The 111,261-nt window shown below is 65.7% G+C and carries 114 protein-coding genes, 13 pseudogenes and 1 other annotated feature; of the genes and pseudogenes, 85 read left to right on the top strand and 42 right to left on the bottom strand.

The window, feature by feature from the left end; translation table 11 throughout:
• Positions 1–257 precede the first annotated feature (257 nt).
• The 7 genes from L0984_RS12280 (at position 258) to L0984_RS12250 (ending at position 4,712) form a co-directional block, all read left to right on the top strand.
• Positions 258–569 (top strand): hypothetical protein, encoded by a 312-nt coding sequence (locus L0984_RS12280; RefSeq protein ID WP_003108988.1) that lies wholly within the window; start codon positions 258–260, stop codon positions 567–569.
• Between the two features lie 337 nt (positions 570–906).
• Positions 907–1,119, top strand: coding sequence for a hypothetical protein (locus L0984_RS12275; RefSeq protein ID WP_003116833.1), 213 nt, complete (start codon positions 907–909; stop codon positions 1,117–1,119).
• 21 nt (positions 1,120–1,140) lie between these two features.
• On the top strand, positions 1,141–1,533 hold the full coding sequence (locus tag L0984_RS12270; protein WP_003116832.1) for a hypothetical protein: 393 nt from the start codon (positions 1,141–1,143) through the stop codon (positions 1,531–1,533).
• Positions 1,534–1,715: 182 nt separating this feature from the next.
• Complete coding sequence (locus L0984_RS12265; RefSeq protein WP_003116830.1) at positions 1,716–2,402, top strand: hypothetical protein; 687 nt, start codon at positions 1,716–1,718, stop codon at positions 2,400–2,402.
• An 83-nt stretch (positions 2,403–2,485) separates the two neighbouring features.
• Positions 2,486–3,223, top strand: a complete 738-nt coding sequence (locus L0984_RS12260) for a DUF5983 family protein (protein ID WP_003116829.1) — start codon at positions 2,486–2,488, stop codon at positions 3,221–3,223.
• 97 nt (positions 3,224–3,320) lie between these two features.
• Complete coding sequence (locus L0984_RS12255) at positions 3,321–3,599, top strand: hypothetical protein (protein ID WP_003116828.1); 279 nt, start codon at positions 3,321–3,323, stop codon at positions 3,597–3,599.
• Between the two features lie 288 nt (positions 3,600–3,887).
• Positions 3,888–4,712 carry a hypothetical protein gene (locus tag L0984_RS12250; protein ID WP_003098941.1) on the top strand — a complete coding sequence of 275 codons (825 nt, stop codon included), beginning with the start codon at positions 3,888–3,890 and terminating at the stop codon, positions 4,710–4,712.
• Positions 4,713–4,973: 261 nt separating this feature from the next.
• Here L0984_RS12250 and merR read toward each other — a convergent pair whose 3' ends face one another.
• Positions 4,974–5,381 (bottom strand): Hg(II)-responsive transcriptional regulator, encoded by a 408-nt coding sequence (gene merR, locus L0984_RS12245; RefSeq protein ID WP_003098939.1) that lies wholly within the window; start codon positions 5,379–5,381, stop codon positions 4,974–4,976.
• A 71-nt stretch (positions 5,382–5,452) separates the two neighbouring features.
• Between merR and merT the strand changes: the two genes are divergently transcribed.
• The 25 genes and pseudogenes from merT to L0984_RS12125 all read left to right on the top strand — a co-directional run bounded on the left by merT (position 5,453) and on the right by L0984_RS12125 (position 25,204).
• Positions 5,453–5,803, top strand: a complete 351-nt coding sequence (gene merT / locus L0984_RS12240; protein ID WP_003116827.1) for a mercuric ion transporter MerT — start codon at positions 5,453–5,455, stop codon at positions 5,801–5,803.
• A 12-nt stretch (positions 5,804–5,815) separates the two neighbouring features.
• A complete protein-coding gene (gene merP, locus L0984_RS12235; protein ID WP_003116826.1) occupies positions 5,816–6,103 on the top strand; it encodes a mercury resistance system periplasmic binding protein MerP in 288 nt (95 codons plus the stop codon).
• A 10-nt stretch (positions 6,104–6,113) separates the two neighbouring features.
• On the top strand, positions 6,114–7,802 hold the full coding sequence (gene merA / locus L0984_RS12230) for a mercury(II) reductase (RefSeq protein WP_003098932.1): 1,689 nt from the start codon (positions 6,114–6,116) through the stop codon (positions 7,800–7,802).
• Positions 7,803–7,820: 18 nt separating this feature from the next.
• Positions 7,821–8,336: a Tn3 family transposase gene (locus L0984_RS30075; RefSeq protein ID WP_003098931.1), complete on the top strand. Its 516-nt coding sequence runs from the start codon at positions 7,821–7,823 to the stop codon at positions 8,334–8,336.
• A pseudogene (locus tag L0984_RS30070) lies at positions 8,300–8,818 on the top strand (Tn3 family transposase); the annotation flags it as partial. The gene L0984_RS30075 and the pseudogene L0984_RS30070, both read left to right, overlap by 37 nt.
• A gap of 33 nt (positions 8,819–8,851) precedes the next feature.
• Positions 8,852–9,148, top strand: a pseudogene (locus L0984_RS12220) (DUF3085 domain-containing protein); the annotation flags it as partial.
• Between the two features lie 141 nt (positions 9,149–9,289).
• A pseudogene (locus L0984_RS12215) lies at positions 9,290–9,740 on the top strand (XF1762 family protein).
• A 310-nt stretch (positions 9,741–10,050) separates the two neighbouring features.
• Complete coding sequence (locus tag L0984_RS12210; RefSeq protein WP_003116825.1) at positions 10,051–10,956, top strand: DUF3577 domain-containing protein; 906 nt, start codon at positions 10,051–10,053, stop codon at positions 10,954–10,956.
• Between the two features lie 145 nt (positions 10,957–11,101).
• Positions 11,102–11,929, top strand: a complete 828-nt coding sequence (locus L0984_RS12205) for a DUF932 domain-containing protein (RefSeq protein ID WP_003116824.1) — start codon at positions 11,102–11,104, stop codon at positions 11,927–11,929.
• A 94-nt stretch (positions 11,930–12,023) separates the two neighbouring features.
• Positions 12,024–12,713: a DUF3275 family protein gene (locus L0984_RS12200; RefSeq protein WP_003116823.1), complete on the top strand. Its 690-nt coding sequence runs from the start codon at positions 12,024–12,026 to the stop codon at positions 12,711–12,713.
• 94 nt (positions 12,714–12,807) lie between these two features.
• On the top strand, positions 12,808–13,149 hold the full coding sequence (locus tag L0984_RS12195; protein WP_003116822.1) for a hypothetical protein: 342 nt from the start codon (positions 12,808–12,810) through the stop codon (positions 13,147–13,149).
• A 104-nt stretch (positions 13,150–13,253) separates the two neighbouring features.
• A complete protein-coding gene (locus L0984_RS12190) occupies positions 13,254–13,661 on the top strand; it encodes a hypothetical protein (protein ID WP_003116821.1) in 408 nt (135 codons plus the stop codon).
• Positions 13,662–13,677: 16 nt separating this feature from the next.
• Positions 13,678–13,938, top strand: a complete 261-nt coding sequence (locus L0984_RS12185; RefSeq protein ID WP_003090124.1) for a hypothetical protein — start codon at positions 13,678–13,680, stop codon at positions 13,936–13,938.
• 76 nt (positions 13,939–14,014) lie between these two features.
• Positions 14,015–14,662 (top strand): hypothetical protein, encoded by a 648-nt coding sequence (locus L0984_RS12180; protein WP_003116820.1) that lies wholly within the window; start codon positions 14,015–14,017, stop codon positions 14,660–14,662.
• A gap of 40 nt (positions 14,663–14,702) precedes the next feature.
• Positions 14,703–15,836, top strand: a complete 1,134-nt coding sequence (locus L0984_RS12175) for a DUF6094 domain-containing protein (protein WP_223224654.1) — start codon at positions 14,703–14,705, stop codon at positions 15,834–15,836.
• A 50-nt stretch (positions 15,837–15,886) separates the two neighbouring features.
• On the top strand, positions 15,887–16,207 hold the full coding sequence (locus L0984_RS12170; RefSeq protein WP_003116818.1) for a hypothetical protein: 321 nt from the start codon (positions 15,887–15,889) through the stop codon (positions 16,205–16,207).
• 89 nt (positions 16,208–16,296) lie between these two features.
• Positions 16,297–16,602 (top strand): hypothetical protein, encoded by a 306-nt coding sequence (locus L0984_RS12165; RefSeq protein ID WP_003116817.1) that lies wholly within the window; start codon positions 16,297–16,299, stop codon positions 16,600–16,602.
• Between the two features lie 136 nt (positions 16,603–16,738).
• Complete coding sequence (locus tag L0984_RS12160) at positions 16,739–19,018, top strand: helicase-related protein (protein ID WP_004350563.1); 2,280 nt, start codon at positions 16,739–16,741, stop codon at positions 19,016–19,018.
• Between the two features lie 138 nt (positions 19,019–19,156).
• Entirely contained in the window at positions 19,157–19,756 is a 600-nt protein-coding gene (gene pilL2 / locus L0984_RS12155; RefSeq protein ID WP_003098890.1) for a PFGI-1 class ICE element type IV pilus protein PilL2, read from the top strand.
• Positions 19,753–20,397: a hypothetical protein gene (locus L0984_RS12150; RefSeq protein ID WP_003098888.1), complete on the top strand. Its 645-nt coding sequence runs from the start codon at positions 19,753–19,755 to the stop codon at positions 20,395–20,397. Before pilL2 ends, L0984_RS12150 begins: the two co-directional genes overlap by 4 nt.
• Before the next feature lie 12 nt (positions 20,398–20,409).
• Positions 20,410–21,147 (top strand): TIGR03759 family integrating conjugative element protein, encoded by a 738-nt coding sequence (locus L0984_RS12145; RefSeq protein ID WP_003098886.1) that lies wholly within the window; start codon positions 20,410–20,412, stop codon positions 21,145–21,147.
• Positions 21,129–21,719 (top strand): transglycosylase SLT domain-containing protein, encoded by a 591-nt coding sequence (locus L0984_RS12140; protein ID WP_003109780.1) that lies wholly within the window; start codon positions 21,129–21,131, stop codon positions 21,717–21,719. Before L0984_RS12145 ends, L0984_RS12140 begins: the two co-directional genes overlap by 19 nt.
• Positions 21,716–22,264, top strand: a complete 549-nt coding sequence (locus L0984_RS12135; protein ID WP_003109779.1) for an integrating conjugative element protein — start codon at positions 21,716–21,718, stop codon at positions 22,262–22,264. Before L0984_RS12140 ends, L0984_RS12135 begins: the two co-directional genes overlap by 4 nt.
• A gap of 4 nt (positions 22,265–22,268) precedes the next feature.
• On the top strand, positions 22,269–24,458 hold the full coding sequence (gene traD / locus L0984_RS12130; protein WP_004350569.1) for a type IV conjugative transfer system coupling protein TraD: 2,190 nt from the start codon (positions 22,269–22,271) through the stop codon (positions 24,456–24,458).
• Positions 24,455–25,204: a TIGR03747 family integrating conjugative element membrane protein gene (locus L0984_RS12125; protein WP_003153644.1), complete on the top strand. Its 750-nt coding sequence runs from the start codon at positions 24,455–24,457 to the stop codon at positions 25,202–25,204. The genes traD and L0984_RS12125 overlap by 4 nt, the downstream gene beginning before the upstream one ends.
• A 40-nt stretch (positions 25,205–25,244) precedes the next feature.
• On the opposite strand, the gene L0984_RS12120 is transcribed toward L0984_RS12125, so the two are convergent.
• Genes L0984_RS12120 through L0984_RS12085 form a run of 8 tightly spaced genes read right to left on the bottom strand, consistent with a single transcriptional unit; the run spans position 25,245 to position 32,483 of the window.
• Positions 25,245–27,869, bottom strand: a complete 2,625-nt coding sequence (locus tag L0984_RS12120) for an AAA family ATPase (RefSeq protein WP_003153642.1) — start codon at positions 27,867–27,869, stop codon at positions 25,245–25,247.
• Positions 27,870–27,878: 9 nt separating this feature from the next.
• Complete coding sequence (gene nucC, locus L0984_RS12115) at positions 27,879–28,604, bottom strand: CBASS effector endonuclease NucC (protein ID WP_003050273.1); 726 nt, start codon at positions 28,602–28,604, stop codon at positions 27,879–27,881.
• Positions 28,605–28,642: 38 nt separating this feature from the next.
• Entirely contained in the window at positions 28,643–29,545 is a 903-nt protein-coding gene (locus L0984_RS12110) for a CBASS oligonucleotide cyclase (RefSeq protein ID WP_003153640.1), read from the bottom strand.
• A complete protein-coding gene (gene cap7 / locus L0984_RS12105) occupies positions 29,545–30,045 on the bottom strand; it encodes a type III CBASS phage resistance system CD-NTase-associated protein Cap7 (protein ID WP_003090159.1) in 501 nt (166 codons plus the stop codon). The genes L0984_RS12110 and cap7 overlap by 1 nt, the downstream gene beginning before the upstream one ends.
• On the bottom strand, positions 30,042–30,512 hold the full coding sequence (gene cap8 / locus L0984_RS12100) for a type III CBASS phage resistance system CD-NTase-associated protein Cap8 (protein ID WP_003153638.1): 471 nt from the start codon (positions 30,510–30,512) through the stop codon (positions 30,042–30,044). Before cap8 ends, cap7 begins: the two co-directional genes overlap by 4 nt.
• Positions 30,509–31,423 carry a CBASS system CD-NTase-associated protein Cap6 gene (gene cap6 / locus L0984_RS12095; protein WP_003050256.1) on the bottom strand — a complete coding sequence of 305 codons (915 nt, stop codon included), beginning with the start codon at positions 31,421–31,423 and terminating at the stop codon, positions 30,509–30,511. The genes cap8 and cap6 overlap by 4 nt, the downstream gene beginning before the upstream one ends.
• 17 nt (positions 31,424–31,440) lie before the next feature.
• Entirely contained in the window at positions 31,441–32,016 is a 576-nt protein-coding gene (locus L0984_RS12090) for a PIN domain-containing protein (RefSeq protein ID WP_003153636.1), read from the bottom strand.
• Complete coding sequence (locus tag L0984_RS12085; RefSeq protein ID WP_003050245.1) at positions 32,013–32,483, bottom strand: helix-turn-helix domain-containing protein; 471 nt, start codon at positions 32,481–32,483, stop codon at positions 32,013–32,015. The genes L0984_RS12090 and L0984_RS12085 overlap by 4 nt, the downstream gene beginning before the upstream one ends.
• Positions 32,484–32,686: 203 nt before the next feature.
• On the opposite strand from L0984_RS12085, the gene L0984_RS12080 reads away from it, so the two are divergent.
• The 16 genes from L0984_RS12080 to L0984_RS12005 all read left to right on the top strand — a co-directional run bounded on the left by L0984_RS12080 (position 32,687) and on the right by L0984_RS12005 (position 46,741).
• Positions 32,687–33,070: an integrative conjugative element protein, RAQPRD family gene (locus L0984_RS12080; RefSeq protein WP_003090167.1), complete on the top strand. Its 384-nt coding sequence runs from the start codon at positions 32,687–32,689 to the stop codon at positions 33,068–33,070.
• On the top strand, positions 33,067–33,300 hold the full coding sequence (locus L0984_RS12075) for a TIGR03758 family integrating conjugative element protein (RefSeq protein WP_003050225.1): 234 nt from the start codon (positions 33,067–33,069) through the stop codon (positions 33,298–33,300). Before L0984_RS12080 ends, L0984_RS12075 begins: the two co-directional genes overlap by 4 nt.
• A 16-nt stretch (positions 33,301–33,316) precedes the next feature.
• Positions 33,317–33,676, top strand: coding sequence for a TIGR03745 family integrating conjugative element membrane protein (locus L0984_RS12070; protein WP_003153634.1), 360 nt, complete (start codon positions 33,317–33,319; stop codon positions 33,674–33,676).
• 12 nt (positions 33,677–33,688) lie between these two features.
• Positions 33,689–34,087, top strand: a complete 399-nt coding sequence (locus L0984_RS12065) for a TIGR03750 family conjugal transfer protein (protein ID WP_003153632.1) — start codon at positions 33,689–33,691, stop codon at positions 34,085–34,087.
• Positions 34,084–34,776, top strand: coding sequence for a PFL_4703 family integrating conjugative element protein (locus L0984_RS12060; protein WP_004350603.1), 693 nt, complete (start codon positions 34,084–34,086; stop codon positions 34,774–34,776). The genes L0984_RS12065 and L0984_RS12060 overlap by 4 nt, the downstream gene beginning before the upstream one ends.
• A complete protein-coding gene (locus tag L0984_RS12055; protein WP_004350604.1) occupies positions 34,773–35,684 on the top strand; it encodes a TIGR03749 family integrating conjugative element protein in 912 nt (303 codons plus the stop codon). Before L0984_RS12060 ends, L0984_RS12055 begins: the two co-directional genes overlap by 4 nt.
• Positions 35,674–37,092, top strand: coding sequence for a TIGR03752 family integrating conjugative element protein (locus tag L0984_RS12050; protein ID WP_004350605.1), 1,419 nt, complete (start codon positions 35,674–35,676; stop codon positions 37,090–37,092). Before L0984_RS12055 ends, L0984_RS12050 begins: the two co-directional genes overlap by 11 nt.
• Positions 37,073–37,513, top strand: coding sequence for a TIGR03751 family conjugal transfer lipoprotein (locus L0984_RS12045; protein WP_003149753.1), 441 nt, complete (start codon positions 37,073–37,075; stop codon positions 37,511–37,513). Before L0984_RS12050 ends, L0984_RS12045 begins: the two co-directional genes overlap by 20 nt.
• Positions 37,513–40,404, top strand: coding sequence for a conjugative transfer ATPase (locus L0984_RS12040; RefSeq protein ID WP_234193876.1), 2,892 nt, complete (start codon positions 37,513–37,515; stop codon positions 40,402–40,404). Before L0984_RS12045 ends, L0984_RS12040 begins: the two co-directional genes overlap by 1 nt.
• A 24-nt stretch (positions 40,405–40,428) precedes the next feature.
• Positions 40,429–41,193 carry a DsbA family protein gene (locus L0984_RS12035; RefSeq protein WP_003149757.1) on the top strand — a complete coding sequence of 255 codons (765 nt, stop codon included), beginning with the start codon at positions 40,429–40,431 and terminating at the stop codon, positions 41,191–41,193.
• Between the two features lie 175 nt (positions 41,194–41,368).
• Positions 41,369–41,863 (top strand): RadC family protein, encoded by a 495-nt coding sequence (gene radC / locus L0984_RS12030; RefSeq protein ID WP_003149760.1) that lies wholly within the window; start codon positions 41,369–41,371, stop codon positions 41,861–41,863.
• 164 nt (positions 41,864–42,027) lie between these two features.
• Positions 42,028–42,474, top strand: coding sequence for a TIGR03757 family integrating conjugative element protein (locus tag L0984_RS12025; RefSeq protein ID WP_004350615.1), 447 nt, complete (start codon positions 42,028–42,030; stop codon positions 42,472–42,474).
• On the top strand, positions 42,471–43,421 hold the full coding sequence (locus L0984_RS12020; protein ID WP_004350617.1) for a TIGR03756 family integrating conjugative element protein: 951 nt from the start codon (positions 42,471–42,473) through the stop codon (positions 43,419–43,421). The genes L0984_RS12025 and L0984_RS12020 overlap by 4 nt, the downstream gene beginning before the upstream one ends.
• 9 nt (positions 43,422–43,430) lie before the next feature.
• Positions 43,431–44,825 (top strand): integrating conjugative element protein, encoded by a 1,395-nt coding sequence (locus tag L0984_RS12015; protein WP_003149765.1) that lies wholly within the window; start codon positions 43,431–43,433, stop codon positions 44,823–44,825.
• Positions 44,822–45,178 carry a hypothetical protein gene (locus L0984_RS12010; protein ID WP_003149767.1) on the top strand — a complete coding sequence of 119 codons (357 nt, stop codon included), beginning with the start codon at positions 44,822–44,824 and terminating at the stop codon, positions 45,176–45,178. Before L0984_RS12015 ends, L0984_RS12010 begins: the two co-directional genes overlap by 4 nt.
• Positions 45,179–45,193: 15 nt before the next feature.
• Positions 45,194–46,741: a conjugal transfer protein TraG N-terminal domain-containing protein gene (locus L0984_RS12005; protein WP_004350620.1), complete on the top strand. Its 1,548-nt coding sequence runs from the start codon at positions 45,194–45,196 to the stop codon at positions 46,739–46,741.
• Positions 46,742–46,756: 15 nt separating this feature from the next.
• On the opposite strand, the gene L0984_RS12000 is transcribed toward L0984_RS12005, so the two are convergent.
• The 3 genes from L0984_RS12000 to L0984_RS11990 form a co-directional block, all read right to left on the bottom strand.
• Positions 46,757–47,116: a DUF3742 family protein gene (locus L0984_RS12000; RefSeq protein WP_003149770.1), complete on the bottom strand. Its 360-nt coding sequence runs from the start codon at positions 47,114–47,116 to the stop codon at positions 46,757–46,759.
• Between the two features lie 73 nt (positions 47,117–47,189).
• A complete protein-coding gene (locus tag L0984_RS11995) occupies positions 47,190–47,822 on the bottom strand; it encodes an RES family NAD+ phosphorylase (RefSeq protein ID WP_003149772.1) in 633 nt (210 codons plus the stop codon).
• 12 nt (positions 47,823–47,834) lie between these two features.
• The gene (locus L0984_RS11990) at positions 47,835–48,461 is read right to left on the bottom strand and encodes a hypothetical protein (protein WP_003149774.1); all 627 of its coding nucleotides are present in this window, start codon (positions 48,459–48,461) and stop codon (positions 47,835–47,837) included.
• Positions 48,462–48,776: 315 nt separating this feature from the next.
• Between L0984_RS11990 and mobH the strand changes: the two genes are divergently transcribed.
• Positions 48,777–50,624 (top strand): MobH family relaxase, encoded by a 1,848-nt coding sequence (gene mobH / locus L0984_RS11985; protein ID WP_129243166.1) that lies wholly within the window; start codon positions 48,777–48,779, stop codon positions 50,622–50,624.
• 115 nt (positions 50,625–50,739) lie between these two features.
• Here the strand turns inward: mobH and L0984_RS11980 are convergent.
• From L0984_RS11980 to L0984_RS11965, 4 genes and pseudogenes are all read right to left on the bottom strand, one after another.
• A pseudogene (locus L0984_RS11980) lies at positions 50,740–51,528 on the bottom strand (IS110 family transposase); the annotation flags it as partial.
• 176 nt (positions 51,529–51,704) lie between these two features.
• Positions 51,705–52,607, bottom strand: a complete 903-nt coding sequence (locus L0984_RS11975; protein ID WP_165360264.1) for an MBL fold metallo-hydrolase — start codon at positions 52,605–52,607, stop codon at positions 51,705–51,707.
• A 166-nt stretch (positions 52,608–52,773) separates the two neighbouring features.
• Complete coding sequence (locus L0984_RS11970; RefSeq protein ID WP_129243168.1) at positions 52,774–53,301, bottom strand: rhodanese family protein; 528 nt, start codon at positions 53,299–53,301, stop codon at positions 52,774–52,776.
• Between the two features lie 22 nt (positions 53,302–53,323).
• Entirely contained in the window at positions 53,324–53,635 is a 312-nt protein-coding gene (locus L0984_RS11965; RefSeq protein ID WP_129243170.1) for an ArsR/SmtB family transcription factor, read from the bottom strand.
• 150 nt (positions 53,636–53,785) lie between these two features.
• Between L0984_RS11965 and L0984_RS11960 the strand changes: the two are divergent.
• Both L0984_RS11960 and L0984_RS11955 read left to right on the top strand, forming a co-directional pair.
• Positions 53,786–54,880 (top strand): annotated as a pseudogene (locus L0984_RS11960) (MFS transporter); the annotation flags it as partial.
• Positions 54,865–55,032 (top strand): annotated as a pseudogene (locus tag L0984_RS11955) (IS3 family transposase); the annotation flags it as partial. The pseudogenes L0984_RS11960 and L0984_RS11955, both read left to right, overlap by 16 nt.
• Positions 55,033–55,094: 62 nt before the next feature.
• Here L0984_RS11955 and L0984_RS11950 read toward each other — a convergent pair.
• The gene (locus tag L0984_RS11950) at positions 55,095–55,985 is read right to left on the bottom strand and encodes a LysR family transcriptional regulator (RefSeq protein ID WP_129243172.1); all 891 of its coding nucleotides are present in this window, start codon (positions 55,983–55,985) and stop codon (positions 55,095–55,097) included.
• 111 nt (positions 55,986–56,096) lie between these two features.
• Between L0984_RS11950 and L0984_RS29980 the strand changes: the two genes are divergently transcribed.
• The 28 genes and pseudogenes from L0984_RS29980 to L0984_RS11820 all read left to right on the top strand — a co-directional run bounded on the left by L0984_RS29980 (position 56,097) and on the right by L0984_RS11820 (position 79,235).
• Complete coding sequence (locus tag L0984_RS29980) at positions 56,097–56,312, top strand: transposase (RefSeq protein ID WP_129243174.1); 216 nt, start codon at positions 56,097–56,099, stop codon at positions 56,310–56,312.
• Positions 56,313–56,329: 17 nt separating this feature from the next.
• Positions 56,330–56,464, top strand: a pseudogene (locus L0984_RS29975) (IS3 family transposase); the annotation flags it as partial.
• Positions 56,465–56,468: 4 nt separating this feature from the next.
• Positions 56,469–56,573: pseudogene (locus tag L0984_RS11945) on the top strand (multicopper oxidase domain-containing protein); the annotation flags it as partial.
• 768 nt (positions 56,574–57,341) lie between these two features.
• Entirely contained in the window at positions 57,342–58,439 is a 1,098-nt protein-coding gene (locus tag L0984_RS11940) for a hydrogenase small subunit (protein WP_129243176.1), read from the top strand.
• Positions 58,440–58,459: 20 nt separating this feature from the next.
• The gene (locus L0984_RS11935) at positions 58,460–60,319 is read left to right on the top strand and encodes a nickel-dependent hydrogenase large subunit (protein ID WP_129243178.1); all 1,860 of its coding nucleotides are present in this window, start codon (positions 58,460–58,462) and stop codon (positions 60,317–60,319) included.
• Positions 60,320–60,355: 36 nt separating this feature from the next.
• Positions 60,356–60,967 carry a HupE/UreJ family protein gene (locus tag L0984_RS11930; RefSeq protein WP_129243180.1) on the top strand — a complete coding sequence of 204 codons (612 nt, stop codon included), beginning with the start codon at positions 60,356–60,358 and terminating at the stop codon, positions 60,965–60,967.
• Between the two features lie 34 nt (positions 60,968–61,001).
• Positions 61,002–61,748 carry a Ni/Fe-hydrogenase, b-type cytochrome subunit gene (gene cybH / locus L0984_RS11925; RefSeq protein ID WP_129243182.1) on the top strand — a complete coding sequence of 249 codons (747 nt, stop codon included), beginning with the start codon at positions 61,002–61,004 and terminating at the stop codon, positions 61,746–61,748.
• Positions 61,749–61,750: 2 nt separating this feature from the next.
• Positions 61,751–62,080, top strand: coding sequence for a HigA family addiction module antitoxin (locus tag L0984_RS11920; protein WP_208742419.1), 330 nt, complete (start codon positions 61,751–61,753; stop codon positions 62,078–62,080).
• A gap of 17 nt (positions 62,081–62,097) precedes the next feature.
• On the top strand, positions 62,098–62,763 hold the full coding sequence (locus tag L0984_RS11915; protein ID WP_129243184.1) for a HyaD/HybD family hydrogenase maturation endopeptidase: 666 nt from the start codon (positions 62,098–62,100) through the stop codon (positions 62,761–62,763).
• A 1-nt stretch (position 62,764) separates the two neighbouring features.
• Complete coding sequence (locus L0984_RS11910; protein WP_129243185.1) at positions 62,765–63,067, top strand: HypC/HybG/HupF family hydrogenase formation chaperone; 303 nt, start codon at positions 62,765–62,767, stop codon at positions 63,065–63,067.
• A gap of 19 nt (positions 63,068–63,086) precedes the next feature.
• Complete coding sequence (locus tag L0984_RS11905) at positions 63,087–63,590, top strand: hydrogenase (protein ID WP_129243187.1); 504 nt, start codon at positions 63,087–63,089, stop codon at positions 63,588–63,590.
• Positions 63,591–63,610: 20 nt separating this feature from the next.
• Positions 63,611–64,504 (top strand): hydrogenase expression/formation protein, encoded by an 894-nt coding sequence (locus tag L0984_RS11900; protein WP_129243189.1) that lies wholly within the window; start codon positions 63,611–63,613, stop codon positions 64,502–64,504.
• Positions 64,494–64,721: a rubredoxin gene (locus L0984_RS11895; RefSeq protein ID WP_129243191.1), complete on the top strand. Its 228-nt coding sequence runs from the start codon at positions 64,494–64,496 to the stop codon at positions 64,719–64,721. The genes L0984_RS11900 and L0984_RS11895 overlap by 11 nt, the downstream gene beginning before the upstream one ends.
• Complete coding sequence (gene hybE / locus L0984_RS11890) at positions 64,718–65,191, top strand: [NiFe]-hydrogenase assembly chaperone HybE (RefSeq protein ID WP_129243193.1); 474 nt, start codon at positions 64,718–64,720, stop codon at positions 65,189–65,191. Before L0984_RS11895 ends, hybE begins: the two co-directional genes overlap by 4 nt.
• On the top strand, positions 65,188–66,345 hold the full coding sequence (locus L0984_RS11885; RefSeq protein ID WP_129243196.1) for a hydrogenase formation protein: 1,158 nt from the start codon (positions 65,188–65,190) through the stop codon (positions 66,343–66,345). The genes hybE and L0984_RS11885 overlap by 4 nt, the downstream gene beginning before the upstream one ends.
• On the top strand, positions 66,338–66,685 hold the full coding sequence (locus L0984_RS11880; protein WP_129243198.1) for a hydrogenase maturation nickel metallochaperone HypA/HybF: 348 nt from the start codon (positions 66,338–66,340) through the stop codon (positions 66,683–66,685). The genes L0984_RS11885 and L0984_RS11880 overlap by 8 nt, the downstream gene beginning before the upstream one ends.
• Positions 66,686–66,711: 26 nt before the next feature.
• The gene (gene hypB / locus L0984_RS11875; RefSeq protein WP_129243200.1) at positions 66,712–67,668 is read left to right on the top strand and encodes a hydrogenase nickel incorporation protein HypB; all 957 of its coding nucleotides are present in this window, start codon (positions 66,712–66,714) and stop codon (positions 67,666–67,668) included.
• A gap of 7 nt (positions 67,669–67,675) precedes the next feature.
• Positions 67,676–68,851 carry a Kae1-like domain-containing protein gene (locus L0984_RS11870; RefSeq protein WP_129243202.1) on the top strand — a complete coding sequence of 392 codons (1,176 nt, stop codon included), beginning with the start codon at positions 67,676–67,678 and terminating at the stop codon, positions 68,849–68,851.
• Entirely contained in the window at positions 68,842–69,084 is a 243-nt protein-coding gene (locus L0984_RS11865; protein ID WP_129243204.1) for a HypC/HybG/HupF family hydrogenase formation chaperone, read from the top strand. Before L0984_RS11870 ends, L0984_RS11865 begins: the two co-directional genes overlap by 10 nt.
• Positions 69,081–70,220, top strand: coding sequence for a hydrogenase formation protein HypD (gene hypD, locus L0984_RS11860; protein ID WP_129243206.1), 1,140 nt, complete (start codon positions 69,081–69,083; stop codon positions 70,218–70,220). The genes L0984_RS11865 and hypD overlap by 4 nt, the downstream gene beginning before the upstream one ends.
• An 80-nt stretch (positions 70,221–70,300) precedes the next feature.
• A complete protein-coding gene (gene hypE / locus L0984_RS11855) occupies positions 70,301–71,293 on the top strand; it encodes a hydrogenase expression/formation protein HypE (protein WP_370645988.1) in 993 nt (330 codons plus the stop codon).
• A gap of 111 nt (positions 71,294–71,404) precedes the next feature.
• Complete coding sequence (locus L0984_RS11850) at positions 71,405–71,845, top strand: hypothetical protein (protein ID WP_129243211.1); 441 nt, start codon at positions 71,405–71,407, stop codon at positions 71,843–71,845.
• Positions 71,842–73,599, top strand: a complete 1,758-nt coding sequence (locus L0984_RS11845) for an enoyl-CoA hydratase-related protein (protein WP_129243212.1) — start codon at positions 71,842–71,844, stop codon at positions 73,597–73,599. Before L0984_RS11850 ends, L0984_RS11845 begins: the two co-directional genes overlap by 4 nt.
• Positions 73,596–73,775 (top strand): annotated as a pseudogene (locus L0984_RS11840) (sigma-54-dependent Fis family transcriptional regulator); the annotation flags it as partial. The gene L0984_RS11845 and the pseudogene L0984_RS11840, both read left to right, overlap by 4 nt.
• A 206-nt stretch (positions 73,776–73,981) precedes the next feature.
• Positions 73,982–75,436 (top strand): sigma-54-dependent transcriptional regulator, encoded by a 1,455-nt coding sequence (locus L0984_RS11835; protein WP_129243276.1) that lies wholly within the window; start codon positions 73,982–73,984, stop codon positions 75,434–75,436.
• Position 75,437: 1 nt separating this feature from the next.
• Positions 75,438–76,439 carry a HupU protein gene (locus L0984_RS11830; RefSeq protein WP_208742420.1) on the top strand — a complete coding sequence of 334 codons (1,002 nt, stop codon included), beginning with the start codon at positions 75,438–75,440 and terminating at the stop codon, positions 76,437–76,439.
• Positions 76,436–77,893, top strand: coding sequence for a nickel-dependent hydrogenase large subunit (locus tag L0984_RS11825; protein ID WP_129243214.1), 1,458 nt, complete (start codon positions 76,436–76,438; stop codon positions 77,891–77,893). Before L0984_RS11830 ends, L0984_RS11825 begins: the two co-directional genes overlap by 4 nt.
• Positions 77,894–79,235: pseudogene (locus tag L0984_RS11820) on the top strand (sensor histidine kinase).
• Between the two features lie 236 nt (positions 79,236–79,471).
• Here the strand turns inward: L0984_RS11820 and L0984_RS11815 are convergent.
• The 13 genes from L0984_RS11815 to L0984_RS11755 form a co-directional block, all read right to left on the bottom strand.
• A complete protein-coding gene (locus L0984_RS11815; RefSeq protein ID WP_234193875.1) occupies positions 79,472–79,633 on the bottom strand; it encodes a hypothetical protein in 162 nt (53 codons plus the stop codon).
• Positions 79,634–79,745: 112 nt separating this feature from the next.
• Positions 79,746–80,783: a class II fructose-bisphosphate aldolase gene (gene fba, locus L0984_RS11810; RefSeq protein ID WP_129243217.1), complete on the bottom strand. Its 1,038-nt coding sequence runs from the start codon at positions 80,781–80,783 to the stop codon at positions 79,746–79,748.
• Positions 80,784–80,898: 115 nt separating this feature from the next.
• A complete protein-coding gene (locus L0984_RS11805; protein WP_129243219.1) occupies positions 80,899–82,092 on the bottom strand; it encodes a phosphoglycerate kinase in 1,194 nt (397 codons plus the stop codon).
• Positions 82,089–83,105: a type I glyceraldehyde-3-phosphate dehydrogenase gene (gene gap, locus L0984_RS11800; protein WP_129243221.1), complete on the bottom strand. Its 1,017-nt coding sequence runs from the start codon at positions 83,103–83,105 to the stop codon at positions 82,089–82,091. The genes L0984_RS11805 and gap overlap by 4 nt, the downstream gene beginning before the upstream one ends.
• A complete protein-coding gene (locus tag L0984_RS11795) occupies positions 83,102–83,773 on the bottom strand; it encodes an HAD-IA family hydrolase (RefSeq protein ID WP_129243222.1) in 672 nt (223 codons plus the stop codon). The genes gap and L0984_RS11795 overlap by 4 nt, the downstream gene beginning before the upstream one ends.
• The gene (tkt, locus tag L0984_RS11790) at positions 83,770–85,845 is read right to left on the bottom strand and encodes a transketolase (protein ID WP_129243224.1); all 2,076 of its coding nucleotides are present in this window, start codon (positions 85,843–85,845) and stop codon (positions 83,770–83,772) included. Before tkt ends, L0984_RS11795 begins: the two co-directional genes overlap by 4 nt.
• Positions 85,842–86,720 carry a phosphoribulokinase gene (locus L0984_RS11785; RefSeq protein WP_129243227.1) on the bottom strand — a complete coding sequence of 293 codons (879 nt, stop codon included), beginning with the start codon at positions 86,718–86,720 and terminating at the stop codon, positions 85,842–85,844. The genes tkt and L0984_RS11785 overlap by 4 nt, the downstream gene beginning before the upstream one ends.
• Positions 86,721–86,767: 47 nt before the next feature.
• Positions 86,768–87,859 (bottom strand): class 1 fructose-bisphosphatase, encoded by a 1,092-nt coding sequence (locus tag L0984_RS11780; protein ID WP_129243229.1) that lies wholly within the window; start codon positions 87,857–87,859, stop codon positions 86,768–86,770.
• A complete protein-coding gene (gene rpe, locus L0984_RS11775) occupies positions 87,850–88,611 on the bottom strand; it encodes a ribulose-phosphate 3-epimerase (protein ID WP_129243231.1) in 762 nt (253 codons plus the stop codon). The genes L0984_RS11780 and rpe overlap by 10 nt, the downstream gene beginning before the upstream one ends.
• 38 nt (positions 88,612–88,649) lie before the next feature.
• The gene (locus L0984_RS11770) at positions 88,650–89,420 is read right to left on the bottom strand and encodes an HAD-IA family hydrolase (RefSeq protein WP_234193874.1); all 771 of its coding nucleotides are present in this window, start codon (positions 89,418–89,420) and stop codon (positions 88,650–88,652) included.
• Entirely contained in the window at positions 89,413–90,387 is a 975-nt protein-coding gene (cbbX, locus tag L0984_RS11765; RefSeq protein ID WP_129243235.1) for a CbbX protein, read from the bottom strand. Before cbbX ends, L0984_RS11770 begins: the two co-directional genes overlap by 8 nt.
• A 20-nt stretch (positions 90,388–90,407) precedes the next feature.
• Positions 90,408–90,857: a ribulose bisphosphate carboxylase small subunit gene (locus tag L0984_RS11760; RefSeq protein WP_129243237.1), complete on the bottom strand. Its 450-nt coding sequence runs from the start codon at positions 90,855–90,857 to the stop codon at positions 90,408–90,410.
• Between the two features lie 27 nt (positions 90,858–90,884).
• Positions 90,885–92,354, bottom strand: coding sequence for a form I ribulose bisphosphate carboxylase large subunit (locus L0984_RS11755; RefSeq protein WP_129243239.1), 1,470 nt, complete (start codon positions 92,352–92,354; stop codon positions 90,885–90,887).
• Between the two features lie 105 nt (positions 92,355–92,459).
• Here L0984_RS11755 and L0984_RS11750 point away from each other — a divergent pair, with 105 nt between their 5' ends.
• The 3 genes from L0984_RS11750 to L0984_RS11740 all read left to right on the top strand — a co-directional run bounded on the left by L0984_RS11750 (position 92,460) and on the right by L0984_RS11740 (position 95,581).
• The gene (locus L0984_RS11750; protein ID WP_129243241.1) at positions 92,460–93,440 is read left to right on the top strand and encodes a LysR family transcriptional regulator; all 981 of its coding nucleotides are present in this window, start codon (positions 92,460–92,462) and stop codon (positions 93,438–93,440) included.
• A 546-nt stretch (positions 93,441–93,986) separates the two neighbouring features.
• Complete coding sequence (locus tag L0984_RS11745) at positions 93,987–94,793, top strand: IclR family transcriptional regulator (protein ID WP_129243243.1); 807 nt, start codon at positions 93,987–93,989, stop codon at positions 94,791–94,793.
• A 20-nt stretch (positions 94,794–94,813) separates the two neighbouring features.
• Complete coding sequence (locus tag L0984_RS11740) at positions 94,814–95,581, top strand: IclR family transcriptional regulator (RefSeq protein ID WP_234193873.1); 768 nt, start codon at positions 94,814–94,816, stop codon at positions 95,579–95,581.
• On the opposite strand, the gene L0984_RS11735 is transcribed toward L0984_RS11740, so the two are convergent.
• From L0984_RS11735 to L0984_RS11690, 11 genes and pseudogenes are all read right to left on the bottom strand, one after another.
• The gene (locus tag L0984_RS11735) at positions 95,578–96,372 is read right to left on the bottom strand and encodes an enoyl-CoA hydratase-related protein (RefSeq protein ID WP_165360263.1); all 795 of its coding nucleotides are present in this window, start codon (positions 96,370–96,372) and stop codon (positions 95,578–95,580) included. The two genes, L0984_RS11740 and L0984_RS11735, sit on opposite strands and share 4 nt — an antisense overlap.
• A 2-nt stretch (positions 96,373–96,374) precedes the next feature.
• Complete coding sequence (locus tag L0984_RS11730; protein ID WP_129243248.1) at positions 96,375–97,163, bottom strand: enoyl-CoA hydratase/isomerase family protein; 789 nt, start codon at positions 97,161–97,163, stop codon at positions 96,375–96,377.
• Positions 97,164–97,237: 74 nt separating this feature from the next.
• Positions 97,238–98,203 (bottom strand): Bug family tripartite tricarboxylate transporter substrate binding protein, encoded by a 966-nt coding sequence (locus L0984_RS11725; RefSeq protein WP_129243250.1) that lies wholly within the window; start codon positions 98,201–98,203, stop codon positions 97,238–97,240.
• Between the two features lie 68 nt (positions 98,204–98,271).
• Entirely contained in the window at positions 98,272–98,760 is a 489-nt protein-coding gene (locus L0984_RS11720) for an FAS1-like dehydratase domain-containing protein (protein ID WP_129243252.1), read from the bottom strand.
• Positions 98,761–98,799: 39 nt separating this feature from the next.
• Positions 98,800–100,020, bottom strand: a complete 1,221-nt coding sequence (locus L0984_RS11715) for a CaiB/BaiF CoA transferase family protein (protein ID WP_255697343.1) — start codon at positions 100,018–100,020, stop codon at positions 98,800–98,802.
• A 13-nt stretch (positions 100,021–100,033) separates the two neighbouring features.
• Positions 100,034–102,049, bottom strand: a complete 2,016-nt coding sequence (locus L0984_RS11710; RefSeq protein ID WP_129243256.1) for an acetyl/propionyl/methylcrotonyl-CoA carboxylase subunit alpha — start codon at positions 102,047–102,049, stop codon at positions 100,034–100,036.
• A 3-nt stretch (positions 102,050–102,052) separates the two neighbouring features.
• Positions 102,053–103,657: a carboxyl transferase domain-containing protein gene (locus L0984_RS11705; RefSeq protein ID WP_234193872.1), complete on the bottom strand. Its 1,605-nt coding sequence runs from the start codon at positions 103,655–103,657 to the stop codon at positions 102,053–102,055.
• A gap of 30 nt (positions 103,658–103,687) precedes the next feature.
• Positions 103,688–104,005 (bottom strand): AtuA-related protein, encoded by a 318-nt coding sequence (locus L0984_RS11700; protein ID WP_129243260.1) that lies wholly within the window; start codon positions 104,003–104,005, stop codon positions 103,688–103,690.
• A gap of 11 nt (positions 104,006–104,016) precedes the next feature.
• Complete coding sequence (locus tag L0984_RS11695) at positions 104,017–105,393, bottom strand: acyclic terpene utilization AtuA family protein (RefSeq protein ID WP_129243262.1); 1,377 nt, start codon at positions 105,391–105,393, stop codon at positions 104,017–104,019.
• 166 nt (positions 105,394–105,559) lie between these two features.
• Positions 105,560–105,701 (bottom strand): annotated as a pseudogene (locus tag L0984_RS29970) (IS3 family transposase); the annotation flags it as partial.
• Positions 105,702–106,315: 614 nt separating this feature from the next.
• Complete coding sequence (locus L0984_RS11690) at positions 106,316–107,308, bottom strand: IS5 family transposase (protein WP_129243268.1); 993 nt, start codon at positions 107,306–107,308, stop codon at positions 106,316–106,318.
• Positions 107,309–107,669: 361 nt separating this feature from the next.
• Here L0984_RS11690 and tnpB point away from each other — a divergent pair, with 361 nt between their 5' ends.
• Positions 107,670–108,104 carry an IS66 family insertion sequence element accessory protein TnpB gene (tnpB, locus tag L0984_RS29965; protein WP_370645986.1) on the top strand — a complete coding sequence of 145 codons (435 nt, stop codon included), beginning with the start codon at positions 107,670–107,672 and terminating at the stop codon, positions 108,102–108,104.
• Positions 108,105–108,160: 56 nt separating this feature from the next.
• Here tnpB and L0984_RS11685 read toward each other — a convergent pair.
• Positions 108,161–109,333 (bottom strand): annotated as a pseudogene (locus L0984_RS11685) (MFS transporter); the annotation flags it as partial.
• Positions 109,334–109,638: 305 nt separating this feature from the next.
• Here L0984_RS11685 and L0984_RS11680 point away from each other — a divergent pair.
• Positions 109,639–110,382 (top strand): AraC family transcriptional regulator, encoded by a 744-nt coding sequence (locus tag L0984_RS11680; protein WP_208742422.1) that lies wholly within the window; start codon positions 109,639–109,641, stop codon positions 110,380–110,382.
• A 62-nt stretch (positions 110,383–110,444) separates the two neighbouring features.
• Positions 110,445–111,199 (top strand): annotated as a pseudogene (locus L0984_RS11675) (IS3 family transposase); the annotation flags it as partial.
• Positions 110,738–110,854: a sequence feature (AL1L pseudoknot), on the top strand. Its footprint overlaps the pseudogene before it by 117 nt.
• Positions 111,200–111,261: the final 62 nt, after the last annotated feature.

Below are 111,261 nucleotides of genomic sequence, written 5' to 3'. Positions count from 1 at the left end.
CGCGGCTTGGCCCTCATGCTAGCGCCCACCGCCGCTTTTGCTGCAACGCCCTGTTGCGATGGCGGCGATTGCTGCAACGACGTCGCAATGCCTTGCTGTGAATAAACAGCACGCAAGCCAGTTGACCTGGCAATTATGAAAGTCCATCACGGCGATGCTGGCCTTTTTCGTTCCAATGAGCCGTCACGGAGAGGTGATGATGAAGCTATGCCGGGATCCTGCAAGCTTTAGGACGGTCTTCTTTACCGCATAGCGATATGCTGATGTCACCCGTTCGCCTCGCCTGGCAAGTACAAGTAGTTCGTCGCGGTTTTCTGGCCGTGTCCGCCCGCTTCGCTGGCCCTTTTGCCCCAAACAAGCGCAATCATGCCTGCGTTACCACCAAAGTTCGCCCCCGCCAGTTGCTGTTCCTAAAGGGCATCAAGCTCAACGCCATCGCCGACCGGCCAGCGTATTTCGCATCGCTGCGTGCCCGTCGGGGCCAGCCCATCGTCATCCTCGCAGAGCTGGGACCGGACGAGGCATTCGCCCTGTGGAAGCAGCATGTACTGGGCGACAGGCCTCGCTGACCCAGTTTCGCCTCATCCTCCTGACAGCCCCGCACTTATTGCGGGGCTTTCTTTTTTCCGCGTTCGCCAATCGGGGCTGTTGCAAATGCCGATTTCCGGCTGACGCGGCTCGCCTCGCGCATGAAGCTGCCCGCATGTGTCGCTGATTCGTCAGCACCATGCCAGCAGCCAGAGTTTCCAGGCTGCCGCGGATTCTTTCCGCGCTACCCGCCAGTCCGCCATCGCATCGAGTCTGCGGACGCGCGTCACCCGTGACGCCGATGCTTTTTTCTCAACCGCGTGCGGGAGCTGCCATCCCGTGAGGGACGAGGCCCCGCTTTTTCCAAGGAGCCCGTCCATGTCCCAGCAAGCCTCTTTCGGCCAGTTGGCCTTGATCCATTGCGGCAAGTTCCTGCCGCTCGAAATCCTGCATAGCGCCGCCGGCCACTACATCGGCACGCGCGATACAGAAGGTCCCGTTTCGCGGGAATCCTGCCAGTACTTCCGCAGCTATGCCGCGGCTCAACGTGCCCTCGAAAGAGGCGGCTGGTCCCAGCTCGCCACACCCTGATCCAACTGGAGGAACCACGTCATGAACCAGCTTTTGCCCCAGGAAGTCGTCGATCAGATCATGCGGGAAGAGCAGCATTTCGCCGCCGCGCCCCAAGCCTTCTTCGAGGTCTGGAAGCGCGGCGTCGAGATCGCAGGCCCGCAATGGTTTGGCGACGGCACGCGCGAAGGCCTGAACCAGGCAAAGAGCAAGTGGGATCTGCGTCCCGACATGCTGCGTGCCAACGACGCACTCGGCGTCCTGAGCAGCGGGGAACGCATGTTCCTGTCCGCCATGTTCAGCTTCTACAACGCGCGCGAGGGCGGTGCCATGCTCAAGCGCTGCCACTTCCAAGGACTGTCGGACTTCGATGGTCTCGATCTGCAACGTCGCCAGGTGATCGCCGACCTGCTGCTGAACTACAGCGGTTGGTGAGCCGGTCCCTGGCACACCTTCATCACTGCGTTCACGGGACCCCATGAGGGACATGCGCCTCGTTCGAGGCCATGTCCCTCGCGTTTTCTCCCCGCCCAGCGCCATCCGGCATCAGGCGGTTTCCCCTGCGGATGCCATCGTCCGCAAGGGCTGGCTCCGTTCATTCATCGAAAGGAGCCTTCATGGCCAACAACTACTACGAAGCCACCGGCGTTCTCGTGCTCGACCGTGTGACGCCCGTCATCCAGGCGCTGTTCGGCGCCTTCGCGCTGGACGAGAGCCACCCCGGCAACGGGCAGGCCTACATCGCCCAGATCGCCGAGACCACCAATCCGCAATGGCCGGACGTGCTCGATGGCCTGGAAGACCTGGCCACGCAACTCGGTATTCCGATGCCGGACGACGAAGGGCTGTCGATCCCGCCGCTGCTCGAACTGCTCGCCGTGCACTTCCGTGCCGATGAGGACGAAGAGCTGGGGAACTTGATCGACCGTCATTCGTTCGAGGACACCGCCGATCTCGACGCATTGTTTCTGATCGCCACCCGGTTCGATGACGGGCACCACCTGACCGCCATCCAGTTCGAGGGCTGCTGGTACTGCAGCAAGCCGCGGCTGTTCGAGTTCGGCGGCAACGGCTGCTACCTGAGCCGCGAGGTCCGCTTCATCAGCTCCTCCTCCCAGGCCCTCCAGCTCGGCGACCAATTGCGCAAGACCATTGTGGCCGCCGACATCGAAGAGGCTTCGGCCCTGATCGCGCTGGAGACCATCAATCTGCTGGCGGGCGTCAGCGACGAGCCATTCCGCATGAATTTGCGCCGGCGCGTCGCCGAGCGATTGGCCCAAACGCCAACGATCAGCGTCACCTGACGCTGTTTCCTTTCTTTCCACCCACCGGGGTCAATTCCCGGTGGCGGGGATTTGCTCCATCATTATTCTGTTGGAGAAATCCCATGTCCCAGAATCCCAATCCCTTTCTACGCGGCTACTGGAATCTGAAAATCGTCCGCACGCTGTCCATCAGCTACGAGGACGGAAGCCCGCATGTTTGGCGAAACATCCACCCGAGCCAGCAGCACCTCTGCGACGCGGCGCTGGTTTCTTCTCCTTGCATCATCACCAGCGACTTCGCGGTGGTCAGGACTGGCACCGAACCTGTCGGCGCCGCACTGATCGCCGAATGCGACGCGGCTGAAGGGGGCAGCGGCGAAGGCATGGTGGGTGCCGTGGTGTACGCGATCCACGGCGACGACTTCGACGGCCGCCCCGTCCACATTGGCGACACCTATTCGGCCGAGGCCGCACGGGAAGTCGTGCAGCGGTTGAGCTTCGAGACCGGCTACTACAGCCGGTGCTGGGAAATCAGCAGCGCGCACATCAGCCGCGAAACCGGCCAGTACCTGGCCAACCTGGCTGACCTCGCGACGCCGGAGGCCTTTTTGTTCATCGCGTTCCGGATTCCCTACAGCCCGGCGATCGGCGTCAAGCTGATCTCCACGCCCTGGACGGACCAGCACCTGCAGGACGTCGAGGGGATCGCCGCCGAGCAGCTTCGGCAGGAGCACCGCAGCAAGGGCATGCCGGACGAGCTGGCACAGATCCTTGAACTGGCCGGCCAGGCCGACGTGCGCATCCTCATCCTCGATGCCGACGCACCCGTGTTGCCGGGCCTATCGCTGGCCGGCGAATAGCTGCCACACACATCCCCGGCCTTCCTTGTCCTCACCGCATGCCGGCCCGGTCTCCCGCCAGAGAGCCGGGCCGGCGCACTTTCACAGGAGCGATCCCATGTTCCCCGACCTCATCACACCCGCATCCGACTTCGAGCACCAACTCGGAGCCTGCGTCAACGCCATGAGCCAGGAAGATGCCATCGGCCAGATCCTGGTATTCGAGCGCATGAGCGGCACGCTGCACATGCGCCATATCGCCAGCGCCGACCTGGTGGACACCGACGTGGACGACTACGAAATGGTCGTCTTCGACGGTGGCAACACAAGCGGCGACACGTGGAAACACGTGTTCTTTCCGCGTCAGCGCGAGCACTACTTCGTGTACCAAGCCTGATTCCTCCAGCCCCTTTCGAGGGGCTTTTTCTTGCCCGCAGCACAGGAAAACGGTTGTGGTGCGGTGCCGTTTCCTGCGGGCAGGCAGACCGCCCCAGGGCCATGCTTGCCCCATGTTCGTCGGCGTTGCCGGCACATGCCCAGGCAGTCGAGACCTTCGAGGCTGCAAGCGCGGGAAACCGTGCTGGTCGTTTCTTCCTACGGACCTACCGCGTCCATCCACGCCACCCACAAGGGACCTCTCCCTTGCGGGCGGGGAATCCCTTGTTTTTCCTCAAGGAGTTTCCCCATGGATCGTTCCCTCATCAAATCCATGATGCCTTCGCTGGTCGCAGGCCATGTGCCCCGCAACGTGCGGTCGTTCAAGTACCGCGTGTTCGATGATCAGCCGCTGTCCTCAACGCTGGGCTTCGCCATCGACCCCCAACCCTTCGACGGCAAGGTGGTCGCCGCGACCGACGATGCCATCGTCGTCAAGCTCAAGCCTTCCGAGTTCGCGGTGCTCGATCCCAGCCTGGTGACCACGGTTCCTGCCGAAGGCGCCAAGGTGCATGTCCAACCCTATGCCCGTCGTCGCTTCGACGGACTGCGCGCGGACACGCCGGAGGTCATCACCGAGGAGACTTCGGACGGCACGCCGTACACCATCACGAGGCACATCCTCGGCTCGGCGCCGGCCAAGCTGCCCATTCCCACGCCGCAGTGCATGGAGTTGGGCCAGCTCATCGAGCAGTTGGAGGAGATGCCGGCCCCCGATCGCTTCCGGCGCATCACCCACATGCTGGTGGATGCCGGTGCCCGCGACTTCACCTGGGTCGATCCCACGCCCTCCAAGATCATCGAGACCCCGCCGGCGATCAGCTTCACGGTCTCGACCGCGAAGTTCGAGGGCCGGGTGACGATCCTCTACGACCGCGGCGGAGACACCTACGTGGTGGAACTGCACCGTCAGAACGGTGAATCGGTCGAACTGGTCGATCGGCACGACGAGGTGTATTTCGACATGCTCGGCGAAGTGCTGGAGAGGCTCATCGACGACGGGCGCTGGCGCCAGATCGACGTGAGCATCCTCGACGCGAAAGCGGCCCGCAAGCGCCAGGCCGTCCCGGCATGACGCCCCGCAGCGAAACCGGGCGGTCCTGCGGCTGACCCGAGGCATCCGCCACGGCGTTCCAGCCGTTCCGGCCGCGTGCACTACAGGCCCTTCATCCCATCGGATGGAGGCCTTTCTCATTCTTCCACACAGGAGATTTCATCCATGTCACTGCGATTCAAAGGCGCTGACCTGCGCCCCGTGCTGACCGAAGCCATCGCCAATCAGGGGTCGTCTCAGAAAACGGAAAAAAATCGTACGCTAAGAGCCGAAGTGGGCCCTTTAGCAGCAATGCAAAGCTGCGATCAACGGGCAGGAAACATTGCCATGGTGCGCGTTGCACTCTCTCACTAGCGTCGACAGGGCCTCTTCCATCCGCGTGAGGTCCGCCATGCGTGCGCGCACATCGGCCAGCCGGTGAGCAGCCAGTTCGGCCGCCTCGCTGCAATGGGTGCCGTCCTCCAGTTTCAGGAGCTGGCCGACTTCATCCAGGCTGAATCCCAGGCGCTGGGCTGACTTCACGAACTTCACCCGCGCCACGTCCGCCTGCCCGTAGCGGCGGATGCGACCGTAGGGCCGCTCCGGCTGGGGTAGCAAGCCCTTGAGCTGATAGAAGCGGATCGTCTCCACGTTGACCCGGGCTGCCTTGGCGAAGGCCCCGATGGTCAGATTCTCTTGAGCGTTCTCCATGGCGCTTGACTCCGTAGTTGACTACGGAAGTAACGTTACAGCATCAAGCGAAGTCCCGGAAGGAGAACCTTATGTCGGAACCCAAGAACGGCTGCGGCGCACTGGCGACCGGCGGCGTCGCGGCCGTCCTCGCCTCGGCCTGCTGCCTCGGCCCCCTTGTCCTGGTCGCGCTCGGCTTCTCTGGCGCGTGGATCGGCAACCTGACCGTGCTGGAGCCGTATCGGCCGATCTTCATCGGCGCAGCGCTCATCGCGCTGTTCTTCGCCTGGCGCAGCATCTTCCGACCAGCCCATGCCTGCAAGCCCGGCGACGTTTGCGCCGTGCCCCAAGTGCGGACTGCCTACAAGGTGATCTTCTGGATCGTGGCCGCCCTGGTTCTGGTTGCCCTCGCGTTTCCCTACGTCCTGCCGCTGTTCTACTGAAAGGAGATCACCATGAAGAAACTCACCACCCTCACCACCCTCATCGCCCTGGCCGCCGCTCTAAGCGCGCCCGCCTGGGCTGCCACCAAGACCGTCACCCTGTCGGTGCCCGGCATGACCTGCGCCGCGTGCCCGATCACGGTCAAGACGGCTCTGTCCAAGGTCGCCGGCGTCGAGAAGGCCGAAGTCAGCTTCGAGAAGCGGGAGGCCGTCGTCACCTTCGACGAGGCCAAGACCAATGCCGACGCCTTGACCAAGGCCACCGCAAACGCGGGTTACCCGTCCAGCGTCAAGCAGTGAGGGCGTAATCATGGCCGAGGCGATCACCCTCCACATCGAAGGCATGACCTGCACGTCGTGCGCCGAGCACGTCCAGCAGGCTTTGACGAACGTGCCCGGCGTGCGCGCGGCCTCGGTGTCCTATCCGCAGCGGCAGGCCGAAATCGAGGCGGATGCAGGCGTGAGCGTGGCCCCGCTGGTTGCCGCAGTGGCCACGCTCGGCTATCGCGCACGGCTTACCGACACGCCGAACAAGCCTGCCGGCCTGCTAGACAAGGCGCTGGGCTGGCTCGGTGGCGAAACGAAGCATGTTGGCGGTGAACAAGCGCTGCACGTGGCTGTGATAGGCAGCGGCGGCGCGGCGATGGCGGCTGCCTTGAAGGCCGTGGAGCAAGGCGCCCGCGTCACGCTGATCGAGCGCGGCACCATCGGCGGCACCTGCGTCAATGTCGGCTGCGTGCCGTCCAAGATCATGATCCGCGCCGCGCACATCGTCCACCTGCGCCGCGAAAGCCCGTTCGATGCTGGCCTGCCGGCCGCAGCGCCCGCTGTACTGCGCGAGCGGCTGCTGGCCCAGCAACAAGGCCGCGTCGAGGAGCTGCGCCATGCCAAGTACGAAGGCATCCTGGCAAGCACTCCGGCCATCACCGTGCTGCGCGGCGAGGCCCGGTTCAGGGACACGCGCACGCTGACCGTGGCGACCGCTGACGGCGGCACGCACGAGGTGAACTTCGACCGCTGCCTGATTGCCACCGGCGCGAGCCCGGCGCTTCCGCCAATCCCGGGCCTTGCGGACACACCCCACTGGACCTCCACCGAGGCGCTGGAAAGCAGCTCGCTCCCCGAGCGGCTGGCCGTGATTGGTTCCTCCGTGGTGGCGGTCGAGTTGGCGCAAGCCTTCGCCCGGCTGGGCAGCCAGGTCACGATCCTGGCGCGCAGCACGCTGTTCTTCCGAGAAGACCCGGCCATCGGGGAAGCCGTAACAGACGCCTTCCGCGCCGAGGGCATCGAGGTGCTGGACCACACCCAGGCGAGCCACGTTGCCTATGCGGGCGGGGAATTCGTGCTCACCACCGGGCAGGGGGAAGTGCGCGCCGACAAGCTGCTGGTCGCCACCGGTCGCGCGCCGAACACGCGCAGCCTGAACCTTGAAGCGGCAGGCGTCGAAGTCAATGCGCAGGGAGCCATCGTCATCGACCGCGCCATGCGCACGAGCGCACCGCACATCTTTGCTGCCGGCGACTGCACCGACCAGCCGCAGTTCGTCTATGTGGCGGCGGCGGCCGGCACGCGCGCCGCGATCAACATGACCGGCGGCGACGCGGCGCTGGACCTGACGGCGATGCCGGCGGTGGTGTTCACCGATCCGCAGGTGGCGACCGTGGGCTACAGCGAGGCGGAAGCGCACCACGACGGCATCGAGACCGACAGCCGGCTGCTGACGCTCGACAACGTGCCGAGGGCGCTCGCCAACTTCGACACGCGCGGCTTCATCAAGCTGGTGGCGGAAGCTGGCTCAGGGCGGCTGATCGGCGTACAGGCGGTCGCGCCGGAAGCGGGCGAACTGATCCAGACGGCCGCGCTGGCGATCCGCCACCGGATGACCGTGCAGGAGCTGGCCGACCAGTTGTTCCCCTACCTGACCATGGTCGAGGGACTGAAGCTCGCGGCGCAGACCTTCAACAAGGACGTGAAGCAACTGTCCTGTTGCGCCGGATGAGGAAAAGGGAGGTGTTCGATGAACGCCTACAGCCGCGCCAACCGCCGCATCTACGCGGCCTTGTCCGATCCCCTGTCGGCCACCCACCGGCACCGCCTCGACGATCTGCTCAAGCGCCACGACAACGGCAAGACGACCTGGCTGGCCTGGCTGCGCCAGTCGCCCGTCAAGCCGAACTCGCGCCACATACTCGAACACATCGAGCGCCTCAAAGCCTGGCAGGCGCTCGACCTGCCTTCCGGCATCGAGCGGTCGGTGCACCAGAACCGCCTGCTCAAGATCGCCCGCGAAGGCGGCCAGATGACGCCCGCCGATCTGGCCAAGTTCGAGGCACAGCGCCGCTACGCGACCCTGGTGCGCTCGCCATCGAGGGCATGGCCACCGTCACCGACGAAATCATCGACCTGCACGACCGCATCCTGGGCAAGCTGTTCAACGCTGCCAAGCACAAGCATCAGCAGCAGTTCCAGGCGTCCGGCAAGGCGATCAACGCCAAGGTGCGGCTGGCCACCTCGATCAAGCAGGGCACGGTGACGGCCTCGCTGATGCTCAGGAAACTCGGCAGCTACCCGCGCCAGAACGGCCTGGCCGTGGCGCTGCGCGAGCTGGGCCGCATCGAGCGAACGCTGTTCATCCTGGACTGGCTGCAAAGCGTCGAGCTGCGCCGCCGCGTGCATGCCGGACTGAACAAGGGCGAAGCCCGCAACGCGCTAGCCCGCGCCGTGTTCTTCAACCGGCTGGGCGAAATCCGCGACCGCAGTTTCGAGCAGCAGCGCTACCGGGCCAGCGGCCTCAACCTGGTGACGGCGGCCATAGTGTTGTGGAACACGGTCTATCTGGAACGGGCCTCAAACGCCTTACGCGGTCACGGCCAGACTGTCGATGACGCCCTGTTGCAGTACCTGTCGCCGCTGGGCTGGGAGCACATCAACCTGACCGGCGATTACCTCTGGCGCAGCAGCGCCAAGATCGGCGCGGGCAAGTTCAGGCCGCTACGACCGCTGCAACCGGCTTAGCGTACGATTTTTTCCGTTTTCTGAGACGTCCCCAATCAGTGCCGCATTGTCCTGGTCAAGGATCAGGGCGTGTACTTCCTCGCCGAGCGTGGGGAGCGTCGCCCGGATGGGCGCCAGGCACTGCTCGCCTACGCCGTCGGATGCAACCCGGACACCGACCCGTTCGATGACTGGTGGCACCTCGCCGGCCGCGAGCTGGGCGGCGATGACTTCGCGGAGTATTTCGACCCGAAGGACGGCCTGTTCACGCGCCTCCAGCACTCGGCGGACGATCTCGTGCTTTCCGCCACCGCCACGCACCTGTCCTTAGCAGTGGTGCCTCCCGCCTGACGCGGCAACCGCCTCGCAGCCCCCGCATCGGGGGCCTTCTTTTGTTCGCACCGCCGCCATCGCCGCGCGTGCGCGTTTGTCTCCAGCCGCCGAGGCACGCCCCGCCGGCCACAACGCCGGCATGCCACCGGAGACAACCGCATGAACACGCCATCGACCTCGCCGAGGCTGCACCTCCTACCGGTGTCGCTGCGCACGGCCAATGCATTCGTTCTGTCGCACCATCGCCACCACCGCCCGGTCCAGGGCGCGAAGTTCGCCCTGGCCGTCACGCTGAGCGACAGCGACCTGATCCACGGCGTGGCCATTGTCGGCCGCCCGGTCGCGCGGCACCTGGACGCTGGAAGTCACGCGGCTGTGCACCGACGGCACACCCAGCGCCTGCAGCAAGCTCTACGGCGCGGCCTGGCAGGCGGCAAGGGCGCTGGGCTACATACGCCTGCTCACCTACACCATGCCCGACGAAGGTGGCGCCAGCCTGCGCGCCGCCGGCTGGCGGCTGATCGGCGCGCGCGGTGGCGGCGCCTGGAGCCGTCCCGGCCGTCCGCGCGCCGATACCCCCGAGCACCTGCGCGGCGCCAAGTGCCTGTGACAGGCGCCGGGTGGCGCGGACAAAGGGAAGCGCCCGGGTGCCGATTGATTGCTGCCGCGCGCGCGAGGCCCCGCCATGCTGGCCCCATGCCTGCTGACGTCGTCAGCGACATGCCAGGCAACCATCGGTCTTCGAGGTTGCGGCGCAGTTCCCACTGCGTGACCGAGCCAGCTCGCACCGCATCCTTCCGCGAGCGGCCACCAGCCTCTGGTGGCGGATGCTTTCGCCTTATCAACCCACCGCGGGGTCACGCACCTTCCCCGCATGCGTGGGCCGGTGTGTCTCCGCTTCATCCCAATGGAGATTCACCATGAACACCACGTCCAACGAGAAATCGTATTTCGACCTCCACACCTCGGGCATCGGCTACATCCAGCGTGTCCGTGAAGTGCCCGTCCGGGGCGGCCGCCGTGCGCAGCCTTTCCTGGCATGCACCATCGCCGCGCTGGTCGGCCCCGCCCGGGACCCCAGCTACCGCTACTTCGACGTCAAGGTCTCGGGTGCCGAGGCCAAGAAGCTCGTTCAGCGCTACATCGGCGTTGACGATCCCAAGCAGCGCCCGCTGGTGCGCTTTCGCCTCGGTGACCTGTGGGGCGATGTGTACATCCGCGACAAGGGTGAGCAGAAGGGTCAGGCCGCCGCGTCCCTCAAGGCGCGACTGCTCAAGGCCGAACTGATCGACCGGGCCGAACTGGCTTCGATCGAGCAGCACGAGTTGATCACCCGCGGCATCGGCTATCTCAATCGTGTGAAGGACGTCACCCCAAAAGCTGGCGACTCGTTCCTCTCTTGCACCGTCGCGGCACTGGCCGGGCCTGTCGATGAACCGGAGTATCGGTACTTCGACACCATCGTCGCCACCCCGGAAGCCGAGCACCTGGTTCGCCGGTGCGTTCAGGCCGTCGAGGGTGACCGCAAGGTGCTGATCGCCTTCCGTCTGAACGACATGAAGATCGATCCGTACATCCGCACCAAGGGTGAGCACGCCGGGGAACCGGCCGCCAGCCTGGAATCGACGCTGGTCCACATCGGTCTCATCAAGATCGACGGCACCCAGGTCTATCCGACGAGCCAGGCGCAAGCCGAGGCGCCGCCGGCCGAAGACGCATCCGCGTCCGAAGCCGACGATGCCATCGACACGGCCACCGAGCCCGCCGAGCGCGAGCCCGAGGCGCAAGTCCAGGAGCAGGAGCCGGCATTGGCTGCTTCGTTCTGATCCGGCACGGCCTCTCACGGGGCCTTGTCGCTTTTCCTCCCCACGTACGCCGCGTCCCCAGGACGCGTGCTTGCGCATTTCATCCCCCGAGTTCCGCGTGGTCTCACGGCCACGCGGTTGTCGAATTTCTCAAAGGAGATCAGCCATGTCTCTGGTATCCCGCTTTGCTCCGCAATCCCCGATCCTGCGCTCTGATCGCCCACTCTCGGACGACCGCATTCGTGCCGTCGTTCCGTCGATCTTCGCCGACGCTCCACATGGGAGCCGGTCCGATCGGTATGCCTACATACCGACCTCGACCGTGCTGACCAAGCTGCGCCAGGAGGGCTTCGAGCCCTTCATGGTGTGTCAGACGCGCGTGCGCAACGAAGACCGGCGCGAGTACACGAAGCACCTCATCCGACTTCGCCATGCAAGCCAGATCAACGGCGACGAGGCGAACGAGATCATCCTGCTCAACAGCCATGACGGCACGAGCAGCTATCAGATGCTCGCCGGCATGTTCCGGTTCGTCTGCCACAACGGCCTGGTTTGCGGTGACACCACCGCAGACATCCGCGTTCCCCACAAGGGCGACGTGGCCAGCCAGGTGATCGAAGGTGCCTACGGAGTCCTCGAAGGTTTCGAGCGCGTGCATAACGCGCGCGATGCGATGCGCACCATCACCCTCGATGAGGGCGAAGCGGAGGTCTTTGCGAACTCTGCGCTCGCACTCAAGTACGACGATCCGGCCAAGTCCACGCCTGTCACCGAGAGCCAACTGCTGGCCCCTCGGCGATGGGACGACCGCAAGAACGACCTGTGGGCCGTCTTCAACCGCGTCCAGGAGAACCTAGTCAAAGGGGGCCTGAACGGACGCACGGCCAACGGCCGCAATCAGCGCACCCGTCCGGTGCAAGGCATCGACCAGAACCTGCGCCTGAACCGGGCGTTGTGGCTGCTGGCCGAAGGCATGCGCCAGCTCAAGGCGTGATGCCACGCGGACCTCGCCCACCTCGGGCGAGGCCATTTCCTCTCATCCACCGGGTGCCGTCGGCGGCCCGTCATTCATCATCAGGAGAACCATCATGGCAACCCCATCGGCTTCCGAGAAATCTGTTGCGCCCATCGTCGTCCCCGGCCAGCTCACGCTGCGTACCATCCGCGGCAAGAACGGCCCGTTCACGGTTGGCCGCCTCGCGACGCACCTCGGTACTTTCGAGGTCAAAGACCCGGAGCTGGAGCAGTACCCCGAAGGCAAGTACGACGGGGAATTCATCATCAGGTACATCTTCCCGAAGTCCTATCCGGTCGGCGGCGGCATGCGGTTCGAGATCCGTGCCAGCCTCGACGGCATGACGCTCAACGGCATCGACAAACTCAGCCGCGACGAAGCCCGCAGCTTCGCCACCCAGGACGTCGATCCGCTCGATGAAGAGCAAGGGGCGCAGCCTGCGGCAACGCCGGCCAAGCCCACCAAAGCGTCCAGGCCCGCCAAGCCCGCACCCGTGCAGGCGTCCGCGGACCCGCTGGTCGATACCACGCCCTTCGGCGTGGATGCGCCACCGCCTGCTACGGCCGCTGCCCCCGGCAGCACCGAAGACGGTGACGCCGCGCTCTTCGGCCTGCTGTGGCCGCTGGGCGAGTCCGTGAAACTGGATTCGACCATCGACCGCCGCACCCTGCGCGCGCAGATCGCCCGCCTGGGCGAGCTGGGCTACGCGCTGGACTTCAAGACGCAGGAGTGGAGCCGCCAGGCCGAACCAAAACCTGCGTGATCGCAGACGCCGCATGCGCGGTGTTCTTCATCCACCCGCCGGGGTTCCTTTCCCATGCGGGGGAGGCCCTGGCCATTTTCTGGAGGTCTCCATCATGTCCACCATCGCTTGCGATACCCCGCGTTCAACGCTGGATGAACCCGCGTGGCGGGACCTTTGCAAAGCGGCCGCCGCACACGCCCAGCGCGGTTGCGGCTTGTCCTACGACCACTACGTGACGCTCTTCAGTTCGGCGATCGACGCACAGGCCAATCGTTTGCCGGATGAGCAACGTGCTCAGGCTCTCGAAATCGCGGCCCAGGAATGGGACTACGCAACACCTGCCGAACGGCAGGAAACCCAGGACTGGAATGCGGAGCATGGCTATTGCTCGCACGGGATCGAGTTCGGCTACTGCCCGGCCGGTTGTGATCGAGACGATGACGACTGGGATTGAGGGCGACGCATAGGTTCCTTCGCCGCAGATGCGGCATTCCATCACCCGCTGGGGGTTCTTCCCCACGGGGAGGCCTTCAGCTCAACTTTTCGAGGAGGCCTCTCATGGGCTGGTATTTCTCAAACCAATCGCGGTCCGAACTGATCGCGGAACTGATCGCACCGCAAGAGACCGAGCGCGCCAGCGTCAAGGTCATCGCTCACACCCTGCGCGGCAACGTGCTGTGGTCCGTCGCCGAAGTGACCGCCAAGGTCGAAGGCGTGCATCGTGATCTCGCACCGGGCCAGTCCCTGCGCTACATCCGCTGCGATCTGCTTGAACGAAGCGGCGGCCAGTGGGGCTACAAGTCCTTGGACGAGTCCATGCACCCGTACTACTACACGTGCCCGCTGTCCTATCTGGACCTCGCACCGGAGCAGTCCGCCGACTGGCGTGCAGGCGTTCGCGCCTACCACGCCCGGCGGCGCACACCCACGGCATCCGCGGCATCCGCCGCGGCGTCGATGGCCTGAGCCAGGAGGAACCGACATGGACCCGATCCTGGCAACGCTTCCGCCCTCGTTGCTGGCACTCGTTGAAGGGAGTTTGTCCAACGACGAAGTGTCCTCCGACGAGGAAATGCTGGCGTACTTCATCGACAACGGCCTCACCGAGGACCAGGCACGGCAGGCACTGACCTACCGCGACCAGTACCTCAACAACATCTACCTGGAAGGCTTCACGCCGATCACTTCGGCGGACGAGCCGCTTCACTTCAACCCGCACACCCGGCAGTTCGAGCCGGACTGAGCGGTTTTCTTCCACCCCCTGGGGCAGTACTTGCCCCAGCGGGCGGTGCTGTTCCCGTTCATCCGAGGACACCACCATGCCCGCAAACACTTCTTCCACGCTGTACCGCATCGACGAATGCCCGGACGTGATGGCCGACGCCTGCGTCGGCGATGACCAGGGCAACCTGATCTTCCTGTCCATCTGGGCGCGGGACACCGCCGTCCAGCAGTTCCTCGCTCGCCTGACCCTCGGGCGCGACGAGCAGGGACTGGACCAGTTCCACGTCATCACCGACCAGGGCGGCAGCGTCCCGGTATTCATCGGCAACGTCGATCGCCTGGAAAAGCGCATCACGCGCGCGTACCGGCGGACGCTGTTCGGCTCGCTGTCCAACGTGTGGCTGTTCGACCGGCGCTGCGTCAAGCCCGACAAGGCCAACGCCAGCGCATTGGCACTGCTGCCACGCGACAGCGCCCACAGGCTTGACCGCCTGTGGATGCTGGTGCGGGACACCTGCCCGTTGCCGCTGCTCGATCACTGGCGCGAGACCGTGCTGGAACTGCTGCAAACCCGCGAGATGCTGGCCCGCCTTCCGTTCGCCCTCGGGCCGCTGGAAGGCCATCGGCTCGCCATCGACGTGCCGGCGCTGACCCTGGCGCTCGGCTCCCTGATCCGCAGCGACGCGCTCACCGCCTATCCGTATCCGGCCAAGATTTGGACGCCGGAAGCGGTAGCGGCTTGACCCACCCTCGGAGGCACGCCTTGGCGTACTTCCGTGTTTCATCCCCGCCAACCAGGAGACTTCCATGGCCCTCATGTTCCCGCGGCTCGCCCGCAATTTCGTCAAGAACGGATATTTCCCGACCGACGAACCCACGCTCGAAAGAGCGCTCAACGCACTGATGCCCAGCGACGGGCCGATGTGCATCCTCGATCCCTGCGCCGGCGAAGGCGTGGCGATCGCCGAAGCCGCCCATGCCCTCGGGCGCGAGCAGGCAAAGGCGTTCGCCGTCGAGTTCGACGCGGAGCGGGCGCGCCATGCCCGCGGCCTGGTCGATCACTGCCTGCACGCGGACCTGATGGACACGATGGTCTCCAAGCAGTCCTTCGGGCTGCTCTGGCTCAACCCGCCGTATGGGGACCTGTCCAAGGACGTCAACGGCAACATCGGCTATCAGGGCCAGGGCCGTGCCCGCCTTGAAAAGCTGTTCTACCAGCGCACGCTCTCGCTGCTGCAATACGGCGGCGTGCTGGTTTTCATCGTCCCCGGCTACGTGCTCGACGCGGAGTTGGTCGGCTGGCTGACGCGCCACTACACGGACCTGCGCATCTACCGAGCGGTGGAGACGCAGTTCAAGCAGGTGGTGATCTTCGGACGCCGGGTGCGCCAGCGCGAGCAGGTGCCCGATGGCGTCAAGGCCGTGCGCAATCTGCTGTTGCAGGTAGGGCAAGGCGAAGTCGAAGCCGAGGAACTGCCGAGCGAGTGGCCGTTCCTGCCGTACATCGTCCCCGCCAGCCCGGCCGAGCCAGAGCATTTCTTCCGCGTGACGATGGAGCCCGAGCAGTTCGCCGATGAGGTTGGCAGGCTGCAAGGCTTGTGGCCATCGCAGGACACGCACCTGGGGGCTGCGCAGCAATCGCTGCGTCCACCGGCGCGGGCCTTGTCCCGCTGGCATCTCGCCCTGGCTCTGGCCGCGGGTGCGATCTCGGGGGTTGTGCGCTCCAAGACCGGGCGCGTGCTCGTCGTCAAAGGTGACACCCACAAGGACAAGACGCTCCAGCGGGAGTTCACCGAACGCGAAGACGGCTCCATCGCCGAGACCCGCATCCTCACCGACAAGTTCGTTCCCGTCATCCGCGCGTGGGACATGACACCTGGCTCCGCGACACGGGGCGAGGTGTTGACCATTCGCTGATCCACCGGACGCGCTGCCGTCCTGCTGTACCAACTCGAAGGAGAAACACCATGATCCCCAATCCGTTCAAGCGGCCTGCGCCGCACAAGCAACCGTTGTTCGCACCGAGTACGTTGAAGTTGAGCGAGAAGGTGCATTGGCTGGCCCGGCGAGGCCTGATCGACCCCTTGGCCTATGTCCAGCGCCATGTGCGCGGGGACTGGGGCGAGATCGATGAGGCCACACGCCAAGCCAACGACGTGGCGATCCAACAGGACAACCTAATGATCTCGCAGTTCAGGATCACGCCGGACCTGGCGCTGATCGTCAAGACCAGCGAGGACCACCAGACCACGGTGGTCCAGCTTCCCGAAGAGCGGGACCTGATCTGAGGCCCCACATCGTCATCCTCATCCACCTGACGGAGCCACTTCACTCCGGCAGGGGTGTCGTGGCTCAATGACTCATCAAGGAGGAGCCCATGGCATCGCATCGCATCGAAACCTACTGCCAGCGGCTGGCGTTCCCCATCGGGGCGCTCATCTTCAGCAGAGGTGTAGACCGCCTGGTCCGCGCGGGTCGCCTGGACCCGATCCCGTACTTCAGGCGCCACACCCGTGGCGACTGGGGCGACGTCAACATCCAGCAATGGCAGACGAACAGCAGCGCGCTTCAATCGGGCGCGTCGCTGGAATCGCACTACGTGATCCATCCGGGGCTCGCCATTCGCATCGTCACCGATTCGCAGCGCTGCGCAACCGTCATCGTGCTTCCGTCCGAAGACTGAGCACGGTTCACCTGCGGGCCGCCCAGGCCAGCACCTTCAACCACCCTCAGCCACGCGTCGATTCTCTTCCCACCACGGGGCATGCCATTGCCCCGCTGGGGGTGGTGCATGCCCCATTTTTCTTTGGAGCATCACCATGTCCCTCGATCTCGAAACCACTGCCGCTGAATCCGCGCCCGTACAGGGCGAACTGCTCGACGCGGAATCTTCCCCTCTGACCCTGAGCCTTCAGGATTTTGTCGGCGAGTTCGGCGACGAACTACTCGACGCCCTCAACAGCGCTAATCCGCCGGTCTATACCGGCCAACCGCAGGCGCACCGGCAACTGGTGGTCGCCAGCCTCAAGCGCAAGCTGTTCCCAGCCCAGGCCGAAGTCGTCCACGCCGCCGCCGAGCTGCTGATCGACCGTGGCGAACGTGCTGCGATCGTCAATGGCGAGATGGGCTGCGGCAAGACGACCGTCGGCATTGCCACGGCCGCCGTGCTCAACGCCGAAGGCTATCGCCGCACTCTGGTGCTGTCGCCGCCCCACCTGGTTTACAAGTGGCGGCGCGAGATCCAGGAGACGGTGGCCGGTGCCAAGGTGTGGGTACTCAACGGGCCGGATACGCTCGTCAAGCTCATCAAGCTGCGCGAGCAGTTGGGCGTGCAGCCCACGGGCCAGGAGTTCTTCGTCCTGGGGCGCGTCAGGATGCGGATGGGCTTTCACTGGAAGCCTGTCTTCACCACGCGGCGCACCCGCCACGGCGACGTGGCGGCCTGCCCGGACTGCGGCACGGTCATCACCGACCTCGACGGCGAGCCGGTCAACCCGATCGCGCTCCAAGCCGAGGAGTGCCGCAGGAAGTGCGGCCACTGCGCCGCGCCCCTGTGGACACTGATCCGCCCGCGCAGTCTGTCCGGCAGCGACCAGTCCTCGGCCGTGCTCAAAGCCTTAAAGCGCATACCGACCATCGGAGAGGTCACCGCGCAGAAGCTGATGCAAAAGTTCGGTGACGGGTTCCTGGCGTCGATGCTCGGCGACAACATCCATGAGTTCATCAACCTCATGGATGGCAACGGCGAGCTGGTGTTTTCCGACCGTCAGGCCACGCGCATGGAACGTGCGATGGCCAACATGGAGTTCGGCTTTGGCGAGGGCGGCTATCAGCCGTCCGAGTTCATCAAACGCTACCTGCCGCAAGGCACGTTCGACCTGCTCATCGCCGATGAGGCACATGAGTACAAGAACGGGGGCAGTGCCCAGGGCCAGGCCATGGGCGTGCTGGCGGCGAAGGCTCGCAAGACCTTGCTGCTGACCGGCACGTTGATGGGCGGCTACGGGGACGACCTGTTCCACCTGCTGTTCCGAGCCCTTCCGGGGCGGATGATCGAAGACGGCTACCGCCCGACCACGAGCGGCAGCATGACCTCGGCTGCGATGGCGTTCATGCGCGATCACGGGGTGTTGAAGGACATCTACTCCGAGAGCACCGGCACGGCGCACAAGACGGCCAAGGGCACCAAGGTATCGGTGCGCACGGTCAAGGCCCCGGGGTTTGGCCCCAAGGGCGTGCTGCGCTGCATCCTGCCGTTCACGATCTTTCTCAAGCTCAAGGACATCGGTGGCAACGTCCTGCCGCCGTATGACGAGGAGTTCCGTGAAGTCGCGATGGACACGGCGCAAGCCGCGGCCTACCGCGATCTGGCGGGTCGGCTGACCGCGGAGCTGAAACAGGCTCTGGCGCGACGCGATACGACCTTGCTGGGTGTGGTCCTCAACGTGCTGCTGGCCTGGCCGGATTGCTGCTTCCGGTCGGAGACCGTGGTGCATCCGCGCACGCGCAACACCTTGGCGTTTGTCCCGGCTCAGTTCAACGAGTTCGAGATCAGCCCCAAGGAGCGTGAGCTGATCGACATCTGCAAAGAGGAGAAGGCGCAGGGCCGCAAGGTCCTGGCCTACACGGTCTATACCGGCACGCGCGACACCACGTCGCGCCTGAAGGTGTTGCTGGAGCAGGAAGGCTTCAAGGTGGCGGTGCTGCGCGCGAGCGTGGATGCCAGCCGCCGCGAAGACTGGATCGCCGAGCAACTGGACCGTGGCATCGACGTGCTCATCACCAACCCCGAGTTGGTCAAGACGGGGCTGGACCTGTTGGAGTTCCCGACGATCGTGTTCATGCAGTCGGGCTACAACGTGTACTCGCTCCAGCAGGCGGCACGCCGCTCCTGGCGCATCGGGCAGAAGCAGCCCGTGCGTGTGATCTACCTCGGCTACGCCGGTTCCTCGCAGATGACCTGCCTGGAGCTGATGGCCAAGAAGATCATGGTCTCGCAGTCCACCTCGGGCGACGTGCCCGAATCCGGGCTCGATGTCCTGAACCAGGACGGTGATTCCGTCGAGGTCGCACTGGCCCGGCAGCTTGTCGCCGCATGACACGTTCCACTTACGGCCCTTCGGGGCCGTTTTTTTTGCCGCTCCCGGTAAATCGGACGCTGCCTGGTTCGCATTGTTTGCTGCCGCTCGCGGCCTGAGCGGCGATGGTGAGGGCTGGATGTTTCAGGACGCCGAGCTATGTGCCCCTCTCCACCGTGGTTTCACTATCCCGAACGCCGCCTTCTGGCGGGATTTCTCGGCCTGCTGTGGTCGGTGCTGGCCGGTGGCTGCGCGACGACGACTGCGCCGGTCGCGCCCGACACCATCGCGGAAGTCTTGGCCGCGCCTGAACCCGAGGCTTCCGAGTACATCCCGGTCGTGCGCTACGCCCGCTACACACTGGTCGAACTGGCACCCATGGCGGCGCAGCGCGACCTGTTGTTGCAGACCATCGACGTGTCCATGCCCGAGGATGCCCGCGCCACGGTCGGGGATGGGCTTCGGCACGTGCTCAAACGCAGCGGCTATGGCCTGTGCCAGACCGCGCATGCCGTGATCGAGCTGTACGCGCTGCCGTTGCCGGCGGTACACCTGCACCTCGGCCCCATGACCTTGCGCGATGCGCTGCTCACGCTGGCTGGCCCGGCCTGGGAACTGCACGCGGATGACCGCGCACGGCAAATCTGCTTCGAGCGGCCCGGCGATCGCGCGGTCGCCGAGTCCCCATCCGAGCCACCCGCCACCGAGGCGGTGCAGACGTTCCCGCTGGCACCCATGGTTTCGGGAGGCCAGCCATGAACGCCCCGCAACCTGCCCAGCGATCGACCGCCGCCGTGGTGGTGCAGAGCCTGATGTGGCTCTGGTTGATCTTCCTCAGCGTCTTGGCGGCCCTGGGCTACCAGGCCCTCAGCGACCAGGCCGACCAGGAGCGGCTGGATTCCCGCCTGCAACGCCTGGAAGCGCAGGCAACTGGCTTGGCCGAGACGATCGAGGCCATCCAGCAGCGCCCGGCCGTCGCGACGGACGCTGACCTCAAAGACACCCGCCAGATTCTGGAAGCACGCGCGGCCCAGGTCGAGAAATCTCTCAGTGGCTACGCAGCGGCCGACGACCTCCAGGCGCTGCGCGCGGAGGTCGAGCAGATCAAGGCGCGCCAAGCCGCCGCGCGTGCCACCGCACCCGCCCAGCGGCGCGCATCGCGCACGTCCGCCGCCTCCAAGACCGAGCTGCCGCCGCTGCCATTCCGCGTCGTCGGCGCCGAACTGCGCGCCGGCCAGCGCAGCGTGTCCGTCGCGCCGAGCATCGGGGACTTCACGCCCGCCCAACTTCAGGTGCTGCTGCCCGGGGATGCGGTCGGCCCGTGGCGCCTGCAGGCGATCGAGGGCAACACCGCAGTGTTCCAGGCCGGCAACCAGACCCGCCGCGTGGCGATTCCCTGACCGGAGCACCCCATGAAGCCGTCGATCCTCCTTTTCGCGGTCCTGGTGGCGTCGTCGCAATGGCCCGCCTGGGCGCAGCAGCCCGCAACGACCTCGGCGCGCAACGCACAGAGCCAGGAGCGCCCGCTGGCCGCCCGCGTGCTGGACGACCGGGTGGCAACCGAATGGGGCTTGCAGCCACAAGAATGGGCACGCTACCGCGAGCTGATGGATGGGCCGCTGGGTATCTACTCGCCCAACCTGGACCCGCTGTCCGCCCTGGGCATCGAAGCTCGCACGGACGAAGAACGGCGCCGCTATGCGGAACTGCAGGTGCAGGTGGAAGCGCGCCGCGTCGAGAAGCTGCTCGCCTACCAGCGCGCCTACGACGAGGCCTGGCAGCGCCTGAATCCGGGGATGCAGCGCGTGAACCTGCCCGACGACAAGCCGGGCGCCGGCCCATCCAGCAGTCCCTTGCGCGGCAGCGGCCGCATGGCGGTGTTCGTCAAGGACGGCTGCGCAGCCTGCGGACAGCTCGTGCAGCGCCTGCAATCCTCGGGCGCGGAGTTCGACCTGTACATGGTGGGCAGCCGCCAGGATGACGCGCGCATCCGCGACTGGGCCAAGCGCGCGCAGATCGACCCGGCGCGCGTGCGCGCCGGCAGCATCACGCTCAACCACGACGGCGGCCGCTGGCTGTCACTGGGCCTGCCCGGCGATCTGCCCGCCGCCGTGCGCGAAGTGAACGGCCAATGGCAGCGCCAGCCGTAGCCATGCCCCTGCGCGCACTGGTGCTCACTGCCGGCCTGTATGCCGTTGCCGCCCTGGCCCAGGAGGTTCCGCCACCGGCTTACCAGCTTGCCGCCCAGCGCGCAGGCATCCCCTCGACCGTGCTCTACGCCGTGGCCTTGCAGGAGAGCGGCATCCGGCGCAACGGGCGCCTGGTGCCGTGGCCGTGGTCCCTCAACGTCGCCGGCCAGTCGCGCCGCTTCGCCACGCGCGCCGACGCCTGCGCTGGCCTGCAGCAGGCGATGCGCGCCACGCCGCACACGCGCATTGATGCGGGCCTGGGCCAGATCAACCTCGGCTACCACAAGCACCGCTTTACCGGCGCGTGCGACCTGCTGGATCCGTATCGCAACCTGGCCGTTGCCGCCGAGATCCTGAAGGAGCAGCACACCCCCGGCGAGGACTGGCTGCTGGCGATCGGCCGCTACCACCGCCCCGCAGGCGGCGAGCCCGCCGCCCGCTATCGGCGCAGCGTGTCGCGCCACCTTGCCCGCGTGCAGGGCACGCGACCAGCCGCCGCGGTCCTCGCGGCGCGCCAGGAGACCTCCCCATGACGAAACCCCATCCCGCCCATCTCGCGTTCACGGGCCTACTCATGCTGCTGTCAGGCCTGCCGCTGGCCTCGCGTGCCGGCGAGCCACTGATCGTTGTCGAGGACCGTGGCGGCACGTCGGCATTGCCGTACTACGAAGCCCTGAATCTCCAGCCGCGCGCCAACGCACCGGCGCGGCCGTCCATCCCGACGCCCCAGGTTCCTGCCACACGGGCGGACGAAGCCGCGATGCTGCCGGTGCGCAGCGCCAAGCTCACGCCCGGCACCGTCGCGCGACGGGTGATCGAAGCGCCCGGCCTGCGGCCGTTCGTGGTCATCGGCGACGACGAGGCTTCCCGGGCCTGGTTGCAGCGCCGCGCCGCCGCTTTGCGCGAACGTGGCGCGGTCGGCCTGGTCGTCAACGTCGAGACCGCGCAGGGCCTGGCGCGGCTGCGCGCCCTGGTGCCGGGCGTGCCGCTCGCGCCCGTGGCCGGCGACGACCTGGCCGATCGCCTGGGCCTGCGGCACTACCCGGCGCTGATCACGGCCACCGGCATCGAGCAATGAAGCCATGTCGGGCAAACAGCCGGTCGAGGTTCTGCTACGCCCAGCGGTGGAGCTATACACCGTCGCGGCGTGTGCAGGCGCCGCGTTTCTGTGCCTGGTGGCCCCATGGTCGCTCGCGCTGAGCCCGGCCATGGGCATCGGCAGCGCCTTGGCGTTCGGCGCCTACGGCGCGATCCGCTACCGCGATGCCCGCATCATCCTGCGCTACCGGCGCAACATCCGCCGTCTGCCGCGTTACGTGATGACCAGCAAGGACGTGCCGGTCAGCCAGCAGCGCCTATTCGTGGGGCGCGGCTTTCTCTGGGAGCAGAAGCACACGCATCGGCTGATGCAGACGTACCGGCCCGAGTTCCGCCGCTACGTCGAGCCGACGCCGGCCTACCGGCTGACCAGGCGCCTGGAGGAACGGCTGGAGTTCGCGCCATTGCCGCTCTCGCGCCTGCCGAAGCTCACCGGCTGGGACGCGCCTTTCAACCCCGTGCGCCCGTTGCCGCCTGTCGGCGGCCTGCCAAGGCTGCACGGCATCGAGCCCGACGAAGTGGACGTCAGCCTGCCGCTGGGCGAGCGCGTCGGGCACTCGCTGGTGCTGGGCACCACGCGGGTGGGCAAGACGCGCCTGGCCGAGTTGTTCGTCACGCAGGACATCCGTCGCAGGAATGCTGCCGGCGAGCATGAGGTCGTCATCGTCATCGACCCCAAGGGGGATGCCGATCTCTTGAAACGGATGTACGTCGAAGCCCAGCGCGCTGGCCGCGAAGGCGAGTTCTACATCTTCCACTTGGGCTGGCCGGAAATCAGCGCCCGCTACAACGCCGTGGGCCGCTTCGGTCGGATCTCGGAAGTGGCGACACGCATCGCGGGGCAGCTCTCCGGCGAAGGCAACAGCGCGGCGTTCCGCGAGTTCGCATGGCGCTTCGTGAACATCATCGCCCGCGCCCTGGTGGAACTGGGGCAGCGCCCGGACTACATGCTGATCCAGCGCCACGTCATCAACATCGACGCGCTGTTCATTGAGTACGCCCAGCACTACTTTGCCAAGACGGAGCCCAAGGCCTGGGAGGTGATCGTCCAGATCGAGGCCAAGCTCAACGAGAAGAACATCCCAAGGAACATGATCGGGCGCGAGAAGCGTGTGGTGGCGCTGGAGCAATACCTCTCCCAGGCGCGCAACTACGACCCTGTGCTCGATGGCCTGCGCTCGGCGGTGCGCTACGACAAGACCTACTTCGACAAGATCGTTGCATCGCTGCTGCCGCTGCTGGAAAAGCTCACGAGCGGCAAGATCGCCCAGCTCCTGGCGCCGAACTACTCCGACCTGGCCGACCCGCGCCCGATCTTCGACTGGATGCAGGTGATCAGGAAGCGCGCCGTCGTCTATGTCGGCTTGGACGCGCTGTCCGATGCGGAGGTCGCCGCAGCGGTCGGCAACTCGATGTTCAGCGATCTCGTCTCGGTGGCTGGGCACATCTACAAGCACGGAATCGACGATGGCCTGCCGGGCGCATCGGCTGGTGCGCGCGTGCCGATCAACGTGCATGCGGACGAGTTCAATGAATTGATGGGTGACGAGTTCATTCCGCTCATCAACAAGGGCGGTGGCGCGGGCCTGCAAGTCACCGCCTACACGCAAACGCTTTCGGACATCGAGGCCCGCATCGGCAACCGCGCGAAGGCCGGCCAAGTGATCGGGAATTTCAACAATTTATTCATGTTGCGCGTGCGCGAGACGGCCACCGCGGAACTGCTGACGAGGCAGTTGCCGAAGGTCGAGGTCTATACGACCACCATCGTCTCGGGCGCGACGGACAGCTCAGACATCCGCGGCGCGACGGACTTCACGTCGAACACCCAGGACCGCATCAGCATGGCCAGCGTGCCGATGATCGAGCCGTCACACGTCGTCGGTCTGCCCAAGGGCCAATGCTTCGCGCTGCTGCAGGGCGGCCAGCTTTGGAAGGTGCGCATGCCGCTTCCGGCGCCAGACCCCGATGAAGTGATGCCGACGGACTTGCAGCAACTGGCCGGGTATATGCGCCAGAGCTACAGCGAGGCCACGCAGTGGTGGGAGTTCACCAGTTCCGCAGCCTTGCCGCATGCAGCCTTGCCCGACGACCTGCTGGATGACGCCGCTCCAGCCGAGCCTGACGCGGTGGCCACCGGCGCCGACGACAGCACCGGCGAGGCCGCACCATGAAGGATGCCGCCTCGACCGCGCAGCGGGAGCAGAACCAGCGCCAGGGGCTGATCGTCGGCACCATCACCTTGCCGTTCCGGCTGCTCGGGGTGCTCATCGGCTCGCTGCTGTTCTCGATCGTGGTGGAGTGCGTCGGCATGCACCTGTTCTGGAAGGACCAGGGCTGGCGCCACTCCCAGCAGATGCTGCAGTACGAACTCGGGCACCTGTCCAACCACTTCACGCGCAGCGTGGTGGTGCAGGAGCCCGGGCGCACGGCGCACGAGCTGGTGGATACCGGGTACGAGTGGGTGTTCGTGCGCTCGGGGTTGCTGGAGCGCATGAGCCAGACCGCCGAGCGCGCCCGCGCGGCCAGCCACGGGCAGAGCCGCAACTTCCGCTACTACATCAGCCAAGTCTATGTCTGGGCCGAAAGCTACCTGATCGCTGCGGCCTTCACGACGCTCACCTTCCTGGTGCGCCTGCTGGTCCTGGTACTCACGCTGCCGCTGATCCTCACTGCAGCATTCGTCGGCCTGATCGACGGCCTGGTGCGACGGGATGTGCGCCGGTTCGGCGCGGGCCGCGAATCCGGCTTCATCTACCACCGCGCGAAGGCCAGCCTGATGCCGTTGGCCGTGCTGCCTTGGGTCACCTATCTCGCACTGCCCATAGCGGTGCATCCTCTGGTCATCCTGCTGCCCAGCGCGGCGTTGCTGGGGATGGCAGTCAGCCTGACCGCAGGCAGCTTCAAGAAGTACTTATGAGGTGACACGGGCGGCACTGCTCTGCAAAGCCGTGTGCCGTTCATCGGTTCTGCAGGGTATCAAGAGCAGCATCCAACGCCGTAACCGCCTCGACGACCGTTCTTACCGTCGCCCGATCGAACTCATGATCGCGCTGAGCGTCGTGCACACCGCTATTGAGGTAACCCCATTCAATACTCGTACCGCTGACATTGAGCAGCCTGACCAACGCCCCTACGGCATCCGGCGCACCCGCATGTTGCGCCGCGATACGCTCGACGGCCGACCGCAACTTGGTGCATTTATTGTTCAGCTCCCAAGGCGCGCGGGGCCCGCTCAGCTTGATGTCGATCCGGCCGTCCGCCCGCCGACCCAGCCACGTCCACAGGCGGTCCGTCAGACTCTCCAGCGCCGGCCGGGCCTGGCGCAGTGCCTCGCGTTTCTCGTCAGCCGCCAACGCCTGCTGGGCCAGAAGAACATAGTTCTTCGCTGGCGGGTCGCTGTCGACCCGCAGTTCGTGCTCTCCCTGATGCGGGAGAAACTTGTAGCGCTTGATGGCCGCGGCGCGGCGCACGCCCAACTCCTGCTGGATGCGGTGCAGGAACTCCTCTGCGTGCGAGGTGAGGATAACCTGCTTGCCGTGGAGCAAACCGTCCTCGAAGAAGGTACGCCAGATGCCATCGCGATGGTCGTCGTCTATCGCATTGACGACGTCATCGAAGATGACCACGGGGCAGCCCTGCGCGAGGTTCTTGGCAAGCAGAATCGCCAGACCCAAGCATTTGATGTGCCCTTCGCTGAAGACGATCAACGCGTCGTAGCGCACGCCCGGCTCGCCGGCGAACTCCACCTCGATCTTGCCGTTCTCGGCCACGGGCAACCACAGCGCGTGCAGCAGATCGCCGGGCGGATCGGCCCGGTTGAATGCGTTGTAGAGATGGCGGGCTTGGTCTCCCAGCCCCTGTAGCAGAACCCCCGGCAGAGCGGTCAGGTATGCCTGAATCTCGGGTAGGAAGCCGTCGTAGGCGGCCTTGACCCGCTGATGGTGCACCACCACCGGCATTTCGTCCGTGGCCGCCTGGATCAGGCCGCGGTTCGCGTCGTCGAATTGGGCCACGGTTTGGCGGGCGGCCGCCAGCTCCTGATCCGCAGTCGTGCGCATGGTCCGCAGCCGTTCGATCTCCAGCTGATGCTGTTGCAGGCGGTCCCGCTCCTGGGCCATCGCGCCGCGCTGGGCATGCACGTCGCGCGCCTGCGCGTCGAAGCCTTCGATGATCTGTGCGATCCGTAAGAGGGCTTGCCAGGCGCGCTGGTCCCCATTCACCCAGCCGCCGAGCCAATTGCCCGCCGACGTGGGAGGCAGCAGTGGCAGGCCCGCGGCCTGCGATTCGGCAGGACAAGCGACCCCAGCCGCCGCCACCACGCGGCGCATTTCGTCCCACAGCGCTCGGACCGCCTCGCTCAACTGCGTCCGATGCCCGGCCTCTTGCTGCTGCAGGACGGCCAGTTGCGCGAGCTGCTCCAGGCCCATTCGCGCCCTGGCGAACGGGTCCTGTGCCACAGCGGCCAGTCCGGTTCCACATGCCGGACACGCGGTCGCCCCGTCCGCCAACGCTTGCACGGCCTCGTAGAGCTTCGCGTACGACACCTCGCCCGCGCGGGCCGCGAGTTGCGCGGAAGACGCTTGCCACAGTCCCTGGACGCGGTAGGCCTCTGCCAGCAACGCTTGCAGGCGGGCCTGGGTCACCTCGTGAATGGCAGGCGGGTTGGCGTCCAGCTGAGCCTGGACATACGGTAGCCGTCCTTGCTGCTGCGGCGTACCCAGCAGCCAGTCCACGCAGGCTTGATAGGTCGCGCCAGGTGACATGCGCTGCGCCAAAGCTTGTTCCAGGCCCTCGACCGCTGCGATCTTCTGCGGGTAGGCGGCGATGGTCTGTTCGGAGTTCGCCAACCGCAGGCGACGCTGCGCCAGCTGCGCCGCCTGCACGCCGGCAAGCATCAGGTCCTGATCGAGCGAGGGGTTGAAGCCGCGCACGAACTCGCTGAACTGGTCCACGCCGAACAGGGTGGCGATGAGCTGGCGCTGATCGCTCGGGGTCCGCGCGGCGATTCGGGCGAAATCGTCGAGGCGGTTCTTCTCGATGAAGCAGAAGCGATACTCAGCTTCGTCGGGCTGGACGGCCTGCGCTTCGCCCGCCGCCGTAGACGACAGGACTGGCGCGACGTGGCGGCGCAGGCGAGCGTTGTTGCAGTACGTCCGCTGGTCGACCCGCTTGGCCTGCGCTTCGCTGATCGAACCGAGCATCGCCACTTCCAAGGCTTCGCAGAAGCTGCTCTTGCCGGTGCCGTTGGCACCGTAGACCAAGGTGATGTCATGGCTGAGGTCGAACGTCTCCTGCCGCATGAATCCTCGAAACGGCCCGACTTCGAGCTGGTGCAGTCGCCCGAGCGCCGGCCCGTTTTCGGGGCCGCGCGCGTCCCCGTCGTAGGCGACAGGCATCTGCGCCAGATGCGCGATGGCCAGCGGCGCCAAGCGCGTGGAGCGCCCCCGGCGTGCAGCACCGACCTCGGCCAGTGGCTGCAGGTGATCGAGCACCAGGTGCGCCAGCCGGCGCACGTCGTCGTGCACGTGCCGCTGCGCCAAGTGCGCCAGGAACCGGTGGTACTCCGAACGTATGCTTGCCACAGCGCCCCCTCACTTGGTCAACCACTGACCGTAAGCCTCCACATCGATCATGGGGACCGTTCCACTGAACTGAAGCTGCGCGATCAGCTTGAAAAGAAACGCGGTCGCCGGCTTGTTTTCGTTGGTGTAGCTGTACGCGCCGCTGGCTTGGTCATAGAAAAAGTGCCCGTGGGCGGCAACGCATCCGATGTCCAGACGCCCCTCGGTGAGGTTTGCGTTCAGCGCCTTGTCCATGGATGGACCCAATGCAGGACTCCATTCGCTCTCGAAGGTGAGCAAGCCACCCAGAATCGGAATCAACGGCTTCGCTGGGTAGGTCCCGCCAGCGTGCGGGATCGGCAGGCTCGTGCGGTGCAGCCTGCGCACACTGGCGACCTTCTCCTGGGCATAGGCCACAAGCCCCGCGTCAGCCGTCTGCTTGGCCTCGAAAACGGCGTACACGCTTTCGGCTGGAATGATCGTCTCGTTCTCGTAGGTGAAGATAAAAGGCGAATATTGCCGATCAAACACCACCACATCGATCTGCTGGCTGAAGTTCCCCAGGCTGTCCACCACATGCGCCTTGGCCGCCTGGTACCGTTTGGGCAGATAGGTATCCAGCATGTCGATCCAGACGTTCTCGCTCGCATCCCCCTTCGTACCCGGGTGACCGAAGGTCTTGCGTACTACGGACAAGCGCTGCTGGATGTCCTCATGCAGGGACGACAGGAGCTGGGAAAGCGACCACTGGGACATGCTGTACCTCGATGGGACGTGTATGGAAGCCGATGGAATCAGGACAGTGGGAACTTGGGGCCAAACAGTGCGCGCCAGGCGCGAAGCGCTTCGATATTGCGACCACGACGCGCGTGGTCGATGGCGATGCTTGCGTCTTGGCTCGCCTGGAACAGCAGCTGCTGCGCGCGCTGCTTGCGCGCGGCATCCATATCGTTGCTGATCGCCGGGCCAAGTCCGGCGGGATCCGGCCACTCGTCATGAACTCGATCGGCAAGCGTGGCAAAGAACGACTGGATCTCGCGATCGAACGATCCTCCCCAGCCGCCGTAAAGACACTCAAGGGCCATTACCTCGATCAGGAACGAGGGCTTCACCGGCTTCAGATCGCCGTGCTTGGGATTGTTGTTCCAGTACTTCACCATGCGCACGAGACCTTTCCACTCATTGCCATAGGCTTGGTGCGCTGCGGTCGCCTTGTCCTTATGGATCTCCGGGTCCGTCTTGATCCACTTTCCGGACGCCGTATCGGGGATCTCATACTGGTCGCCGGTATCGAATGCGGGCACCGCATCCACGCTGACCACCCGGTAGTCCGTGTTGTCCTCCGCGTCGATGTGAACACCGAAATCCACGTTGATCGAGCGCGCCTGTTTGCGCACGGCCGCCGAACCGTATTTCTCCACCAATGCAGAGTGGAAATCATCCAGCACTACCGATGCGGCCTTGCCGTGGTAATGCTTCTCCGAGTCCTTCAGCACGAAGAAGATGTCGATATCCTTGAGCGGCTTCGTCTTCGTGTATCGAGCATAGGAACCGGTCAGGAAGCTGCGCGCAATGCCGAACTTGGTCTGCAGGTAGTCCCGCACTTCGTTCTGGCGTTGCGAGGCATTCTTCTGTTCGCGTTCGTTGAGTTCCAGACGCGACTTGAACTTGCGAAAAGCTTCATCGATCGACAGCATCAGCGTTGCCTCCAATATCCGGCCTGACCCGCCAGGCCGCTGTGTTCGACAGTCGAGCCTAGGCTCTGCTTGACCATTCCATCCGTCGAGCGATAACTTCCTTTGCTCCATCCCTCCACATCAGGTCGCCCTGGCTTTGTATCGAGCATTAACTTGTACTTGGCCTGCGATGGCAGCAGCCCAGCTTTCTTGATCGCGTACTTCAACTGCTCGGTATCTGTCCAGAAGCTGCCGTCGCCATCGGACCACCCATACACGATGTCGATATCCCATCGGGTCACGAGCTTGTCGGTTGCCGGGTTGTAGATCTCCAGAATCACCTTGCGCAGATCACCGGTCCCGAGCCACGTCTTGATGGCTCGGGTATTGCTCTCCCAGCGATCCGCAAAGTGCTCAGGGTCCAGCCCACTGAGCAGGATGATGTCTTTCAAGCTCTTGAGGATGTTGTCGGTCACATAGGTAACCGAGTGCGTGTACGAGTAGGTGGCGACGGTGCTCATGACTTGAGGAAACCTCCGAGGTCGAGCGACAGCGCTTGCCCAGCATCGGCCTGCGCCTGCGTGGCAATTCCTTGGCTCAAGTCCCGTGCAATGATGCGAGAACTGTGCTTTTTGAGCGCGCTTTGCACCCAGCCGAGCTGCTCCTTCGGACACGGCAGCGAGACTCCCCAGTCTCCCTTCAACGGCTCGAACCCCAAGACTTCTTCGTTGGCATCATCACCATAGATCGCGTCTTCGTCGAAGAGGCAGTAGATCCTGGTCCGTGGTCCATCGCATGTCGCAACGATGGGCGCGCTCTTGGGTGCCTGGTCGGCGATCAAGCTGGCGGCCACGCCCGTCACGGCCCTGAGTTCAGAGCGAGCCGTGCCGTCCTTGCCCTGAGTGAGCAGTTCGACAATGGCATCCCATGTCTGCAACGCATCGCGGTGCGGCGAGCTGCGAAACGTCCGGCTGACAACGGTGGTCATTTTTGCTTCCCTCCTTGAAGGCGCATTTGCTTTGCCTGTCGTATCGCACTGCGCAAGTGCTCTACGGAAAGCTTGTTCGGATCGATAGCCACTTGCGGGTCGGCCGCGAGGGCGTTGGCTACGACCTTGCGAATGGCCCGACCATCCAATCCGACGCACTCGCCAGCGCACGCGTCGAACTGGTGAGCCGAGGAAAGCTTGCCAATCCCCGGAAATGTCTTTGCCAGGCCATTCAGGCAGTCCACTAGGATCTGCTTGCAGGCATCCTTGCCGGGCAGTGGCACCTCCATCACCATGTCGCAACGAGATAGGAAGGCACTGTCGACGGCCTGTGGGAAGTTGCTGGTGGCCACGAACAGCAGATGCGGGTTGCGTTCGGCCAACATGTCCAACTGCACCAACACCGCGTCGGTGGCCCGGTGCACATCAACCGGGTTGGCTTCCAGGCTGAGCTTCGCTCGATCAGCCGCAAGCGTTTCGACCTCGTCCAGAAGGACGATCGTCGGGCCCGCCGCTGCGGATTCTGCGATCGATTGCGAGAACAGGTCTGCCACGGCGCGTTGAGTCTTTCCCATTGCAGAGCTCGTCAGCGTGTGAGGCTCCACTTCCAGCAATCGAAACTTCGCAGAAGAAAAAGATTCGGCCACACGATGCGCCAAGCCCCGTGCCAAGGAGGTCTTCCCAGTCCCCGGCGGGCCGACCAACAAGATCACGCCGTGCAGGGGGAGTACCGTGCGCTCCACCTTGGGGCGCACCGTGAAGTTGACGATCGCTTGTGACAGCAACTGTTTTTTGATGGCTTCGTCCATCACGATCGAATCCCACAAGTCACCCAGCGACTTATCCGGCAGCTTCCAGCTTCGATGGATGCCTTTCGGCAAAGTGGCGTCTGATGAAGGATTCTTGGTCATCCGTGGCTCTCGGCGGGTCAGAGAATGGTGCGATAGGTCGCCAGCACCTTGGTCGTTTGCACAAGGCCTTGGCGCAGCAGGATTTCGAGATAGCGGTCCACATCGATCGGCGGATGCTTGAGTTGGGCACGCTGGCGCTGCGCAGCCGACACTACGGCGGCCGCATCCAGATCCAGCAGGTTGTCCACAAACTCATCGGGGTGCTGCGATTCGATGCCGTACGGAGCCAGCAGATCGTTCGGGAAATCACGTTCGTTGAACGTCACAATCACGCTCGCACCGCAGCGAATCGCCGCAGCCAGGACGTGCCGATCGTTCGGATCGGGTAATGTCAGGCCTGCCACGAGCGCTTCGTAGCCCTCCACCAAGCCGTCCGGAATGGCCCTGTCCATGAGATCCGACGTCCTGTCGACCTGAACCCGGGTGAGATCGGGGCGGTTGATCAACAGATTGCGTTTCCACTCCTCATGAATGGCTTGGCTCCACCGCGCCCGGAAGCGGCCAGACAGGCCGAGCCACATCAGGAAATCCCGCAGTGGCGCGGGATATAGAACGCACGCGTCGTAGACGGCGGTGAATGGGGAATGCCTCATTCGTATCCCATTCCCAACTCTTGCGACTGCTGAGCGAGTTCGGCCATCGCCTGCTCACTGGCGCGCTCGCGCGCTTCCTTGTACTGCATCAGATCGGCGAACCTCACCCTGCGGTGCTTGCCGGTGCGATGAAATGCCAACACCCCATCTTCTAGCAGCTTGACGAAATGGGGACGGGACACGTTGAGCAAGTCCGCCGCCTCTTGGGTCGTCAGCTCTGCATGGACGGGCACCACCTTTACTGCATTGCCATCGGCCAACTCGGCCAGGATGTCGACCAGCAGGCGTAAAGCCGAGGTAGGCAGTTCCACCTGATGAGCCTGTTTGTGGTCATCAAAGATCTGGATGTGCTGCGTCTCGAACTGGGTTGCGAGGTAAGCCGCCAAGGCACGTTGACCCTGGACGGCTGCCTTAACCTCTCCCGCGGCGGGAAGGGTCATCTTGGATTGGGCAGTGGCGGTGGTCATGGGTAGCTCCTAAGCGAAAACGGTTGCAGAGCCGATCATATTCGAAACACTCGAAAAACGCAATAATCGAAACTCCACCCGGGCTTTTGTAGGTTCGCTCGCGGTATGCCCAATCCGGTCGTCCGCCAGTTCCTATTGTTTGCGGCCTAAAACAGCCCTGATCTCCACGATCACCCCATTGCTGATCACACAGGAATGGCGCGATGGTGGCTTCGATCTGGCTGCGCGCCGCGCATCGCGGCGTGCCCACTTTTCTCGTGACGGCCCTCCTGCTGGGTCAGTCCCAGATGGCCTTGGCCGAGTCTCCGGCACAGCGCCAGGAGCTGGTCGCCGCACTGCGCCAGCTCGACGCGCTGGAGCGCACCGTCGCGGACAGCGCCGCGCATGCCCCCATCCAGCCGGGCGAGCGCTACCACTTCGACTACCCGCGGCTGCTGGCTGACCTGGCGCGCGTTCGCGCCGGCATCCAGTTTCACCTGACGCCATCGCGCGCTCAGCCGCGCGACCCCTCCGAACTGGCCGGCGACTACCGCACCGAGCGGGCGGCCGAGCCGCTGCCGGCGACGACTGCGGGGGGCAAGCAATGAACGGCGCCCAGGTCTCGGCATTTCAAGCCAACAGCGGCATCGCGCCTTCCGCAATGGCGACCGTCCTGGTCGGCGTCGTGTTCGCGGTCCTGCTCGTGTGGGGCGTCTGGGCCATCCGAACGGCCTACGTGGGGTGGTCCGAGAGCCGCCTCAACCAGCGCCAGTTCCTCGGCGTCTGCATCCGCTTCGTCGCGATGTACCTCGTCCTGAGTTTCTTCCTTCTGTCCTGACCTGAAAGGCCCGACCATGCACAACCGCATCCTCACTTCCCGTCTCGCCCAGCGCGCCGCCATGGCCCTGGGCGCCGCCGCGCTGCCCGCGCTGTCGTTCGCGCAAGGCCTGCCGCAGTTGGAGAACCCGACGCGCGGCACCGGCAACGGCATCATGGAGACGATCCGCAACTACGGCTACGACATCATCATGCTCGTGGCCCTGCTGGTGGTGGCGTCGATGTTCATCGGCGTCTGCTACCACGCCTACGGAACCTACGCGGAGATCCACACCGGCCGCAAGACGTGGGGCCAATTCGGCCTCACGGTCGCCATCGGCGCCGTGTTGCTCGTGATCGGCATCTGGCTGCTCACCGAAGCCACGGGCATCCTGTAAGGCGAGGCCGGTATGTCCGAGCAGCAGCACGTCCGTGCGGACGGGACGGTCACGTTCCTTCCGCACCGGCTCAACCGCCATCCCGTTGTCGTGCGCGGCCTCACCGCCGACGAGCTGTGGATCTGCTGCGGCCTGTCCGGCGCCGCCGGCCTGCTGGTCGGCGCGCCGCTTTCGTGGGTGTTCCGCACGATCGCCATCGCACCGACGTTCGTTGTCCTGGGCGTGGCCTTGGGCGTGTTCATCGGCGGCGGCATCCTGCGCCGCCTCAAGCGTGGGCGCCCCGACACCTGGCTTTATCGGCAGTTGCAGTGGCGCATCGCAACGGGCCATCCGCTGATGGCCGGCTGGGTGGGCGGCCACGTGCTGATCTCGCGCTCGGGCTTCTGGTCCACCCGCAGGAGCATGCGATGAGTCGCTTCAAGAACGAGATCGCCCACCTGCAGGCGCACATCAAGACCTTGCGCCTGGGCGCGGGCGCGCTGGTCATTGTCGCCCTGGTCATGGGCGGCGGCTGGTGGAGCGCGCCGCGCGACCTGACCATCCACGTCCCGCCCGACCTGCGCTCTGGCAGTACCCGCAAGTGGTGGGAAGTGCCGCCCGAATCGGTCTATGCGTTCACGTTCTACGTGTTCCAGACGCTGAACCGCTGGCCGACCAATGGCGAAGAAGACTACTCGCGCAACCTCCACACGCTCTCGCCGTACCTCACCCCGTCCTGCCAGGCCTTCCTTCGCGCGGACTACGACTACCGCCGCTCCACCGGCGAGCTACGCCAGCGCGTGCGCGGCATCTACGAGATTCCCGGCCGCGGCTATGGCGACGACCCCACGGCGCGCGTGCGCACCGTGTCCGATCGCGACTGGGTGGTGACGCTGGACATCACGGCGGACGAGTACTACGGCGCCGAGCAGGTCAAGCGCGCCCTGGTGCGTTATCCGATCAAGGTCACGCGGGTGGACGTCGATCCCGCCCGCAACCCGTTCGGCCTGGCGCTGGACTGCTACGAAGGCGCGCCCCAGCGCATCAGTGCACCGGAGCCGGCGCGCCCGGCGTCGAGTGGCCTGTCTCCGCAAGCGCCTCAAGGAGGAAACACCCCATGAAGCATCCTGTACTCGCGCTGCTGGGGCTACTGGCCGTGGCCGCGGCACCCGTCGCCCAGGCGGTGGAGATCCTGCGTTGGGAACGCATGCCACTGGCAGTGCCGCTGAAGGTCGGTCAGGAACGCATCGTGTTCATCGACCGGAACGTGCGCGTGGGCGTGCCCGCGGGCGTGGGCGAACGCCTGCGCGTGCAGAGTGCGGGTGGCGCGGTGTACCTGCGCGCCAGCGAGCCGATCGAGCCCACGCGGTTGCAACTGCAGGACGCCGACACGGGCGCGCTGATCCTGCTGGACATCGCAGCCGAACCGCCCAAGGACGGGGAAGCCGAGCTGGAGCCGGTGCGCATCGTCGAGGGTGACAGCGCACCGGGACGCTATGGCGAGCAGGCCGACAGTGCCGAGGCCCCGGCACGCGCCCAGGGCCAGGCAGGTGCGCGGACCGCGCGGCGCGAAACTCCGGTCCCTGTCGTGCTGACGCGCTTCGCCGCGCAGAACCTCTACGCACCGCTGCGCACCGTCGAGCCGCTTCCGGGCGTCATGCGGGTCAACCTGCCCCGCGACCTCGACCTGGACACACTGATGCCAACGCTGCCGGTGCGCGCGGTCGCGCTCGCGTCGTGGCGCCTGGAAGACCAATGGGTGACTGCCGTGCGCCTTACCAACACCGGCGCCGACTGGGTCGCGCTCGACCCGCGCGTGCTGCAAGGCGATTTCCTCACCGCCACCTTCCAGCACGAGGCGCTGGGCCCGCGCGGCACGCCCGAGGACACGACCGTCCTCTACCTGGTCACGGGCGGCCGCGGCCTCGCGCAGTCGCTGCTGCCGGCGATTCACCGCTTCGACCCTGCCGTGCATCTGCCGCAGCCGGACGGCGACGAGAACGCCAAGGAGGCCCGCCATGCGCAGTAACGGCCTGCTCAAGTGGCTGATGATCCCTGTCGCCATCCTGGTGCTGTTCGTCGGTATCCGGCTGTTCTCGGGTGGAGGCAGCACGGCGCCACCCGCGGCGGACAACGGCGCCCAGCTCACGCCCGAGGAAATGAAGGCGCTGGGCATCGAAGGCGACACCCCGCGCGACACCGTGGCGACGCTCGTTGCCCAAGTGAAGCAGTTGCGCACCGAGCTTCAGACCGCGCTCTCGGACAACAAGTCGCAGCGTGAAGAGAACCAGCGACTGCGCCAGCGCGAGAACTCCATCGACCAGCGCATCAACTCGGCGCTCGAATCCGAGCGGTCCAACCTGCGCCGCGACCAGGAGCAGGCGGCCAGCGCGCGCCAGCAGACCGAAGGGCTGCTCGCCGACCTGCAGCGGCGCCTGGACAGCATCGGCGGGCGCGGCGGCGGCCATGCGGACCTGCCCGTGGGCCTGGGGCTGCAGGGCGGCGACGAGGCCGGCATGGAGGGCGGCGTGCGGTGGGTCGAGCCGGACGACGCAAAGCCCGCCGAGGGGCGCAACGGCGGTCGTGGCGCGAGCGGCGGAATGAGCTTCCCCACGAGCTTCGGCCCGGCGCAGAGCACGCTCGAAACCACCGCGGAAACCGTGGCCAACGCGGGCGCCCGCGCCTCTGGGGTCAAGAGTGCCAAGCCGGTCTATACCGTGCCGACCAACTCCACGCTCATGGGTTCGGTCGCCATGACCGCGCTGATCGGCCGCGTGCCGATCGACGGCACGGTCAACGATCCCTATCCGTTCAAAGTCCTGGTCGGGCCGGACAACCTGACCGCCAATGGCATCGACATTCCCGACGTGGCCGGCGCCGTGTTCAGCGGCACCGCATCGGGCGACTGGACGCTTTCGTGCGTGCGCGGCCAGGTGCGCAGCATCACGTTCGTCTTCAACGACGGCACGATCCGCACGATCCCCGAAGACCGCGAGGGCAACCAGCAGAACAACCAGCAACGCGACGGCTTGGGCTGGATCAGCGACCCGCACGGCATCCCCTGCGTCAGCGGCGAGCGGCGCAGCAACGCCCAGCAGTACCTCGGCTCGCAGGCCCTGATCACCGCGGCCGGTGCCGGCGTGGCCTCGCTCATCGAGAGCGACAGCGGCCGCATGTCCTATGTCGGCTCGGACGGCTCCATCGGCACCGTGGGCATCACCGGCCAGGAAGCGGTCGGCCAGATTCTCGCGGGCGGTGTCCGGGACATGTCGGCCTGGGTCAACAAGCTCTACGGCCAGGCGTTCGCCGCCGTCTATGTGCAGCCCGGCGCCAAGGTCGCCGTCCACCTCGAAAAACCGCTCGCCATCGACTTCGATCCCGAAGGCCGCAAGGTCGATCACCGCGCAGGAGAAAGCCATGCTCTCGAACTCGATTAAGGGCCTGGTGCTGGCCCTCGCCGTCGCGGTGCTCGGCGGCTGCGCCACCAGCAAGGAAAAGCTGCTGACCCACGGTGACCGCACGATGATGGACATCTGGCAGCAGGAGGCCGGCGACGGCGGTGGCGCAGCCGGACGGAACGCCGGCCGCCAGCTGCTCGATGCGCGCCAGAGCCTGCGTCGGCCCCTGACCGACGCCGACGTGCAGGCCGCACCTGTCGAGCAGATGCGCTACACGCGCACCGCGCGCAATGAGGTCCACCGCCAGTTCCAGCGCCTGCCCAATCCCGATCTCGTGATGTACGTGTACCCGCATCTGGCCGGCACCGATCCCGTGCCGGTGCCCGGCTACACGACCGTCTTCCCGCTCTACCAGCGCATCCAGTACGCGATGCCGGGCGAGCGCGTGGAGGACTACTGATGCGGTGGAAACTCCCATGGCCGAAGCTGGCCGGCGCCGGCTCCAGTAGCCCGGCTAGCGATGAGCAGCCGGACAGCTGGCAGCGCCACGTCGAGGCCTTGCGCCAGGCCGGCATCCCCGAACCCGGTTCGGCAGTCCACGGCCGCAAGCCAGCGACCGTGGCCGACGAGCAGGCGCTGTACGACGTTGCGCCGTCCTTCGTGGAACTGCTGCCCTGGGTGGAGTTCTTGCCCGGGTCGAAATCGATGCTCCTGGAGGATGGCCAATCGGTGGCGGCGTTCTACGAACTGGTGCCGCTGGGCACCGAAGGCCGGGAACCCGGCTGGCTCGCGCATGCCCGCGACGCCCTGGAAAACGCGCTTCAGGACAGTTTCGATGAACTGGACGAGAACCCGTGGGTGCTCCAGCTCTATGCCCAGGACGAACCGAGCTTCGACCAGTACATGCAGACCTTGCGCGATTACGTGCAGCCACGTGCGCGCGGCTCGGCGTTCACCGAGTTCTACTTGCGCTTCTTCGGCCACCACCTGCGCGCTGTGGCCAAGCCCGGCGGCCTGTTCGAGGACACGGTGGTTACGCGGCTGCGCTGGCGCGGGCAGACGCGGCGTGTGTGCATGGTGGTGTACCGCCGCGCGAGCGGACAGGGACAGGCAAACCGCCGCGGCCAGACACCCGAGCAGATGCTGGGCATCGTCTGCGACCGCCTATGCGGCGGCCTGGCGAACGCCGGCATCCAGGCCCGGCGCATGGTTGCAGCGGACGTTCACGACTGGCTGCTGCGATGGTTCAACCCGCGCCCCACGCTGCTCGGCCCTGGGGTGGAGGACCGGGAGCGCTTCTACGCGTTGGCGCGCTATCCGGACAGTACCGAGGAAAGCGAGGCCGGCGAGATCGAGTTGGCGAGCGGGCGGGATTTCAGCCAGCGGCTGTTCTTTGGGCAGCCGCGCTCGGACGTGGCGCAAGGGGCCTGGTACTTCGACGGCATGCCGCACCGCGTGCTGATCACCGACCGGCTGCGCATGCCGCCCGGCACCGGGCACCTGACCGGCGAGACCCGCAAGGGAGACGCGATCAACACGCTATTCGATCAGATGCCCGAGGACACCTTGATGTGTCTCACCATGGTGGCCACGCCGCAGGACGTCCTCGAATCGGACCTCAACCATCTGGCGAAGAAAGCTGTGGGCGAGACGCTGGCGTCGGAGCAGACGCTCAAGGACGTGCATGAAGCCCGCTCCCTGATCGGCAGCGCGCACAAGCTCTACCGGGGCACTCTGGCGTTCTACCTACGCGGGCGCGACGAGGCGGAACTGGATCGGCGCGGCCTGGACCTCGCGAACGTGATGCTCAACGCCGGCCTGCAGCCGGTGCGCGAGGACGACGAGGTGGCGCCGCTCAACAGCTACCTGCGCTGGCTGCCGTGCTGCTACAACCCCGGCAAGGACCGGCGCCGGTGGTACACGCAACTGATGTTCGCCCAGCACGCGGCGAACCTGTCGCCGGTGTGGGGCCGCGCCCAGGGCACGGGGCACCCCGGCATCACGATGTTCAATCGCGGAGGCGGCCCGATTACGTTTGACCCCTTGAACAGGTTGGATCGGCAGATGAATGCCCATCTGTTCCTGTTCGGTCCCACGGGCTCGGGCAAGAGCGCCACGCTCAACAACCTGCTGAACCAGGTCACCGCGATCTATCGGCCGCGCCTCTTCATCGTGGAAGCCGGCAACAGCTTCGGCTTGTTCAGCGACTTCGCCAGGCGCCTGGGGCTGACCGTGAACCGGGTCAAGCTGGCACCCGGCTCGGGCATCAGCCTGGCGCCGTTCGCCGACGCACGCCGGCTGATCGAAACGCCCAGCGACGTGCAGACGCTCGATGCCGATGCACTGGACGAAGACCTGCCACCGGATGCCTCGGCCATGGAGGCGGACGAGCAGCGCGACGTGCTGGGCGAGCTGGAGATCACGGCACGGCTGATGATCACGGGCGGCGAAGACAAGGAAGAAGCGCGGATGACGCGGGCCGACCGCTCGCTGATCCGCCAGTGCATCCTCGACGCGGCCGAACATTGCGTGGCAGAGAAGCGCACTGTGCTCACGCGCGATGTGCGCAATGCGCTGCGCACCCGCGGCCAGGACCCGACGTTGCCCGAGATGCGGCGCGTGCGGCTGCTGGAGATGGCGGACGCGATGGACATGTTCTGCCAAGGCACGGACGGCGAGATGTTCGACCGCGACGGCACGCCGTGGCCCGAGGCCGACATCACGCTGGTCGATCTGGCGACCTACGCCCGCGAGGGCTACAACGCGCAGCTCTCGATCGCGTACATCAGCCTCATCAGCACGGTGAACAACATCGCGGAGCGTGACCAGTATCTCGGCCGCCCGATCATCAACGTGACCGACGAAGGCCACGTGATCACCAAGAACCCGCTGCTCGCGCCGTATACCGTGAAAATTACAAAAATGTGGCGCAAGCTGGGGGCCTGGTACTGGCTAGCTACACAAAATATTGACGACCTACCGCGCGCCGCGGAGCCGATGCTCAACATGATCGAGTGGTGGATCTGCCTGTCGATGCCCCCCGATGAAGTGGAGAAGATCGCGCGGTTCCGCGAACTGAGCCAAGCGCAGAAAGCGCTGATGCTCTCGGCACGCAAGGAAGCGGGCAAGTTCACCGAGGGCGTCATCCTCTCCAAGAGCATGGAGGTGCTCTTCCGCGCCGTGCCGCCGAGCCTGTATCTCGCGCTCGCGCAGACCGAACCCGAAGAGAAGGCCGAGCGCTACCAGCTCATGCAGCAGCACGGCGTCAGCGAGTTGGATGCCGCCTTCAAGGTGGCCGAGAAGATCGACCGGGCACGCGGCATCGAGTCGCCGGCCCTGGACCTGCCCTGAATCTGCCGTACACCGGAGAACGCCATGGAACAGAAACGCCCATCCATTCCGATGCAGGTCCAGGCGTTCCGTCGTCGGCGCTGGCAGTTCCGCTGGCCCTGGGCATTGGCCGCGGTGCTGGTTGCGCTGCTGCTGATCTGGCTCGTGTCACGTTCGCCAGGCGGGTCCACACCTCAGACTTCGGCGCCAGTCAGCGACACGCAGGTGGCTGGGCCTCCGTGGCAGATGGGCAATCCGGAAGGGCGTTTCACGCTGACGCTCTACGCGGACCTCGAATGCCCGTTCTGCCGGTCCTATTTTCCAGTGCTCAAGCGTTGGGTGGCCGGCAATGCGGACGTGACCTTGCAATGGCACCACCTGCCGTTGGCCGCGCATGAGCCAGCCGCGTCCGCCGAAGCGCGCCTGGCGGAATGCGCGGGCGAAGCCGGCAGCCATGCCGCCTTTTGGCAGGCCGTCGAATGGGTCTATGCCCACACGCGGAGCGACGGCCAGGGCTTGCCTGAAGGGCTGCGCTACCCCGACCTCACTCCAGCGATCGAGCAGTGTCTGGCGAGCGAGCGGCCCGATGCACCGATCCGCGCCCAGACGGCGGAAGCCACGAACAGCGGCGTGATCGCCACGCCATCGCTGCGGCTGCACGATCGCGAAACCGGCAAGGCGATCCTGCTGCAGGGCCCGATCGAGGGCGATGCCTTGCTGTCGGCCATGGACATGCTCGCGGCCGGCGATCCCGCCGCCATACCCACATCGGAAATGCCTGCCGACGTCGTCGGCGACATGCCCAGGTAGCCCCGGTCTTCAAGGCTACGGCGCAGTCCGCTGCGCTGACCGCAACCCGTTCGCCTCGCATCCTGGCCGCGAACGATCACCGCCACCGCGGTGATGGATGCACCTTGTTCGTTCCCCAGGAGGGCTTGCCCTCCCCGGGCGCGCGCCCTCCGATCTCACCATTTGGAGGTTCGCCATGTCTTTCGTCGTCAATGACTCCTGCCTGGAGTCGCTTTCCGCCATCGCTGCCCAGCACGAGGACTGGATCATCCAGCAAGCCATTGCGCTGCTGGAGAAGCGGGTTTTCAAAGCGGGTCCGAAACTCCTCGACCCCACGGCCGTGCGCGACTACCTGCGCGTGAAGCTGGTGGCCGAGCCCAACGAAATATTCGTCGCTGTGTTCCTGGACAGCATGCACCAGGTACTGGCCTACGAGCCGCTGTTCAGGGGCACGATCAACGCGACTTCGGTCTATCCGCGTGTCGTTGTGCAGCGTGTTCTGCAGTTGAATGCGGCCGCGGTGGTCTTCGCGCACCAGCACCCCTCGGGCATTTCCGAGCCGTCGAGCGCGGATCGCATGCTGACCCAGCAACTGCAGGCCGCGCTGGCGCTCATCGATGTGCGGGTACTGGACCACATCATCGTCGGCCAGGGTGCCCCGTTCTCCTTTGCGGAGTCCGGCCTGCTGTAAGGGTTGTACTGCTTCGTTGATCAGCGCGGAGGCTTCGGCCTCCGCATTTTTCTGCGCGGCGACACAAGCAGGTATGCGGGGTGGCCGCGATGCGCATTGTTTGTTGGGGCCGCATGGGGTTCGGCGTTTGACTATGGCCCTGATCAACTTCCGGGGTGCAAGACATGCCAGGAGCTTTTACCCGGTTCGCACCAGGCTGGCGAACCCTTGGCCTGGCCATCGTGCTGCCGGCGTCGTTCGCGGCATTCAGCCCGGCCGCGTTCGCCGCCGACGTGGTGGTCGTCACCGACAGCCGCCACCCGGTCAAGACCATGGGCGGCGAGCGGCTGATCGAGCTGGACCGGGCATCCGGGCTCGAAGCAGAGCTTTCCGCAGATCTGCCAGCCGACCCCGAGCGCGCAGCAGCCATCGTCCGGCAACGCCTGAACCAAGGCGGCACCGACCTTCAGCGCCGCATTGGCACCGCCTACCAGGGCATCACCGACGCATGGAGTTTGGGTGTCACGACCATCCCGGCCGTCGTGGTGGACCAACGCTATGTGGTCTATGGCGAGCCTGACGTGGCCCGGGCCGTGTCCTGCATCGAGCAGCACCGGAGGAGGCAACCGTGACCTATCGCCCATTCGACCTGCTGCGCCGCCTGCGCGTCGCCGTGGCCTCGCTGCTGCTGGTCAGCGCCACGGGCAGCTACGCCCTGAACACCGTCACCATCGTGTCCTCCGTCATGTCGCCGGACTGCCTGGAGTACCGGGTGGTGGGCATCTGCTACTGGCTGTATTGCACCTATGGCGGCTGCTCGGTGCGCACGTCCACCAAGGTCCGGCACTACGTCCCCGATGCGGTCGTCTCCAGCTACAGCAACACCGGAGAGAACCCCTGGGTCGAAGTGCGAGCGATGAGCATGCCGAACGCCTCGGCCCAGGCAGGCGGCGACGGCACCACCAACGAAGACCACGAAAACAACCTCGCCAAATTCAAGAACGCCGATGTCATCGGCCATCCCGGCGGCGAGGTGTTCAACCAGTTCGCCTCGTCCTCGGGCTATTTTTGCCAAGGCGCGGGAACGGCCTTCATGCCGTATCTGCTCAGCACCTTGGACACGCTGGCCTGGCGCTACAACGTGCCCGAGATGGCCTACCCGGAGGCGCTGATCCCGGGCCGGCGCGAGGTCGGTGCGCGCACCACGATGAACCTCTGGGGCAATGTCTATCCGCGCGGCGGCTTCCTGCACCAGACCGACGACCACAAATCCGGGGCGGTCGTGGCTCAGCGCGCCGGTGACGTCGTCACGCGGCGCGGGCAGTTGCACGTGTACCAGCCGCTGCTCGCCAACGCGCGTGATGGCTACTGGCCGGCCGGCGCGCTGATGGAAGGTGATGCCTCGACCGGCAAGTGGCAGGAACTGACGCCGCGCCTGTCGAACACCTGCGTGGTGTTCCCCCACAGCGGCACGCTGACCCAAGCCCAGCAAGGCGACTACGCGTGGGCGCTGTGGCGTCCGTATGCGTGCTGCGAACGCCGGGGCCAGGTGTTCCTCGGCAGCGTCGATTTCCTCTGAGGTGCCACGATGAAGCGTCCTGAACCGAAGAACCTGTCCACCAAGGCGTGCCGCCTGCTGCGCCCGACGGCACTGGCCGGCACGCTCGCCCTGGTCTGCGGCCTGGCGTGGGCACAGGTCGGATACCAGAACAGCGGCCCCGTCATTGGCGATGACGTCATGTACTCGATCGGCGGCGGCAGCGCGGTGTCCATGGGCCGCGCGGCCGGCATGCGCTCCATCGGGGTCGGTGTGGGGTGGAACAGCAACCTGATCTGCGGCGACATGAGCATCCAGACCACGCTGCGCAATCAGCTCAACGGCATCACGAACGGCTTTCAGCAGATCATGAGCAACGTAATCCAGAGCGCCACCAGCGCGGTAGCGTCCCTGCCGGCGCTGATCATTCAGCGCGCCGATCCGGGCCTGTACAACCTGCTGACCAACGGCGTGCTGCAGGCGCGGCTGGACTTCGACCGCTCCAAGCTGACGTGCCGCGCCATGGCGGAGAAGATGGCCGAGACAGCGGGTGGCCAGCTTGGCTGGAGCCAGATGGCCGAAGGCATGGCCTTGCGTGACGCGGTTGGCAGCAACGATGCCGTGTCGGCCGTCGAGCAGGCCGAGACGCGCCGCGGCAACGACGGCGTGCCCTGGGTGGGTGGCAGCAATGCTGGTGGCGCAGGCCAGTCCGCCATCCGGGTGGTCGGCGACGTCACCCGCGCGGGCTACAACCTGGTCAACGGTCGTGGCGTGACGGACACATCCTCCATCGCGTCCGCCAGTTGTGCGAGCCTGTCCTGCCAGACCTGGACGTCGCCGCAGCAGGCGACCGAATGGGCCACGCGGGTCCTCGGAGAGCAGGTGCAGCGCACCTGCGACTCCTGCACCAAGACCGAGACGGTGCCCGGCGTCGGGCTGACGCCGCTGATCCAGGAAGAGTACGAGGCGAAGCTGGAGGTCCTTCAGGAGCTGGTTTCCGGCACGCGCACTACCACCTTTGAGAACCTGCGCGAGGCTGGCAGCACGTCGCTGCCAATCACGCGTGGCGTGATCGAGGCGCTGCGCGACGAGCCGGACCAGGACCTTCTGGCGCGGCGCCTCGCGTCGGAGGTGGCGCTGTCGTCGGTGCTGGAAAAAGCGCTGCTGCTCCAGCGCACGCTGCTCACGGGCAAGAAGGAGCCCAACGTCGCAGCCAACGAACTCGCGGTCAAGGCCGTGAACCACGAGAGCGACACGCTCGACCGGGAGATCCGCAACCTGAAGACGGAGCTGGAGCTTCGGCGCGAGCTGGCAAACAACTCACCGATGGCCATCATCCAGCGGCACGGTACGCGCGCGGCAGGCTCGCGCGGCATCTACGAGGGTGATCCGGTACCCGACCGCCTCGACCAGTTGCAGAAGGGCAATCCAGGAGCCAGGCCATGAGCGCGGCGCGCATGACTTGGCGCCCCTTGCGCTGGCTGTTCAGCCGGCGCGCGGCGAAGGCGCTGCTGTGGACGGTGCTGATCGTTGCCGCCGCGGTCGCGGCCAACATCGCCGGCATCTACCTGGTCGGCAGCGTTGCCGGCTGGGAGCGGTGGCTCGCCGCCGCTGCGGGTTACTTATTCGTGTGGCGGCTGTGTCTATACGGGGCGACGGTGTACGGGTGGATCTGGATGCGCCGCCGGCTGCTGGTACGTGAGGACGACGCCCAGGCGCGGCACCGCCTGGTGCGCACCGAGATCGCAGGCGTCGTCGCCATCGTGGCGCTGGAAGCCAGCCTGTTGATGCAGGGCTGAGAGGAGATTCGGGCCATGACTCTGTTCACGACCGACTACCTGGAGTATTACCTTACGCTGGTGTCCTGGATCGTCAACAACGGCATCTGGGCCGTGCTGGTATCCAGCGGCGTCTTCGCGCTGCCTTTCGTGGCGATCATCGTGCAGGAGTGGTTGAAGGCCCGTGCAGAAGGCGCCGACGAGGGCAATAAAGGCGTGCTGAGCGCCGCCCGCATCGAGAACCGGGTCTTCGTCGCCATCGTGGTGGTGATGTTCGCGGGCATCCCGTTCATCGACGTGGACCTCAACACCATCCAGTACGACAGCTCGCGCTCGGCGCAATGCCAGGTCAGTGTGCCGCAGCCCTCGAATACCGGCTGGTCGCAATCTTTCAGCACCATCAACAACCAGTCGGCGAAGGTGCCGGTGTGGTGGGCGTTCATGCACGCGCTCTCGCGCGCCGTCACGGGCGCTTCAGTGGCAGCGATCCCGTGCGGCACGGACCTGCGGCAGATGCGCATGGAGATCGACGCGACTCGCATTGACGACCCAGTGTTGGCTCAGGAAGTAGCGGATTTCTCGCGGGATTGCTATGGGGCTGCGCGGGCGAAATTGTTCATGCAGCGGCCTCAACTCGATGAGCAGCAGCTGCACGACGTAACCTGGATCGGCTCACGCTTCTTCACGGACACGAACGGCTACTACGACACATACCGTTCCAGCACCCCGCGCGAGGACTGGCCCTATGACAGCACGCGCGACGCAGGGCTTGCGCAGGTGGCCAGCGGCGGCGGCTATCCGACCTGCAGGCAATGGTGGGCCGATGGCAGCAATGGACTGCGGGCACGCTTGCTGGGTCAGGTGGACCCGAGCCTGCTCAATCGCCTGGCGGGCTGGGCTGGCTTCCTGAGCCGTGCCGAGGTGGACGATTCGGTGATCCGCGCGATCGCGTCACCGCGACAGCAGAAGCTGAACCAAGGCAGCGTCTATACGGACTACGGTGGCCAGATCGAAATGACCGACCCAAACATCATCACCCGGGCGGCGGCCGACGTAGGACTGGCGGTAGGCTCGCTGGGCTACTTCCCCTCCATGGATGCAATGCGCCAGGCTCTTCCGATGGTGCTGGCGCTCTTGAAGATGGCGCTGGTTGTCTGCATTCCGGTGGTGCTCATGGTTAGCACCTACAACCTGAAAACACTCGTGACGGTCAGCGTGGTGCAGTTTGCGCTGTTCTTCGTGGATTTCTGGTTCCAACTCGCGCGCTGGATCGACAGCACCATTCTGGACGCGCTCTACGGATGGGGCTGGGGATGGAACCGGCCGCATACGAATTTCGATCCGGTCATGGGCCTCAACAATGCCTTCGGAGACATGCTGTTGAATTTCGTCATGGCGACGATGTTCATCGTGCTGCCCTTGTTCTGGGTAACCGCCTTGGGATGGGCGGGCTACGCCGTGGGGGGCATGTTGCAAGGGCTTGCTGCTGGTACGGCAGGCGCCAAAGCGGCCGGCGGCAAAGCCGCCGACATGGCCTTTGGCGGCGCTATGAAGTGGGCATCGACACCCAGCAAGAGGAAGTAGTGCCTTGCTTCTTCGCTAGGTCTCATCAGATGGATCATGTGAATCTATCCGATACTCATCGTGGGTATAGAGGCCAAAACCGGCGTGCCCGTGCCGCCACTCTGGTTCGGGCGGCTCCCATTCGACGGTATCGTGCCCCCGGGCCACAAACACCAGCGCGACCAGCAGCAACGCCAGCCAGAAAGCAACGTAGAGCAGCAGCCCCAGGACAGCCAGTTTGCCGGCCCACAGCAGCGCGGCGGCGGCAGCCAACGGCACACCCTTGGACACCAACCAGTTCGACGCCCGACGTTCGCTGCGCGCATAGGCGCGCCACCCGCGGCCAAGGGCGCGGCCGAGGCGTTCCGCAGTGCTGATGCGGGTCGTGGTGCTCATGGTCGTCTCCTGCTACTGAGGGATGCCTATTCCAATTTGGTCCATTTCATTCTGCTGCGGGCTTCAAAGTGCTTCATGACGCTTCGTCATCCGGTTCCACCGGGCCGGGGTCAGGCTCCACGTCGACGCGATACGTGGCAACGAAGTGCGGCCAGTCCACATGGTCCACCAGGTCGATGTCATCGACAACGCCTACCTTTGCTGCCGCACGCTCGAACAGGGCGATGCTCTTGGCGGGATAGTTGTTGCGCGACGGATAGAGCACCCCGTCGAACAGCGCTTGGCCGTCGTCTCCGAGAATTGCATGCACCTGGGCGGACACTTGCTGCGTGTGCGTGTAGTCGCGGCTGGCCAACTGCTCCAGGTTCAGGCCGAAGTAGCCCGCCATGACGCCCGGCGCCGTGAGGTCGGCCAAGAGCACATCGTCCATCACGCCTACTGCGCGCACCATCCGGGCCTGGACTTCTTTCAGCGCGATCGAGCGCTTCGTGTCCGCAAGCCACTGGTGCTTATGAAACACCGACTCCATCAGCGCCGTGGGCAGGTCGCGCCCCAGGTAGAGCACGCCGTAGGCCCGCGCCGGGTCATCGTAGCGATTGGTGCTGCTGCGGCCATAGTACAGCGGGCTGCCCCGATAGACGACGCGGCTCACATGCTGGAGCAGTTCACCGGCATCGATCAGGAACGAAGGCAGCTCGTGGCTCATGGCGATCTCGCTTCAATGCACCTGAACGCCCAGTACGTTGAACACGGCATCGGCCACGTCATCGATCGTGCTGTGCGTCACCGCATCCACCGGCGAGCGGCCGCCCAAGCCTTCGAGCGGTTCGGACAGCGCGCGGTAGATCGTCCAGGGGTCGATGCCCTCGACCTCCTGAAGCACGGTTTGGGTCAACTGCTGCTTTACCGGGTCGAGCTGCCAGTCGGGCAGCTTCTGACCGCGCGGCCCCACGTTCAGCGCCAACAGCCGACGGGCGAGGATGTCCTTGTAGATCTGCTGGCGCGACTTGTCCGCCAGCTTGGCGTACTCGGGGATCGGCAGGTTATGCGGCTGGTTGAAGGCTTCCAGCAACACGGCGCGGCCTCGCTGGACGTCGGTTTCAGTCGGTGCCCAGCGCGTTTCGGTGCGCAGCGCGGCCGCCTTGCGTGCCAGGGCCTGCCCCACCGTCTCTCCGTCCAAGTTGGCGGGCAGCTTCACCGCCTCCACGCGCTCGTGAATGAAAGCCTGCAACTCGGCCGCGAAAGCCGGCGCATCCCGGATTTCGACGGTATCCGCGAAGCGGCGCACATCCTCCACCGTGACGCGCGGCAGGCGATCGGCAATGAATTCAATGGCATTGGGCATGGTGATCTCCCAGGCAGGTTTGAGACAGGATTCACTCTAGTCTCTATTGTCGCTTTTGTCAACTTTGTCGCCTTTCGAGAACCTGCCCGGCGGAAGCGGCGTCCACTCAGCATAGAGCGCGACCAGCACCGGCTCGCCGTCCAATCCATTCCACCGAGTTCCCCATTGACGCTGGAATCGCATCCCGTGCCCCGCTATACAGAAACGGTGAAAGGCCAGAGGGCCGAAATGGCAAGGGAACGGGGTGCAAGGGGAAAGGCCCTACCTCGAAAAGGCCAAAAGGCCTCCCGATCGGCCCGTCATCAGGACACCCACATGCTTTCCCTGTTCCAGCGAAAACGGCCCGCGGTCGCTACCGCTCCAACGCCACCACCCGCATCCGACCTCCCGAAAGGGTTGATGCGGCCCGAGTCGGCCGCATCGCTGCTGGCCACCCCGCGCCGGCAGAAGCTGCTGGAACATATCTGGCAGCGCACCTCACTCTCGCGCAAGCAGTTCGCCACCCTGTACCGCACGCCGCTGGAACGCTACGCCGAGCTGGTCCAGCAGTTTCCCGCTTCCGAAAGCCACCACCACGCTTACCCGGGCGGCATGCTGGACCACGGCCTGGAGATCGTCGCCTACAGCCTGAAACTGCGGCAGTCCCATCTATTGCCGGCTGGTGCAACCCCGGAAGACCAAGCAGCCCAGTCGGAAGCCTGGACAGCGGCAACCGCCTATGCGGCGCTGCTCCACGACATTGGCAAGATCGCCGTCGACCTGCACGTCGAGTACGCTGACGGCAGTGTCTGGCACCCTTGGCATGGTTCGCTGCAACAGCCATACCGCTTCCGCTACCGCGAGGACCGTGAATACCGGCTGCACGGTGCGGCCACGGGGCTGCTCTATATTCGGGTGCTTGACCGCAACATCCTGGACTGGCTCAGCCAGTACCCGGATCTGTGGTGGCCTTTGCTGTACGTGCTGGCCGGCCAGTACGAGCACGCCGGAGTGCTGGGTGAGCTGGTCACCAAGGCCGATCAGGCATCAGTGTCTGAATCGCTTGGTGGCGACCCGAGCAAAGCCATGGCCGTGCCAAAGCATGCGCTGCAGCGCAAACTACTGGCCGGCTTGCGCTACCTGCTGCGCGAAGAACTGAAGCTCAACCAAGCGGGCCCCGCAGACGGCTGGCTGACGGACGATGCGCTCTGGCTGGTCAGCAAGACGGTCTCGGACAAGCTGCGCGCGCACCTCTTGTCGCAAGGGATCGATGGTATCCCCAGTAGCAACACCGCCGTCTTCGATGTGCTCCAAGACCACGATATCGCGCTGTCCACGCCTGACGGCAAGGCGATCTGGCGGGCCACCGTCACCAGTGACAGCGGCTGGTCGCACGCCTTCACGCTGCTGCGCCTGGCGCCGGCGTCGATCTGGGAGGCCCACGAGCGGCCTTACCCATTCGCCGGGGCTGTGATGCCACAAAGTGGCGATGCGCCTGTAGCAGAGCCACCGCCAACCACGCCAGTGACCGACTCGTTGTCACCTGCGGGGGATAAAGACCATTCGGCAACACCCCAGCCTCAAGACCCAGCGACCCAGCCTGCCGACGGTGTAGACGCGATGTTGAGCCTATTGGAGAGCGTGAATGGCGCTCCCGGCGCCGACGCGCTGAACGAGCCCGCCAGCCCGGCCCGGGCAGCCAAGCAGGATACATTCGATCCGCCGGCAGACGCCGAGAATATGGCCGCGCTATCCGCCGAACACGCACCGCCCCTCTCGGGAGAGCACTTCATTGCCTGGCTGCGCAATCGCCTCCAGACACACAAGCTGGTCATCAACGACGCGAGGGCACTCGTGCATACCGTCGCAGATACCGCATACCTGGTCAGCCCGGGGATTTTTCAGCGGTATGCTCAGGAGCACCCGCAGGTCGCGGTACTGGCGAAACAGGCGGATTTGCCCGAGTGGCGGTGGGTGCAGAAGTGCTTTGAGAAGCTTCAGGTGCATCGTAAGCAGCCGAACGGGCTGAACGTCTGGACATGCAAGGTTTCAGGGCCGCGTAAGACGCGGCGCCTGCATGGCTACCTGCTGGATCAGGCCAATGAGATTTTCGCGGAAGTACCGCCGAATAACCCCTATCTGTCGCTCACTGAGCCAGGCACGCAGCAGGTCGGCAATCATTGATTTGCCCGGACTGACGCACACCATCGCGCATGTCATTAAAAGGACTTGGGACACGGGGATCATTTCATTTATATGGACGCCTCCCGTTTGCGAAGGGGTTTCAAGTGTTCTGGCGATATAGGAACGGATTGCCACCCGAACCCGTCTGCCGTGGCACAAGCCCAGCCCACGCCGCAAACTCACGCCCAGACCTGAAGGCCTTCGCCTCGCCCATCATTGCCACCGCTGCCGTTGCGGTCAGCAACCCAACACCAGGAATCTCCTTGATTGCCTTCACCGCTTTATCTTCCTTGGCCCATTCGCGCATCCTGCGTTCGATATCAGCAATTTGCTTGTCTAACATTGCAAGCCCGTTCCATTGCTCGCGAAGGGTGTCGGCCAATACTGCAGGCAATCGCTCAGAGATCCGTCCAAGAATCTCGGGTATGGCCTTATCAAGCGCCGCTCGTCCTCTGCCCATGACCTCACCATATTCCGTCAACAATCCTCGCAATGAATTGACTTGCATCGTGCGAAACTTCACCAATTGCTCACGTACTCGATGCAACGCCAGCATCGCTTGCTGCATTTCTGTCTTCACTGCGACTGCTTTGCTAGGTTGTTGCACCGCCAGCCAGATCGCTCGCGCGTCAGTCGCGTCATTCTTGCTCCGGATATTGAACGCCTTCACATATTCCGCTGGCATCAACTTCACCTGATGCCTCATCTTGGTAAGCTGCCTCGCCCAGTGATGAGCTCCACCGCACGCTTCCATGCCAATCTGGCAAGGCATTCGATTCACGAAGTACTCAAGGAACTTCGCTCGCTTAATCGGCTTATTCACGATTTCTCCTGTCCCTTCATCCACGTGATGCACTTGGAAAACGCTTTTTGCAATGTCTATACTCACTGGCGTAAGCTTCATGACGGATCCTCCGGTGGCTTGGAAAACCCTGTATTTCCCATTTGAGCACTTTGGTGCTGTCGGCCTGTGAGGGTTCGCCCTTCTTAACTTCTTTCAAGGCCATCACCGCTCACCGGTGGGAGGCGTCCATACCATTTCTCCTTGCCGGAAATTGTCCCCGCAGTCGCTCGGCGCCCTCACAGCGCATCGATGGGAATCTTGAGGTAGTGGATGCCGTTGGATTCTGCGGGGGGCAGTTGGCCGGCCCGCATGTTCACCTGTACCGAAGGAAGCAGCAGCACGGGCATGGCGAGCGTGGCATCGCGCTGCTCGCGCGTGGCCGCGAAGTCCTCCTCGGTGATGCCGTCGCGCACATGGATGTTGTGCGCACGTTCCTCGGCCACCGTGGTCTTCCATTGAAGCTCGCGCCCGCCGGGACGGTAGTCGTGGCACATGTAGAGCACGGTGTCCGGCGGCAGCGACAGCACGCGGCCGATCGAGCGGAACAGCGTGCGCGCGTCGCCACCAGGAAAGTCGCAGCGCTCCGTACCATAGTCGGGCATGAACAGCGTGTCACCCACGAAGGCCGCGGCAGGCGCGTTAGGTGTCGCGTTGTTCTCGACTACATAGGTCATGCAGGCGGGAGTATGGCCGGGGGTGTGCATGGCCTGCACCCGCAGCGTACCGAGCATGAAGGTCTCGCCGTCCTCGAACAGACGATCGAACTGCCGGCCGTCACGTGCAAACTCCGGCTCTGCGTTGAAGAGCTGGCCGAACGCCTGCTGTACGGCGCGGATGTTCGCCCCGATGCAGATTCGTCCACCCAGGAGCGACTGAAGATACGGCGCCGCACTCAGGTGATCGGCGTGCACATGCGTCTCCAGAATCCACTGGACGCTCGCCCCTAGTTCTCGCACGCGCTCAGCGATGTGATCCGCACCGGCGCGCGAGGTGCAGCCGGACTTGGGGTCGTAACCGAGCACACTGTCGATGATGGCGCAATGACCGCTTTTTGTGTCCAGCACGATGTAGCTGAAGGTGCTGCTGTCCTTATCAAAGAAGGGCTCGATTTTCACGGTGCCTTTGCCTCGCTGAAGCATGACCCGCTTGATTTCATCCAAGCTCCTTTTGGTCGGATGTTTTGTCGGTCGTTCTCTAATTTCAGATGGTGTTCGCGCGGGATTAACTCAAAATTAAAAGATCTTGCCGTTGCATGTTCTTACCGGCCGACGGCCGAGTGGAGAAATCTCTGCTCCACCCGTAGGCTCAGCCAGCCAGCGCGCGGCGGTTCCAGGGCATGTGCATCAGCAGGCGCGCAAGCCCGCAGAACCCCGAGACACCGGCGAAGACCAGCCCAGCGCCCACCAAGCCCGAAAGTACATGGAACCAAGGCGAGACCGTGGCGCCCAGCACTGTACCCAGCACGATCAAAGACCCCGCCGCGATCTGCACCTGCCGTTGCAGCTCCAGGGGTTGAGAGGCGTCCGCCACGACGGGCAGGCCGGCCTTCTTCCAGGCGTCCAGCCCGCCTTCAAGCACGTAGGCCTCGCAGGCCGTGCATGCCCCCAGCGTCGGGGCGTTCACCCGCGTCCGGTTGCCCGAGCGGCAGTGGAAGATGATTGCCGAAGCGCCGTCGAGCGGCAGGCCGCCGCTTCGCAAGCGGTCCATCGGCACATGGCGTGCCTGCGCGATGCGCTCACGGGCATGTTCGTCCGCCGCACGGATGTCCACCAGAACGGCACCCTGGTTCATGAGTTCGCTGGCAGCTTGGGGCGAGATGGATTTCAGGGACATGGCAATGGCCTCCGAGGGTGGATCAGGGACAGAAGATGGCCTTGAGCGTGGCGATGAGCTTGGCCACGTCGGGGTTGTCGATACGGTAGTGTAGGGTCTGCGACTCGCGCCGGTAGGTCACGAGACCTTCCTCGCGCATCTTGGCCAGGTGTTGGGACAAGGCGGACTGGCTCAGCGCCACGTTTTCGTGCAGGGCGCCGACGGTCATCTCGCCATGCTCGATCAGCAGGCAGAGAACGAGCAGACGATGCTCATTGCCGACTGCCCGCAGCATGCCCGTGGCCTTGGTCGCGCCGTCCTGTAGAAACGACTGATCCTTCTTGTCAACCGTCATGGTAGCCTGTATTTAATGTTTATCTAATGTAGTATAAACTAATAAATAGGTCAAGGCACTTCCTCCGAGGTAGGAAGTGCAGCAGGTCTTCCGGCCGGTGTTCTCATGCTGAGGTGTGGGTTCGCCTGACAGCACATTCCTGATTCCTTCATGACTCCACCTGCTTTGCTGCCACCGCCAATTGCGACAGATGCTCGCCGCAAGGTGGGACTGCTAATGGCCGCCCAATCTCTGGGCGACGCCGCGCCACCCATCATCATTTCGCCGGGCGGCATCGTGGGCCAGATGCTGGCCAGTACCCTTTCGCTGGCCACACTGCCGGTCAACCTCTACAACCTGGGGTTGGCGCTTTCGACCATTCCTGCGGCCCTGCTGATGCTTCGTCTGGGCCGGCGTGCGGCCTACGCGTTGGGGGCGCTGCTGGGTTCGATTTCCGGGCTAATCGCTGCCTTGGACGCGCTATGGGGCAGCTTCGAGACCTTTTGCTAGGGCACGGCGATGGCCGGCTTCTACGGTGCGAGCGTGCAGAGCTACCGCTTCGCGGCCAGCGATGCGGTGCCGCCGCCGCAGCGCCCCACCGTCATCTCGCGCATCATGATCGGCGGCCTGATCGCCGCGGTTATTGGCCCGCAGGTCGTCATCTGGACGCGCGACGCCTGGCCCATGGCGCCGTTCGCTGGCAGCTTCCTGGGGCAGGCAGGCCTGGCGCTGCTGGCCTTGCCGCTGTTGCTAATGCTGCGCATGCCGCCACCCCAGCCGGCCGCCGTCGCAGGCCCAGCGCGCCCGCTGGCGGTGATCGCGCGCAGTCCAGGTTTCGTCGTGGCCGTCCCGGCGGGCATCGTGTCCTGCGGCCTGATGGCCTTCATCATGACCGCCGCGCCGATGGCGATGGTGGGTTGCCGCCACACCGTGGGCGAGGCGGCGCTGGGCATCCAGTGGCACGTGCTGGCCATGTTCGCGCCGAGTTTCTTCACCGGCCGCCAGATCGCGCGTTTCGGCAAGATCGCCATCACGGCGTGCGGACTGGTTTTGATTGGGGCCTCGGGCCTGTTGGCCTTGGCCGGGCTCGAACTTCTGCACTTCTGGGGCTCGCTGATCCTGCTGGGCGTGGGCTGGAATTTCGGCTTTATCGGCGCGACGGCCCTGGTGACCGACTGCTACGCTGCGCCCGAACGTGCCAAGGTGCAGGCACTCAACGATTTCCTGGTGTTCGGCACTGTGGCCGCAGCCTCTTTCGGGCCCGGATCAGGCGGAAGATCTACAACTGCAGTGCCCGGCAGAACGTGTTCGACTATATCCAGATGTTTTACATCCCGAAGCATCGCTACGGTTACAATAGCTGGCTTTCGCCGGTAGACTACGAGAAGCAGTACTTTGAGAGACTCGCCAGTGTCTAGGATACTGGGGGATTCAGTGTTGGCGCATCAGCCAAGCAAGATGCAGGCGCTGAGAGAGCACCTCATACTTCCGTTTGCGAGCGTAGCCGGGCGATAAACCGCTCTAGCGGCGGCGACAAATCGTCGTCGCTTAGGCGCAGCAAGTAGGTTGTGATGATGGCCGAATCCACTGCCAAAGGTCGGGCGACGACATCTGAACGCTGACTGGTGGCAATTCTCGCGGCCGTGGTGAAGCCTATGCCATAGCCGGCGCCTACCAAGGTGAGCATCATGTCCAGAGAGGATGCGTGCTCGACAATGTTCGGCTCTCGCTCCAGTGGTCGCAGAAGGCGAGTCAGTTCACGGCAGTACCCTTCGCACACTTGAGGGTCGCAAAAGATCAGGGGATGATCTCCAAGCTTGTGAAGCGGAATCGCCTTGTGGGCAAGCAACTCGTGGCGGGCAGGCACCGCAATCATCAACGGGTCTTGCCAGATTGGTTCGGTGACAATGCCTTCTCCCACATCGGCCGTGTGCGCGAACCCTATCGTGAAATTACCGGATCGTAGGCCACGCAACTGTTCAGCCAGGGGAACCTCGGAGAGTCGTATTTCAATCTCGGGTTCTTCTTCACGGCAACGGGCGAGGAACGAAGACAGTCGCCGATCGACCGAACCATCAGATATGGCGATGCGCAGGCACCCTTTCAGACCGGCTGCGACAGCCTTGGCGTTTTCCGAAGCCTGCTCCAAAACGGTGAACAGCCTGCGCACGTCGAGCAAGAAAGCCGAGCCGGCAGGCGTCAACTGTGTTCCACGCCGATCTCGGTCGAAGAGGATCACGCCCATCTCGTCTTCAAGCTCCTTGATGGCCCGTGAAAGCGGGGGTTGCTCGATATGTAGTCGTTCAGCGGCGCGGGTGAAATGTAACTCCTCGGCTAAGGCCAGAAAGCACTTAAGGTGTCGCAGCTCCATGTAGGCATCGCTCCCAGATCGTATGTAAAGTCATAAAAAATCCCGCGGCGGTACCCCCCGCAATAGCGTTGCAGCCAGTAGTAGAATTTTCTCATTGAGGAGTTCTCCAGCATGAAGAAGTCAAGATCCACAGACAGCCAGATCATCGAAGTTACCAATCGCGTGGAAACTGGCCTTGCGCAGCCTGAACTGTGTTGCAAGTTGGGCATCAGCTCGGCAACCTTCTACAAGTCGCGTTCCCAGTACGGAGGCATGGACGTGTCGCCGATGGTGCGAAGAAGGAGGGGGCCAAGACCGCGCGGCGGCACTAGATGTACGTCGAGGTGAGGCTCAAGGCTGAGATCGTGACGGAGGCGCTCGAAAAAGTGGTGAGGCCATGTCGCCGCCGTGAGATGGCCCGATGTGCCGTGCAAGATCTCGGCGTATCGATCCGGCTAGCCTGCGAAGCGTTTAAGGTCAGCCAAGCCTGCTATCGGTACGTCGGGCTCCAAACGCAGTTATCGGGTTACGGCTGATGCTCTCGGGCGCTGGGCGTACCACTGCCACCTCCTGTACGACATGGAGATGGGCATGTTCCGCGAAGTAAGACGGACGCCGAGAACGAAGATATCGACAACTGGCTGCTGCGCCGGGAGTGTCGGAATCTTAGTGTTTAGGGCCAATGAAGCCCATCCGGCAGGACTTGCATTGCTTTAAAGTGGGTGGGGGCGGACGCCCCCCCTTTGGGTCAGTTTTCAGTGAAAGACAACAACGCACTTGCCAGACGCGACTTCCTTGCAGAGGAGCGTCGTTATAGCGGTCTGCCCCTGCGGTTTACCGTCGAGTTCGACATCCATCTTCACCGCCGCGTCCATCGACTCATTGCGATAGATCTACACAGCCGCTTGTCCTTTGGCGCGGCAAACGTCTTGGCTACTGCGTCCTGATTGGCGTCGCCCATACTGTGACGGTGGCGCAGGGGTGCAGGCCAACGAGATTGATGACAACGGCGGCAACGATCAACGTTTTTTCAAAAACCGCTCCAATTGTTTTATCCGCGGAAAATCCGCGGCGGCCAGTGTAGGAGGTACGTGGCGTGAAGTTGTGCCGTCGACCATGCGGAACATTACATTTCATATTGATTGATTAATCGAAAGAATCTCTTTCATTTCAACGATTGGCTTTGCTCCAGATCAATCACGGCACGCATTTCCTCCCTTTGAAAACAACCACTTAAACACATCCCCTAGGGTATTCCCGGTTATGGGCCGGTCTGGCACACAACTTGCTATGATCAGCCATTGAGCGGACTGAGACGCGGCTAGCAAATCAGCGTGTTATCCCTCGCCCACAACAAGACACCGGAGACAACCCGTCATGGAAACCTTCTACGAGGTCATGCGCCGCAAAGGCATTTCGCGCCGCAGCTTTCTCAAATACTGCTCGCTCACGGCCACCTCGCTGGGCCTGGCGCCGTCTTTCGTGTCGCAGATCGCGCACGCCATGGAGAACAAGCCCCGCACGCCAGTGCTGTGGTTGCACGGTCTGGAGTGCACCTGCTGCACCGAGAGCTTCATCCGCAGCGCGCACCCGCTGGCCAAAGACGTGGTGCTGTCCATGATCTCGCTGGACTACGACGACACCCTCATGGCCGCCGCCGGCCACCAGGCCGAGGCGATCCTTGAAGAGATCATGACGAAATACAAAGGCCAATACATCCTCGCCGTGGAAGGCAACCCACCGTTGAACGAAGATGGCATGTTTTGCATCCAATCGGGCAAACCCTTCGTCGAAAAGCTCAAGCATGTGGCGAAAGACGCCAAGGCCATCATCGCCTGGGGCTCGTGCGCGTCGTGGGGATGTGTGCAGGCGGCCAAGCCGAACCCGACGCAGGCCACGCCGATCCACAAGGTGATCACCGACAAACCCATCATCAAGGTGCCGGGCTGCCCGCCCATCCCCGAAGTGATGACGGGCGTGATTACCTACATGCTCACCTTCGACCGCGTGCCCGAGCTGGACCGCCAGGGCCGCCCCAAGATGTTCTACAGCCAGCGCATCCACGACAAGTGTTACCGCCGGCCGCACTTCGACGCCGGACAGTTTGTCGAAGCCTGGGACGACGAGTCTGCGCGCAAAGGCTACTGCCTCTACAAGGTCGGCTGCAAAGGTCCGACCACCTACAATGCCTGCTCCACCGTGCAGTGGAACGAGGGAACGAGCTTCCCGATCAAGGCTGGCCATGGTTGCATTGGGTGCTCCGAAGACGGCTTCTGGGACAAGGGCTCGTTCTACGACCGCCTGACCGACATCCACGCCTTCGGCATCGAGGCCAATGCCGACCAGATCGGTGGTACCGCCGCCGGCGTGGTGGGGGCGGCCGTGGCGGCGCACGCCGCCATCTCGGTGGCCAAGCGCGCCCGCGACAACGCGCGCAACCCCAATGCTGGCGAGAAGACACCCGCCAACCACTGACACGACCGAGGAACAAGAACATGGGTGCTTACGAAACTCAAGGCTTTCGCATGGACAACACCGGCCGGCGCATCGTCGTCGACCCGGTGACGCGCATCGAGGGCCACATGCGCTGCGAGGTCAACCTCGACAGCAACAACGTGATCCGCAATGCCGTCTCCACCGGCACCATGTGGCGTGGCCTGGAGGTGATCCTCAAAGGCCGCGACCCGCGCGACGCCTGGGCCTTCGTGGAGCGCATCTGTGGCGTCTGCACGGGTTGCCACGCGCTCGCTTCGGTGCGCGCGGTGGAGGATGCGCTGGGCATCCGCATTCCGCTCAATGCCCATTTGATCCGCGAGATGATGGCCAAGACGCTGCAGGTGCACGACCACGCGGTGCACTTCTACCACCTGCACGCGCTCGACTGGGTGGACGTGGTCTCGGCGCTGAACGCCGACTCCAAGAAGACCAGCGAGCTGCAGCAGATGGTCTCGCCCTCGCACCCGTTGTCTTCGCCAGGCTACTTCCGCGACGTGCAGATCCGCCTGAAGCGTTTTGTTGAAAGCGGTCAGTTGGGACCGTTTGCCAATGGCTACTGGGGCTCCAAAGCCTATGTGCTGCCGCCTGAGGCGAACCTGATGGCTGTCACCCACTATCTGGAAGCGCTCGACCTGCAAAAGGAGTGGGTCAAGGTGCACACCATCTTTGGTGGCAAGAACCCTCACCCCAATTACCTGGTAGGCGGTGTGCCCTGCGCGATCAACATCGACGGCGACGGTGCGGCCGGTGCGCCGATCAACATGGAGCGCCTGAACTTCGTTCAGGCCCGCATCCAGGAAATGATTGACTTCAACAACAACGTATACGTGCCGGACGTGCTTGCCATCGGCACCATCTACAAAGAGGCCGGGTGGCTCTATGGCGGTGGCCTGTCGGCCACCAACGTGGCCGACTATGGCTCCTACGAGAAAGTGCCATACGACCACAGCACGAATCAGCTGCCCGGTGGCGTGATCCTGGATGGAGACTGGAACAAGATCCTGGAGATCGATCCACGAGATCCCGAGCAGGTGCAGGAGTTCGTGACGCACAGCTGGTATAAGTACGACGACGAGAACAAAGGCCTGCACCCCTGGGACGGCGTGACCGAGGCCAATTACACGCCCGAGGGCCCGAACTTCAAGGGCACGCGCACCAAGATCGAGAACCTCGACGAGTTGGCCAAGTACTCGTGGATCAAATCGCCGCGCTGGCGTGGCCACGCTGTGGAGGTGGGCCCGCTCTCGCGCTACATCCTGGGTTATGCGCACGCCACGCAGGGCAACAAGTTCTGCCAGCGCGTGAAGCAGCAGGTGGACGCGGCCGCGGCGGCGATCAACAGCACGATTCCGAAAGCGCTGGGCATGCCCGAGACGAAGTACAGCGCCAAGCAGCTGCTGCCCACCACCATTGGCCGAACGCTTGCGCGCGCGCTGGAGAGCCAGTACGCCGCCGAACTGATGATGGACGATTTTAAGCAGCTCGTCGGCAACATCAAGGCCGGCGACACCAGCACGGCCAACATCGAGAAGTGGGACCCAAGGACCTGGCCGAAGGAGGCCAAGGGCGTGGGCACGGTAGCCGCGCCGCGCGGCATGCTGGGCCATTGGATCCGCATCAAGGACGGCAAGATCGAGAACTACCAGTGCGTGGTGCCCACCACCTGGAACGGCTCGCCACGCGACCACAAGGGCCAGATCGGCGCCTTCGAGGCCTCGCTGATGAACACGCCCATGGTCAACCCCGAGCAACCGCTGGAGATCCTGCGCACGCTGCACAGCTTCGACCCCTGCCTAGCCTGCTCGACCCACGTGATGAGCGAGGAAGGCCGCGAGATGGCGCGCGTGGCCGTGCGCTGATCCACTCCACAAACGAGAAAAAACGAGAATCCCCCGATGAACCACACGATACAACGTCGCGCCCGCCGCTTCGCCGCCCTGGCCCTGCTGGGTGGCCTGGCCACCGCCGCCCACGCACACCCCGGCCATGGCACCAGCAGCCTGATGGAAGGCCTGGTCCACCCCTTCGGTCCTGACCACCTGCTGGCCATGGTGGCCGTGGGCATCTGGTCCGTCTCGGTCCTGCCGTCCCACAAGGCCTGGCAGGGGCCGGCCACCTTCATGTTCGCTCTGGTCTTCAGCGCCACGCTGGGCATGCTCGGCGTGACCGTGCCCTACCTGGAGCACGGCGTCTCCCTCTCAGTCATGCTGTTCGGCGCCATGCTCTTGGTGGCGCGCCGCTCCATGCCCCCGGACATCGGCCTGGGCCTGATCGTCGCGGCAGCCTCGCTGCACGGCCTGGCCCACGGCTCCGAAACGCCCGAATCGGGCTTCGCGGGCTACGCCGTCGGCTTCCTGCTCACCACCGCCGTGCTGCACGTCGGCGGCGTCTGCATCGGCCTGGCCATACGGCGCTGGCTGGCCGGGCGCTGCGGCATCGCCCTGGGCGGCCTGGGCGCCGCGCTCGGGGTGGCCGGGGTCTATCTGTTCGGCCAGCTGGCCGCCTGAACCCGTGCCCGAGCGCACCGCAAAGGAGCAAAGCATGTCCACCCTGTCCACGCAAGAACTGGCGCAGCATCGCCTGGCCGACGTCACCGGCGTCGACGACAGCGCCGTGCAGCACGGCCAAGTCACCAAGTCGGTCTACGTGTACGAGGCGCCGGTGCGCGTCTGGCACTGGATCAACGTGGGGGCCATCCTCGTGCTGTGCCTCACCGGCTATTTCATTGGCAGGCCACTGCCGACGATGCCCGGCGAGGCCAGCGCCCACTACCTAATGGGCTACATCCGCTTCGCGCACTTCGCGGCCGGTTACATCATGGCGGTCGGCCTGCTGGGCCGCGCCTACTGGGCGCTGGTGGGCAACCACCACTCGCGCGAGCTATTCTGGGTGCCGGTGTTCCAGAAGGCCTACTGGCGCGAGGTGCTGATCATGCTGCGCTGGTACGCCTTCCTGTCGGATCGGCCAGGCCGCTACGTGGGCCACAACCCGCTGGCGCGCTTCGCCATGTTCGCGGGATACCTGATGATCTCGCTGTTCATGATCATCACCGGCTTCGCGCTGTACGGCGAGGGCTCTCAGATGGGCTCGTGGCAGGAGCGTCTGTTCGGCTGGGTGATCCCGCTGTTCGGCCAGAGCCAGGACGTGCACACCTGGCACCGCATGGGCATGTGGGCGATGGTAATCTTCATCACTCTGCACGTATACGCCGCGATCCGCGAAGACATCATGGGCCGCCAAAGCATCGTGTCCACGATGATTTCTGGCCACCGCACGTTCAAAGAGTGAGCATGCGCCGCGCAACCGCCCTCAAGCTCGCCCCGGCCCTGCCGCCGGTGGGCGTGCCGCTGCGCGTACCCACGCATCCGGGGCGGTTGCTGGCGCGCACCTGCCTACAGCCGCTCTCGCTCAACCAGAGCGAGGCCGCGCGGTTGTTGGGCCTCTCGCGCTGCCGGCTGCACGAGCTGGTGCACGGCCAGCGCGCGATGTCGCCCGACACCGCGATCCGCTGCGCGCGCGTGTTCCACGTGGACGCGGGCTTCTGGCTCGCGCAGCAAGCCGCCTGGGACAGCTCCCACGCCTGGAAGCGCTTGCGCGCGGCCGCCTCCTTTCCCCACTAATTGCCTGGAGTTCCCGCATGTGTCCCACTTCGCCCAAAACCGCCTGTCACCCCAGCGGTGACCCCCCACCTTCCTCCATCTGCGTGCTCGGCATCGGCAACCTGCTGTGGGCCGACGAGGGCTTCGGCGTGCGCTGCGTCGAAGCCCTCCAGCAGCGCCATCAGTTCGCGCCGCACGTGTCGTTGGTGGATGGGGGCACGCAGGGCCTCTATTTGATCCAGCACGTGCAGGAGGCCGACCGCCTGCTGATCTTCGACGCGATCGACTACGGCCTGGCCCCCGGCACGCTGAAGCTGGTGCGCGACGACGAGGTGCCGCGTTTTCTTGGCGCGAAAAAGATGAGCCTGCACCAGACCGGTTTCCAGGAAGTGCTCTCGCTCGCGCAGCTCACCGGCCAGTACCCAGCGCAAGTGCTGCTGATCGGCTGTCAGCCGCAGGAGCTCGAGGACTACGGCGGCAGCCTGCGCCCGGTAGTGAAGGCCGCGATGGACGAGGCCCTGGCGCTGGCCGTGGCCGAGATCGCGCGCTGGGGCGGCCAACCTACACCGCGCCGCGAACCCCTGAGCGGTCGCGAGACGGTGACCATGGACGAGCTCGCGCTCGCCGCCTACGAGACCCAGCGCCCTGCGCCCGACGCGGCCTGCCGCCAGGGCGATGAGCGCTTCTTTCGGCAGGGCGCCTGACATGTGCATCGGCATGCCCATGCAGGTCACCGCCGTCGAGCCCGGCCATGCGCTGTGCGAAGGGCGCGGCGAGCGCCGCCGCGTCACCACCGCGCTGGTGGGCGAAGTGGCGCCCGGCGACTGGCTGCTGGTGTTTCTGGGCGACGCGCGCGAGCGCATCGACGCCGAGCGCGCCAGCGAGGTCAACGCTGCGCTCGATCTCGTGCTGGACGCCATGCAGGGCCAGGGCGCCGACGGCGAGGCAGGCTTCGAGCTGCCCTCGCGCATGAGTGCCGAGCAATTGCGCCAGCTCGCCCACGGTTGAATGCTTCAGGAGACATTTCATGACCACCACCGACACACCCTTGCGTCCGCTGGCCGTCACCCCGCCCAGTACCGACCCCGCCGCGCCGCTGGTGATGCGCCTGGTGCGCGACTTCGGCGCCGCGCTCGTGGACGAAACCAGCGTGGCCGACTGGGCCGCGCAGCCCGGCGACCGCGTGCTGCTGCTGGCCGGCGACGCTGTGCGTTTTCCAGAGGGCCAGGACGTGGCCGCCGTGCTGCCCGAGCTGATGAAGGTGTTCCCTGGCCGCTTCGCGGTGGCCGCCGTGCCGCGCGAGAGCGAGGACGCGGTGGCGCGCCGCTACGGCTCGCAGCGCTGGCCTTCGCTGTTGTTCTTCCGCGGCGGCCAATACGTCACCGCCATCGCCGGCATGCAGGACTGGGACGCGTACCTGCAAGGCGTGGACGCCGCGCTGCGCATGCCGCCTTCGCGCCCCCCCACCGTCGGCATTCCGGTCGTGAGCAAGACGGTTGCTTCTTCCGGCGCAACCGGTGGCTGCCACTGAACCCCTCAAGGACTCACCCGATGAAAAACTTCCCCATTCCGCTCGTGGCCCTGGGTCCGGGCACGCAACCCGGAGACGAGTCGCTCGACTACCTGCCCTTGCCCAAGGACATGAGCACCTATCGCCCGCCGGTGCTGCCCGAGCCCGAAGATCTGGTGGGCCTGGACCAGGCGCGCCACGCGCTGCAGCAGGTGCTGGCCCTGCTCGAGTGCGGTGCCGAGGGTGGTGCCCCGGGCATGGTGCCGCTGGGCGCGCTGGCGCCGCGCGATTTCCGCGTCCTCAACCAGGTGCTGGGCGAGGGCGAGTCCAGTGCGATCGTGCAGCTGGGCGCGGACAACCTCGAGGTGCGCGTGCAGGAGTCGGTGTTCGCCGGTGTGTGGCGCCTCATGACTTGGCGTCATGAAGAAGGCCGCGACGCCGTGCTGGTGGACGACTCGATCGAGGTCGGCCCGGTGCCTTCGCTGTTCGCCGCCACCGCCGCCGATGACGTGTGGGCCACCTGGCCTGTGTGGAACGGCCCGCTGCCGCCTAACGTGCAGAACGCGCCGCTGCTGGTGGACGAGATCCGCGACCAGGTGGTGCGCTGGCAGCCTGGCCAAGTCTCGCACGTGGTCAACCTCACGCTGCTGCCCGTCACGCCCGAAGACATCGGCTTCCTGGACCACCAGCTCGGCACCGGCCGCGTGCTCATGCTCTCGCGCGGGTATGGCAACTGCCGCATCTCCAACACGCGCTTGCCGAACTGCTGGCGCGTGGTGTACTACAACTCCATGGACAAGGTGATCCTCAACACGGTGGAGGTGGTGGACATGCCCGAGGTGGCGATGGCCGCGCCCGAAGACCTGAGCGATTCGCACGAGCGCCTGCGCGAAGTGATGGCCTGGCTGCCTGGCTGGAGGCGACATGAGCAGTGAACACTTCGAGGGTTTCGAAGGTTCCTACCTCGGCAAACGCGAGGTGCTGCGGCCAGACTCGCGCCTGGAATGCAAGATCTGCTGGTGGGTCTACGACCCCGCCGTGGGGGACCCGCAGTGGCAGATCCCCGCCGGCACGCCCTTCGCCGACCTGCCCTCGCACTGGCGCTGCCCGAATTGCGATTGCGAGCCCGATCAGTTCCTTCTGCTGCCATGAAGCCTCTTCTGGAACCCCGCGTGCAGGCCCTGGTCGCTTACTTCGAGCGCGTGCAAGCCGAGCGCATGCAGGGCATTCCGCTGCTCAACGCCGCGCTGCGCGTGGAGGCCATTGGTTTTGAATGGAGCACCACCGAGGGCGATGATCCGGTGGCCGAAGGCGTGCTCATCACGCCCTGGTTCATGAGCCTGGTGCGCCTGCCCGCGTTGGCCCTGCCGCACCACGGTCGGGTGGGCCGCAGCTTTGTGCGCGATTTCGGCAGCGAGCGTTTCGACTTCATCGGCGCGCACGACCCGGCCATCGGCTACCACGAGACCTGCGCGCTGTTCTCACCCATGGGCGAGTTCGCCACGCAGGCCCTGGCGCGCGAGACCGCGCGCCAGGGCCTGGCGCTCACCCGGCCCGCGCCGCAAGGGACCCCGCCACCAGTGCCCTCCCGCCGCGCCTTCTTTCTAGGAGGCCGTGCGTGACGAACCCCGTCTCCCTCGCAAGCCTGCCCCAGCTGGCGGGTGCGCTGCGCTTCACGCCGGGCGCGCCGCCGCCGCACAACCTGCAGAGCACGCGCCAGGACTGGGCCGCGCGCATGGGCCACGGCGTGCCGGCGGCGCGGCTGCCCGGGCTCATGGCCAGCTTGTTCAACCTGTGCAGCCACGCTCACCGCCTGTGCAGCCAGCTCGCCATCGGTGCGGCCGCACCTGGCCTGCAGCCGCCGCCCGATGCCGTGGCCGAGCGCCTGCGCCGCGAGACGGCGGCGGAGCACATCCGCCGCATCGGCCTGGACTGGCCGCGCCTGCTCGCGCCGGGTGATGCGCCCGTGGCGGCGCAGGCCGCCACCGCGCTGCGCAGTTGCCCCTGGCCCGCGCAGAACGACACCGACCCCTGGCCCGCGCTGCGCGACTGGCTGCAACACGCGCTGCTGCACAGGCCCGCCGCCGACTGGCTCGCGGCCTGGCAGGCCGGCGGCACCGAATGGCTCGACACCTGGGGCCAGCGCCACGGGCAGTGGTTGCCCCTGCTGCTGCGCCGCGCCCACAGCGCCGACGCCTTCGCCCCACTCACGACCGACACCGCGCTGCGCCCGCACGGCCACCCGCCCAGCCTTTGCACGCTGGGCGCCACGCTCGCGCACAAGCCCGCGTTCGCGCTGCGCCCGCTGTGGCACGGCGCCTGCGCCCACACCGGCCCCTGGAGCCGCCTCGGTGCCGTGGCCGACGGCGTGCCGCTCACGCCCTGGGCGCTGCTGGGCACGCGCATCGTCGAGTTGGCGCGCCTCGCGCTCGACAGCGATGACGCCTGCCTGGACTGGGGCGCCGTGGCCCCCGGCCCCCGGCGCGGCCTGGCCTGGATGGAGATGGCGCGCGGCCTGCTGGTGCACCAGGTCGAGGTCGACCCAGGGACGCAGCGCGTGCTGGCCTGCCGCGTGGTGGCACCCACCGAGTGGAACTTCCACCCGCAAGGCGAGGTGGCGCAGCGCCTGGCGCTGCTTGACCCCGAAATGCCCGAGTGGGAGATCACCCGGCGCGTAAACCTGCTGGTAGCCGCGTTCGACCCCTGTGTGCCCTTCACCATCGAACGCCTGGGCTCCCCCGCGCGCCCGGCGCTGCAGGAGGCCAGCCATGCATGAAGCCAGCCTGGCCGGTGGCGTGCTCCAGCTGGTGGAAGACACGGCCGCGCGCGAAGGCTTTCAGCGCCTGCTTGCGCTGCGGCTCGAGGCTGGCCAGCTCGCGGGCGTGGACGTGCGCGCGCTGCGCTTCGCGCTGGAGGCGCTCGCCCCGGGCACGCTGCTGGACGGCGCGGCGATCCAGATCGAGGAACCCCTGGGCCAGGCCTGGTGCCTGGGCTGCTCGCAGACCGTGGCCCTGGCGCAGCGCGGCGACGCCTGCCCGGCCTGCGGCTGCTTCCATTTGCAACCGACCGGCGGCGCTGAATTGCGCGTGCTGGACATGCAAGTGGCCGATGATTGAAACCCCACGAGAACAGGAGGCCGACCATGTGTGTCGTATGTGGATGCAGTGACCACCCCGCCACGCCCGAGGCCGTGCAGGTGAACTCCGCCAGCGGCGACCTGCACTTCGGTGCCGGTGCGGCGCGCGTTTCGGTGCCCGGCATGAGCCAGGCGCGCGCCATCAAGCTGGAGACCGACATCCTCGGCGCCAACAACCGCGTGGCCGCGCACAACCGCGCGCACTTCCAGGCCCACGGCGTGACCGCGCTCAACCTGGTCTCCAGCCCGGGCTCGGGCAAGACCACGCTGCTGTGCGCCACCATCGAAGCGCTCAAGGCGCACGCGCCCGGCCTGCACGTGGCGGTGATCGAGGGCGACCAGCAGACCAGCTTTGACGCCGACCGCATCCGCGCCACGGGCGCGCCCGCGATCCAGGTCAACACCGGCAAGGGCTGCCACCTCGACGCGCCCATGGTGGCCGAGGCTTTTGCGCGGCTGCACTCGCACGATGGCCACGATCACGACCATGGGCACGACCACCATCATCAAGGTGACCACGGCACGCACAGCCTACTCTTCATCGAGAACGTGGGCAACCTGGTGTGCCCCGCCGTGTGGGACCTGGGCGAGGCCGCGAAGGTGGCCATCCTCTCGGTGACCGAGGGCGAAGACAAGCCACTGAAGTACCCCGACATGTTCGCCGCCGCCTCGCTGATGGTGCTCAACAAGATCGACCTGCTGCCGCACGTGCGCTTCGACGTGGCGCGCTGCATCGAGCTTGCGCGGCGGGTGAACCCGGGCATCGAGGTGATCCAGCTCTCGGCCACCACTGGCGAGGGCATGGACGCCTGGCTGCACTGGCTGGACCACCGCATCGGCCACGATCACTACCACCCGCACGGCGAACCCAACGCCGAGGCCGCCTTGCGCGAGCGCGTGCGCCAACTCGAAGCCGAGCTCGCGCAAGCACGGGAAGCCCTGGGCAGCGCCACCGCGCACTGAAACCGACATGGCCCCCCTCCCGCCCAACGTGCTGGCCTGCGGTGCCTGGCTGAAAAACGCCGCGTGCCTGCTTGATGCACAGGGCCGGGCTCACTGGTCGGCGGTGCATGGCGACCTGAGCGACCCGGCCGCCTGCGCCGCGCTCGAAGCCTCGGCCCGCGCGCTGTTGCAGCAACATGGGCCGGTGCGGGCGGTGGCGCACGACCTGCATCCCGATTTCTTCAGCAGCCGCCTGGCCATGGACATCGCCGAAACGCTGGGCGTGCCCGCCATCGGCGTGCAGCACCACCACGCGCACATCGCTGCAGTGGTCGCCGAGCACGGCCTTGACGGCCCGGTGATCGGCCTCGCGCTCGATGGCGTGGGCCTGGGCGATGACGGCGCGGCCTGGGGCGGCGAACTGTTGCTCGTGGACGGCGCGCGGTTCCGGCGCCTGGGCCACCTGCACCCGCTGGCCCTGCCCGGTGGCGACCGCGCCGCGCGAGAACCCTGGCGGATGGCCGCCAGCGCCCTACACGCGCTGGACCGGGGCGCTCAAACCGTGCCGCGCTTTGCGCCGGTGGTGGGCGAGGCCACGGCGCGCGGCGTGCAGCAGATGCTGGAACGCGGCCTGAACTGCCCACCCACCAGCAGCGCCGGGCGCTGGTTCGACGCCGCCGCCGCCGCGCTGGGCCTGAGCGTGCGCCAAACCGAAGAGGCCGAGGCCGCCATCGCGCTCGAAGCGGCCGCCAGCCGATGGCTGGCGCAACAGCCGGCGCAAGAGCCCTTGCCCGCCACCCAGGCCGAGGTGCTCACCGACACCTTGGCCGATGGGCAGCACCGGCTTGATGTGCGCGGCCTGTTCGCCGCGCTGCTCAGTGTGGACCCCGATCGCGTGGACGCGGCGGCGGCGGGTTTTCACCTTGCGCTGGCCGATGCGCTTGCGCACTGGGCCACGCAGGCCGCGCGCGACCACGGCACGGACTATGTGTGCCTGGGCGGCGGCTGCTTCTTCAACCGTGTATTGCGCGAACGCGTGACCGAGAGCCTGCAAGGCGCCGGCCTGCGCGTGCACCTGCCCCGCACGAAGGGTTGTGGCGACGCGGGCCTGGCGCTCGGCCAGGCCTGGGTGGCCGCGCGACAGATCGAGACCATGGCCTCTGAAAACATCCCCCACGAAAAGGAAACCAAACCATGTGCCTAGCCATCCCCGCGCGGCTGGTGGAGCTGCGGCCCGACGACCAGGCCGTGGTCGACCTCGGCGGCATCCGCAAGGAGATCTCCATTGCTCTGGTGGCCGACGTGAAGGTCGGCGACTACGTGATCGTGCACGTGGGCCACGCCATCGGCACCATCGACCCCGAAGAGGCGGAGCGCACGTTGGCGCTGTTCGCCGAGATGGCGGCCATGAATGTGGGGGCGGACGTGCTTCCATGAAATACATCGACGAATTCCGCGACGGCGACATCGCCAAACAGATCGGAGCGCGCATCGCGGCCGAGGCCGACCCGGCACGCACCTACAGCTTCATGGAGTTCTGCGGTGGCCACACGCACGCCATTTCGCGCTACGGCGTGAGCGAACTGCTGCCGGCCAATGTGCGCATGATCCACGGCCCGGGCTGTCCGGTTTGCGTACTGCCGATCGGCCGCGTCGACATGGCGATCAAGCTGGCGCTTGAACACGACGTGATCGTCTGCACCTATGGCGACACGATGCGCGTGCCGGCCTCCGACAGCCTGTCGCTGACCAAAGCGAAGGCGCGTGGCGGCGACGTCCGCATGGTGTATTCGGCGGCCGACGCGCTGACCGTCGCCCGCGACAACCCGGAGCGTCAGGTGGTGTTCTTCGCCATCGGCTTCGAAACGACGACGCCGCCGACCGCGCTCGCCATCCTGCGCGCGCAGCGCGAGGGGCTGAAGAATTTCAGCGTGCTGTGCTGCCACGTGCTAACCCCGTCGGCCATCACCCACATCCTGGAATCACCGGAAGTACGTCAGTACGGCACGGTGCCGATCGATGGCTTCATCGGTCCGGCGCACGTGAGCATCGTCATCGGCGCCGCGCCCTACGAGCATTTCGCCGAGGAATACCGCAAGCCGGTCGTGATCGCCGGCTTCGAGCCGCTGGACGTGATGCAGGCCATCCTGATGCTGGTGCGTCAGGTGAATGAGGGCCGCGCTCACGTCGAGAACGAATTCACCCGCGCGGTCGACCGTGACGGCAACCTCGCCGCGCAGCAGAAGGTGTCGGAGGTGTTCGAGCTGCGGCCAAGCTTCGAATGGCGCGGCCTGGGCGAAGTGCCGTACAGCGCGCTGAAGATACGGCCGGCCTTCGCCGAGTTCGACGCCGAGCGCCGCTTCGATGTCGGCTACCGGCCGGTGGCCGACAACAAGGCCTGCGAGTGCGGCGCGATTCTGCGCGGCGTCAAGAAGCCGACCGACTGCAAGATTTTCGGCACCGTGTGCACGCCGGAAAACCCGGTCGGCTCCTGCATGGTGTCGAGCGAGGGGGCGTGCGCGGCGCATTACGCGTACGGCCGATTCAAGGACATTCCGGTGGTGACAGCATGAACGCGAGAGACGACAGCAAGGGCGGCACCGTGCGCGCCGGCTATGTCCGGCCGCTGGACATCCGCAACGGCCGCATCGACATGGGCCACGGCGCCGGCGGTCGCGCCGCCGCGCAACTGATCGAGGAAATCTTCCTCGCCGCCTTCGACAATCCCTTCCTGCGCCAGGGCAACGACGGCGCGTCGGTCGCCATTCCGCAGGGCAGCCGCCTGGTGATGGCGACCGACGCGCACGTCATTTCGCCGCTGTTCTTCCCCGGCGGCGACATCGGTGCGCTCAGCGTGCACGGCACGGTGAACGACGTGGCGATGATGGGTGCGACGCCGCTCTACTTGTCCGCCAGTTTCATCCTAGAAGAGGGCTTTCCGCTGGCCGACCTGAAGCGCATCGTGCAGTCGATGGCGGCGGCGGCGCGCGAAGCCGGCGTCGCGGTGGTCACCGGCGACACCAAGGTGGTGGAGCAGGGCAAGGGGGACGGCGTGTTCATCAGCACCACCGGTGTCGGCGTCGTACCGCACGGTATCGACGTGTCGGGCGCGAACGCGCGGCCGGGCGACGTCATCCTGCTGTCGGGCACCGTGGGCGATCACGGCGTGGCGGTGCTGTCGCAGCGCGAATCGCTGGAGTTCGAAACGACCATCGTGTCGGACACCGCGGCGCTGAACGGCCTGGTCGCCGACATGCTCGTCGCCTGTCCGGCGATCCGCACGCTGCGTGACCCGACCCGCGGCGGGCTGGCCACCACGCTGAACGAAATCGCCCGCCAGTCTGCTGTCGGCATGCTGCTCGACGAGGCAGCGATTCCGGTCAAGCCCCAAGTCGATGCGGCCTGCGAACTGCTGGGGCTGGACCCGCTGTACGTGGCCAACGAAGGCAAACTGGTCGCGGTGTGTGCGCCCGAGGCGGCCGAGGCCGTGCTCGCCGCCATGCGCGCGCACCCGCTGGGCGCCGAGGCCGCGCGCATCGGCGAGGTCACCACCGACCCGCACCACTTCGTGCAGATGGCCACGCGCTTCGGTGGCCGGCGCGTGGTGGACTGGCTCAGCGGCGAACAGCTGCCACGGATATGTTGACCCCCCTGCGTCGCCTTCGGTGCCTCCCCCGAGGGGGCGACACCTGGGGCCGGCGGAGCCGGACCCTCGGTGTCTCTGCAAGAAGGCATTTCGCTCAGACAGAGGCCTCTGATGTCGTCGCCCATTTTTAGAAAAACCGCCCGAGGCCGTGCCGAGATCAAGCAGCGCTCGGACCGCGTCCCGGCAGCCATGCGCTCGGTGTTGATCATGGTCAATGGCAGCGACAGCCTCGCCATGCTGGCCGCGCGCGGCGTGCCCCAGCTGCGAGACCATTTGGAGGCCCTGCTCACGCTGGGCCTGATCGAGCTCGTGCCGGTTCCGTCCGAACAACCCGTCTCTCTGGACATGCTCGCGGCGTTCTGCCGTCAAGCGCATACACGGCTGACGCCCTACTTCAGCCCCGACACCGCCAGCGTGGTGCGGCCTTTGCGCGACGCACGCACGGTGGCCGCGTTCAACGCGGCGCTGGACGACATCCAGGCGCGCCTGGCCACTTACCTGGGCCGCAAGCTCGCCGCGAACGCACTGCAAGGGCTTCGGCCACCGCCATGAGCACCACCCCGGTCCCCGGTCTGCGCATCCTGCTGCTGTGCCACAGCTTCAACAGCCTCACGCAACGGCTGTTCGCCGAGTTGCGCGCGCGCGGCCACCGGGTGAGCGTGGAGCTGGACATCAACGACCAAGTCACCGAAGAGGCCGTGGCGCTGTTCCGGCCTGACTTCGTCCTGGCGCCCTTCCAGAAGCGGCGCATCCCGGAGTCGGTGTGGCGCGCCCTGCCCTGTTTCGTCGTGCATCCGGGGCCGCCGGGCGACCGCGGTCCAGCCGCGCTCGACTGGGCCATCGTCGATGGGCAGCGCGAATGGGGCGTCACCGTGCTGCAGGCGGATGGCGATTTCGACGCCGGCCCGGTATGGGGGGCCGCCACCTTCCCGCTGCGTGCGGCGTCGAAGGGCGCGATCTACCGGCGCGAGGTGACCGAGGCGGCCGTCGCGGCGACGCTGCAGGCGCTCGCCCGCTTCACTGCCGGCGACGCGCCGCAGAAAAGTGCGCCCGCCGCCGACGGTTGGCGCGGTGTGCTGCCGCAGTCGCGTCGCGCCATCGACTGGTCGCGCGACGACAGCACAACGGTGCTGGCGAAGATACGCGCGTCCGACGGCCAGCCCGGCGTGGTCGATGCACTGTTCGGCCAGCCCTGCCGGCTGTTCGACGCGCACCCGGCGACGCTGGAGGCGCTGGCCGGTTTCGGTGGCGCGCCGGGCGATGTGCTGGCGCAGCGCGACGGCGCGCTGCTGCGCCGGACCGTCGATGGCGGTGTCTGGATAGGGCGCGTGTCGGTCGCGCTCGGCGATGCCGCGTCGCCGATCAAGCTGCCGGCGACGCAGGCCTTTGCGGCGGAGGCGGCGGCGCTGCCCGAGCGCGCCGCGCCGCTCACGCGGGCGGCTGATGAGTGGGGCGAGCTGCGCTACACCGAGCACGGCGAGCAGGGCGCCCGCGTCGGCGTGCTGAGTTTCGACTTCTACAATGGCGCGATGTCCACCGCGCAATGCCAGCGCCTGCGCGACGCGCTGGTCGAGGTGAAGCGGCGCGACACGCAGCTGCTGCTGATTGCCGGTGGCGACGGTTTCTTCAGCAATGGCATCGATCTCAACTGCATCGAGGCGGCGGCGCATCGCGACGGCGGCAGTGCGGCTGACGAATCGTGGCGCAACATCAACGCGATGAACGACGTCGTGCTGGAAATCATCACCACCACCGACAGCCTCACTGTGTCGCTGCTGCGCGGCAACGCCGGTGCCGGCGGCGCCTTCCTCGCGCTGGCGGCGGACGAGGTGTGGGCGCAGCGCGGCGTCATGCTGAACCCGCACTACAAGAACATGGGCAATCTGTACGGCTCCGAGTACTGGACCTATCTGGCGCCGCGCCGGCTTGGCGCCGACGGCGCGCGTGCGCTGATGCAGAGCCGGCTGCCGCTGTCCGCACCCGAGGCATTGCGCATCGGCTTCGTCGACCGCTGCCTCGACGTGCCGGCCGGCGATGCCCTCGATGCGGCGGTGCAGGAAGCCCGGCTGCTGGCCGCGTCGTACAATCTGCGCGATCGCGTCATGCGCAAGCAGATCGAGCGCGCGGCCCACGAAGCCGAACGACCGCTCGCCGATTACCGCAAGGAAGAACTGTCCCGCATGCACCGCAATTTCTACGGTTTCGACCCCAGCTACCACGTCGCGCGCCACCACTTCGTGCACAAGCTGCCGCATGCCTGGACGCCGCGTCATCTGGCCGTGCACCGCGAGGTTGCTGCGCGATGAACGCCCGCCTGCGCGTGCCCACCGTGCTGGTGGTCGATGACGAGGTGCGCTCGCAGGACGCGATGCGCCGCACGCTGGAAGAGGACTTCACCGTACTCACCGCCAGCGGCGCCGACGAGGCGCGCGGCCTGCTGCAGCGCCAGCTGATGAGCGTGATCCTGTGCGACCAGCGCATGCTACAATTTCCCGCAGAGGCTGTCGGCCAAACAGGCCACCCGCGAGCGCGACAAACACCGTCCCCCGCTGACCCACCACCGCGAACAGAACTCGTGCGCATGCATCGCAATTTCTACGGCTTCGACCCCAGCTACCACGTGGCGCGCTACCATTTCTTGCACAAATGGCTGCACTCCTGGACGCGGTGCCATCTTGCCGTGCACCGATGAACGCGCCTTTCCCCAACAACGACCTGCCCACCGTGCTGGTGGTGGACGACGAGGTGCGCTCGCAGGACGCGATACGCCGCACGCTGGAAGAGGACTTCACCGTTCTCACCGCCAGCAGCGCCGACGAGGCTCGCGGCCTGCTGCAGCGCCATCCGGTGAGCGTGATCCTGTGCGACCAGCGCATGCCCGGCATGACCGGCGTGAGCTTCCTCAAAGAAGTGCGCGAGCGCTGGCCCAACGCGGTGCGCATCATGATCTCGGGCTACACCGACAGCGAAGACATCATCGCCGGCATCAATGAGGCCGGCATCTACCAGTACATCGTTAAGCCCTGGGCACCCGATCACCTGCTGGACTCGGTGCGCAACGCGGTCGAGGCGCAGGCCCTGCAGCGCCAGACCAGCCGACTCGACCTGGAACTGCGCACCAGCACCGGCGTGCTGCGCCAGCGCACCGCCACCCAGATCGACCGGGCGCGCGCCAGCTTCGACTTCGATCGCATCGTGCGCGCCCCCGGCAGCCCGCTGGACGCGGTCTGCGCCATGGCGCAGCGCGTAGCGCGTTACGACATCCCGGTGCTGGTGCTCGGCGAAACAGGCACCGGCAAGGAGCTGCTGGCGCGCGCGATCCACTACGCCTCGCCGCGCCTGGCCGGACCTTTCGTGGTGGAGAACTGCGCGGCCATTCCTGACACGCTGATTGAGTCCGAGCTGTTCGGCCACAAGCGCGGCGCCTTCACCGGCGCCTACGAAGACCACCCCGGCCTGTTCCAGCGCGCGCACAGCGGCACCGTGTTCCTTGACGAGATCGGCGAAACCTCGCCCGCCTTCCAGGTGCGGCTGCTGCGCGTGCTGCAGGAAGGCGAGGTGCGGCCCGTCGGTGGCGCGCGCCCGGTACCGGTGGACGTACGCGTGATCGCCGCCACCCACCGCGACCTGGAGCAGCGCGTGCGCGAAGGCCTGTTCCGCGAAGACCTGTACTACCGCCTGGCGGGCGTGAGCATCACCGTGCCGCCGCTGCGCGAGCGCGCGGCCGACATCGCACCCATCGCGCGCCAGCTGCTGCAGGACGTAGCGCACGAACTCGGCCACCCCGGCGCCACCCTGCCCGACGCGACGCTGGCCTGCCTGCTGGCCTACCCCTGGCCCGGCAACATCCGCGAACTGCGCAACGAGATCGCGCGCGCTCTCGCGCTGCAGGACGGTAGCGCGCTCGAAGCTGCCGCCTTCTCGGCGCGCGTGCTGCAGGGCCACGGGCAGGGCGGTGACGACCTGCAGGCAGCCCTGCCCACCAGCGGCACTCTGGCCGAGCGGCTGGACGTGATCGAGGCCATGGTGCTGCGCGAGACGCTGCAGCGGCACCGCTGGAACAAGACCCGCGTGGCGCAGGAACTGGGCCTCTCCCGCGTGGGCCTGCGCGGCAAGATGCTGCGCCTGGGATTGGAGAAGTGACATGGCTCTGAACGTCCTTTGGCTCCAGAGTGGCGGGTGCGGCGGCTGCAGCATGTCGCTGCTGTGCGCCGACACGACCGACTTCCAGGGCCACCTGCGCGACGCGGGCGTGAACCTGCTGTGGCACCCCTCGCTCTCGATGGAAACCGGCGATGAGCTGCTGGAGCTGCTGGACGCCGTGCTCGACGGCCGCACGCGGCTGGATGCGCTGTGTGTCGAAGGCTCGCTGCTGCGCGGGCCCCACGGCACCGGGCGCTTCCACATGCTGGCCGGCACGCAGCTGCCCATGATCGAGTGGGTCAAACGCCTGAGCGCGTGCGCGAAACACGTGGTGGCCGTGGGCAGCTGTGCGGCCTGGGGCGGCATCACGGCCGGTGGCGACAACCCCACCGACGCTTGCGGCCTGCAGTACGAGGACGACGAAGCCGGCGGCCTGCTGGGTGCAGCCTTCCGCTCGTCCAGCGGCCTGCCGGTGATCAACATTGCGGGCTGCCCCACCCACCCGAGCTGGGTGATCGATACGCTGATGGCGCTGGCCGCCGACGGCTTCACCGCCAGCGACCTCGACCCGCTGAACCGCCCGCGCTTCTACGCCGACCAGCTGGTGCACCACGGCTGCACACGTAACGAGTACTACGAGTTCAAGGCCAGCGCGGAGAAGCCGTCGGACCTGGGCTGCATGATGGAGCACATGGGCTGCAAGGGCACGCAGGTGCACGCCGACTGCAACACGCGGCTGTGGAACGGCGAGGGCTCGTGCACACGCGGCGGTTACGCCTGCATCGCCTGTACCGAGCCCGGCTTCCAGGAGCCGGGCCACCCCTTCCACCAGACGCCCAAGCTCGCCGGCATCCCGATCGGCCTGCCCACCGACATGCCCAAGGCCTGGTTCGTCGCGCTGGCCTCGCTCTCCAAGAGCGCCACGCCCAAGCGCGTGAAACACAACGCCGTGGCCGACCACCTGGTGGTGACGCCAGCCATTCGCAAGACAAGACTGAAATGACGCGCCTGCTCGTCGGCCCTTTCAACCGCGTCGAGGGCGATCTCGAAGTCCAGCTCGACGTGCTGGGCGACCGCGTGGCCTCGGCTCAGGTCAACGCCACCATGTACCGCGGCTTCGAGCAGATCCTGCAGGGCAAGGCGCCGCACGACGCGCTGATCTACGTGCCGCGCATCTGCGGCATCTGCTCAGTGTCGCAGTCGGTGGCCTCGGCGCGCGCGCTGGCCGCGCTCGGCGGCATCGCCATGCCGGCCAACGGCCAGCACGCGAGCAACGTGATCCTGGCAACCGAGAACCTAGCCGACCACCTCACGCATTTCTACTTGTTCTTCATGCCGGACTTCACACGCCCGGTGTATGCGGCCCGCGCCTGGCACGCCGAGGCGGTGCGCCGCTTCGCGCCGAACCACGGCGGGCAGGTGCGCGCGGCCACAGCGGCGCGGCAGCGCTGGCTCACGCTGCTGGGCACGCTGGGCGGCAAGTGGCCGCACACGCAGTCCATCGAGCCGGGCGGCTCCACGCGCCCCATTGACGCGGCCGAGCGCGTGCGCCTGCTCTCGCGCGTGCGCGAGTTCCGCGCCTTCCTGGAGCGCAATCTGTTCGCGGCGCCGCTGGAAGCCGTCACCGCCATCGCCCGCGAAGACGCGCTGTGGGACTGGCACGCGCAGGACCCGCTGGGCGGCGACCTGCGCTTCTTCCTCACGCTGGTGCGCGACCTGCAACTGCAGACCCTGGGCCCGGGCCCAGGGCGTTACCTGAGTTACGGCGCCTACGCCCAGCCCGGGGGCGGTTTCGCGCTGCCCGGCGGCGTGTGGCGTGCCGACGCCGCGCGGTTGGACGCCGTGGACGCTGCCGCCATCACCGAGGACGCCACGCACACCTGGCTGGCTGACAGCGCCGGCCCGCTGCACCCGCTGGTAGGCCAGACGAAGCCCGACCCCGGCAAGGCGCGCGGCTACACCTGGAACAAGGCGCCGCGCTTGGCGGGTGAGGTGGTGGAGACCGGCGCGATCGCGCGCCAGCTCGCGGCCGGCCACCCACTGGTGCGCGACGCGGTGGCGCGGCATGGCGGCAACGTCTACACCCGAGTGCTAGCGCGCGCGCTCGAGCTCGCGCGCGTGGTGCCGATGATGGAAGACTGGCTGCGCGCGCTGCGCCCCACCGAGCCGTTCTGCGTGCCCTCGGACTTGCCCGACGAGGGCAGCGGCATGGGCCTGTCGGAGGCCGCGCGCGGTAGCCTGGGCCACTGGGTGGTGGTGCGGCGCGGGCGCATCGCCAACTACCAGATCGTCGCGCCCACGAGCTGGAATTTTTCTCCGCGCGACGCCACCGGCATACCCGGCGCGCTTGAGCAGGCGCTGGTGGATGCGCCTGTGCGCGAGGGCGAGAAAACACCGGTGGCTGTGCAGCACATCGTGCGCTCTTTCGATCCCTGCATGGTCTGCACGGTGCACTAGATGACCAACAAAAAAACGCGCGCGAAGAGTCCCTGGCCCAACCTGCCGATGGAGGGGGTGGACGAGTCCACCTGGGTGGACGTGATCCAAAAGATGGACGAGGTGTACACGCGCCTGATCGACGACGAGGTCGAACTCGAGAAGAAGAACGCCGAGCTGGAGTCGTCGCAGCAGTTCATCTTCAGCGTGCTCACTTCGATGTCGGACGTGCTGGTGGTCTGCGACGCGAACGGCGTGATCGAACAGGCCAACGCCGCGCTGTGCGAGTTGGCTGGCCGGCCCGAGGAGCAACTGCGCGGCACGCCGCTGTATGCCCTGCTGGCAGATGCGCAGAGCCAGGAGCTGGCGCGCGCCGCCATGGAGAAGGCCGACGCGCCGCGCGCCGGCGAGGGCTTCGAACTCAACCTGCTGGACCGCGCGGGACAGGCCGTGTCGGTGGATGCCAACTGCACGCCGCGCATCGGCGAGCGGGGCCGACGCGTGGGCACAGTGTGGGTGGGCCGGCCCACGGCTGAACTCAAGCGCGCGTACCACGAGATGCGCGCCGCCCACGAAGCGCTCAAGCGCACGCAGCAGCAGCTTCTGCACTCGGAAAAGCTGGCCTCGCTGGGCCAGCTGGTGGCCGGCGTGGCACACGAGCTCAACAACCCGATCAGCTTCGTGCTGGGCAACGTGCACGCGCTCAGCAAGTATAGCGACCGCCTGCGGACCTACCTGGCCGCGATACACGCGCACGAACCCAAGGCCGTGCTGGCCGAGATGCGCCGCAAGCTGCGCATCGAGCACCTGCTGGCCGACTTGCCCTCGCTGATCGAGGGCACGCTCGAAGGCGCGCAGCGCACGGCCGACATCGTGCACGGCCTCAAGCGCTTCTCGGCCATGGATTCCGAAGAGCGCAAGCCTGTCAACCTGCCGGAGGTGATCGAGCGCGCGATCCACTGGGTGCAGAAGGGCCGCTCCGCGCCGGTGGATGTGCAATGGGAAACGGGTCCCCCCCCTCACGGTGATGGGTAGCGCCGGCCAGCTACAGCAGGTGATGATGAACCTGCTGCAGAACGGCTTCGACGCCGTGGGTCAGAACGAGGCGCCACACATCTGGGTAACGGTGGGCCACGCCGACGGCATGGTGCGCGTGGTGTTGCGCGACAACGGCCCGGGCATTCCGCCCGAGCATCTGCTGCGCATCTTCGACCCCTTCTTCACCACCAAGCCGGTGGGCAAGGGCACCGGCCTGGGCCTGTCGATCAGCTACGGCATCGTCGAACAGCACGGCGGCCGGCTGAGCGCGCGCAACGCCGAAGGTGGTGGCGCGGAGTTCGTACTGGAACTGCCGCTGGCCTGAGCCGCATCAATCCGGTGGCCGCGCCGACGCCGGCAGGAAGCCGCTGTCGCGCATCGCGTCTTTCACCACACGGAACTGCACGCCCCCCCATGTTGCACATCCGCCATGCTGATGACCGACCAGGCGTACGAACTCACGTCCGACACCCGGCCGCGCAGCAGTTGTACCTCCAGCCGCAGCGCATCGTTGGCCTTCGCCGCGGTGCAGTTGTCGGCTAGATGCGCGTGCTGTTGCTGCTATTCGATCAGGTGCACTGCGAGGCGGCGCTCCTGCGGCACGTACATGCAGGACAGCACGACCACGCAGGTGTCGAGCAGCAGCGGCTGCACCTGCTGCCGGTTCATCTCCTGGCGCATCAGATCGCGCTCCGACTCCGAGCGGTTGGCGTAGGCGCGCACACGTGCGCCTCGAACGCGTCGTCGAGTTCGTCGTCGATAGTGATGGTGAAGCGGCGCATGGTGCGCTTCAGTGTAGCGCCGCTACCCGTTCCCCCGTCATAGGGCGACAGGCCTAGGCGTATGCGGCGGCCATGGTGTCCAGCGGCACGGGCTTTATCTTCCCAGCCTGGCCCGCGCTGCCGAAGGCTTCGAAGCGCTCGCGGCACACGCCGCGCGCCGCCTTCTTGGCCGCCAGCAGCGCCTTGCGCGGGTCGAACTCGCTGCGCTCTTTCGCGAAGGTCTGGCGCATGGCGCCGGTCATGGCCAAGCGGATGTCGGTGTCGATGTTGACCTTGCGCACGCCGTTCTGGATGCCGCGCCGGATCTCTTCCACCGGCACGCCGTAGGTTTCCTTGATGTCGCCGCCGTGCTCGCGGATGATGGCCAGCCACTCCTGCGGCACGCTGGAGCTGCCGTGCATCACCAGGTGGGTGTTGGGCACACGGGCGTGGATGGCGGCGATGCGGTCGATGGCCAGGATGTCGCCGGTGGGCTGGCGCGTGAACTTGTAGGCGCCGTGGCTGGTGCCGATGGCGATGGCCAAGGCGTCCACGCCGGTTCGGCGCACGAAGTCCTCGGCCTGCCCGGGGTCGGTGAGCATCATGTCGTGCGTGAGCTTGCCGGCCGCGCCCACGCCGTCTTCTTCGCCGGCCTCGCCGGTCTCCAGCGAACCGAGGCAGCCGAGTTCACCTTCCACCGACACACCGACGGCGTGCGCGAGCTCGCAGACGCGGCGCGTCACCGCGAGGTTGTAGTCGTAGGTGGCGGGCGTCTTGCCGTCTTCGCGCAGCGAGCCGTCCATCATCACGCTGGTGAAGCCCGAGCGGATGGACTGCATGCACACGGCCGGCGTGGCGCCGTGGTCCTGGTGCAGCACCACGGGCAGGTCCGGGTGGGCTTCCACCGCCGCCAGCACCATGTGGCGCAGGTAGGCCTCACCCGCGTACTTGCGCGCGCCGGCCGAGGCCTGCAGGATCACCGGGCTGTCGGTCTCCTGCGCGGCCTCCATGATGGCCAGGATCTGTTCGAGGTTGTTGACGTTGAAGGCGGGCACGCCGTAGCCGTGTTCGGCCGCGTGGTCCAGCACCTGGCGAAGGGAAACGAGCGCCATGAAAAACTCCTGGTTGAAATGAAAATGGAATCAGCGAGCCGGCCGCCGGGCCGCCCCAAGGCCGGCTCAGCCCCCTCGGGAGGCAGCGACCCGCGCAGCGGCGGAGCGTGGAGGTTCATGTTGTGCGGCGTTCGAGGATCTCGAAGGCTGGCAGGGTCTTGCCCTCGAGCACCTCGAGGAAGGCGCCACCGCCGGTGGAGATGTAGCCCACGTCCTTCTCGATGCCGTACTTGGCGATGGCCGCCAGCGTGTCTCCACCACCGGCGATGCTGAACGCGCTGCTCTTCGCAATCGCGTCCGCAATCGTCTTGGTGCCGCCCTCGAAGGCCGCGAACTCGAACACGCCCACCGGGCCGTTCCACACGATGGTGCCGGCCTGCATCAGCTGCGCCGCCAGCTTCGCCGCCGTCTGCGGCCCGATGTCCAGGATCAGGTCGTCGTCTGCCACCTCCGTGGCCTGCTTCACCGTGGCCGGAGCGTCCGCCGCGAAGGCCTTGGCCGTGACCACGTCGGTGGGGATCGGCACCTCGGCGCCGCGCGCCTTCATGGCCTCGATCACCGCCTTGGCCTCGTTCACCAGGTCGGCCTCGGCCAGGCTCTTGCCGATCTTCAGGCCCGCGGCCAGCATGAAGGTGTTGGCGATGCCACCACCCACGATCAGGTTGTCCACGTTGTTCGCCAGGCTCTTGAGGATGGTCAGCTTGGTGCTGACCTTGCTGCCGGCCACGATGGCCACCAGGGGCCGCTTGGGCGCGGCCAGGGCCTTGGCAATCGCATCCATCTCGGCGGCCAGCAGCGGGCCAGCCGAGGCGATGGGCGCGGTCTCGGCGATGCCGTAGGTCGTGCCTTCGGCGCGGTGGGCGGTGCCGAAGGCGTCGTGCACGAAGATGTCGCACAGGGCGCCCAGCTTCTTCGCCAGTTCCGGGCTGTTCTTCTTCTCGCCCACATTGAGGCGGCAGTTCTCCAGCAGCACGACTTCGCCGGGGGCGACGGAGAAGTCGCCGTCGATCCAGTTGGCCACCAGACGCACCGGGCGGTCCAGCAGCTCGCCCAGGCGGGCGGCCACGGGGGCCAGCGAGTCCTCGGGCTTGAAGGCGCCTTCGGTGGGGCGGCCCAGGTGGCTGGTGACCATCACCGCCGCGCCCGCGTCCAGCGCCATCTGGATGGCCGGCAAGCTCGCGCGGATGCGCGTGTCTTCGGTGATGCGGCCCGCGTCGTCCCGCGGCACGTTGAGGTCGGCGCGGATGAAGACGCGCTTGCCGCGCGCGAAACCGCTCGCGCACACGTCGCTGAAGCGCAGCGCGCTCATCGCGCCGCCCCGACCACGCGTGCCATTTCGAGGCACTTGTTGGAGTAGCCCCATTCGTTGTCGTACCAGCTCACGACCTTGATGAAGGTCTTGTCCAGCGCGATGCCGGCGTCCGCGTCGAAGATCGAGGTGCGCGTGTCGCCCCGGAAATCGGTCGCCACCACCTTGTCCGTCGTGTAGCCCAGCACGCCCTTCAAGGCGCCTTCGCTCTGCGCTTTCATCTCCGCGCAGATATCTTCGTACGTCGCGTCCTTGTTCAGCTCCACCGTCAGGTCCACCACCGACACATCGGAGTTTGGCACCCGGAAGCTCATGCCCGTGAGCTTCTTGTTGAGCTCGGGGATCACCACGCCCACGGCCTTGGCCGCGCCCGTGCTGCTGGGGATGATGTTCTCCAGAATGCCCCGGCCACCGCGCCAGTCCTTGTTGCTCGGGCCGTCCACCGTCTTCTGCGTGGCCGTGGCCGCGTGCACCGTGGTCATCAGACCGCGCTTGATGCCCCACTTGTCGTTGAGCACCTTGGCGATCGGCGCCAGGCAGTTGGTGGTGCACGAGGCGTTGGAGATGATGGCCTCGCCCTTGTACGTCTTGTCGTTCACGCCGAAGACGAACATCGGGGTGTCGTCCTTGGAGGGGGCTGAGAGGATGACTTTCTTCGCGCCCGCATCCAGGTGCTTCTGCGCCGTGGCCTTGTCCAGGAACAGGCCGGTGGATTCGATCACCACCTCGGCGCCGACGTCGTTCCACTTGAGGTTGGCGGGGCCGCGCTCTTGCGTGAGGCGGATCTTCTTGCCGTTGACGATCAGGGTGTTGCCCTCGACCTTGACGTCGCCCTTGAAGCGGCCGTGCACGCTGTCGTACTGCAGCATGTAGGCCAGGTACTCGGGCTCGAGCAGGTCGTTGATCGCCACCACTTCGATGTCCTGGAAGTTCTGGATGGCGCTGCGCAGCACGTTGCGGCCGATGCGGCCGAAGCCGTTGATGCCGAGGCGGAGAGGAGTCTTCTGGGTCATGGGTTGAGCAAAGAGGAGAGGTCGGAAATCACGCGATCGGGCGCGCAGGCGGTGATGGGCTCGCCCATGTTGTAGCCATAGGGCAAGGCCCAGACGCGCACGCCAGCGTTGCGCGCGGTGGCCACGTCGATGGACGAATCACCGACGAACAGCGCGCGCTCGGGCGCGACCTGGAACAGCGACAGGCAGCTCTGGATGCCTGCCGGATCGGGCTTCTTGGTGGATAAGGTGTCGCCATTGACGACGCGGTCGAAGAGGGGCGCGAGCTGGTGCGCATCAAGCACGGTGGCGGTGTAGCGGCTTTCCTTGTTGGTCACCACCGCGAGCTTCACGCCTTGCTCGCGCAGGGCCGTGAGGGTTTCGCGCACCTGTGGATACAGCTGGCTACTTGTGCCGCAGCGGCGCTGGTAGTGGCGATCGAACTCGGCGGCGATCAGCGGCAGGGCGCTGCTGGCGCGCACCACGTCCACGCCGGTCTTGCCAGCCGAGGCCAGGGCCTGGATCAGCAGCTCGCGCGTGCCGTGGCCAATCCACCGCTCCACCTGCACCTGCGACACGGCAGGCAATTCGAAGCGCACCAGCGTGTCGTTGACGGCGTCGCCGATCTCGCCGGCCGTGGCGACCAGCGTGCCGTCGAGGTCGAACATGGCGAGGTCGATGGCCCTCATGCGGTGGTCCCCTCTGTCATGCTGTAGGTTCGCCGCCGAGGCTGCAGCAGCGCGCGCACCTCGTCGGCCACGCGCGCGGCGGTGATACCGAAGTGCGCGTACAAGTCTTTCGCGGGGGCCGATTCGCCGAACGTGCTCATGCCGACCACGCGGCCGCTGCGGCCCACGTACTTGCGCCAGAAGTCGGGGTGCGCGGCTTCGACCGCCACGGCGGGCAGCTCCGGCGGTAGCACCGCGTCTTGCCAGGCGGCGTCCTGCCGGTCGAAGAGGTTGGTGCAGGGCATGGAGACGACGCGGGTGGCGATGCCTTCGGCCGCGAGCGCGGTCTGCGCCTGCAGGGCCAGCGAGGTTTCGGAACCGGTGGCGACGATCACGGCCTGCGCGCCGTCCATGTCCGAGAGCACGTAGCCGCCACGCAGGATGGCCGGCGCGCGCGAGGCATCACCGAGCTGCGGCAGGTTCTGCCGGGAGAGCGCGAGCGCTGTGGGGCCATCTCGCCGCTGCAACGCGTGAGCCCAGGCCGCCGCGGTCTCCAGCGCGTCGGCGGGGCGCCACACGTCCAGTCCCGGGATGAGGCGCAGGCTGGGCACCTGCTCCACCGGCTGGTGCGTCGGGCCGTCCTCGCCCAGGCCGATGGAATCGTGTGTGAAGACATGCACCACCTGCAGCTTCATCAGCGCGGCCATGCGCACGGCGTTGCGGCTGTAGTCGCTGAACGCGAGGAAGGTGCCGCCGTAGGGAATGAAGCCGCCGTGCAGCGCCAGGCCGTTCATGATCGCGGCCATGCCGAACTCGCGCACGCCGTAGCTCAGGTGTTTGCCACCGCTGAAGCGCCCGGCTTTGTTCGGCCCGGCTGTGACGCAGCCCTTGAAGTTGGTGAGGTTGGAGCTGGTGAGGTCGGCGCTGCCACCGAAGATCTCGGGCAGTTGGGGTGCCATGGCGTCCAGCGCGAGCTGGCTGGCCTTGCGCGTGGCCACGGCGTCGGTGCGCCGGCCCAGGGCCGCGACTAGCGCGGGCAGGCCCTCGGCGAAACCCTTGGGCAGTGCGCCACGCATGCGGCGATCGTACTCGACGGCTTCGGTCGGAAAGGCCTCGCGGTAGGCCTCGAAGCGCGCCTGCCAGGCGGCCTCGAGCGCGTGGCCTCGTTCGGTGGCGTTCCAGGCTGCGGCGATGTCGGCCGGGATCTCGAACGGCGCGCTGGTCCAGCCGAGGGCCTCGCGCGTGGCCTGCACCTCGACCGCACCGAGCGCTGCGCCGTGCACGCCGGGGCTGCCCTGCTTGTTGGGTGCGCCCTTGCCGATCACGGTCTTGCAGCAGATCAGCGTGGGCTTGCCCTCGGCCTGCGCAGTGGCGCTGCACGCACGCCGCAGCGCCGCATCGATCGCGCCGGGGTCGTGGCCGTCGACGGTGACCACGTCCCAGCCGTAGGCGGCAAAGCGGCGCGGCGTGTCGTCGGTAAACCAACCCTGCACGTGGCCGTCGATGGAGATGCCGTTGTCGTCGTAGAGCGCGACCAATTTCGAGAGGCGCAGCGTACCGGCGAGCGAGCAGGCTTCGTGGCTGATGCCTTCCATCAGGCAGCCGTCGCCCAAGAAGACGTAGGTATGGTGGTCCACGATGTTGTGACCTGGCCGGTTGAACTCTATGGCGAGCAGTTTCTCGGCCAGGGCCATGCCCACAGCGTTGGCCAGGCCCTGGCCGAGCGGGCCGGTGGTGGTTTCCACGCCGGGCGTCACGCCCACCTCGGGGTGGCCGGCGGTCTTGCTGTGCAGGCGGCGGAACTGGCGCAGGTCGTCCATCGACAGTTCGTAGCCCGTGAGGTGCAGCAGCGCGTAGAGCAGCATGGAGCCGTGGCCGTTAGAGAGCACGAAGCGGTCGCGGTCAGCCCAGGCCGGGTTGGCGGGGTTGTGGCGCAGGTGGCGGTTCCACAGCACCTCGGCGATGTCGGCCATGCCCATGGGCGCGCCCGGGTGGCCGGACTGCGCGGCTTCCACCGCGTCCACCGCGAGCATGCGGATCGCATTCGCCATGCGGCGCGCGAGGTCGAGGTTCGGTTGCTGGCGCGTGCTCATGCCATCACCCTTTGTTTGCGCTCCATCATGCGCCAGATAAAGGGCGTGAAGATGAGTTGCATCGCGAGCTCCATCTTGCCGCCGGGCACGACGATGGTGTTGGCGCGCGACATGAAGGAGTCGTGGATCATGCTCAGCAGATACTGGAAGTCGATGCCCTTGGGCTTGGCGAAGCGGATCACGACGAAGCTCTCATCGGGCGCGGGGATCTCGCGCGCGATGAAGGGATTGGACGTGTCCACGCAGGGCACGCGCTGAAAGTTGACGTGCGTGTGCGTGAACTGCGGGCAGATGTAGTTCACGTAGTCGGGCATACGGCGCAGGATGGTATCGGTGACGGCCTCGGTAGAGTAGCCGCGCTTGGACTTGTCGCGCCAGAGCTTCTGGATCCATTCGAGGTTGATCACGGGCACCACACCGATCAGCAGGTCGGGGTGCTGGGCGATGTTCACGTCGGGCGTGACCACCGCACCGTGCAGGCCTTCGTAGAACAGCAGGTCGGTGTTGGCGGGCAGTTCTTCCCAGGGGGTGAAGGTGCCGGGCTCCTGCTGATAGGGCGCGGCTTCCTCGGCGTCGTGCAGGTACTTACGCGACAGGCCGGTACCGCTGCGGCCGTAGCTGGTGAACAGCGCCTCCAGCTCGGGGAACAAGTTGTTCTCGGGGCCGAAGTGACTAAAGTGGCGATTGCCCGCGCGCTCGGCCTCGGCCTGGCGCAGCTTCATTTCCTGACGGTCGTAGCGATGGTAGCTGTCGCCTTCGATGATGGCGGCGGTGATGCCTTCGCGGCGAAAGATGTTCTCGAAGGTTCGGGTGACCGAGGTGGTTCCCGCGCCCGACGAGCCGGTGATGGCGATGATAGGGTGGCGCTCAGACATGGTAATGTCCCGTGGAGTTGAAGAATCGGTGCGGGCGCGGCTGGCGCTCAGACGCGGAACAGGCTGCGCTCGTGGAACAGAGGGTTGTCCAGTTCCTTGCGCGCGGTGGGCTCGGCGTGGTAGCGCTCGATGCGCTCGACCTCGTTCTTCGAGCCGAACACTAGGCCGATGCGCTGGTGCAGGCCCTCGGGCTGCACGCCGAGGATGGGAACTCGCCCGGTGCTGGCGCGGCCGCCGGCCTGCTCCATGATGAAACCGATGGGGTTGGCCTCATACAGCAGGCGCAGGCGGCCGGGCTTGGCCGGGTCCTTGCTGTCGCGGGGGTAGAGGAAGACCCCGCCGCGCATGAGGATGCGGTGCGCCTCGGCCACCATGCTGGCGATCCAGCGCATGTTGAAGTCCTTGGTGCGCGGGCCGGTCTTGCCGGCCAAGCATTCGTCCACGTAGCGCTTCACCGGCGCTTCCCAGAAGCGGCTGTTGGAGGCGTTGATGGCGAACTCCTGCGTGTCGGCCGGCACGGTGAGCTCGGCGTGGGTGAGCATGAACTCGCCGAGGTTCGGGTCCAGCGTGAAGCCGGCCACGCCGTTGCCCACGGTCAGCACCAGCATGGTGGTGGGGCCGTAGAGCGCGTAACCCGCCGCCACCTGCTGCGTGCCGGCTTGCAGGAAGTCGGCTTCGGTGACTTCGCGCCCTTCGGCTTCGGGCGCGCGCAGCACCGAGAAGATGCTGCCCACGGACACGTTGACATCGATGTTGCTGGAGCCGTCGAGCGGGTCGAACACCAGCAGGTACTTGCCGCGCGCGTGCGGCGCGGGGATCTGGTACGGCGCTTCCATTTCCTCGGAGGCCATGCCAGCCAGGTGGCCGCCCCACTCGGTGATGCGCAGGAAGTAGTCGTTGCTCAGCACGTCGAGCTTCTTCTGCGTTTCGCCCTGCACGTTGACGGGCGCGCCACCGGCCTCGGCCGCGTGGTTGCCGAGCACGTCGCCCAACGCACCGAAGGCCACGGCGCGCGCGATGGCCTTGCAGGCCATGGCCACGTCGAGGATGAGGGCGTTGAAGTCGCCGCTGGCTTCGGGGAAACGGCGGCGTTCTTCGATCAGGTACTGGGTGAGGGTCTTGCGGCCGGTCAGTGGCATGGCGTGGTTCTCCGCGAAGCGTTGCTGGAATGGAAGTCCGGGGTGACGGCGGCGTGGCGCATTGCGCTCATGACGCCGTGGTAACCGCCCGATGCGTCGGCGGCGCCGAAGATGGCGCTGCCGGCCACGCAGATATCGGCACCGGCCTGGACGATCTCGCCGATGTTGTCCAGCTTCACGCCCCCGTCCACCTCCAGCGAGATCGGTTGGCCGCCGGCTGCGGCGTGGGCCTCGATGCGGCGGCGCGCCTCGCGCAGCTTGTGCAGGGTGTGGGGAATGAAGGCCTGGCCGCCAAAGCCGGGGTTCACGCTCATGAGCAGCACCAGGTCGAGCTTGTCCATCACGTGCTCCATCCAGGCGAGCGGCGAGGCGGGGTTGAGCGCGATGCCGGCCTTGCAGCCGTGCGCGCGGATCAGCTGCAGCGTGCGGTCCACGTGACGCGAGGCCTCGGGATGGAAGGTGATGCAGTTGGCGCCGGCCTTGGCGAACAGGGGCACCAGCGCGTCCACCGGCTCCACCATGAGGTGCACGTCGATGGGGATCTGCACGTGCGGGCGGAGGGCCTCGCAGACCTGCGGGCCGATGGTGAGGTTGGGCACGTAGTGGTTGTCCATCACGTCGACGTGCACGGAATCGGCGCCCGCCGCCTCGATGGCGCGCACCTCTTCCCCCAGGCGCGCGAAATCCGCCGAGAGGATGGAGGGCGCCAGGCGCACGGTGGGCGAAGGGGTGAACTTGGGCGAGCGGGACATGGTGAGGCGACTCTGTGAGGAGTGAAAAATGAGAACGTTCAATCGGACTCGAACAGCGTGGTACCGGCGTGCCAGCGCCGCAGCGCCTCCACCGTAACCCAGCGCTGCTCCATGGCGGCCACGCCGCAGGGCAGCAGCTGGTCCACGTCGCCCAGGTGCGGCAGCACGAGCAAGGCGTCGTCGAAGCGGTGGTCGGCCGTGTGCACGGTGGGCGTGACCACGGTCTGCAGCCCGGCGGCGGTGGCGGCGCGCAGGCCGTTGGCAGAGTCCTCGAAGGCCAGGCAGGCGCTGGCCGGCAGCCCCAGCGTGGTCAGCACTTGCTGGTACACCAGCGGGTCGGGCTTCTTGCGCGGCGCGGTGGACGCGTCGCCGATGGCGGCGAAGTGGCGTTTCCAGTCGGGCCCCAGCGGGGTGCGCAGCAGGGCCTCGATGTTGGCCGGCGTGGTGGTGGTGGCGATCGCGAGGCGCAGGCCGCTGGCCTGCGCCTCGCGTAGAAGGCGCAGCACGCCCGGGCGCAGCGCGAGCTGGCCGCCGCTCACACGGCTTTCATAGATGCGCGTCTTGATGGCGTGCACCTGCTCGATGGCGGCCTGCGCCGCCTTGCCACCAGCCACGTCAGGCTCGACCATGCGCCAGTAGTGGGCGATGCGCTCCTTGCCGCCCGAGACCTGCAGGAGGCGGATATAGATGGCGTCGTCCCAGTGCCAGCCCAGGCGTACTTCGGCGAAGGCGTCATTGAAGGCGGCGCGATGCGCGGCCTCGGTGTCGGCCAGCGTGCCGTCCACGTCGAAGATGAGGGCTTCAAGCATGCGCGGCCCCTTCCGCGTCGCTGAACAGACGGCTGGCCAAGATATCGGGCGCCTGCAGCGTGGTGAGTTCTTCGGCCGTGAGCTCGCGCTGCGGCTGCGCGAACAGGCGGCTGGCCTGGCGCAGTCGCGCGCGGTCCAGCGCGTTGCGCACGCTGCGCGCATTCGCGAAGTGCGGCTGTTGCAGGCGCAGGCCGAGGTAACGCTCGAAGGCCTCGTCTGCCTCGGGGCTGAAGCGGTAGTTCTGCTCGGCCAGCATCTGCCGCGAGATCTGCATCAGCTCGTCGACCGAGTAGTCCGAGAATTCCAGGTGGTGGGCGATGCGCGAGCGCATGCCGGGGTTGGACTGGAAGAAGGTGTTCATGCGGTCGGCGTAGCCCGCGAGGATCACCACCAGGTCGTCGCGGTGATTCTCCATCACCTGCAGCAGGATCTCGATCGCTTCCTGGCCGTAGTCGCGCTCGTTCTCGGGCCGGTAGAGGTAGTAGGCCTCGTCGATGAACAGCACGCCGCCCATGGCCCGCTTGAGCACCTCGCGCGTCTTGGGCGCGGTGTGGCCGATGTACTGGCCCACGAGGTCGTCGCGCGTGACGGCCACCAGGTGGCCCTTGCGCACATAGCCCAGGCGGTGAAGGATCTGCGCCATGCGCAGCGCCACCGTGGTCTTGCCGGTGCCAGGGTTGCCCGAGAAACACATGTGCAGACTGGGCGGCTGCGAAGGCAGTCCCAGCCCGGTGCGCAGCCTGTCGATGACCAGCAGCGCGGCGATGTCGCGCACGCGCGCCTTGATGGGGGCCAGACCCACGAGCTCGTCGTCCAGCTCCTGCAGCACGGCCTCGACCTGCGTGTCGGCCAGCACCGCACCGACGGAGCGCGGCAGGGCGGGCGGTGCGGCCACCAGCGTCGCCGCCGTGGTCACGGCGGCATCGGCGGACGGCGGCGGCGTGCTACCGGGAATGAGGTACGACATGGCGGCGTGCTCCCTGGTGCTCACGCGGCCGTGTCGCGGTAGCGCTCGCCCTCGGGACGGTCGGCGCCGTAGCCGCGCGTGGTGTAGCGCAGGCTGCGGCCGTTGACCTCCTGGCGCTCCAGCATGAAGCCGGGCTCGTGGGCCGGGCGGTTGACGATGAAGCTCATGGCGATGGTCTCTACATTGCGCGTCGAGTCGAAGGCCATCATGCGGATGTAGTGGCGCGGAAAAGCCTTGCGGCAGGCCTGCAACTCCTGCAGCACGCCGGCCGCGTCGTGCAGGTCGAACATCGGGTTGCCGTACATCGACCAGTAGGTGTTGCGCGGGTGCGGGTCGTCGGTGTACTCCACGCTCCAGGCGTAGCCTTTGCGCAGGCCGTACTCGATCTGCGCGGTGATCTCCTGGTCCGTCAGGTCGGGCAGGAAGCTGAACTGGCCTTGCGTGATGCGGCCGGTGGGGTTGGTCATCATGGTGTGCGGTCCTCGAAGTGAATGGGTTCAGGCCATGGCCGGCGTCGCGACGTAGTCGCTGGAATCGGTGCTCTGGTAGTTGAAGCTGATCTCGCCCCAGGTATCGAGCGCGGCCTTGAGCGGGCTGCAGTGCTGCGCGGCCTGCTTGAGGATGGAAGGGCCCTCCTGCAGCAGGTCGTGCCCTTCATTGCGCGCCTTCACCATGGCTTCCAGCGCCACGCGGTTGGCCACCGCGCCGGCCTGGATGCCCATGGGGTGGCCGATGGTGCCGCCGCCGAACTGCAGCACCACGTCGTCGCCGAAGAGCTCGATAAGCTGGTGCATCTGACCGGCGTGGATGCCGCCCGAGGCCACAGGCATGACCTTCTTGAGGTCGGCCCAGTCCTGGTCGAAGTACAGGCCGCGCGGCAGATCGGTCTTGGTATAGCTGTCGCGGCAGACGTTGTAGTAACCTTGCACGGTGAGCGGGTCGCCTTCGAGCTTGCCGACGGCGGTGCCGGTGTGCAGGTGGTCGCAGCCCGCCAGGCGCAGCCACTTGGCGATCACCCGGAAGCTCACGCCGTGGTTCTTCTGCCGCGTGTAGGTACCGTGGCCCGCGCGGTGCATGTGCATGATCATGTCGTTCTTGCGGCACCAGTTCGCCATGCTCTGGATGGCCGTGTAGCCGATCACCAAGTCCACCATCACGATCACCGAACCCAGCTCCTTGGCAAACTCGGCGCGCTCGTACATGTCTTCCATGGTTGCGGCAGTCACGTTCAGGTAGCTGCCCTTGACCTCTCCGGTCTCGGCGCTGGCCTTGTTGACCGCGTCCATCACAAACAGGAAGCGATCGCGCCAGTGCATAAAGGGTTGCGAGTTGATGTTCTCGTCGTCCTTCATGAAGTCCAACCCGCCCTTGAGGCCTTCGTACACCACGCGGCCGTAGTTGCGGCCCGACAGGCCCAGCTTGGGCTTGGTGGTGGCGCCCAGCAGCGGGCGGCCGAACTTGTCCAGGCGCTCGCGCTCGACCACTAGGCCAGTGGGCGGGCCCTTGAAGGTCTTCACGTAGGCCACGGGGATGCGGAGGTCTTCCAGCCTCGCGGCCTTCAGCGGCTTGAAGCTGAACACGTTGCCGATCAGGCTCGCCGTCATGTTGGCGATGGAGCCTTCCTCGAACAGGATCAGGTCGTACGCTACCCAGGCAAAGTACTCGCCTGCCCGGTTGGGGACGGGCTCGACCTTGTAGGCCTTGGCGCGGTAGCTGTCGCAGGCGGTCAGGCGGTCGGTCCACACCACCGTCCAGGTGGCGGTGCTCGATTCACCGGCCACGGCGGCGGCGGCCTCCTCAGGGTCCACGCCATCCTGCGGCGTGATGCGGAACAGGCACAGCGTGTCCGTGTCCTTGGGCACGTAGTCGGGCATCCAGTAGCCCATCTGCCGGTACTTGAGCACGCCAGCGCTGTAGCGTTTTTTGGCGTCGGTGATTTGTGTCGAATCAGAGGGGGCGTCGCTCATCGTGGGGCTCCAGAAAGCAGTGAACTAGGGGTGGAGATGACTTTATATTTCCGTATAAATAAAGTAAATTCACGATTTCTTTAAAATAAATTAAAGAATAACTTAATGAAAAACGCCACCTTCCGGCAACTGCGTGTCTTCAGCGAAGTGGCGCGCCACCTCAGCTTTGCGCGCGCGGCGCAAGTGCTGCACCTCACCCCGCCGGCGGTGACCATGCAGGTCAAAGAACTGGAAAGGCACGTGGGCATGCCGCTCTTCGAGCGCCACGGGCGCAAGGTGGCGCTGACTACCGTGGGCGAGTACATGCTGGTCTATGCGAGGAAGGTGTTGGCCACGCTGAAGGACGCGGAAGACGCGGCCGCGCGGCTGCAGAAGCTAGAGACCGGCACGCTGGTGATCGGCATGGTGAGCACGGCCAAGTACTTTTTGCCGCACCTGCTGGCCGAGTTCTGGCGCGAGCACGGCCACATCGACATACGCCTGACCGTGAGCAACCGCGAACAGCTGGTGAAGATGCTGCACGCCAATGAGGTGGACATCGCCATCATGGGCCGCGCGCCCAAGGAACTGGCCACGCGCGCCGAGCCCTTCGCGGCGCACCCGCACGTGTTCGTGGCGCCGGTGGACCACCCACTCGCGCACGCGGGGCACGTGCCCGCGGCGCTGCTGCGGGAATACGACTTCATCGTGCGCGAGCAGGGCTCGGGCACGCGCGCGGCGCTGGAGAAATTCCTGGCCGAGGAGCACGTGGAGCTGCGTGTGATCATGGAAATGGCCAGCAACGAAACCATCAAGCAAGCCGTGATGGCGGGTATGGGCCTGAGCTTCCTGTCGTTGCACACCATCGGCCTGGAGCTGAGCAACAAGCTGATGACCGTGCTGGACGTGGAGGGCGCGCCCGTGGTGCGCGCCTGGAACGTGGTGCACACACTGTCCAAACTGCTGTCACCGGTGGCGGAGGCGTTCCGCTACTTCGTGCTGGAGCGGGGGGAGGCGTATCTGGCGGCGAGTTTTCCTAGCCTCCAAGCTACCCAACTCACATCAGCACCCCTCATCGAGCGGGTTTACCGGTACCCTAAACCGTGAGGCGAGGCGGAATCTGCCTGCATCAAGGCGGAGAGGAAACAGGGATGGATGGGTACGATCAACACATGTGAGCGTCCGCCAAAGCGTCCTAATGTCAGACAAGCCATTCGTTCGTCTCGGAATGGTCCGCGCATTTGGCCCGTCGTCGAGCCGCCAAGCGTTCCGTCAAGCTGTTCGGTGCCACCCCATGGTGCTGAAGAATGGCTTGAGCCGGATGCGAGTGACCCGCGCGTCCGGTTCTTAGGCGGCGGCGCAGCAATACGCCCCTGCTACCCGACGCGTGGCACCCCGGACGGAAAAGCAGACCGGCCCACATCGTGGGGCTTTGTCAAGGTGGTGTTCGAACACTGGCGCTTGCCCTGTAGCACCACGTAGCAGGGCGCATCTGTTGCAGGCCGACGCCGACTATCTGGCCGGGCCCGAGCAATACTGCTGGTGGCTCAAAGGTAGGCCGTGCACTTTCAGGAGTAACAACCAGGTCGCCTGAGCCCCATCTTGAGGCGGGCTTACCTGTAGAATCGAGTTTAATTTCATTTTGGTGACTCGATGAACACATCCGTTGATTCGTCCTCCGAAAAGCCAGGCATTCGCGAAGTGCGGGTGCTGTCGCGCGGGCTGACCATTCTCTCGGCGTTCGAGCCGAACAACGACTGGTTGAGCAACTCCGAGATCGCGGCGCTTACCGGTCTGCCAAAGCCAACCGTATCGCGTCTTACCGCCAATCTGCTGGAGGCGGAGTACCTGCAATACTCGGCCCAACGGGCCGCCTATCGCCTGGGCACGGCCGTGCTCGCCCTCGGGTTCATCGCGGCATCGCACCGCGACTTTGTCGTGCTCGCGCGGCCCCTGATGCAGCAATTCGCCGACCAGCACCAAGTCTCCGTCGTGCTCGCCTCTCCGGACGCAAGCTGCATGGTGTGCAACGAGGTCACGCATAGCCGGGACATGATCTTCACTTTGCGGGTGCGTCCCGGTTCGCGTCTGCGCATCGACCGCTCGGCCCTGGGCCGGGCCTTGGTCGGGGCGATGGGCGATGCGGAACGCACGGCGTTCCTGGAGAAACTTCGTGCGACTGACCCGCAAGCCTGGGAGCTCCTGAGCCGCGAAGTGCCGGCGGCGGTCTCGCAAATGGCGAGCGAAGGCTATTGCATCGCGGCCGGCACCCTGGAGGCCGGCACCAATGGCGCCGCCTTGGTCGTGGACACCCCAGAAGGGCCGCACACCTATGCGCTAGGCTGCGCCGCGCCTTCGAACTCCCTGGAGTTGCCGCGGCTGAAGCAGGAGGTGATCCCGGATCTGCTCGCCCTCAAAGCCAGGCTCGAAGCCGAACTCGGCAACATGCAGGTGGAATAATTATGGTACGGACTCGCCAATTGACACCGGGCGCGCCACGCGACTTCGCGCAGGTCGATTCGCTGCGCCGGGGCTTGGAGGTGCTGCGCCTGTTCGATCTGCGCCACCGCAAACTCACAATGGCGGACATCGGCCGCAAGCTCGGTCTGTCCCGCCCGACCACCGAAAAGCTCATCCAGTCGCTGCAGTCCCAGCATTTTTTGCAGGCCACGGGCGACAGCTACGAACCTCATATCGCCTGTCTGGCGCTGGGCCGGGCCGCCAAGAAAGGCCTGGCGGCTGGCCAAGTCGCCAGGCCGCTCATGCGCGAGCTGTCTCAGCGCTTCGGTGTCCATGTCACGCTGAGCACGCGCGACCGGCTGCATATGCTGGTGGTCGAGCACTGCGTTCCTGCGGGCAGGGTGCAGCTGGGCCTGACCACGGGCGCCCGTTTCCCTATGGTGGTCTCGGCCTCCGGCCGCGCCTATCTTTGGGGACAGCCGCAGGAGCAGCGCGATGAATTGCTCCGCAAAATCGAGGCCGACGCGCCATCCGGCGCATCCCGCCAGCTCGACGACGTCTACGCCGCGTTCCAGGAACTGGGGAAAACGGGTTGGTGCTACGTGGCCGCGCCCGTAGCCACGCACACCGCCTCCATCGCCACCCCGCTAAAGGCGGGTTCGAAGTTCGCCCTGGCCGCCATGGCCGTCAGCGTCCAAGTCACGGAGGCCGTGCTGCGCGGCCAAGTCGCGCCGGCGCTGCTTGCCATAGCTGAGCGCATCGCGCTCGCCACCGACGACGAGGATTAACGAGACTGCCTCAGGGTGCCGACCACGTCGCGCACCGCCCGCAGGTGTTCGTCCGAGGCATGCGCGATCGCTTGAAACGCAGCCACCACGTCCAGATGGGTCGCCAGCGAGTGCTGTTCAGCGTCCCGCAGCAAGCGCTTGTGCATGCGCAGCGCCGCGACGGGATGCCGCGCAATGCGCCCCGCCAGATCGGCGGTGCGCTTGGCCAGCGCATCGTCCGGCGTCACCTCCGACACCAGGCCGATGCGCCACGCCTCCCGTGCATCGATGGGCTCGGCCGTGAACGCCAGCTCCATAGCCTTGGAGCGGCCGACGAGCCGAGGCATCATCCAGGCTCCGCCATCGCCGGCCACAATGCCCAGACGGGCGAAGCTCACCGAGAAGCACGCGCTCTGCGCGGCGATCCGGATATCGCAGAAGCACGCCAGATCGCAGCCCACCCCATAAGCTGGGCCGTTCACCGCGGCGATGGTCGGGATATCGGCCTCGGCCAGCGCCGCCGGCAATTGGTGCACGGTCTCGCGGTAACGCGCCTGCACCTCGGCAACATCCCCAGCCGAAAATCCTTTCCGTTCCGCCATCTGGCGCAGGTCTCCGCCCGCGCAGAAAGCCTTGCCCACTCCGGTGATGACCAGGACGCGGGCCGCCGGATCTGCGTTGGCCCGGCGCACATGGCTGGCCAGCTCCAGGAACTGCGAACCGTCAGAGAAGCGATTCAGCGTGCCGGGATGGCTGAGGGTGAGCGTGACGACGCCATCATCGTCGTCGCGCCGGACAAAAGCCGCAGCCATGGCTACGCCCCAATCCAGCGCGGCGCCCGCTTCTCGACAAAGGCCTGAGGCCCCTCAATCGCGTCGGCACTGGAGTAGACTCGCTCATGATATTGGCAGGCCGCCTCCAGGCCGCGCTCGCAGCCCAGGTCCATGGCTGCCCTGATGCTCTTCTTGGCGGCCCAGACAGTAAGCGGCGCGTTGTCGGCGATGGTACGCGCAATCGCCTGGGCGCGCTCGCGCACCGCGTCGGCTGTGGCCTCGACATAGTTCACGAAACCCAACTGATAAAAGCGCTCAATGGGGTGCATCTCGCCGGTGAGCATGAGCTCCATCATGAAGGGCTGCGGCAGCATCCACAACATGGGTACTCCCCAGGGCGATCCTCGTCCCACCTTCGCCTCGGAAATGCCGCCCAGGGTTCCCCGCAACCCGACGCGGATATCGCTGTTGGCAGCCAGCACCATGCCGCCGGCCGTGAAATGGCCTGTCATGGCGGCGATGATAGGTTTGGGAACCCGGCGCATGCGCTGGTGGAACGGATCCCGCAACATCTGCAGCATGTCCTTGCCGGATTCCGCGCGCACCTGCGCGGCCTCCTTCAGGTCCATGCCGGCTGAGAACACGCCGCAGTCGGCGGAAGTCAGAATCACCACGCGCACGGCTTCGTCGCGTTCGACCTCCTCCCATAGATCCAGCAGGCGCTCGCAGATAGCGATGGACAACGCGTTGCGTTGAGCGGGGCGGTCTATGCAGATCGTGGCGATGCCGTCTTGCACGGAGTACAGAATAGGAGCGTCGGTTTTATTCATGATGCAGGGCGGACTCACAAGTCAATGAAAATCAGGAAGTACATGCCGCACGCAGACGGCGCGCGGCCCGCAACTCATTCAGGCTTGATGCCTGCGGCCTGGGTCAGCTTGCCGTAGTGCGCGCTCTCCTCGGCGATGTATTTGCCGAAAGCCTTGGGTGCCATGGGCGGCAGCAGCTCATAGCCAGTGCCATCGATCAGCTTTCTGACCTCCGGTTGCTCGAGCGCGCCGGTAATTTCCCGGTTGAGCTTGTCGATGATCTCGGGCGGCGTTCCTTTGGGCGCGAACAAGCCGTTCCAGTTTCCGATCTCGAACCCCGGCAACACTTCCTTCATGGCGGGTACCCCAGGAAGCTTCTCCGACCGGGCCGGCGTGATAGCCAGCGGCTTGAGCTTGCCCGAGGTCATATAGGCCAGACCGGTGGAGAAATCGATGAACATCATTTGCGTCTGACCGCCCAGCAGCTCGGACACGGCTTGGCCATAGGCCTTGTAAGGGATCTCCGAGATATCGGTATGCGTCATCACGCGGAAGGTGCTCCCGGTGATGCGCGTGGTGCTGTTGGCATAGGGAAACGAGAGCTTCCCCGGGTTGGCCTTGGCGTAGTCAATGAGTTCAGCCACCGAGTTCACCGGCACGGAGGGGTTGACGACGAGCGCGTGCGGCACCCCGCCGACGATGGCGACCGGCGCAAAATCCTTCAGGCCATCATAGGAGACATTTTTGAAAAAGTATTTGTTCGCCACCTGGGTGGTGTTGGTACCGAACAGCAAGGTATAGCCGTCCGGCTGTGAGCGGGCCACATACTCGCTGCCGATCATACCGGTGGCGCCTGGACGATTCTGCACGATCAGCGGCTGCCCCAGTCGCTTGGACAGCGAGTCGGACAGCACACGGGCCACCGCGTCGGTGGGACTGCCCGCGGCAAACGGAACCACGACCGTAATAGGTTTCTCGGGAAAGGCGGAGGCAGGAGCTGCCACCGCGTCCTGGGCGCACACTGTTAACGCAAGCAACGCCGAAAGCAGGGAAAATTTCATTGATGTCTCCTTGAGTGAATCGGGGCCGTCTGCGCGTCCCTCGAGTAAAAATATCGTAAGATTCCGCACTATGGACGGGTCTTGACCATGCGCAGGGGGTTATAGGTAAGCACCACTTCCCCACGCTGGTTGATCACCTGATTGGAGGTTCGCACCAAGCCGCGTTGCGGCTTGCTGGTCGCCCGAGCTTCGATCACTTCGCACTCGACATGGATCGTGTCGCCCGCATTAGTGGGCCGGTGGACCTTGATATCCGCCTCCATAAACGCCATGCCGGTGCGCTGCATCGTGCTCTGCATCAGTAGCCCTTCGGCCATGCAGAAGACGAGCGAGCCGGGAGCCGGACGCGAACCGATGATGGATTGCGAGGCGACGTACTCGAGGTTGGTGAACATTTCCTCCACCATGCCCACCGTCCCGATGAAAAGAGTGATGTCCGTCTCGGTAATCGTCCGGCCCAAGGTACGAAAGCGGTAGCCGGGCTCCACGTCGTCCCAGTAAAAGCCTAGGCCCAGCACCTCCAGCCCGTTCTCGTCCATGTTGATCGATCTGCGCATACTGTCTTCTCCTGGTTGTCTGCTTATCTTGATGTTCGGTCAGAGCACGCCGGCGGCACGCAACTGCGCCAACTGCTCCGCTGCAATCCCCAGCGATTGCAGTACCTCTTCGTTATGTTGGCCGAGCGCGGGCGGTGCGCCGGCGGGGTCCAGTGGGGTTTCTGAAAATCGGATGGGATTGCGCACGGTCGGAACCGGCCCGTAAAGCGGATGCTCCAGCTCCGCGCGCATGCCACGCGCCACTACGTGCTCGTCGGCAAAGACCTGGTCCATGCCATTGATGGGTCCTCCAGGGACCTGCGCCCGTTCCAGCAGCGCCGTCCAATCGGCCAGCCGGCGCGAACGTGTGACGGGAACCAGCCAGGCATCCAGTTCGGCCCGGTTGTGCACGCGGTCGGCGATAGTGGCGAAGCGCGGATCGGTGCCGACCTCAGGCTGCCCGACCGCCTGGCACAGTCGGCGGAACTGAGCGTCGTTGCCGACCGCGAGCACCAGATGCCCATCGGCCGCCGGATAGACCGCATAGGGCGCGATATTGGGGTGGCCACTTCCCATGCGCTGGGGGACGCGCCCGCTGACCAGATAGTTCATAGACTGGTTCACCAGCGAACCCACCATGCAGTCCAGCAGGCTGATGTCGATGTGCTGGCCGCCATGGCCGCGATCACGATGCTGCAAGGCGGCAAGAATGGCAGTAGTGGCGTACATGCCAGCCAAAAGATCGGCCACCGCGACACCAGCCCGCTGCGGGCCGCCTCCGGGCAAGTCGTCACGTTCGCCCGTCACGCTCATCAAGCCACCCATGCCCTGTATCAGGTAGTCGTAACCGGCGCGGTCCTTGTAGGGGCCCGTCTGCCCAAAACCCGTCACGGAACAATAGACTAGCTGAGGGTTAATCTCGCGTAGCGAGGCGTAGTCCAGGCCGTAGCGTTTCAATGCTTCGACCTTGTAGTTCTCGACGAAGACATCGGCGCGGCTCGCAAGTTCACGCAAGATCTCCTGGCCGCGGGGATTCGAGAAGTCGATGGCAAGGGACTTTTTTCCGCGGTTGCAGCTCATGAAATAGGCGGCGTCGCCGTTCTTGCCGGTCTGCCGATCTTTGAGAAAAGGCGGCCCCATCTGCCGGGTGTCGTCTCCGACTCCCGGCTTCTCCACCTTGATGACTTCAGCACCCAGATCGGCCAGGTTCTGCGTGGCCCAGGGGCCGGCCAGTATGCGGGAGAGGTCCAGCACACGGATATGGCTTAGCGGTTTCTGCATGATGATCTCAGTACTAGCGGCTGTTGCCAGCCTGAAACTTCGATTGATCGATTTGCCTGGCTTCATCGTCCGCCGTAGCGTCGGCCTGAACGATGTCGGCAATGAGCTCGCCCTCGCGCACGCTGTCGCCGACTCCGTAGCGGAGAGTCGCTACTGTCCCCTCGACATCGGCAACGATCGAGTACTCCATCTTCATGGCCTCGATGACGGCCAGAACGTCGCCCGGGCGCACGCGGTCTCCCTGTTGGACCGCCACGGCCGCGATGACACCAGACATCGGCGCCGTCGCCCCGCCGCCGTCCTGAGCACCGGCGTCGCCCTCGCTTAGGACCGGTCGCACCGAATAATGGTCGCCCGCCACCAGCAGATGCCAGCCTTCGGCGGCGCGGCAGGCGTCCCAGCGCCAGCCGTCCACCCGCCCCCCCAGGCCGGACGCTTCGCGCGACACGTTCCAGCTTTGCTGACCGTCGCCCGCGCGGACATTTCCGCCTTCCACGTCATAAAGCGCCGTCCATGCCGGCTCGGCGTCCAGCAGGAAACGCAAGCGTCCCAAAGGCGCGCCGGGATCTAGAAACTTCCGGTCCATCGCACCGCAGGGCGTGCCGGCCTGCCAGGGCGAGGCGGGCACGCCCTCCAACGGCAAGGACAGCGTGGCGCACACCGCAGCGGCGGCAAGGCGGCTGCATGGTGTTTGCAGCGATTTGTGTTCGTCCAGGTAACGGGTGTGGACCTGTCCGGCCAATACACATGGATCGTCCAGCAGCCGCAGCAGGTAGCCCAGATTGCTGGTCACGCCCAGCAACGCGGTCTGGCCCAGGCCCGCCTTCAAGGCGGCAAGTGCGGCCGGACGATCCGCAGCGCTCGCGATGATCTTGGCCACCATCGGGTCGTAGAAAGTCGGAACTTCGCCCGATTGGTCCAGCGCGGCATCTACGCGCAAGTTCGAAGGCCAGCGCGCGCGTACCACAGTGCCCGGCGAAGGACGAAAGTCCTGGGCCGGGTCCTCAGCATAGATTCTGGCTTCAATAGCGTGGCCGCGGCAGGAGATTTCTGACTGGGGCAGCGGCAGGGCCTGGCCCGCCGCCACGCGCAACTGCCACTCAACGAGATCCAGCCCGGTGACAGCCTCGGTGACAGGATGCTCCACCTGCAGGCGCGTGTTCACCTCCAGGAAATAGCTGTTGAAATCCCGGTCCAAGATGAACTCGAAGGTTCCGGCGTTGCGATATTTCAGGCTGCGCGCGCCCTGTACCGCCGCCTCCAGCAGCCGTTGACGGGCACGCTCCGGCAGGCGGGGTGCGGGCGCCTCCTCCATGACCTTCTGGTGGCGGCGCTGCAGCGAGCATTCGCGCTCAAACAGATGCACCGCGCTCCCGCGACCGTCGCCAAACACCTGCACTTCGATGTGGCGGGGCTCCTCGATGTACCGCTCCACGATCATCCGGCCGTCGCCGAAGCTGCTGCGGGCCAGGCGGATGGCCGACTCGATGAGCCGAGGCAGCTCCTCGTATTGGGTAATGATCTGCATGCCCTTACCCCCGCCGCCGGCGGAGGGTTTGAGCAGGATCGGCAATTCAATGGCGCGCGCCAGCCCCTCTATGGTGGCTGGGTTGTCGCTGGCCTCGTCGGTGCCAGGCACGACCGGCACCCCAGCCGCGCGCATTAGCGCCTTGGCCCGCGCCTTGTCGCCCAGCTCCGCGATCGTCGCGGGAGAGGGGCCGATGAACGCCATACCCGCGGCCTCCACGCTTGCCGCGAACTCGCTGTTCTCCGACAGAAAACCGTAGCCCGGGTGCACGGCCTCGCAGCAGGTTTCCTGCGCAGCCTGGAGTAGCTTCGCGGCGTTCAGATAACTGTCCGCTGCCGCTCCCGCACCCAGACAAACGGTCCGGGCGGCGCCGCACAGATGTGCCGCGCCAGCATCGGCCATAGAGTACACCGCAACATATTCGATGCCCAGCCGTTGGCAGGTGCGCGCGATGCGGCGGGCGATCTCTCCCCGGTTCGCGATAAGGATTCTCTTGAACATAGGCTACATCCTGAACACGCCGAAGCGCGTGGGTTCTTTCGGCCCACCAGCAGCTAGCGCCAGGCCCAACGTCAGCCAGTCGCGGGTATCGGCGGGCTCGATCACGCTATCCACCCACAGGTGCGAAGCCGCGTTCAGGGCGGTGCTTTCCGCGCCATAAGTATCGCGAATGGGCGCTTTGAATGCCTCGGCCTCCTCGGCGCTGAAATCCTTGCCTTGGCGGGCAAGTTGATCAGCGCGCACCAGCGCCAGGACGGTGGCGGCCTGTTCCCCGCCCATCACGGAGGTCCTGGCGTTGGGCCACATAGCCATGAGCCGTGGCCCAAAGGCACGACCGCACATAGCGTACGCGCCCGCTCCGTAGCTTCCGCCGACGATGACACTGAATTTCGGCACCCGGGCGGTGGACACGGCGTTGATCATCTTGGCGCCGTCCTTCGCAATGCCGCCCTGCTCGTACTGAACTCCCACCATGAAGCCGCTAATGTTGTGCAGGAACACCAGCGGGATGTCCACCTGACAACATAACTCGATGAAGTTGGCCGCTTTTTGGGCGCTCTGCCCGAAGAGCACGCCATCATTGGCGAGCACGCCCACGGGGTAGCCGCCGATCGAGCCCGTGCCGCAGATAAGGCTGGAGCCATAGCGCTCGCGGTACTGCACCAGCTCGCTACCGTCCATCAATCGCGCCAGCACGTCCCGCATAGGTATCGCCTGCTTGGGATTGGCGGGAATGAGCCCGGGCAATTCCGCCACATCGAAGCGGGGCGGCCGGCACGGGCCGGGCGGCGGCGCAAGAGCAGGGGCCCCGCAACGTCCTAGGATGCCACGCACCAACTCGAGCGCGTGCAACTCATCATTCGCGAAATGGTCGGCTACTCCGGACAGGCGTGTGTGCGTGTCCGCCCCCCCCAGGTCCTGGGCGTCGACCACTTCGCCGGTGGCGGCCTGCACCAGCTGCGGTCCGCCCAGGTAGATCATGCCCGCATTGTCGACGATCACAGTTTCATCGCACATCGCCGGGATATACGCCCCACCCGCGGTGCAGGCTCCCAGCACTGCTGCGACTTGTTTCAGGCCAACGGCCGACATCTCGGCAATATTGCGGAAAATCTTGCCGAAGTGCTGCTCGTCCGGAAATAGGTCGCCCTGCAAAGGCAGATAGGCGCCACCGGAATCCACCATATAGACGCAAGGCAGGCCATTCTCGCGGGCAATGGCCTGGGCGCGCAGCTGCTTCTTGATGGTCAGCGGGTAGTAGGTTCCTCCCTTGACCGTAGCATCGTTGGCCATGATCATGCAGGCTCGTCCGGCGACGATGCCGACGCCGGTAATGATGCCGGCCCCTGGCGACTGCCCCTCGTACGCGCCGTCGGCCGCCAACTGGCCGATCTCCAGGAAAGGCGTGCCGGGATCCAGCAAAATATTGACGCGTTCGCGCGGCAGCAGCTTGCCGCGCGCCAGATGCACTTGCCGCGCGCGTTCGCCGCCACCGGCAACCGCACGCTCTCTTGCAGCGAGCAGCGGTGCACGCAATTCGTCATACGCCGCCGCATTCGCGACAAACTCCGGGCTGCCCGATCCGAGGCGGGAAGAGAGAATAGCCATATGTTCAATATCGTCTTGGGTTGCAGGGATTCAGCTCGGATCTCGCACCGGCAGGCGCAACAGCGCATGCCCCAGTGACTTTCCTGTCTGGTCCAACCGCAGGGTGCGCGTCGCCCCCCCTCCCAGCGCATGACGCATGATCACCATCATGGCGCCGATGTTGTCCATCGGGTAGCATTCCACCTCGCCCAAGACCCAATCACCGTATAGACCCTTGACGTCGGCCGGCGTCACGCTAGCTAGCAACTGCGCGTACTCCAGTGGCCCGCGGGCTACCAGCCCCACGCTGCACACGTCCCCCTTGTCTCCGGACCGGACATAGGCAATGTCTTTCACTTGAAGCGTCATCAGAGCCCTCCTTAGGCCTTCAGGATTTCGGTTTTCTGTTCGACGGCGGCCCGCGGGATCAGCGTCGGCCACAGGGAGATGACGGGGCGCGGTTTCATTGGGGTGCCGAAGGACGTGCCGCCCGGACCCATGATCCAAAGGTTCGTGCCCGCGCGGCGCACCTTGTCGGCCTCTTCGGCCGTGCGTGTACGCACCGCGCAACGCAGCCCGACTTCGGGCAGCTCGTTGGCCTGTTCGCGCCCCGGGAAGGTAGCTGCGGGACCGTGCAAGGTGTTGAGTCCAACAAAATCGAAGTGAATCTGTTCGGCGGCCAGTCCCATGCGTTCGAAACGTTCGAGCATGGTTTCGCGCGCCTTTACGGCGCGGTCATAGGCGTATGGCCAGGGGAAAAACGCCATGGTCTCGCCGATCCACCCGTCTTGGTAACCGACCACCAACTTCCACAGGTCGGGCGCTGCTTCACCGCGCACGCCGCTGACGCGTACGCGGTCCTCTCCCTCATCGATCAGTTTCAGGGAAGTGAAATCGGCCACGGCGTCGGGCATAAGATAGCGGCGCGGATCGCCCACCTCGTAGACCAGATGCTCCTTGATCGTCCATTCATCAACACGGCCGCCAGTGCCGGACAGCTTCGTGACGACGGCCTCGGCGTCCGCGCCCACTTCAAGAATGGGAAATCCTGCTCGCCCCATGTGCGGCATCTCCCCGAACCGTGAGGACATCCCGCCCGAGCAGCCGGCCGCGCACTCGACAATGTGGCCCAGTGTCACGGCCGCCGCATAACGATCTATGTGCGCGGCGTCGCGCCGCCAGCCGAATTCGTGGGCCAGCGGCCCCACGTAAAGCGCGTTGTCCGAAACCCGTCCGGCGATAACCACGTCCGCCTCGCCCTCTAGGCCTTCAATGATGCCCGAACTATCGGTGTAGACATTGGCACAGACGACGCGGTCACGGATGGCCGCGAAATTCGCGTCGCCCGTATCCATATTGCGTAGCGGAGCCCCCTGCCCCATCAGGTCGTCGAGCTTGTCCAGCATGTCGTCGCCTTCAATCAGGGCGATGCGGGTGCCGGCAAGTCCTGCCTGGCGCGCGCCTTCGGCAATGCGATGGGCGGCGGCGCGCGGATTCACCCCACCGCCATTGGAGATCAGCTTCGTTCCCACGGCGGTGGCGCGCGGCAGCAGGTTGATCATGGTCTGGACGGCATCCGGCACGTAGCCGACATCCGGCCGCTTGAGCTTCTGCCGCTGCAGCAGCGCCATGGTCAGTTCAGCCAGATAGTCGAAGCACAGGTAATCCAGATTTCCCCGTTCCAACAACTCTTGAGCCGGATCCTGAGCGTCCCCCCAGAACCCGGAACCCGCTCCAAGTCTTACGTGCCTGACCATTTTGGGTCTCCTTGTCGTAATTTCATTTTAATGATTTAATTTTCATTTTATTGTTTGAGTAAATGGACGTCAAGGGGGGCCGCACAACAGGCCCAGCTTTCGTCGGCCCCATTGGGCGTGGGCATGACTACACGCCAATGTCTCGGACGCCTCTTTCGCGGTTTCAGGCGTTGCGACAGGCCTTCTGGGCGGTACCGTCGCTTAACCCGTTTGTGGTTCTGGACCAGCCCCTCCCGGCGCAGCAACACGCGCAGGCGGGGCAAGCCAAACCGTGGCCGTTCCTGTGCCAACTCGCGCTGCTGCAGCGCATTGCGCGAGTAGTCGGAGAACGTCAGGAACGTGCCGCCGAACGGGATGTAGCTGCGATGCAGTGCTGACCTGCCCCCCCCCCCGCTGGCCGTACCAGGCTGTACGAAGTGGAGTCCATCAACGTGGAGAATGATGAACATGAAGACGAGCCGATTTACCGAAGAGCAGATCATCGGGTTCCTGCGCCAGGCCGAGGCTGGGAAACTCTGGGTACACCAATGTGTGTAAGAGTACGCAAGAGTGATGAGAGCCCGACCAGCGCATTCCATCAGGGACCGCCGGCCGTGCGCCGGACAGCGAAGTCCGGATGCATGGCTGCCATCAATACCTTCGCTCCGTTACAAATGAGAGCTTGGCAAGCCGGGGGCGTCCATGCATGGTGTATGGGCAGCATCGTGACGGTCGATTTCAGGCGGCGAGTTTCTGCTGAACCGGCCGATCGTCTTGCACCGGTTCGCCGTCTTTGAAGGCAATGCCCTCAAGGGAAACGCTGATTAATGAGCTGCCTGGTCCGCTTGCAGATGAAGGGGCGTCGAATTTTCTGGATAACGAATCGAATCGGCGCTCATTTCGGTGAATTTGGTTCGCAAACGAGTCTGCCTGCTCGCATTTTTCACACACATGACGGACTGCTCCCATGAACCGATCGCAACAGGTTTCGCGCAATCACCAGATTCGCCAGAGCGAACAGGCTGAACAGTTGCGCCGTGTTCTTGGCCAAGCCCTTGTATCGGGTCTTGCGATGGTGAAACAGGTTCTTGACGATATGGAACGGATGCTCGACCCGGGCGCGGATCTGCGCCTTGGTCCGCTCGGCCGCCATCACCAGGTCCTTCAGCGGGCCTTCCGACATCGCCTTGATCTTTCCGCGCTTGGCCGCGACGTGCCACTTCACCGTCGTGCCCTTCATTTCCTCGCGCTTGTCTACGCCAATGTAGCCCGCGTCGGCGAACGCCTGCTCTTCATGTCCGTGCAGCAGGGCATGCGCCTGCGACACATCCGACACATTGGCCGCCGTGCCAACCACACTGTGAATCAGGCCCGAATCGGCGTCCACGCCAATGTGGGCTTTCATCCCAAAGTGCCACTCGTTGCCCTTCTTCGTTTGATGCATCTCCGGGTCACGGCTCTTCCCGGCGTTTTTGGTCGACGGCGGTGCCTCAATAATCGTCGCATCAACCAGCGTGCCTTCCTTCATCATCAGTCCACGCTCGCACAGCGTGATGCCGATCTCGTCGAACAGCTTTCGCGTCAGGTCATGCTCGAGCAGCAGGCGCCGGAACTTCAACAGCGTAGTCGCATCCGGCACGTTATCGACCGCCAGATCGATGCCGGCGAAGGCGCGCAGCGCGATGCTGTCATACAGCGCGTCTTCCAGACCTTCGTCCGACAAGCCGTACCACTGTTGCAGGAAGTAGATCCGCAGCATTCGCTCCAAGCCAATCGGCGGACGGCCTCGCGTGCCCTTCGGGTAATGCGGTTCGATTGCCGACAGCAAGCGCTGCCACGGCACAATCTTCTCCATCTCCGTCAGGAAGCGTTGGCGCCTCGTCACGCGCTTCTTGCCTGCAATTTCCGCTTCCGCGAAGCCGATCTGCCTCTTCATCGTCGTGGGTCCGTTCCGTGAGCTGCCTTCTATAACGTTCTCGGCTACGTTAGCGATGACCGCCGAGCTTCATTAATCAGCGTTTCCCTAATGTCTTGCATCGATGGGTCACAGAACATGAACGCTATGGGCACCATTCCCTGAGTGATGGGAATCTGTCGGCACACCCGCAGACGGCACTGACGGTGTCGTCACCGCAGGCAGCTACTCCATTTATCCCTATCCCCTTCAGTCCACCGCCGCAAGCGGGCAGCAATGAGTCCATCCATCTGGAACTGAAGCGTGGCCCCAGCACGGTGAACGTTTCCTGGCCGGTGAGCGCCGCGGGACAGTGCGTCGATCTCCTTCGCGAGTGGCTGCGATGATTCACGTCGAAGCCATCTGGCTAGCCACCGAACCGCTGGATATGCGCGCAGGCGCGGGCACAGCATTGGCGCGTGTGGTGGCGGTATTCGGTGCGGCGCGGCCGCATCATGCGTACTGCTTTGCCAACCTATGGCGCGCTAATCGTATGAAGGTGCTGGTCCATGACGGCATTGGCGTCTGGCTGGCCGCCCGACGTTTGAACCGGGGCAAGTTTGTCTGGGCCGATGCCTTGAACGGTCCCCATGTTGAACTGGACACGACGCAATGGGGCGCCCTACGCAATGGCGTATCGGGCATGCGCAGGGCAACGATGAACACGATGGCGCACACCAGGGCGGCGATGCCATACACCAGCTCGAAGTTGGTCGCGAGTTGGGAAGTTTCAGACAGACCTTGCAACGCCGAACGTCCGTGCTCCAGCGTGCCATGAGCGATACCAAGCCCGGAGGCGATGATGGCCCCCGCCAGTGTCGATCCGCCAGCACCGCCCACCGAGCGAAGCACGAGCAATCCGCCAGTGGCAGCACCGATGTCTTTCGTGGCTACAGCGTTCTGGGCACTCATGATGGTTCCCAGCAGGCATATGCCTATACCCGGCGCCGTGATGACCATGGCGGCAACCCGCATCCATACGGGTGCATCGAGCGGCAGCGCAGCCATAAGAACCAGTCCGACACAACTGGCTGCAGAACCCATCCGCAACGCCCCACGTATCGCACCGTAGCGGCGCGCGTACATGCCGCCGAGGACATTCCCGCAGACGTTGGCCAGCATGAAAGGCGCCACATACAGGCCCGAGGTCGCGGCTGTTGCGCCGCGGACCAGTTGGAAATACAGCGGAATGGAGAACAGGCAGACAAAAAGCACGACGGCCGCCAGTGTGGAGACGATGACGCTGGAGACGTAGCTGGGGCTGGCAAAGGCCGAGGGGGGAAGCACCGGGTCGCTGGCCCGCCGTTCCTGCCAGCGCAGCAGGCCGATCAGGACGCAGCCCATCACCACCATGCCCAGAATCTGGTAGGAGGTCCATGCGTATTCGTTGCCACCCCAGCTCAGCCCGAGCAGCAAGGACGAGATCGCGCCGGCGAGCAACAGCATTCCCAGTAGGTCGATGCGGGGCTTGCCAGGGAGGGTTACCACGCTGATGTGTTTGAGTCCGTTGTTGCAGACCCACATAGCCACGGCGCCCAGCGGCAGGTTGATCCAGAAGATCCAACGCCAGGACCACTGCTCGGCGACGAGACCGCCCACCAGCGGCCCGCTGATGGAAGCCAGCGCCCATACGGCGGACAGGTAGCCCTGATAGCGGCCACGTTCGCGCGGCGGCGCCACATCGGCGATGGCGGCCTGCGCCAACGCCATCAGTCCGCCTCCTCCCAAGCCCTGCAGTGCGCGGAACCATATGAGTTGGTCGATGGACTGCGCCAGTGCGCACAGTGCCGAGGTCGCAATGAAGAGAGCGATGCAAGTCGTCAGCAGGCGCCGACGTCCATAGGTGTCCGACAGCTTCCCGTAAATCGGTGTACTGATGGTCGATGCGATCAGGTAGGCGGCGACGATCCAGGAGAGCTGCTCGTATCCACCCAAGTCGCCGGCGATGGCGGGGACCGCCGGGATCACCACAGTCTGGTCAAGTGCGGCCAGCAGGATGCACAACATGACGCCTGCGATGACACGCCTGACATCGGTGTGCGAATAAGGTTTGGCAGATATGGGAACGGAGTCGGTAGCTGTATCTCGAACGTGTGACACGGGCTGTTTAGGTCTCTCTGAATCTCGCGCCAGTTAGCTCGCGAACAGCAGTAGCCACTGACGCGGCGCTGGCAAATACGCACTATTAGATAGAAAGGCGGCGATGCAGTCTTTCGATGAAAAGTCAATCAATGTAGAATAAGAGACAAATGGCGAAAAAAACGAAGTGGGAAATAATCGCGCGCTCTCCGGATGCCGTACCACCCCAGCCCATGACCAAGCGGGTGCAGTCTATTCCTGCCCGACATTACTTCGCCGAGCACACTCATGAGTGGAATCAAGTCGTCTACGCCATCTCCGGCGTGCTGACCGTCGTCGCCGACGGCCGTTCGTTTGTGATTTCGCCGGAGCATGCCGCCTGGCTGTCTCCCGGAACGGTGCATCGTGTCGGCTCTTTCCTTGGAGCCGAATTCCGCAGCCTCTGGCTTGCTGACGCGCCCGGAGGCCCACTTTGCGAGCGAAGCGCAACCGTATTTGGTATGTCCCCCTTTCTGAAGGCGCTGATCCTAGAGGCTTCAGCTCTCGATGCCGCGACTGACAGCGACGGTTATTTCGGGCGAATTTATCAGTTGATACTCGATCAACTGTTGCGCGCTCGTCCGGTCTCGTCGGCGCTTTCGTGGCCGCAGAGCGCGACCTTATCCGAATTGTGCGAGGCGCTGTACAACGACCCTGCAGACCCGCGCGGTCCCAAAGAATGGGGCGTGGAATTCGGCATGTTGGGCCGCACGCTCGCTCGGAAATTCCTGGCAGACATGGGGGTTACCATGCGTTCGTGGCGCCGCCAGCTCAGGTTGTTTCGCGCCATCGAGTTTCTGGAAAACGGGATGGACGTGACGAGGACGGCAATGGAACTCGGCTACAACTCCACCTCTGCATTCATATACGCATTCCGTTCGGATATGAAATTAAGTCCGCTGGCCTATATGCGTAAGCGATCCATGCCCACTATCTGAAGTTCAGCCAATTGGCAGCTTGAATCGCCCCGGGTATCGCGGAGGCTCCAACTCTTGAGAGAATGCGAGCCATGAGCAAGAACAACGCGAACAAGTTTTCCCCGGAAGTGCGCGAGCGCGCGGTGCGCCTGGTGCAGGAGTCCCGCAGCGAGTACCCGTCGCTATGGGTGGCGGTCGAGTCCATTGCGCCCAAGATCGGCTGCTCGGCGCAGACGCTGCTGACCTGGGTCAAGCGGCATGAAGTCGACAGCGGGCAGCGCCATGGCGTGACCACCAGCGAGCGCGAGCGGATCAAGGCCTTAGAACGAGAGGTGCGCGAACTTCGCCGTGCCAACGACATTCTGCGTACGGCCAGCGCTTTTTTCGCGCAGGCGGAGCTCGACCGCAAGCTGAAGTCGTAAACACCTACATCGACCGGCACCGGGAGGTCTACGGGGTCGAGCCGATCTGCAAGGTGTTGCAGGTTGCCTCGTCGGCCTATCGGCGCCACGCCGCGCGGCTGCGCGATCCATCGCGGCGCAGCGACCGCGCTCGGCGTGACGAACATCTGAAGCCGCATGTCCATCGGGTCTGGCAGGAGAACCATCGCGTGTACGGCGCTGACAAGGTCTGGCGGCAACTGAACCGCGAAGGCGTGGCGGTTGCCCGTTGCACGGTCGAGCGCTTGATGCGCGCCCAGGGCCTGCAAGGCGTGCGGCGCGGCAAGCGGTTGCGCACCACAGTTCCCGACGATGCGGCCACCCAGCCGCTGGATCGCGTCAACCGGCAGTTCCGGGCGGATCGGCCGAACCAGCTCTGGGTCTCGGACTTCACCTACGGTACGCCCAGCCAGCGTGGCCCGCCCGTATGGGGGTGAAACTGCTTGAGCATGTTTGGAAT

Source organism: Pseudacidovorax sp. NFM-22 (assembly GCF_021401245.1).
GTDB lineage: Bacteria > Pseudomonadota > Gammaproteobacteria > Burkholderiales > Burkholderiaceae_C > Xenophilus.
This window is presented reverse-complemented; position numbering and strand designations above follow the sequence as displayed.

Coding starts and splice junctions, on each gene's coding strand:
- nucC (WP_003050273.1), bottom strand. CDS start 28,604: ATGTCCCAGTGGTCGCTTTCCCAGCTCCTGTCGTCCCTGCATGAGGAC.
- L0984_RS11760 (WP_129243237.1), bottom strand. CDS start 90,857: ATGATGACCAACCCCACCGGCCGCATCACGCAAGGCCAGTTCAGCTTC.
- merR (WP_003098939.1), bottom strand. CDS start 5,381: ATGGAGAACGCTCAAGAGAATCTGACCATCGGGGCCTTCGCCAAGGCA.
- L0984_RS11700 (WP_129243260.1), bottom strand. CDS start 104,005: ATGACGCTTCAAGTGAAAGACATTGCCTATGTCCGGTCCGGAGACAAG.
- L0984_RS12160 (WP_004350563.1), top strand. CDS start 16,739: ATGTCCCTCGATCTCGAAACCACTGCCGCTGAATCCGCGCCCGTACAG.
- L0984_RS12150 (WP_003098888.1), top strand. CDS start 19,753: ATGAACGCCCCGCAACCTGCCCAGCGATCGACCGCCGCCGTGGTGGTG.
- L0984_RS11705 (WP_234193872.1), bottom strand. CDS start 103,657: ATGGCTATTCTCTCTTCCCGCCTCGGATCGGGCAGCCCGGAGTTTGTC.
- cbbX (WP_129243235.1), bottom strand. CDS start 90,387: ATGTCGTACCTCATTCCCGGTAGCACGCCGCCGCCGTCCGCCGATGCC.
- L0984_RS11845 (WP_129243212.1), top strand. CDS start 71,842: ATGAGCACCACCCCGGTCCCCGGTCTGCGCATCCTGCTGCTGTGCCAC.
- L0984_RS11915 (WP_129243184.1), top strand. CDS start 62,098: ATGTGTCCCACTTCGCCCAAAACCGCCTGTCACCCCAGCGGTGACCCC.
- L0984_RS11910 (WP_129243185.1), top strand. CDS start 62,765: ATGTGCATCGGCATGCCCATGCAGGTCACCGCCGTCGAGCCCGGCCAT.
- L0984_RS12055 (WP_004350604.1), top strand. CDS start 34,773: ATGAAGCATCCTGTACTCGCGCTGCTGGGGCTACTGGCCGTGGCCGCG.
- L0984_RS11965 (WP_129243170.1), bottom strand. CDS start 53,635: ATGACGGTTGACAAGAAGGATCAGTCGTTTCTACAGGACGGCGCGACC.
- L0984_RS29980 (WP_129243174.1), top strand. CDS start 56,097: ATGAAGAAGTCAAGATCCACAGACAGCCAGATCATCGAAGTTACCAAT.
- L0984_RS12125 (WP_003153644.1), top strand. CDS start 24,455: ATGAAGGATGCCGCCTCGACCGCGCAGCGGGAGCAGAACCAGCGCCAG.
- L0984_RS11680 (WP_208742422.1), top strand. CDS start 109,639: ATGACCAAGCGGGTGCAGTCTATTCCTGCCCGACATTACTTCGCCGAG.
- L0984_RS11825 (WP_129243214.1), top strand. CDS start 76,436: ATGACGCGCCTGCTCGTCGGCCCTTTCAACCGCGTCGAGGGCGATCTC.
- L0984_RS11720 (WP_129243252.1), bottom strand. CDS start 98,760: ATGCGCAGATCGATCAACATGGACGAGAACGGGCTGGAGGTGCTGGGC.
- L0984_RS11715 (WP_255697343.1), bottom strand. CDS start 100,020: ATGCAGAAACCGCTAAGCCATATCCGTGTGCTGGACCTCTCCCGCATA.
- L0984_RS12140 (WP_003109780.1), top strand. CDS start 21,129: ATGGCAGCGCCAGCCGTAGCCATGCCCCTGCGCGCACTGGTGCTCACT.
- L0984_RS11835 (WP_129243276.1), top strand. CDS start 73,982: ATGAACGCGCCTTTCCCCAACAACGACCTGCCCACCGTGCTGGTGGTG.
- L0984_RS11950 (WP_129243172.1), bottom strand. CDS start 55,985: ATGGAGCTGCGACACCTTAAGTGCTTTCTGGCCTTAGCCGAGGAGTTA.
- L0984_RS12000 (WP_003149770.1), bottom strand. CDS start 47,116: ATGAGCACCACGACCCGCATCAGCACTGCGGAACGCCTCGGCCGCGCC.
- L0984_RS12190 (WP_003116821.1), top strand. CDS start 13,254: ATGGGCTGGTATTTCTCAAACCAATCGCGGTCCGAACTGATCGCGGAA.
- traD (WP_004350569.1), top strand. CDS start 22,269: ATGTCGGGCAAACAGCCGGTCGAGGTTCTGCTACGCCCAGCGGTGGAG.
- merA (WP_003098932.1), top strand. CDS start 6,114: ATGGCCGAGGCGATCACCCTCCACATCGAAGGCATGACCTGCACGTCG.
- tnpB (WP_370645986.1), top strand. CDS start 107,670: ATGATTCACGTCGAAGCCATCTGGCTAGCCACCGAACCGCTGGATATG.
- L0984_RS12050 (WP_004350605.1), top strand. CDS start 35,674: ATGCGCAGTAACGGCCTGCTCAAGTGGCTGATGATCCCTGTCGCCATC.
- hybE (WP_129243193.1), top strand. CDS start 64,718: ATGAAGCCTCTTCTGGAACCCCGCGTGCAGGCCCTGGTCGCTTACTTC.
- hypD (WP_129243206.1), top strand. CDS start 69,081: ATGAAATACATCGACGAATTCCGCGACGGCGACATCGCCAAACAGATC.
- L0984_RS12090 (WP_003153636.1), bottom strand. CDS start 32,016: ATGAGGCATTCCCCATTCACCGCCGTCTACGACGCGTGCGTTCTATAT.
- L0984_RS12070 (WP_003153634.1), top strand. CDS start 33,317: ATGCACAACCGCATCCTCACTTCCCGTCTCGCCCAGCGCGCCGCCATG.
- L0984_RS12205 (WP_003116824.1), top strand. CDS start 11,102: ATGTCTCTGGTATCCCGCTTTGCTCCGCAATCCCCGATCCTGCGCTCT.
- L0984_RS12145 (WP_003098886.1), top strand. CDS start 20,410: ATGAAGCCGTCGATCCTCCTTTTCGCGGTCCTGGTGGCGTCGTCGCAA.
- pilL2 (WP_003098890.1), top strand. CDS start 19,157: ATGTGCCCCTCTCCACCGTGGTTTCACTATCCCGAACGCCGCCTTCTG.
- L0984_RS11920 (WP_208742419.1), top strand. CDS start 61,751: ATGCGCCGCGCAACCGCCCTCAAGCTCGCCCCGGCCCTGCCGCCGGTG.
- L0984_RS12065 (WP_003153632.1), top strand. CDS start 33,689: ATGTCCGAGCAGCAGCACGTCCGTGCGGACGGGACGGTCACGTTCCTT.
- L0984_RS12260 (WP_003116829.1), top strand. CDS start 2,486: ATGTCCCAGAATCCCAATCCCTTTCTACGCGGCTACTGGAATCTGAAA.
- L0984_RS11780 (WP_129243229.1), bottom strand. CDS start 87,859: ATGCCACTGACCGGCCGCAAGACCCTCACCCAGTACCTGATCGAAGAA.
- L0984_RS12270 (WP_003116832.1), top strand. CDS start 1,141: ATGAACCAGCTTTTGCCCCAGGAAGTCGTCGATCAGATCATGCGGGAA.
- merP (WP_003116826.1), top strand. CDS start 5,816: ATGAAGAAACTCACCACCCTCACCACCCTCATCGCCCTGGCCGCCGCT.
- gap (WP_129243221.1), bottom strand. CDS start 83,105: ATGACCCAGAAGACTCCTCTCCGCCTCGGCATCAACGGCTTCGGCCGC.
- cap6 (WP_003050256.1), bottom strand. CDS start 31,423: ATGACCAAGAATCCTTCATCAGACGCCACTTTGCCGAAAGGCATCCAT.
- L0984_RS11695 (WP_129243262.1), bottom strand. CDS start 105,393: ATGGTCAGGCACGTAAGACTTGGAGCGGGTTCCGGGTTCTGGGGGGAC.
- L0984_RS11990 (WP_003149774.1), bottom strand. CDS start 48,461: ATGCCCAATGCCATTGAATTCATTGCCGATCGCCTGCCGCGCGTCACG.
- L0984_RS11995 (WP_003149772.1), bottom strand. CDS start 47,822: ATGAGCCACGAGCTGCCTTCGTTCCTGATCGATGCCGGTGAACTGCTC.
- L0984_RS12075 (WP_003050225.1), top strand. CDS start 33,067: ATGAACGGCGCCCAGGTCTCGGCATTTCAAGCCAACAGCGGCATCGCG.
- cap8 (WP_003153638.1), bottom strand. CDS start 30,512: ATGACCACCGTTGTCAGCCGGACGTTTCGCAGCTCGCCGCACCGCGAT.
- L0984_RS11850 (WP_129243211.1), top strand. CDS start 71,405: ATGTCGTCGCCCATTTTTAGAAAAACCGCCCGAGGCCGTGCCGAGATC.
- L0984_RS12210 (WP_003116825.1), top strand. CDS start 10,051: ATGAACACCACGTCCAACGAGAAATCGTATTTCGACCTCCACACCTCG.
- L0984_RS11930 (WP_129243180.1), top strand. CDS start 60,356: ATGAACCACACGATACAACGTCGCGCCCGCCGCTTCGCCGCCCTGGCC.
- L0984_RS11970 (WP_129243168.1), bottom strand. CDS start 53,301: ATGTCCCTGAAATCCATCTCGCCCCAAGCTGCCAGCGAACTCATGAAC.
- L0984_RS12255 (WP_003116828.1), top strand. CDS start 3,321: ATGTTCCCCGACCTCATCACACCCGCATCCGACTTCGAGCACCAACTC.
- L0984_RS12010 (WP_003149767.1), top strand. CDS start 44,822: ATGAGCGCGGCGCGCATGACTTGGCGCCCCTTGCGCTGGCTGTTCAGC.
- L0984_RS12280 (WP_003108988.1), top strand. CDS start 258: ATGCTGATGTCACCCGTTCGCCTCGCCTGGCAAGTACAAGTAGTTCGT.
- L0984_RS12025 (WP_004350615.1), top strand. CDS start 42,028: ATGCCAGGAGCTTTTACCCGGTTCGCACCAGGCTGGCGAACCCTTGGC.
- L0984_RS12080 (WP_003090167.1), top strand. CDS start 32,687: ATGGTGGCTTCGATCTGGCTGCGCGCCGCGCATCGCGGCGTGCCCACT.
- L0984_RS11900 (WP_129243189.1), top strand. CDS start 63,611: ATGAAAAACTTCCCCATTCCGCTCGTGGCCCTGGGTCCGGGCACGCAA.
- L0984_RS12015 (WP_003149765.1), top strand. CDS start 43,431: ATGAAGCGTCCTGAACCGAAGAACCTGTCCACCAAGGCGTGCCGCCTG.
- L0984_RS12005 (WP_004350620.1), top strand. CDS start 45,194: ATGACTCTGTTCACGACCGACTACCTGGAGTATTACCTTACGCTGGTG.
- L0984_RS11805 (WP_129243219.1), bottom strand. CDS start 82,092: ATGAGCGCGCTGCGCTTCAGCGACGTGTGCGCGAGCGGTTTCGCGCGC.
- L0984_RS12045 (WP_003149753.1), top strand. CDS start 37,073: ATGCTCTCGAACTCGATTAAGGGCCTGGTGCTGGCCCTCGCCGTCGCG.
- L0984_RS12135 (WP_003109779.1), top strand. CDS start 21,716: ATGACGAAACCCCATCCCGCCCATCTCGCGTTCACGGGCCTACTCATG.
- tkt (WP_129243224.1), bottom strand. CDS start 85,845: ATGAGCACGCGCCAGCAACCGAACCTCGACCTCGCGCGCCGCATGGCG.
- L0984_RS12165 (WP_003116817.1), top strand. CDS start 16,297: ATGGCATCGCATCGCATCGAAACCTACTGCCAGCGGCTGGCGTTCCCC.
- L0984_RS11770 (WP_234193874.1), bottom strand. CDS start 89,420: ATGCTTGAAGCCCTCATCTTCGACGTGGACGGCACGCTGGCCGACACC.
- L0984_RS12195 (WP_003116822.1), top strand. CDS start 12,808: ATGTCCACCATCGCTTGCGATACCCCGCGTTCAACGCTGGATGAACCC.
- L0984_RS12180 (WP_003116820.1), top strand. CDS start 14,015: ATGCCCGCAAACACTTCTTCCACGCTGTACCGCATCGACGAATGCCCG.
- L0984_RS11880 (WP_129243198.1), top strand. CDS start 66,338: ATGCATGAAGCCAGCCTGGCCGGTGGCGTGCTCCAGCTGGTGGAAGAC.
- L0984_RS12040 (WP_234193876.1), top strand. CDS start 37,513: ATGCGGTGGAAACTCCCATGGCCGAAGCTGGCCGGCGCCGGCTCCAGT.
- L0984_RS11725 (WP_129243250.1), bottom strand. CDS start 98,203: ATGAAATTTTCCCTGCTTTCGGCGTTGCTTGCGTTAACAGTGTGCGCC.
- L0984_RS12110 (WP_003153640.1), bottom strand. CDS start 29,545: ATGCTGTCGATCGATGAAGCTTTTCGCAAGTTCAAGTCGCGTCTGGAA.
- cap7 (WP_003090159.1), bottom strand. CDS start 30,045: ATGAGCACCGTCGCCACCTACTCGTACACGCACTCGGTTACCTATGTG.
- L0984_RS11940 (WP_129243176.1), top strand. CDS start 57,342: ATGGAAACCTTCTACGAGGTCATGCGCCGCAAAGGCATTTCGCGCCGC.
- radC (WP_003149760.1), top strand. CDS start 41,369: ATGTCTTTCGTCGTCAATGACTCCTGCCTGGAGTCGCTTTCCGCCATC.
- L0984_RS12265 (WP_003116830.1), top strand. CDS start 1,716: ATGGCCAACAACTACTACGAAGCCACCGGCGTTCTCGTGCTCGACCGT.
- L0984_RS30075 (WP_003098931.1), top strand. CDS start 7,821: ATGAACGCCTACAGCCGCGCCAACCGCCGCATCTACGCGGCCTTGTCC.
- L0984_RS11730 (WP_129243248.1), bottom strand. CDS start 97,163: ATGAATAAAACCGACGCTCCTATTCTGTACTCCGTGCAAGACGGCATC.
- L0984_RS12035 (WP_003149757.1), top strand. CDS start 40,429: ATGGAACAGAAACGCCCATCCATTCCGATGCAGGTCCAGGCGTTCCGT.
- hypE (WP_370645988.1), top strand. CDS start 70,301: ATGGGCCACGGCGCCGGCGGTCGCGCCGCCGCGCAACTGATCGAGGAA.
- L0984_RS11735 (WP_165360263.1), bottom strand. CDS start 96,372: ATGGCTGCGGCTTTTGTCCGGCGCGACGACGATGATGGCGTCGTCACG.
- L0984_RS11755 (WP_129243239.1), bottom strand. CDS start 92,354: ATGAGCGACGCCCCCTCTGATTCGACACAAATCACCGACGCCAAAAAA.
- mobH (WP_129243166.1), top strand. CDS start 48,777: ATGCTTTCCCTGTTCCAGCGAAAACGGCCCGCGGTCGCTACCGCTCCA.
- L0984_RS11745 (WP_129243243.1), top strand. CDS start 93,987: ATGAACACATCCGTTGATTCGTCCTCCGAAAAGCCAGGCATTCGCGAA.
- L0984_RS11975 (WP_165360264.1), bottom strand. CDS start 52,607: ATGCTTCAGCGAGGCAAAGGCACCGTGAAAATCGAGCCCTTCTTTGAT.
- L0984_RS11870 (WP_129243202.1), top strand. CDS start 67,676: ATGGCCCCCCTCCCGCCCAACGTGCTGGCCTGCGGTGCCTGGCTGAAA.
- L0984_RS11785 (WP_129243227.1), bottom strand. CDS start 86,720: ATGTCTGAGCGCCACCCTATCATCGCCATCACCGGCTCGTCGGGCGCG.
- L0984_RS11865 (WP_129243204.1), top strand. CDS start 68,842: ATGTGCCTAGCCATCCCCGCGCGGCTGGTGGAGCTGCGGCCCGACGAC.
- L0984_RS11935 (WP_129243178.1), top strand. CDS start 58,460: ATGGGTGCTTACGAAACTCAAGGCTTTCGCATGGACAACACCGGCCGG.
- L0984_RS12060 (WP_004350603.1), top strand. CDS start 34,084: ATGAGTCGCTTCAAGAACGAGATCGCCCACCTGCAGGCGCACATCAAG.
- L0984_RS11905 (WP_129243187.1), top strand. CDS start 63,087: ATGACCACCACCGACACACCCTTGCGTCCGCTGGCCGTCACCCCGCCC.
- L0984_RS12185 (WP_003090124.1), top strand. CDS start 13,678: ATGGACCCGATCCTGGCAACGCTTCCGCCCTCGTTGCTGGCACTCGTT.
- L0984_RS12250 (WP_003098941.1), top strand. CDS start 3,888: ATGGATCGTTCCCTCATCAAATCCATGATGCCTTCGCTGGTCGCAGGC.
- L0984_RS11750 (WP_129243241.1), top strand. CDS start 92,460: ATGAAAAACGCCACCTTCCGGCAACTGCGTGTCTTCAGCGAAGTGGCG.
- L0984_RS11795 (WP_129243222.1), bottom strand. CDS start 83,773: ATGAGGGCCATCGACCTCGCCATGTTCGACCTCGACGGCACGCTGGTC.
- L0984_RS12200 (WP_003116823.1), top strand. CDS start 12,024: ATGGCAACCCCATCGGCTTCCGAGAAATCTGTTGCGCCCATCGTCGTC.
- L0984_RS11895 (WP_129243191.1), top strand. CDS start 64,494: ATGAGCAGTGAACACTTCGAGGGTTTCGAAGGTTCCTACCTCGGCAAA.
- L0984_RS12170 (WP_003116818.1), top strand. CDS start 15,887: ATGATCCCCAATCCGTTCAAGCGGCCTGCGCCGCACAAGCAACCGTTG.
- merT (WP_003116827.1), top strand. CDS start 5,453: ATGTCGGAACCCAAGAACGGCTGCGGCGCACTGGCGACCGGCGGCGTC.
- L0984_RS12085 (WP_003050245.1), bottom strand. CDS start 32,483: ATGACCACCGCCACTGCCCAATCCAAGATGACCCTTCCCGCCGCGGGA.
- hypB (WP_129243200.1), top strand. CDS start 66,712: ATGTGTGTCGTATGTGGATGCAGTGACCACCCCGCCACGCCCGAGGCC.
- L0984_RS12275 (WP_003116833.1), top strand. CDS start 907: ATGTCCCAGCAAGCCTCTTTCGGCCAGTTGGCCTTGATCCATTGCGGC.
- fba (WP_129243217.1), bottom strand. CDS start 80,783: ATGGCGCTCGTTTCCCTTCGCCAGGTGCTGGACCACGCGGCCGAACAC.
- rpe (WP_129243231.1), bottom strand. CDS start 88,611: ATGTCCCGCTCGCCCAAGTTCACCCCTTCGCCCACCGTGCGCCTGGCG.
- L0984_RS11830 (WP_208742420.1), top strand. CDS start 75,438: ATGGCTCTGAACGTCCTTTGGCTCCAGAGTGGCGGGTGCGGCGGCTGC.
- L0984_RS11690 (WP_129243268.1), bottom strand. CDS start 107,308: ATGAAGAGGCAGATCGGCTTCGCGGAAGCGGAAATTGCAGGCAAGAAG.
- L0984_RS11710 (WP_129243256.1), bottom strand. CDS start 102,049: ATGTTCAAGAGAATCCTTATCGCGAACCGGGGAGAGATCGCCCGCCGC.
- cybH (WP_129243182.1), top strand. CDS start 61,002: ATGTCCACCCTGTCCACGCAAGAACTGGCGCAGCATCGCCTGGCCGAC.